This window comes from Mycobacterium sp. NGS39, assembly GCF_059812765.1.
Map to the genome: position 1 here is coordinate 113644 of NZ_JCALDH010000005.1, position 115343 is coordinate 228986.

Annotated in this window: 113 protein-coding genes and 3 pseudogenes (2 of these 116 only partly in view); 84 read left to right on the top strand and 32 right to left on the bottom strand. The window is 66.2% G+C overall.

Going from position 1 to position 115343, the window contains the following annotated elements; translation table 11 throughout:
- The 5 genes and pseudogenes from AC5Y39_RS08985 to AC5Y39_RS09005 all read left to right on the top strand — a co-directional run.
- On the top strand, nt 1-455 hold the final stretch of the coding sequence (locus AC5Y39_RS08985) for a hypothetical protein (protein WP_500018082.1). It extends 748 nt beyond the left edge of the window; 455 of the gene's 1203 nt are visible here — the last part of the coding sequence; the start codon falls outside the window, past its left edge; it ends in the stop codon at nt 453-455.
- A complete protein-coding gene (locus AC5Y39_RS08990) occupies nt 445-1371 on the top strand; it encodes a glycosyltransferase (RefSeq protein WP_500018084.1) in 927 nt (308 codons plus the stop codon). The genes AC5Y39_RS08985 and AC5Y39_RS08990 overlap by 11 nt, the downstream gene beginning before the upstream one ends.
- Nucleotides 1368-2114, top strand: a pseudogene (locus AC5Y39_RS08995) (glycosyltransferase family 2 protein); the annotation flags it as partial. The gene AC5Y39_RS08990 and the pseudogene AC5Y39_RS08995, both read left to right, overlap by 4 nt.
- A 189-nt stretch (nt 2115-2303) precedes the next feature.
- A pseudogene (locus AC5Y39_RS09000) lies at nt 2304-2963 on the top strand (polysaccharide deacetylase family protein); the annotation flags it as partial.
- 103 nt (nt 2964-3066) lie between these two features.
- Entirely contained in the window at nt 3067-4422 is a 1356-nt protein-coding gene (locus AC5Y39_RS09005) for a lipopolysaccharide biosynthesis protein (RefSeq protein WP_500018086.1), read from the top strand.
- 108 nt (nt 4423-4530) lie between these two features.
- Here AC5Y39_RS09005 and AC5Y39_RS09010 read toward each other — a convergent pair whose 3' ends face one another.
- Nucleotides 4531-5604: a GNAT family N-acetyltransferase gene (locus tag AC5Y39_RS09010; protein ID WP_500018088.1), complete on the bottom strand. Its 1074-nt coding sequence runs from the start codon at nt 5602-5604 to the stop codon at nt 4531-4533.
- Nucleotides 5605-5679: 75 nt separating this feature from the next.
- Nucleotides 5680-6531, bottom strand: coding sequence for a hypothetical protein (locus AC5Y39_RS09015; protein WP_500018090.1), 852 nt, complete (start codon nt 6529-6531; stop codon nt 5680-5682).
- A gap of 1467 nt (nt 6532-7998) precedes the next feature.
- Here AC5Y39_RS09015 and AC5Y39_RS09020 point away from each other — a divergent pair.
- Genes AC5Y39_RS09020 through AC5Y39_RS09075 form a run of 12 tightly spaced genes read left to right on the top strand, consistent with a single transcriptional unit; the run spans nt 7999 to nt 21598 of the window.
- Nucleotides 7999-8805, top strand: coding sequence for a glycosyltransferase family 2 protein (locus AC5Y39_RS09020; protein ID WP_500018092.1), 807 nt, complete (start codon nt 7999-8001; stop codon nt 8803-8805).
- A gap of 13 nt (nt 8806-8818) precedes the next feature.
- The gene (locus tag AC5Y39_RS09025; protein ID WP_500018094.1) at nt 8819-9367 is read left to right on the top strand and encodes a hypothetical protein; all 549 of its coding nucleotides are present in this window, start codon (nt 8819-8821) and stop codon (nt 9365-9367) included.
- Nucleotides 9368-9376: 9 nt separating this feature from the next.
- The gene (locus AC5Y39_RS09030; RefSeq protein WP_500018096.1) at nt 9377-10102 is read left to right on the top strand and encodes a polysaccharide deacetylase family protein; all 726 of its coding nucleotides are present in this window, start codon (nt 9377-9379) and stop codon (nt 10100-10102) included.
- Entirely contained in the window at nt 10099-11229 is a 1131-nt protein-coding gene (locus AC5Y39_RS09035; protein ID WP_500018098.1) for a glycosyltransferase family 4 protein, read from the top strand. The genes AC5Y39_RS09030 and AC5Y39_RS09035 overlap by 4 nt, the downstream gene beginning before the upstream one ends.
- Nucleotides 11226-13607 (top strand): DUF2206 domain-containing protein, encoded by a 2382-nt coding sequence (locus AC5Y39_RS09040; RefSeq protein WP_500018100.1) that lies wholly within the window; start codon nt 11226-11228, stop codon nt 13605-13607. Before AC5Y39_RS09035 ends, AC5Y39_RS09040 begins: the two co-directional genes overlap by 4 nt.
- On the top strand, nt 13604-13882 hold the full coding sequence (locus AC5Y39_RS09045; protein WP_500018102.1) for a hypothetical protein: 279 nt from the start codon (nt 13604-13606) through the stop codon (nt 13880-13882). Before AC5Y39_RS09040 ends, AC5Y39_RS09045 begins: the two co-directional genes overlap by 4 nt.
- A complete protein-coding gene (locus AC5Y39_RS09050; protein WP_500018412.1) occupies nt 13875-14138 on the top strand; it encodes a hypothetical protein in 264 nt (87 codons plus the stop codon). Before AC5Y39_RS09045 ends, AC5Y39_RS09050 begins: the two co-directional genes overlap by 8 nt.
- Nucleotides 14135-15445, top strand: a complete 1311-nt coding sequence (locus tag AC5Y39_RS09055; protein ID WP_500018392.1) for a lipopolysaccharide biosynthesis protein — start codon at nt 14135-14137, stop codon at nt 15443-15445. The genes AC5Y39_RS09050 and AC5Y39_RS09055 overlap by 4 nt, the downstream gene beginning before the upstream one ends.
- A gap of 17 nt (nt 15446-15462) precedes the next feature.
- Nucleotides 15463-16626, top strand: coding sequence for a glycosyltransferase family 4 protein (locus tag AC5Y39_RS09060; protein WP_500018104.1), 1164 nt, complete (start codon nt 15463-15465; stop codon nt 16624-16626).
- A gap of 33 nt (nt 16627-16659) precedes the next feature.
- Nucleotides 16660-18000: a hypothetical protein gene (locus AC5Y39_RS09065; RefSeq protein WP_500018106.1), complete on the top strand. Its 1341-nt coding sequence runs from the start codon at nt 16660-16662 to the stop codon at nt 17998-18000.
- A 20-nt stretch (nt 18001-18020) separates the two neighbouring features.
- Complete coding sequence (locus AC5Y39_RS09070) at nt 18021-19280, top strand: glycosyltransferase family 4 protein (RefSeq protein WP_500018108.1); 1260 nt, start codon at nt 18021-18023, stop codon at nt 19278-19280.
- Nucleotides 19281-19339: 59 nt separating this feature from the next.
- Nucleotides 19340-21598 carry a glycosyltransferase gene (locus tag AC5Y39_RS09075; protein WP_500018110.1) on the top strand — a complete coding sequence of 753 codons (2259 nt, stop codon included), beginning with the start codon at nt 19340-19342 and terminating at the stop codon, nt 21596-21598.
- Nucleotides 21599-21601: 3 nt separating this feature from the next.
- On the opposite strand, the gene AC5Y39_RS09080 is transcribed toward AC5Y39_RS09075, so the two are convergent.
- Nucleotides 21602-22993, bottom strand: coding sequence for a carbohydrate-binding domain-containing protein (locus AC5Y39_RS09080; protein WP_500018112.1), 1392 nt, complete (start codon nt 22991-22993; stop codon nt 21602-21604).
- 196 nt (nt 22994-23189) lie between these two features.
- Between AC5Y39_RS09080 and AC5Y39_RS09085 the strand changes: the two genes are divergently transcribed.
- Nucleotides 23190-23978, top strand: a complete 789-nt coding sequence (locus tag AC5Y39_RS09085; RefSeq protein ID WP_500018114.1) for a biotin--[acetyl-CoA-carboxylase] ligase — start codon at nt 23190-23192, stop codon at nt 23976-23978.
- A 10-nt stretch (nt 23979-23988) separates the two neighbouring features.
- Complete coding sequence (locus AC5Y39_RS09090) at nt 23989-24525, top strand: PH domain-containing protein (RefSeq protein WP_500018116.1); 537 nt, start codon at nt 23989-23991, stop codon at nt 24523-24525.
- Here AC5Y39_RS09090 and AC5Y39_RS09095 read toward each other — a convergent pair.
- Nucleotides 24462-25133: a GtrA family protein gene (locus AC5Y39_RS09095; RefSeq protein ID WP_500018118.1), complete on the bottom strand. Its 672-nt coding sequence runs from the start codon at nt 25131-25133 to the stop codon at nt 24462-24464. The two genes, AC5Y39_RS09090 and AC5Y39_RS09095, sit on opposite strands and share 64 nt — an antisense overlap.
- Before the next feature lie 83 nt (nt 25134-25216).
- On the opposite strand from AC5Y39_RS09095, the gene AC5Y39_RS09100 reads away from it, so the two are divergent.
- From AC5Y39_RS09100 to AC5Y39_RS09110, 3 genes are read left to right on the top strand one after another with little or no spacing between them, the layout of a single operon-like run.
- The gene (locus AC5Y39_RS09100) at nt 25217-26434 is read left to right on the top strand and encodes a 5-(carboxyamino)imidazole ribonucleotide synthase (RefSeq protein WP_500018120.1); all 1218 of its coding nucleotides are present in this window, start codon (nt 25217-25219) and stop codon (nt 26432-26434) included.
- Nucleotides 26427-26951: a 5-(carboxyamino)imidazole ribonucleotide mutase gene (purE, locus tag AC5Y39_RS09105; RefSeq protein WP_500018122.1), complete on the top strand. Its 525-nt coding sequence runs from the start codon at nt 26427-26429 to the stop codon at nt 26949-26951. Before AC5Y39_RS09100 ends, purE begins: the two co-directional genes overlap by 8 nt.
- A 13-nt stretch (nt 26952-26964) precedes the next feature.
- Nucleotides 26965-28134, top strand: a complete 1170-nt coding sequence (locus AC5Y39_RS09110) for an acyl-CoA dehydrogenase (protein ID WP_500018124.1) — start codon at nt 26965-26967, stop codon at nt 28132-28134.
- A gap of 8 nt (nt 28135-28142) precedes the next feature.
- Here AC5Y39_RS09110 and AC5Y39_RS09115 read toward each other — a convergent pair whose 3' ends face one another.
- Together AC5Y39_RS09115 and AC5Y39_RS09120 are read right to left on the bottom strand one after the other, a co-directional pair.
- Nucleotides 28143-28841, bottom strand: a complete 699-nt coding sequence (locus tag AC5Y39_RS09115; protein WP_500018126.1) for a TIGR03089 family protein — start codon at nt 28839-28841, stop codon at nt 28143-28145.
- A gap of 4 nt (nt 28842-28845) precedes the next feature.
- Entirely contained in the window at nt 28846-30309 is a 1464-nt protein-coding gene (locus AC5Y39_RS09120) for an LCP family protein (protein ID WP_500018394.1), read from the bottom strand.
- Between the two features lie 144 nt (nt 30310-30453).
- Here AC5Y39_RS09120 and rfbD point away from each other — a divergent pair, with 144 nt between their 5' ends.
- The 3 genes from rfbD to manB are packed head-to-tail and all read left to right on the top strand — an operon-like array spanning nt 30454 to nt 33364.
- The gene (rfbD, locus tag AC5Y39_RS09125) at nt 30454-31353 is read left to right on the top strand and encodes a dTDP-4-dehydrorhamnose reductase (RefSeq protein ID WP_500018128.1); all 900 of its coding nucleotides are present in this window, start codon (nt 30454-30456) and stop codon (nt 31351-31353) included.
- Between the two features lie 45 nt (nt 31354-31398).
- Nucleotides 31399-32271 (top strand): glycosyltransferase family 2 protein, encoded by an 873-nt coding sequence (locus AC5Y39_RS09130; protein WP_500018130.1) that lies wholly within the window; start codon nt 31399-31401, stop codon nt 32269-32271.
- A 1-nt stretch (nt 32272) separates the two neighbouring features.
- Nucleotides 32273-33364, top strand: coding sequence for a mannose-1-phosphate guanylyltransferase (gene manB, locus AC5Y39_RS09135; RefSeq protein WP_500018132.1), 1092 nt, complete (start codon nt 32273-32275; stop codon nt 33362-33364).
- A 42-nt stretch (nt 33365-33406) separates the two neighbouring features.
- Here manB and AC5Y39_RS09140 read toward each other — a convergent pair whose 3' ends face one another.
- From AC5Y39_RS09140 to cofD, 3 genes are read right to left on the bottom strand one after another with little or no spacing between them, the layout of a single operon-like run.
- On the bottom strand, nt 33407-33946 hold the full coding sequence (locus AC5Y39_RS09140) for an NUDIX hydrolase (RefSeq protein ID WP_500018134.1): 540 nt from the start codon (nt 33944-33946) through the stop codon (nt 33407-33409).
- Nucleotides 33943-35283, bottom strand: coding sequence for a coenzyme F420-0:L-glutamate ligase (locus tag AC5Y39_RS09145; protein ID WP_500018136.1), 1341 nt, complete (start codon nt 35281-35283; stop codon nt 33943-33945). The genes AC5Y39_RS09140 and AC5Y39_RS09145 overlap by 4 nt, the downstream gene beginning before the upstream one ends.
- Nucleotides 35280-36275 (bottom strand): 2-phospho-L-lactate transferase, encoded by a 996-nt coding sequence (gene cofD, locus AC5Y39_RS09150; protein ID WP_500018138.1) that lies wholly within the window; start codon nt 36273-36275, stop codon nt 35280-35282. The genes AC5Y39_RS09145 and cofD overlap by 4 nt, the downstream gene beginning before the upstream one ends.
- A gap of 394 nt (nt 36276-36669) precedes the next feature.
- Between cofD and AC5Y39_RS09155 the strand changes: the two genes are divergently transcribed.
- On the top strand, nt 36670-36933 hold the full coding sequence (locus AC5Y39_RS09155) for a WhiB family transcriptional regulator (protein WP_499908060.1): 264 nt from the start codon (nt 36670-36672) through the stop codon (nt 36931-36933).
- 27 nt (nt 36934-36960) lie between these two features.
- Here the strand turns inward: AC5Y39_RS09155 and AC5Y39_RS09160 are convergent, their stop codons facing one another.
- Nucleotides 36961-37383 (bottom strand): metallopeptidase family protein, encoded by a 423-nt coding sequence (locus AC5Y39_RS09160; protein ID WP_499908061.1) that lies wholly within the window; start codon nt 37381-37383, stop codon nt 36961-36963.
- A gap of 122 nt (nt 37384-37505) precedes the next feature.
- Here AC5Y39_RS09160 and AC5Y39_RS09165 point away from each other — a divergent pair, with 122 nt between their 5' ends.
- The 12 genes from AC5Y39_RS09165 (at nt 37506) to AC5Y39_RS09220 (ending at nt 48528) form a co-directional block, all read left to right on the top strand.
- Nucleotides 37506-37976 carry a DUF3499 domain-containing protein gene (locus AC5Y39_RS09165; RefSeq protein WP_500018140.1) on the top strand — a complete coding sequence of 157 codons (471 nt, stop codon included), beginning with the start codon at nt 37506-37508 and terminating at the stop codon, nt 37974-37976.
- A gap of 76 nt (nt 37977-38052) precedes the next feature.
- Nucleotides 38053-39441: a phosphomannomutase/phosphoglucomutase gene (locus AC5Y39_RS09170; RefSeq protein WP_500018142.1), complete on the top strand. Its 1389-nt coding sequence runs from the start codon at nt 38053-38055 to the stop codon at nt 39439-39441.
- Entirely contained in the window at nt 39438-40505 is a 1068-nt protein-coding gene (locus tag AC5Y39_RS09175; protein WP_500018144.1) for a TobH protein, read from the top strand. Before AC5Y39_RS09170 ends, AC5Y39_RS09175 begins: the two co-directional genes overlap by 4 nt.
- Nucleotides 40506-40509: 4 nt before the next feature.
- Entirely contained in the window at nt 40510-41736 is a 1227-nt protein-coding gene (gene manA, locus AC5Y39_RS09180) for a mannose-6-phosphate isomerase, class I (RefSeq protein WP_500018146.1), read from the top strand.
- A 13-nt stretch (nt 41737-41749) separates the two neighbouring features.
- Nucleotides 41750-42670 (top strand): cation diffusion facilitator family transporter, encoded by a 921-nt coding sequence (locus tag AC5Y39_RS09185; protein WP_500018148.1) that lies wholly within the window; start codon nt 41750-41752, stop codon nt 42668-42670.
- A gap of 90 nt (nt 42671-42760) precedes the next feature.
- Complete coding sequence (locus AC5Y39_RS09190; RefSeq protein WP_500048210.1) at nt 42761-43231, top strand: hypothetical protein; 471 nt, start codon at nt 42761-42763, stop codon at nt 43229-43231.
- Nucleotides 43228-43557: a transcriptional regulator gene (locus AC5Y39_RS09195; RefSeq protein ID WP_499907712.1), complete on the top strand. Its 330-nt coding sequence runs from the start codon at nt 43228-43230 to the stop codon at nt 43555-43557. The genes AC5Y39_RS09190 and AC5Y39_RS09195 overlap by 4 nt, the downstream gene beginning before the upstream one ends.
- A gap of 145 nt (nt 43558-43702) precedes the next feature.
- Nucleotides 43703-44620 (top strand): ABC transporter permease, encoded by a 918-nt coding sequence (locus tag AC5Y39_RS09200; RefSeq protein ID WP_500018152.1) that lies wholly within the window; start codon nt 43703-43705, stop codon nt 44618-44620.
- Nucleotides 44617-45396, top strand: coding sequence for an ABC transporter ATP-binding protein (locus AC5Y39_RS09205; protein WP_499907716.1), 780 nt, complete (start codon nt 44617-44619; stop codon nt 45394-45396). The genes AC5Y39_RS09200 and AC5Y39_RS09205 overlap by 4 nt, the downstream gene beginning before the upstream one ends.
- Nucleotides 45393-46358 carry an ABC transporter substrate-binding protein gene (locus AC5Y39_RS09210; RefSeq protein WP_500018154.1) on the top strand — a complete coding sequence of 322 codons (966 nt, stop codon included), beginning with the start codon at nt 45393-45395 and terminating at the stop codon, nt 46356-46358. Before AC5Y39_RS09205 ends, AC5Y39_RS09210 begins: the two co-directional genes overlap by 4 nt.
- A gap of 2 nt (nt 46359-46360) precedes the next feature.
- Nucleotides 46361-47311: an asparaginase gene (locus AC5Y39_RS09215; protein ID WP_500018156.1), complete on the top strand. Its 951-nt coding sequence runs from the start codon at nt 46361-46363 to the stop codon at nt 47309-47311.
- Complete coding sequence (locus AC5Y39_RS09220; protein WP_500018158.1) at nt 47308-48528, top strand: M20 family metallopeptidase; 1221 nt, start codon at nt 47308-47310, stop codon at nt 48526-48528. Before AC5Y39_RS09215 ends, AC5Y39_RS09220 begins: the two co-directional genes overlap by 4 nt.
- On the opposite strand, the gene AC5Y39_RS09225 is transcribed toward AC5Y39_RS09220, so the two are convergent.
- A complete protein-coding gene (locus AC5Y39_RS09225) occupies nt 48514-49863 on the bottom strand; it encodes an FAD-dependent oxidoreductase (RefSeq protein ID WP_500018160.1) in 1350 nt (449 codons plus the stop codon). The genes AC5Y39_RS09220 and AC5Y39_RS09225 overlap by 15 nt on opposite strands.
- A gap of 65 nt (nt 49864-49928) precedes the next feature.
- Here AC5Y39_RS09225 and AC5Y39_RS09230 point away from each other — a divergent pair, with 65 nt between their 5' ends.
- The 8 genes from AC5Y39_RS09230 (at nt 49929) to AC5Y39_RS09265 (ending at nt 57597) form a co-directional block, all read left to right on the top strand.
- Entirely contained in the window at nt 49929-51392 is a 1464-nt protein-coding gene (locus AC5Y39_RS09230) for an APC family permease (protein WP_500018161.1), read from the top strand.
- A 67-nt stretch (nt 51393-51459) separates the two neighbouring features.
- Entirely contained in the window at nt 51460-52641 is a 1182-nt protein-coding gene (locus AC5Y39_RS09235; protein WP_500018164.1) for an alkane 1-monooxygenase, read from the top strand.
- 31 nt (nt 52642-52672) lie between these two features.
- The gene (locus AC5Y39_RS09240) at nt 52673-52852 is read left to right on the top strand and encodes a rubredoxin (protein WP_499907729.1); all 180 of its coding nucleotides are present in this window, start codon (nt 52673-52675) and stop codon (nt 52850-52852) included.
- On the top strand, nt 52849-53478 hold the full coding sequence (gene alkX / locus AC5Y39_RS09245) for a TetR family transcriptional regulator AlkX (RefSeq protein WP_500018166.1): 630 nt from the start codon (nt 52849-52851) through the stop codon (nt 53476-53478). The genes AC5Y39_RS09240 and alkX overlap by 4 nt, the downstream gene beginning before the upstream one ends.
- Nucleotides 53479-53494: 16 nt before the next feature.
- On the top strand, nt 53495-54964 hold the full coding sequence (gene ahcY / locus AC5Y39_RS09250; RefSeq protein WP_500018168.1) for an adenosylhomocysteinase: 1470 nt from the start codon (nt 53495-53497) through the stop codon (nt 54962-54964).
- 234 nt (nt 54965-55198) lie between these two features.
- Nucleotides 55199-55462, top strand: coding sequence for an RNA 2'-phosphotransferase (locus AC5Y39_RS09255; RefSeq protein WP_500018170.1), 264 nt, complete (start codon nt 55199-55201; stop codon nt 55460-55462).
- Complete coding sequence (locus tag AC5Y39_RS09260; RefSeq protein WP_500018172.1) at nt 55440-56837, top strand: Rv0964c family protein; 1398 nt, start codon at nt 55440-55442, stop codon at nt 56835-56837. Before AC5Y39_RS09255 ends, AC5Y39_RS09260 begins: the two co-directional genes overlap by 23 nt.
- A 448-nt stretch (nt 56838-57285) precedes the next feature.
- Nucleotides 57286-57597, top strand: a complete 312-nt coding sequence (locus AC5Y39_RS09265) for a hypothetical protein (protein WP_500018176.1) — start codon at nt 57286-57288, stop codon at nt 57595-57597.
- A 14-nt stretch (nt 57598-57611) separates the two neighbouring features.
- On the opposite strand, the gene AC5Y39_RS09270 is transcribed toward AC5Y39_RS09265, so the two are convergent.
- Nucleotides 57612-58052: a hypothetical protein gene (locus AC5Y39_RS09270; protein ID WP_500018178.1), complete on the bottom strand. Its 441-nt coding sequence runs from the start codon at nt 58050-58052 to the stop codon at nt 57612-57614.
- A 76-nt stretch (nt 58053-58128) separates the two neighbouring features.
- Between AC5Y39_RS09270 and AC5Y39_RS09275 the strand changes: the two genes are divergently transcribed.
- The 6 genes from AC5Y39_RS09275 (at nt 58129) to AC5Y39_RS09300 (ending at nt 64692) form a co-directional block, all read left to right on the top strand.
- Nucleotides 58129-58767 (top strand): dTMP kinase, encoded by a 639-nt coding sequence (locus AC5Y39_RS09275; protein WP_500018180.1) that lies wholly within the window; start codon nt 58129-58131, stop codon nt 58765-58767.
- A 75-nt stretch (nt 58768-58842) separates the two neighbouring features.
- A complete protein-coding gene (mtrA, locus tag AC5Y39_RS09280; protein ID WP_499907737.1) occupies nt 58843-59529 on the top strand; it encodes a two-component system response regulator MtrA in 687 nt (228 codons plus the stop codon).
- A 76-nt stretch (nt 59530-59605) separates the two neighbouring features.
- On the top strand, nt 59606-61249 hold the full coding sequence (gene mtrB, locus AC5Y39_RS09285; RefSeq protein ID WP_499907738.1) for an MtrAB system histidine kinase MtrB: 1644 nt from the start codon (nt 59606-59608) through the stop codon (nt 61247-61249).
- Nucleotides 61246-63018: an MtrAB system accessory lipoprotein LpqB gene (gene lpqB / locus AC5Y39_RS09290; protein WP_500018182.1), complete on the top strand. Its 1773-nt coding sequence runs from the start codon at nt 61246-61248 to the stop codon at nt 63016-63018. The genes mtrB and lpqB overlap by 4 nt, the downstream gene beginning before the upstream one ends.
- 365 nt (nt 63019-63383) lie before the next feature.
- Nucleotides 63384-63875 (top strand): Imm61 family immunity protein, encoded by a 492-nt coding sequence (locus AC5Y39_RS09295; RefSeq protein WP_500018184.1) that lies wholly within the window; start codon nt 63384-63386, stop codon nt 63873-63875.
- 304 nt (nt 63876-64179) lie between these two features.
- Nucleotides 64180-64692 (top strand): Imm61 family immunity protein, encoded by a 513-nt coding sequence (locus AC5Y39_RS09300; RefSeq protein ID WP_500018186.1) that lies wholly within the window; start codon nt 64180-64182, stop codon nt 64690-64692.
- 769 nt (nt 64693-65461) lie between these two features.
- Here AC5Y39_RS09300 and AC5Y39_RS09305 read toward each other — a convergent pair.
- Complete coding sequence (locus AC5Y39_RS09305) at nt 65462-65779, bottom strand: hypothetical protein (RefSeq protein WP_500018188.1); 318 nt, start codon at nt 65777-65779, stop codon at nt 65462-65464.
- Between the two features lie 448 nt (nt 65780-66227).
- On the opposite strand from AC5Y39_RS09305, the gene AC5Y39_RS09310 reads away from it, so the two are divergent.
- From AC5Y39_RS09310 to secA, 4 genes and pseudogenes are all read left to right on the top strand, one after another.
- A complete protein-coding gene (locus AC5Y39_RS09310; protein ID WP_500018189.1) occupies nt 66228-66368 on the top strand; it encodes a hypothetical protein in 141 nt (46 codons plus the stop codon).
- A 76-nt stretch (nt 66369-66444) separates the two neighbouring features.
- Nucleotides 66445-67072 (top strand): annotated as a pseudogene (locus AC5Y39_RS09315) (ComF family protein).
- A gap of 257 nt (nt 67073-67329) precedes the next feature.
- Entirely contained in the window at nt 67330-68022 is a 693-nt protein-coding gene (gene hpf, locus AC5Y39_RS09320; protein WP_500018191.1) for a ribosome hibernation-promoting factor, HPF/YfiA family, read from the top strand.
- 100 nt (nt 68023-68122) lie between these two features.
- Entirely contained in the window at nt 68123-70942 is a 2820-nt protein-coding gene (gene secA / locus AC5Y39_RS09325; RefSeq protein WP_500018193.1) for a preprotein translocase subunit SecA, read from the top strand.
- A gap of 26 nt (nt 70943-70968) precedes the next feature.
- Here the strand turns inward: secA and AC5Y39_RS09330 are convergent, their stop codons facing one another.
- Both AC5Y39_RS09330 and AC5Y39_RS09335 read right to left on the bottom strand, forming a co-directional pair.
- The gene (locus AC5Y39_RS09330; RefSeq protein WP_500018195.1) at nt 70969-71433 is read right to left on the bottom strand and encodes an SRPBCC family protein; all 465 of its coding nucleotides are present in this window, start codon (nt 71431-71433) and stop codon (nt 70969-70971) included.
- A 9-nt stretch (nt 71434-71442) separates the two neighbouring features.
- Entirely contained in the window at nt 71443-71907 is a 465-nt protein-coding gene (locus AC5Y39_RS09335; protein ID WP_500018197.1) for an Rv3235 family protein, read from the bottom strand.
- Nucleotides 71908-72104: 197 nt separating this feature from the next.
- Between AC5Y39_RS09335 and AC5Y39_RS09340 the strand changes: the two genes are divergently transcribed.
- The 5 genes from AC5Y39_RS09340 to AC5Y39_RS09360 all read left to right on the top strand — a co-directional run bounded on the left by AC5Y39_RS09340 (nt 72105) and on the right by AC5Y39_RS09360 (nt 77467).
- Nucleotides 72105-73517, top strand: coding sequence for a WS/DGAT/MGAT family O-acyltransferase (locus AC5Y39_RS09340; RefSeq protein ID WP_500018396.1), 1413 nt, complete (start codon nt 72105-72107; stop codon nt 73515-73517).
- Nucleotides 73518-73540: 23 nt separating this feature from the next.
- The gene (ppk2, locus tag AC5Y39_RS09345; protein WP_500018199.1) at nt 73541-74410 is read left to right on the top strand and encodes a polyphosphate kinase 2; all 870 of its coding nucleotides are present in this window, start codon (nt 73541-73543) and stop codon (nt 74408-74410) included.
- Nucleotides 74407-74910, top strand: a complete 504-nt coding sequence (locus tag AC5Y39_RS09350; RefSeq protein WP_500018201.1) for a DUF6912 family protein — start codon at nt 74407-74409, stop codon at nt 74908-74910. The genes ppk2 and AC5Y39_RS09350 overlap by 4 nt, the downstream gene beginning before the upstream one ends.
- 68 nt (nt 74911-74978) lie before the next feature.
- Complete coding sequence (locus AC5Y39_RS09355) at nt 74979-76124, top strand: ferredoxin reductase (protein WP_500018203.1); 1146 nt, start codon at nt 74979-74981, stop codon at nt 76122-76124.
- Between the two features lie 77 nt (nt 76125-76201).
- Nucleotides 76202-77467 (top strand): fatty acid desaturase family protein, encoded by a 1266-nt coding sequence (locus AC5Y39_RS09360; RefSeq protein ID WP_500018205.1) that lies wholly within the window; start codon nt 76202-76204, stop codon nt 77465-77467.
- A 9-nt stretch (nt 77468-77476) separates the two neighbouring features.
- Here the strand turns inward: AC5Y39_RS09360 and AC5Y39_RS09365 are convergent, their stop codons facing one another.
- From AC5Y39_RS09365 to aroA, 3 genes are all read right to left on the bottom strand, one after another.
- Nucleotides 77477-78241 carry a fasciclin domain-containing protein gene (locus tag AC5Y39_RS09365; RefSeq protein WP_500018207.1) on the bottom strand — a complete coding sequence of 255 codons (765 nt, stop codon included), beginning with the start codon at nt 78239-78241 and terminating at the stop codon, nt 77477-77479.
- Between the two features lie 149 nt (nt 78242-78390).
- Nucleotides 78391-79371 carry a ribosome small subunit-dependent GTPase A gene (rsgA, locus tag AC5Y39_RS09370; protein WP_500018209.1) on the bottom strand — a complete coding sequence of 327 codons (981 nt, stop codon included), beginning with the start codon at nt 79369-79371 and terminating at the stop codon, nt 78391-78393.
- Nucleotides 79368-80657 (bottom strand): 3-phosphoshikimate 1-carboxyvinyltransferase, encoded by a 1290-nt coding sequence (aroA, locus tag AC5Y39_RS09375; RefSeq protein ID WP_500018211.1) that lies wholly within the window; start codon nt 80655-80657, stop codon nt 79368-79370. The genes rsgA and aroA overlap by 4 nt, the downstream gene beginning before the upstream one ends.
- Before the next feature lie 43 nt (nt 80658-80700).
- Here aroA and AC5Y39_RS09380 point away from each other — a divergent pair, with 43 nt between their 5' ends.
- The 4 genes from AC5Y39_RS09380 (at nt 80701) to AC5Y39_RS09395 (ending at nt 82948) form a co-directional block, all read left to right on the top strand.
- On the top strand, nt 80701-81465 hold the full coding sequence (locus tag AC5Y39_RS09380; RefSeq protein ID WP_500018213.1) for an SOS response-associated peptidase: 765 nt from the start codon (nt 80701-80703) through the stop codon (nt 81463-81465).
- A 123-nt stretch (nt 81466-81588) separates the two neighbouring features.
- Complete coding sequence (locus AC5Y39_RS09385; protein ID WP_500018215.1) at nt 81589-81801, top strand: hypothetical protein; 213 nt, start codon at nt 81589-81591, stop codon at nt 81799-81801.
- 29 nt (nt 81802-81830) lie between these two features.
- The gene (locus AC5Y39_RS09390; RefSeq protein WP_500018216.1) at nt 81831-82703 is read left to right on the top strand and encodes an oxygenase MpaB family protein; all 873 of its coding nucleotides are present in this window, start codon (nt 81831-81833) and stop codon (nt 82701-82703) included.
- Nucleotides 82700-82948, top strand: a complete 249-nt coding sequence (locus tag AC5Y39_RS09395; RefSeq protein ID WP_500018218.1) for a hypothetical protein — start codon at nt 82700-82702, stop codon at nt 82946-82948. Before AC5Y39_RS09390 ends, AC5Y39_RS09395 begins: the two co-directional genes overlap by 4 nt.
- 7 nt (nt 82949-82955) lie before the next feature.
- On the opposite strand, the gene AC5Y39_RS09400 is transcribed toward AC5Y39_RS09395, so the two are convergent.
- Complete coding sequence (locus AC5Y39_RS09400) at nt 82956-83801, bottom strand: SDR family oxidoreductase (protein WP_500018220.1); 846 nt, start codon at nt 83799-83801, stop codon at nt 82956-82958.
- Nucleotides 83802-83907: 106 nt separating this feature from the next.
- Between AC5Y39_RS09400 and AC5Y39_RS09405 the strand changes: the two genes are divergently transcribed.
- From AC5Y39_RS09405 to rsrA, 3 genes are all read left to right on the top strand, one after another.
- Nucleotides 83908-84387 (top strand): nitroreductase family deazaflavin-dependent oxidoreductase, encoded by a 480-nt coding sequence (locus tag AC5Y39_RS09405; protein ID WP_500018222.1) that lies wholly within the window; start codon nt 83908-83910, stop codon nt 84385-84387.
- Between the two features lie 170 nt (nt 84388-84557).
- Nucleotides 84558-85223, top strand: a complete 666-nt coding sequence (locus tag AC5Y39_RS09410; protein ID WP_500018224.1) for a sigma-70 family RNA polymerase sigma factor — start codon at nt 84558-84560, stop codon at nt 85221-85223.
- A gap of 113 nt (nt 85224-85336) precedes the next feature.
- Complete coding sequence (gene rsrA, locus AC5Y39_RS09415; protein ID WP_499908063.1) at nt 85337-85600, top strand: mycothiol system anti-sigma-R factor; 264 nt, start codon at nt 85337-85339, stop codon at nt 85598-85600.
- A 14-nt stretch (nt 85601-85614) separates the two neighbouring features.
- Here rsrA and AC5Y39_RS09420 read toward each other — a convergent pair whose 3' ends face one another.
- Nucleotides 85615-85701, bottom strand: coding sequence for a 50S ribosomal protein bL37 (locus AC5Y39_RS09420; protein ID WP_499908064.1), 87 nt, complete (start codon nt 85699-85701; stop codon nt 85615-85617).
- Nucleotides 85702-85960: 259 nt separating this feature from the next.
- Between AC5Y39_RS09420 and AC5Y39_RS09425 the strand changes: the two genes are divergently transcribed.
- Nucleotides 85961-86176 carry a biotin/lipoyl-binding carrier protein gene (locus AC5Y39_RS09425; RefSeq protein WP_500018226.1) on the top strand — a complete coding sequence of 72 codons (216 nt, stop codon included), beginning with the start codon at nt 85961-85963 and terminating at the stop codon, nt 86174-86176.
- A gap of 9 nt (nt 86177-86185) precedes the next feature.
- The gene (locus AC5Y39_RS09430; RefSeq protein WP_500018228.1) at nt 86186-87652 is read left to right on the top strand and encodes a sensor histidine kinase; all 1467 of its coding nucleotides are present in this window, start codon (nt 86186-86188) and stop codon (nt 87650-87652) included.
- 116 nt (nt 87653-87768) lie between these two features.
- Here AC5Y39_RS09430 and AC5Y39_RS09435 read toward each other — a convergent pair whose 3' ends face one another.
- Complete coding sequence (locus AC5Y39_RS09435; RefSeq protein WP_499907772.1) at nt 87769-88023, bottom strand: WhiB family transcriptional regulator; 255 nt, start codon at nt 88021-88023, stop codon at nt 87769-87771.
- 232 nt (nt 88024-88255) lie between these two features.
- The gene (locus AC5Y39_RS09440; RefSeq protein WP_500018230.1) at nt 88256-89215 is read right to left on the bottom strand and encodes a diacylglycerol/lipid kinase family protein; all 960 of its coding nucleotides are present in this window, start codon (nt 89213-89215) and stop codon (nt 88256-88258) included.
- Between the two features lie 5 nt (nt 89216-89220).
- Between AC5Y39_RS09440 and AC5Y39_RS09445 the strand changes: the two genes are divergently transcribed.
- Nucleotides 89221-89670, top strand: coding sequence for a hypothetical protein (locus tag AC5Y39_RS09445; protein ID WP_500018232.1), 450 nt, complete (start codon nt 89221-89223; stop codon nt 89668-89670).
- Here AC5Y39_RS09445 and AC5Y39_RS09450 read toward each other — a convergent pair.
- From AC5Y39_RS09450 to AC5Y39_RS09460, 3 genes are read right to left on the bottom strand one after another with little or no spacing between them, the layout of a single operon-like run.
- The gene (locus AC5Y39_RS09450; RefSeq protein ID WP_500018234.1) at nt 89622-90104 is read right to left on the bottom strand and encodes a GNAT family N-acetyltransferase; all 483 of its coding nucleotides are present in this window, start codon (nt 90102-90104) and stop codon (nt 89622-89624) included. The two genes, AC5Y39_RS09445 and AC5Y39_RS09450, sit on opposite strands and share 49 nt — an antisense overlap.
- Complete coding sequence (locus AC5Y39_RS09455) at nt 90101-91192, bottom strand: isochorismate synthase (RefSeq protein WP_500018236.1); 1092 nt, start codon at nt 91190-91192, stop codon at nt 90101-90103. The genes AC5Y39_RS09450 and AC5Y39_RS09455 overlap by 4 nt, the downstream gene beginning before the upstream one ends.
- Entirely contained in the window at nt 91189-91797 is a 609-nt protein-coding gene (locus tag AC5Y39_RS09460) for an acid phosphatase (RefSeq protein WP_500018238.1), read from the bottom strand. The genes AC5Y39_RS09455 and AC5Y39_RS09460 overlap by 4 nt, the downstream gene beginning before the upstream one ends.
- A gap of 57 nt (nt 91798-91854) precedes the next feature.
- Here AC5Y39_RS09460 and AC5Y39_RS09465 point away from each other — a divergent pair, with 57 nt between their 5' ends.
- Nucleotides 91855-92652, top strand: a complete 798-nt coding sequence (locus AC5Y39_RS09465; RefSeq protein WP_500018398.1) for a ParA family protein — start codon at nt 91855-91857, stop codon at nt 92650-92652.
- On the opposite strand, the gene AC5Y39_RS09470 is transcribed toward AC5Y39_RS09465, so the two are convergent.
- The gene (locus tag AC5Y39_RS09470; RefSeq protein WP_500018240.1) at nt 92649-93863 is read right to left on the bottom strand and encodes an Rv3212 family protein; all 1215 of its coding nucleotides are present in this window, start codon (nt 93861-93863) and stop codon (nt 92649-92651) included. The two genes, AC5Y39_RS09465 and AC5Y39_RS09470, sit on opposite strands and share 4 nt — an antisense overlap.
- A gap of 9 nt (nt 93864-93872) precedes the next feature.
- Complete coding sequence (locus tag AC5Y39_RS09475) at nt 93873-95372, bottom strand: DEAD/DEAH box helicase (protein WP_500018242.1); 1500 nt, start codon at nt 95370-95372, stop codon at nt 93873-93875.
- 220 nt (nt 95373-95592) lie between these two features.
- Between AC5Y39_RS09475 and AC5Y39_RS09480 the strand changes: the two genes are divergently transcribed.
- Nucleotides 95593-96297, top strand: coding sequence for a ferritin-like fold-containing protein (locus tag AC5Y39_RS09480; protein WP_499907781.1), 705 nt, complete (start codon nt 95593-95595; stop codon nt 96295-96297).
- A gap of 5 nt (nt 96298-96302) precedes the next feature.
- On the opposite strand, the gene AC5Y39_RS09485 is transcribed toward AC5Y39_RS09480, so the two are convergent.
- Nucleotides 96303-96950, bottom strand: coding sequence for an MmpS family transport accessory protein (locus tag AC5Y39_RS09485; RefSeq protein WP_500018243.1), 648 nt, complete (start codon nt 96948-96950; stop codon nt 96303-96305).
- A gap of 180 nt (nt 96951-97130) precedes the next feature.
- Here AC5Y39_RS09485 and AC5Y39_RS09490 point away from each other — a divergent pair, with 180 nt between their 5' ends.
- Entirely contained in the window at nt 97131-97358 is a 228-nt protein-coding gene (locus tag AC5Y39_RS09490; protein ID WP_499907783.1) for a DUF3107 domain-containing protein, read from the top strand.
- Between the two features lie 31 nt (nt 97359-97389).
- Here the strand turns inward: AC5Y39_RS09490 and fasR are convergent, their stop codons facing one another.
- Nucleotides 97390-98076, bottom strand: a complete 687-nt coding sequence (fasR, locus tag AC5Y39_RS09495) for an HTH-type transcriptional activator FasR (protein ID WP_500018245.1) — start codon at nt 98074-98076, stop codon at nt 97390-97392.
- 101 nt (nt 98077-98177) lie between these two features.
- Between fasR and AC5Y39_RS09500 the strand changes: the two genes are divergently transcribed.
- From AC5Y39_RS09500 to AC5Y39_RS09535, 8 genes are all read left to right on the top strand, one after another.
- A complete protein-coding gene (locus AC5Y39_RS09500) occupies nt 98178-99203 on the top strand; it encodes a DUF3152 domain-containing protein (RefSeq protein ID WP_500018247.1) in 1026 nt (341 codons plus the stop codon).
- A 180-nt stretch (nt 99204-99383) separates the two neighbouring features.
- Nucleotides 99384-100562, top strand: coding sequence for an adenylyltransferase/sulfurtransferase MoeZ (moeZ, locus tag AC5Y39_RS09505; protein WP_500018249.1), 1179 nt, complete (start codon nt 99384-99386; stop codon nt 100560-100562).
- A gap of 143 nt (nt 100563-100705) precedes the next feature.
- Complete coding sequence (locus AC5Y39_RS09510; RefSeq protein ID WP_500018251.1) at nt 100706-101560, top strand: TIGR02569 family protein; 855 nt, start codon at nt 100706-100708, stop codon at nt 101558-101560.
- Between the two features lie 48 nt (nt 101561-101608).
- The gene (locus AC5Y39_RS09515) at nt 101609-103084 is read left to right on the top strand and encodes a nitrate/nitrite transporter (RefSeq protein ID WP_500018400.1); all 1476 of its coding nucleotides are present in this window, start codon (nt 101609-101611) and stop codon (nt 103082-103084) included.
- Nucleotides 103081-105588, top strand: a complete 2508-nt coding sequence (nirB, locus tag AC5Y39_RS09520) for a nitrite reductase large subunit NirB (RefSeq protein WP_500018253.1) — start codon at nt 103081-103083, stop codon at nt 105586-105588. Before AC5Y39_RS09515 ends, nirB begins: the two co-directional genes overlap by 4 nt.
- A gap of 63 nt (nt 105589-105651) precedes the next feature.
- Complete coding sequence (gene nirD, locus AC5Y39_RS09525; protein WP_500018255.1) at nt 105652-106023, top strand: nitrite reductase small subunit NirD; 372 nt, start codon at nt 105652-105654, stop codon at nt 106021-106023.
- Nucleotides 105995-107140, top strand: coding sequence for a uroporphyrinogen-III synthase (locus tag AC5Y39_RS09530; RefSeq protein ID WP_500018257.1), 1146 nt, complete (start codon nt 105995-105997; stop codon nt 107138-107140). Before nirD ends, AC5Y39_RS09530 begins: the two co-directional genes overlap by 29 nt.
- Nucleotides 107134-107862 carry a sirohydrochlorin chelatase gene (locus tag AC5Y39_RS09535; protein ID WP_500018259.1) on the top strand — a complete coding sequence of 243 codons (729 nt, stop codon included), beginning with the start codon at nt 107134-107136 and terminating at the stop codon, nt 107860-107862. The genes AC5Y39_RS09530 and AC5Y39_RS09535 overlap by 7 nt, the downstream gene beginning before the upstream one ends.
- On the opposite strand, the gene AC5Y39_RS09540 is transcribed toward AC5Y39_RS09535, so the two are convergent.
- On the bottom strand, nt 107836-108132 hold the full coding sequence (locus AC5Y39_RS09540; protein WP_500018261.1) for an MGMT family protein: 297 nt from the start codon (nt 108130-108132) through the stop codon (nt 107836-107838). The genes AC5Y39_RS09535 and AC5Y39_RS09540 overlap by 27 nt on opposite strands.
- On the bottom strand, nt 108129-108905 hold the full coding sequence (locus AC5Y39_RS09545; RefSeq protein ID WP_500018263.1) for an alpha/beta fold hydrolase: 777 nt from the start codon (nt 108903-108905) through the stop codon (nt 108129-108131). Before AC5Y39_RS09545 ends, AC5Y39_RS09540 begins: the two co-directional genes overlap by 4 nt.
- 53 nt (nt 108906-108958) lie before the next feature.
- Here AC5Y39_RS09545 and AC5Y39_RS09550 point away from each other — a divergent pair, with 53 nt between their 5' ends.
- Together AC5Y39_RS09550 and AC5Y39_RS09555 are read left to right on the top strand one after the other, a co-directional pair.
- Nucleotides 108959-112042: an ATP-dependent helicase gene (locus tag AC5Y39_RS09550; RefSeq protein ID WP_500018265.1), complete on the top strand. Its 3084-nt coding sequence runs from the start codon at nt 108959-108961 to the stop codon at nt 112040-112042.
- On the top strand, nt 112042-115317 hold the full coding sequence (locus tag AC5Y39_RS09555; protein WP_500018267.1) for an ATP-dependent helicase: 3276 nt from the start codon (nt 112042-112044) through the stop codon (nt 115315-115317). Before AC5Y39_RS09550 ends, AC5Y39_RS09555 begins: the two co-directional genes overlap by 1 nt.
- On the opposite strand, the gene AC5Y39_RS09560 is transcribed toward AC5Y39_RS09555, so the two are convergent.
- Nucleotides 115284-115343: the end of a DoxX family protein gene (locus AC5Y39_RS09560; RefSeq protein WP_500018269.1), read on the bottom strand. The gene runs 327 nt beyond the window's last position; only the last 60 of its 387 coding nucleotides appear in the window; the start codon falls outside the window, past its right edge — the gene reads right to left on this strand; the stop codon is at nt 115284-115286. The two genes, AC5Y39_RS09555 and AC5Y39_RS09560, sit on opposite strands and share 34 nt — an antisense overlap.

The following is a 115343-nucleotide window of genomic DNA, read 5'->3' on the forward strand; positions in this document are numbered from 1 at the left end:
CGCTGTCGATCTCGGCGATCATGGATCGCCCCTGGTTCGGCTGGGCCAGCGCGAACAACATCAGCGCGGAGGTGTTCGACCATGCCAAGAGTCTCGCGATCACCCTTGGCTTCGACCCAACTGTCCGCTTGGAGAGCACCTGGTACCTGCCGAACGGTGACGTATCGCTTCACTCGGTGTTGCTCGGCGCCTGGGCAGAGGGTGGACTGTTTGCCGCGCTTCTGCCCGTGGGACTGGCGGTAGCGGCGCTTGCGATGATCTGCAACGCGTCCCGATACGGACGCTGGGCTGCGCTGGTGGTCGTCGTGTCGGTACAGGCGGTTTGGGATCTGTTGTTCTCGCCGTGGTCCTACGGTGCTCTGGCCGCCTTCGCTGTTCTCGCGGTTGCGTTCTCGGCGAGGCACTTGCCCATGAAAGACGAGTGCGGTGTGAAGGGAGATGTTCGTGACTACTGAGGCGGCCGTAAGCGTCGTCATTCCGACCATCGGCAGAGCGAGTCTGCGCGAGGCTGTCGAATCCGCATTGAATCAGGCAGTGGCGCCCGCCGAGGTCATCGTGGTCGTGGACTCGGATTGTGAACCGGACTTGCCGGATTCCGACGCCATCCGCGTGTTGCGGACTTCGGGAGGAGTTGGACCCGGCCGTGCCAGGCAGCTGGGAATCGACTCGGCCAAGGGCGACATCATCGCGCTGCTCGACGACGACGACCGTTGGCGGAAGGACAAACTCGAAAAACAGCTCGCGGCGGCACCACGGGAGGGACGGTGGATCGTTTCTTGTCGTTATGTGCGGCGCGCTGATGGGCAGAAGCCGTTGACCATTCCCAGCAGGCTGGTCGAGCCACACGAACGAGTCATTCCCTACCTGATGAAACTGCGCTCACTGCGAAGAGCGCGCCCCTCGTTAGCGGTGCCGACGCTGATGTTCCCGAAAACCGTTGCGGAGGCGGTTCCGCTCTCGGTGTCGGCCGGCTCGATTCATGACGATCCCATGTGGCTGATGAATGTGCAGCGCGCACTGCCCGACCTTCCGATTGTTCAGCTTCCTGATTGCCTCGTCGAGGTCAATGTGACGGCTGGGTCGACGTCGCGGCCGGGAGTGGACCGCAGCAAAGACTACATCGATTGGGGCGTCAAAGAACTCGGCGACGAGTCTAAGAGGGTGCGGGGTGATTACTTCCTGTACAGCCCCGTTATTTCGGCCGTCGAAGCAGGCTCCCTCCGTAGCGTTCTTTGCGCTGTGGCCGCGGGTGTGCGATGGGGAAGGCCGGGAATCTGGGCGTGGATCTACGCCTCGGCAGCCGCGTTGAGGATCGGGTTGCGGAAGGTGAAAGTCCGGTGGAGCAAAGGTTTGAGGGAGCAGAGCCAGTGACGTTGACTCCGACCGTCTCGGTGATCACGATCACCTTGAACGACCTCGATGGGCTGAAGCGAACGGTGGACAGTGTGCGTGCCCAGCGTTACCCCGGAACCATCGAACACATTGTGATCGACGGTGGATCGGGTGACGACGTCAGCGACTACCTGTCTCGAAGTGAGCCCGGGTTCGCATACTGGCAGTCTGAGCCCGACGCCGGCAGATACGACGCGATGAACCAGGGTATCGCCCATGCATCCGGAGATCTGTTGTGGTTCATGCATTCTGGTGATCGCTTCTCTGATCCGGACGCAGTGGCTCACGTTGTGCAGACGGTCGTGCACCTTGGCCCCGTAGGGGACTTGTGGGGCTATGGCATAGAACATGAGATCGGACCGGATGGCACCAGCGTCGGCTTCCAGGCCCCCATGCCTTTCGACATGCGCAAGTTCCTGACGTTACGCGGGACCATTCCGCATCAAGCGTCGTTCTTCGGCGCCTCGCTGGTGAGGAAGTTGGGTGGCTATGACGTTGGTTTCCCGATCGCGGCCGATCAATTGTTCATGCTGCGCGCCGCCTTAGTGCGCGAGCCCATCACGATCGAGCGCGTGGTAGCGGATTTCGACACCACCGGAGCTGGGTCGTCGCGTCCGGTCAACGAGGCCTTCGATGACATGCGCCGGATCTGGGACTCGTTGGGCTGCTACCCATTCCAGGGACGGCGGACGTCGCTCGCATACCTACGCTGTTGGGAATACGCGGTTCAGGCCAAGCTCGCCGCTTCTCGCGCGGTGGCGACTCTGAATGCGGGACCTGCTGCGGCCGAGGGAGTTTCGATGAAAGAGCCGTTGGCCCAAAAGCGTGGCGTGCGACGTTTCGCCCATGGGGCCGTCGATGCGCTCGTTGGTGCGCGCTGGGGATCGATCAGGAATGTGCGGACTGATCAGCCACTGGTAGCGTTGACCTTCGATGATGGCCCCGACATCGAGTGGACCCCTCGAATACTGGACATACTCGCCGAACATCGCATGCACGCAACGTTTTTCATGCTGGTGGAAAGCGCACGCCGCCTGCCCGAACTGGTGCATCGAGTGGTCGCGGAAGGGCATGAAGTCGGCCTGCACGGGTTCGACCATCAAACGCTGGCCGGCCGCTCGCGCGGATCGACCCGGCGCCTGCTCGAGGCGGCGGCCGCCGAACTGTCGACGATTTCAGGCGCACCGGTCAAGTACTTTCGCCCGCCTTTCGGAGCGCAGACCGTGGGTTCCTTCCTAGGCGAGCGCGATGCCGGCCTGGAAACCGTCATGTGGGACGTGGACAGTTTCGACTGGAGCGGACTGGGGGAGTCGGCGGTGATGTCGGGGGTGGTCGCTCAGGCCGAGCCGGGGAGCATCATCTTGCTGCACGACACCCTTGCCGACCACCCCGAGCGTGTCTTCGACCGCGCCAGCGCAGTGCGGATGATTGTCGACGGCCTGCAGCAGCGTTCATTGCACAGCACCACGATCTCCGGGCTGACGGCATCAGGCGAGGTACGGCGGGCAGCCTTCTACTCCCTGTCGATGCGTTCAATGAATCCGTTGATGTCTTTGTCGAAGGATCGGTAGACGCGATCGTGACAACGTTCGTGTACCGCGATAGCGGCAGCAGGCGCTCGGTGGGGTCGGATGGGGAATCCCTGCGGGCCCGGTCAGGCCGGTGTGTGCAAGCATGACTGCCACCGAAACCGTCCACTACGACGCATCGCTCAAGCCCGTCGAGCGCAGGGCCATTGTGCTCGGGACCGGTTTCCGCGTGGTCGGAACGCCGTTGATCGCCCTGGTGGGACTGACGAATACAGCAATAATCGTCCGCCAGACCGGCGAGGCAGTGTTCGGCGTGGTGTCGCTGATCACGACGCTTTCCTTGCTCATCCCGTTCGCGGACTTGGGAATCGGTGCTGTGGTGACCAGTGCCTGCTCCCGGCCGGGGCGGCTCACCGAAGACCGCGCAGCTGTGGCTACCGTGCAGCGTGGTTTGCGCAGGCTGATTGTTGTTGCGGGCGTGCTGATCTCGGCCAGCCTTGTAGTGATGGCGACAGATTCGTGGCGTCTGCTGATCGGTACGACCACGGGGCCGGCCGACCGCATTGCGATCACCGTCGCGGCGTGCCTGATCGCCCTGGGCATTCCGGCCGGTATCGGTATCCGGATCATCATCGGTTTGAATATGAATCCGCTTGCGGTGGTGCTGACCATGACCAACGCCGTATTCACGTTGCTGATCACTCTCGTGCTGAAAAGCATTGGTGTGGACGGGATTTGGTATGCGGTATCCGGTGCTGGTGGCGTGCTGGCCGGAAACTGCGTTGCCACTCTGTTGGCGCTACGAATGAGCGGTATCGGGTGGTCAGCGTTCGCAAGACCCGGCGTGGAAGAGGCGAAGAGCAAACTGTTACAGGGCTCGCTGTGGATGTTCGTGTTGAGCATAGGTCTTCCGATGGGCCTTCAATCGCACCGGTTGATCCTCTCGCACGTGTCCACTCCTGGGGAGCTCTCCCGCTACGCTCTGATGGCTCAGATTTTCGCGGTCGTGTGGATGGTCTTCGATACGGCCGGAATGGCGCTGTGGCCGGTATTCGTCAAACGCCGATCGAACCTTGCTGCCTCCACCCAGTTGTGGCTGAAGGCTGTGGCCGCGTTCGGGGTATTGTCCGCCTTGGCCGGCCTCGGCATCGTGGCGTTGGGGCCGTGGGCTACATCGGTGCTTTCAGACGGCAAGGTGGGCGCGACGCGGGCACTGGCAATTGCGTTCGCCGTGCTGCTGTTTCTTGAATGCATCCACTTACCAGGCGGCATCATGCTGACGATGCCGCGAGAGGCCCGATGGCAATCGTTCTGTATCACGGTCATGGGTGTGACGACCGTGCTGCTGGGCGTCTGGTGGGGCGGAAAATGGGGTGGTACCGGCGTCATAGCCGCTGCCGCTGTTGCCATGTTGGCGGCGCAAGTCATCCCGGACTTCATTTGGATTCCGCGACTGCTCAGGCGTCGAACGCAGGACTGCGTGGGCGAAAGTACCCCTTGACAACCGTGCTCACCTGATCAGGGCCGAGCCGGGTCCCGCGGAAGCCGAGTCGAATGCCAAACGCAGACAAGCGTTTTCAGGTGAGTGGGCGCGGACGCTACTGTTTCGCTATCGTCGGGCTTCACGTGCCGACAGAGCGCGGTACCCGGCCGCCCGCATCGCACTCAGCTTCGGTTTGAGCGGCGAATTCTTCAGTCTCGCGATTGCGGCGCGACGGGCGGCGATCCGCGCGGCGCGCAGTGTCCGGCGCAGCGGGTCGGGCGTCACCTCGCCCTGGCACACTGAAATCGAGCCCGTCATCGCTCGGCGCTTGTAGTCCTCCACGCCTGGGCCTAAGTCGATGCGGGTCACGCCCATCTGTGGGGCAGCAGCGATCAGCTCGCGCAACATGATCCACCCAGGCGCCAACTCGGCGTGCGCCCGATCGAACACGGGGAACCACCAGTGAACGACGGCACCGGCGCGCAGCCCGAAGTGCGCGGCGAGCAACGTTTCGCCCGCGTACACCGCCGACAGCATGCCGGAGAAACCGTCGACGCTCGTGTTGGCCAAATGGTGCACCAGCTCTCGGCGACGAGGCATCGCAAAGAAGTCGTACGCGCCCGTTGCAGCATACTGACGGCGTTTGATGTCGATCAGCCAGTCCAAAAGAGCTGGGTCGCGCGCATCCCACACTAGGCGCAGGTCGCCGAGCTGACGTGTCGCCTTATTGGTCATCCGGCGCACTCGCGACAGCTTGTCCCGGCCCGCCTTGTCGATACGGGTCAGATAGCCGTCGAGGCCGTCTGCGGCATCGATGAAGGGCGACTCCTCGCGGCCGTCGACCCATGGCGCGAACTCTGTGCGGTCCTCTGAGATGTGGTCGAACCGTAAGGCGCGTAGCCCAGTGGCGCGTACGAGGTCGAGGGGATCGATCGTTACGCCAGGAGCCGCTACCGGCCCATGGAAATCCGCACCGGGCCAGCCGGCCGGCCGCGCCAGCCCCTTTCTTATCTGTAACGGGAACCAGACCTGGTTGTCGGCGGTCGCCACTTGGACATCGCCGAATATCGCGTGCACCGCGCTGGCAAAGGCTGGATGGAAGTACGGGCTGTCGAGCGCCGGGTTGGCATTGCGAACGCGACACCACAAAGCCAGCTGTTCCGCATCAAGCGCGTCGAAGTCGATCAGGCTCCACGACACCCCCGTAAACCTACACCGCAAACCCGAAACGTTGCTGTTTTCAGCGCCAGAGCTGCCGATAGCTCCGACGCTTTGTCACCACGACTGCACGGCGGTAGGGCGGGACGACGCACCCCATCTTTGGATCTCAACGCGCTTGTCGGTGTCGGCATTGCCGTAGAACTGCTCGGCCGTGACATACGGGGCGGTCAAATCGCTGATTTGAGAATCGGCGAATGGGCCGTAGACCTTACCCGTCGGGCCCAACACCCAGGCTTTGCCCAAATCCTTACGGACGTAGACGGCCACATGCTGCGGTTCCGTTGTGAAAGTCCGTCCGTAGGGGACATTTGCGATAACCGTCAACACATCATGTCGCCAAACCCCGTACTCGAAGTGGTCATTCGAGAAGGTGACGTGCGCTGGACTGTCCGGCACGGGAGTGCTGCCCAGGTAACCCGACGGCAGTGGGCTCGCGTACATACACAGCGCGAGGAGGCCGCTGTCGGTGGTGCCGGTGGGGCCGAAATTCCAGTCGGCCTCAATGTAGGTGGCACTGTCGTCCAAGCGTGCAGTCGTGTAACCGGCACCGATCCCTGCACGCTTGTAGGTGATGATCGACTTACCATTGAAAATGGTTGGAAGAGCGGCGATATCATCGGGACTGTAGGTGAGAATGGCCGTTTGCCCCGAGTCGAATCTGGACGGGTGTTTGCCGTTTGGAACGGTGCTGTAATCCTGGTGAAGTTCGAGCTCCGGCGTCGTCGATGCACATTCGCAGAGCATGCCGATCAGGATCGCTGCGCATGCAATGCCCAGCAGTGTCTTCCATAACCCGACCAGAGTTTCTGGCTTCTGTCGCGGACCGAATTCGCGGCGGTTATGGCGACGCCCACGCAGCAGATGGGAAGTACCGCGATTCCAATAGGCTGGCCGTGATATCGCCATTCGCCTTCTTCCATTGGACTGCAATGCTTCCGGATCAGGACCACCATCGGGAATCCGCTAGCGAGATCTGATTGCCGACCGTTCCCGGCTCAGATATTGAGCTGTGGTTTCAACGATATCCGGCGTTGCGGCGCTGGCCGACTCTTTCGCCGTCGCCGGCATTTGGTGCCTGACGAGCGACTGAATATCGAGGCGATCTTGATTCTCGTCTTACCCCGTACCCGGTGGCGCGTCTCGTGCGGTGGCGGCGGAGTCCATGCGGCCGACTCCGAAGATCGCGAAGGCCGGCAGCCCCGGTGCTAGCGCAATACCATTGTCGCGCAGCAGTTTTCGGCACAACAGCGTAGTGTCAGTGTGTGCGAATACCGTTGAGCACCTTGCGAAGCCTCGGCATCACCGACTGTCCAACATCGTGCGCCCCGCGCGCGGAACTGATCGGGTTGTCCCGCCTACCCGGGTGCGGTTCACGATCAGATCGCTGCGGATCGCACGCGGAAGGCCAAGCGTGGCTGGGCGGGCTTGTTGGCGATGGTCGTGAGGTGATGGTTCGCCCTTCCGGAACCCATCAGGTCGGACAGCAAACTAACGTTTGATTGCCAGTTCGAATGGGGCAAGTCGAAGGCGGAGGCCATGAGCAATGGCTTGTGACCGTCGTCACATAGCCAACTGCGTTCAGCGTCATGGGGACGCCAGTAGCGGTGCCCGACTAGTGGCAGCTTCTGTCATAAACCGGATTGTTGCAAATTCAAGCTTTAATTGCCCGGGGAGATAATTTGTCCCCCGTTTGCTACGAGTGGGCATGGTTTTCCCCCGATATCCGGCAGTATGCATACCTTCTTGATGAGTTCCGGTTGGCATGATTGCGGATGGTCTGCTTAACTTATGCACGGTCGTTGCCACGGGGGTAACAACCACCGCTGGCAAATCGCCCACGATTTGCGGCAGGCGGTGCAGCTAAATGTCGGGCCTTGAAGTTGATTGCCAATGAGGAGTGCGGTGATACCGGTTCGTGTGGTGTGCCGTCGCCGCATCGCGGATCAGCTTTGCCCTACTCGGCTCGCCGGCCAGATTGGACTGCCGATGCGTGAGCACTCATGGGCAGCTAGCGACACACCCCGGCGGATCGATGAAGACTTCCTGTGCACCTCGCGAGGACCGTATGGAGCGCCTATGGGCTAGGACCTGCAGATTCACCGCTCTTGGCGGGGATGGGGACAGCGACCAAACCGACCCCATCCCCTGCCCTCCCAGCAAAGGAAGGCTCTTTCATGCTACAAAATCGCGCTGCAAGTTTCGTCACACTTCCGTTTTCTCAGGATGGCTCGTGCGATCGCCGCGGCGGTAGGCGGGTCGCCTCGTCGCATCTCCATAGAAAGCCATCGAAATGATGGCAGTAGGTGCCGCGGCTGACTGCTCTGCAGACATGAGGCGGCCGGCTGGGCAAGTGGCCGGGCTGGAGCGTGACCAGTGACCGCCCTGTCGATCGTGATGCCGGTTTACAACGAGTCGGCGACGGTCGTGCGCGCCGTCAATCGCGTTCTGGCGGTCGATTATCCATGCCCGATGGAGCTCATCGTGGTTGACGACGGCAGCACCGACGCAACCGCGGAACTGTTGCGGCCCTTCGGCGATGTGGGGGTGATCACCGTTTGCCACCCGCACAATCTCGGCAAGGGTGCCGCGGTGCGTAGCGGTGTCCAGCGGGCTTCGGGGTCACATGTCATCATCCTCGACGCCGATCTCGAATACTCACCGTCAGACATCCCGGCCCTTCTCGGTCCGGTCCTCAGCGGAGTCGCCGACCACGTATTCGGGACCCGGATCTTCGGCATGAACACCAGGTTTCCGTCCTACCGGTTCGCAGTCGGCGGCCGGTTCACCACATTCGTGGCGAACCTGCTGTTCGACTCGTGCATCACCGACATGCACACCTGCCTGAAACTGATTCCTACTCAGCACTTCCGAGCGTTGACATTGTCCCAGCGGGGCTTCGGCTTGGACACCGAACTGACGGCGAAGATCCTGCGTGCCGGCGTGCGGCCCTACGAGGTGCCGGTCACCTACAACGGCCGGACCTTCGAGGAAGGCAAGAAGATCACCTGGCGTGACGGCCTGCAATGCCTGTCGATCCTTCTCGCCACCCGGCTGCGCAGGGCGGACAAACTGCCGGCAGTGGTCGATGAGACGGGGGGCGTCGTCGTTTCCCTGGCGGCGACCACGGCCCCGCGGCTCGGGTCGCACGTCGAGGCGCGGCCGATCAGGGCTGCCACGTGAACGCTGAATGAGCATGGTTGTCGATGACGGCGTCGAGGTGAAACCGTCGGTGACACACGGCCATTCGCCTCAACGTCGTCTCCGCAGTCGATTCGCGTTACGGCGTTATGGGCTGGTGTTGGCGATACTGGCCGCGTTACTGCTCGCTGGCGGCGTGGCGGCTGGCTACTCCAGCGAGGCGCGACATCAGCTCGCGTTGTCGTTCACCAAGCAGCCGACACCGTTTGCAGAACTGTACTTTGCGCCGAACCCGCTGACGTTGGTACCCGCAGAACGTCCGACGGCCGAGGGTGAAGACCTCGACACCGGGCAGGCAGTGATGAATGTGTCGTTCACGGCCGCCAACCATGACGGCCGGTCGGACAACTTCCCGTATGAGGTGATCGTCTTCGATTCCGCGAAAACGGTGTTGGGGCGTGCTGAGGGGACGCTGACCGTCGCCAACGGCACAGCGCAAACCACCACGGCCGCGGTCGATCTGGTCGAGGCGGAACGGTGGTCGGCTGTCGAAGTGCGCCTCAGCGGACGCGACATACGCATTCGAATGATGCGAGCGGAATGAGAGGGACGGATGTCCGCTAGAAGCCACGGTGTCGTCGTCACGACGAGTTGGGATGACGGCCACGTCTGTGATCATCGACTGGCCGACTTGCTCGAGCGCTATGGGTTGCGCGGAACCTTCTACGTCGCGCCGCGAAACGTCGAGCTGCCCCACCAACAGCGATTGCGCGACAGCGAGGTCGCCGCATTGGCACGTGGATTCGAAATCGGTGGCCACACACTGACGCATCGCCGGTTGACCGGCCTGCCCGATGACGTCGCCTGGGACGAGATCGTCGACGGCAAGGACGCTGTGGAGCAGGCGACCGGTATCCGGTTACGGTCCTTCTGCTATCCCGGCGGGCAGTACGCTGCCCGGCATATCGGGATGGTGCAGAATGCCGGATTCGTGTTGGCGCGCACAGTACGTCGTGGAGTCACACGGATCTCGTCGCCGTATGAAACGCATACGACGGTGCACGCGTACCGCCACCTCGTAGACGGGCCGATCGCCGTGCGCCTCGCCGCCGGGAATCTTCGTAAGGCGCGACGGATGTACTGGAACTGGGATGAATTGGCAATGGCGATGTTCGACCGCGTCCTGGATACGGGAGGTGTGTTCCATCTGTGGGGACATAGCTGGGAGATCGACGACAACGGCGACTGGGGGCGGCTCGAGCGGCTGCTCCGCTACGTCGGCGGTAGGTCAGACGTGGCGTATGTCGACAACGGCGACCTGGTCGCCGCGGGCGCATGATCGACGAAATCCAGCGGCGGCACGTCGTCGTTCAGGTCACCAGCTACTACCCGCCGCACCTCGGTGGTGTGGAGAACGTCGCGCAGACGCTGGCAGAGCACCTCGCTGAGCGTCACGAGGTGCATGTGATGACCACGACCTGCGGCTCCGCCACGGCGCCCATTAGGGAGAACACCTCGGGTGTCCGTGTGCGCCGGTTCGGCGCGTTCTCGGTTGCGCACACGCCGATTTCGCTGGGCCTGGCGCTCAGGTTGCTCACGATCAGCCGGCGCTCGATCCTGCATGTGCACACCGCACAGGCGTTCGTTCCCGAAGTCGTTCTCCTGGTGTCGTTTCTGCGGCGGCGGCCCTACATCGCCCACTTCCACCTCGACGTCGATCCCTCCGGTCCATTTGGCGTCCTCCTCGGTGCCTATAAGCGGTGGGTGCTCGGGCCGTTTCTGCGACGCGCGGCGGCCGTCGTGGCGTTGTCGGCCGAGCAGGCCCGGTTCATCGAATCCCACCACCGCGTGCAACCGGGGCGAATCACTGTAATTCCCAACGGCGTTCATCCTCGCTTCTATCAGGCGTGCGATCGGCCCGCTGCACAGCCGGTGGGAGCACGCACATTGCGTCTGCTGTTCGTGGGTCGGCTCGATGCGCAGAAGAACGTGCTGCGGCTGGTCACCGCGATGGCCCACGTGAAGTCGAACGTCGAGCTGGCGATCGTCGGCGACGGCGAACTTCGCGATGAGATCAGCCGTCTTATCGACCATCTCGGGCTGACCGGCGTCACGTTGGCTGGCGCAGCGCGCGGCAACGAACTCGTGCAGTGGTACCGCTGGGCGCAGGTCTTCGTCATCTCGTCGGACAAGGAGGGCATGCCGCTCGTCCTGTTGGAAGCAATGGCTGCCGGTTTGGCAATCGTCGCGGCCGACGCCCCAGGAACTCGGGAGATCGTCGACGGTGTCGGCCTGCTGGTCCGACCGGACCCGGAGTCGCTGGCTGCCGCCATCGACAAGTTGGCCGACGACCCCGCACTTCTTGCCGAGCTGTCGGCCCGCAGCGCCAACCGCGGACTGAACTTCGAATGGCGCAACAGCGTTTCGGCGCTGGAACGCCTGTACGATTCCGTGGCGGCGACATGACTGCTGCCACAGCCGCGTCGCAGCCGGCGACGACCGATGGTGCGCGCGACCTGATTCCCGTCATCGCTGCGTCGGCTTGCGCCGGCGTTGTTCTGCTGGATGCCGGCCCGTTTTTGTTGCGCTTGGCGGCGGGCGTGGTCATGTTGTTCGTGATCCCGGTGCTGCTCGTGCACGCGAAGGTCAACTGGCCGTCGACCACCAGGGCGCACGAGTCGCTGCTGTACTCGCTCGCGTTGGTGTTGCTCGCGATGATGGTGGGTGGCCTCGTCGTGGATTTCGTCCTGCCGCTGGTGGGGGTGGCGCGACCGCTGGACCGCGTCCCAGTGGTCCTCTCAGTGTTGGGCGCCCTTGTGGCACTGAGCGTTTGGCGGCCAGCGCGTTGGCGCTGGCGCAGCGATCTGGTCATCCGCTCCCGGGCAGCGGGGGCGGTCGGCACGCGCGATCAGCTGCTGCTGGCCGCTGGTGTCGTTCTCGTCGTCGGGGCCGTTGCGGGGCCGATCCGGCTCAACAACGGGGCCAGTGGAGCTGTCACCACCGCGACGCTGGTGATCGGGGCGGCCGTCATCGTAATGGTGTTCACATGGCGATCCGTCCTGCGCGAGTCGACCATTGTCGCGACGCTGTACATGCTGTCGTTGGCGCTGCTGCTGATGACATCATTGCGCGGCTGGTTCGTGACGGGCCACGACATTCAGCGGGAGTTCAGGCTGTTCGAACTGACCACCAGCCAAGGTATCTGGGGTACAGACGCGTTCCACTCGGCGTACAACGCCTGCCTGAGCATCACGATTCTGCCCACCATCATCCAGCGGGCGACCGGCATCCCCGACCTTTTCGTGTTCAAAATCGTCTTCCAGTCGCTCTATGCGCTGTGCCCGGTGCTCATCTACCTCATTGCCCGGCGGTTCGCGTCGCGGGCGGTCGCGGTGCTCGCGGCGGTTTACTTCGTCGCGTATCCCACCTACTTCGGCGACATGCCGTTCCTGAACCGACAGGAGGTGGCGTTCTTCTTCCTCGGCGCCGCTGTTCTGCTCATGACGGATCGCGCGGTGCCTGTCCGATTACGGCGAATCGGGTTCGTCACATTGGGTGTCGGTGTCGTCCTGTCGCACTATTCGACGACGTATGTGCTGCTGGCTGTGCTCGCGTTGTGTTGGGCCTCAACGCGTCTCGCGCCGGCCGTCCGCCGGTTGATGCGAAAGCGGCGGGGCAGGCACCACGCGTCACGGCAACGCCGCGCGCTACAAAGTCCCAGCCCGCCTGTTCTTACATGGTCGATTCTGCTCGTGCTCGGGGCGCTCACCTTCGTTTGGGCCGGTCCGATCACTGGTGCGGGCGGCCAGGTGGAGCAGACCTTCCGCTCGACGCTGACGTCGCTGACCGGGGGAGCGGACGAAGGACAACGGTCGTCCGATGCCTCCTACGCCATCGTCGGCGGGGAGAAACTCAGCGCCGAGAAGCGGCTGCGGGACTTCAGGAACCAGGCGATCCAAACCACTGCAGCCGACCGCATGGCGGGTGCGAGTTACCCGCTGTCCGAACTCGATCGGTACCCCACGCCGGTGGTGGCAGCCGAACAACTGCCGACGACCGCCCTCGGCAAGGCCATCGACGCTGCCGGCGCGAGTCCGTCGGCCGTCAACGGAACGCTGCGCCGTGTCGCACCGATCTGGATGCAGCTGTGCATTGCGGTGGGCTTTCTCGCGGTGCTGCGCGGACGTGCGGGCGTCTTTCGGCCGAGTCTTGAATTCGTTTGCGGCGCAATGGCGTGCATCGCCGCTATGGCGATGCTGGTGCTCCTGCCGCAGCTGTCGGTCGATTACGGGCTCCTTCGTGCCTTCGGCCAGGGATTGTTCTGGCTGGCGCCGTTCCTCGCGGTCGGGAGTATCCAGGCGTTTCACTGGCTGGGCCGGCGACGGGCGCGCAATGTCGCGCTGGCCGTGGCGGTGACGCTCTACCTTTCGCTGACGGGCGTGATCCCGCAGCTGTTGGGTGGGTATCCGCCCCAGCTCCACCTGAACAACGCCGGCGAATACTACGACAACTGCTATCTGCATGAACAAGAGGACACCGCGATCACGTGGCTACGAACGCGGATCTCGGCCGAGAAGGCCCCCGACGTGCAAGCCCACATGTATTGCTACGTCTACGCTTTCACACCGCGTCAGCGATACGCCGAGCCCAGCGACGGCGATGACATCTTCCCGGTGTTCGTCCGCAAGGACGCCTACGCCTTCCTCGGGTCCACCACCGTACTCAAGGGTGACGTTGCGCTGTCGTACGCCGGCGACACCGTGACGTACAAGTACCCGGTCGAGTTCCTCGACGAGAACAAGAGCCTGATCTATAGCAATAACGGCGCGAGGATTTACCGATGACCAGCGATGATCAAGCAGCACAGGGCAAATGGAAGCGGGTGATCTGGCCAGCGTCAGCGTGGGCCGGGATCGACACCGTGGTCGTGTTCGGCGTGCTGGGCTGGATCTACGGCGCGTTGGTCGCCGTGTTCAACCCTGACATTCTCGCCGAGCCGATTGTGTGGTGGCTGCCCATTCGCCGGGACACCCTGGCCACAGTCTGCTTCGGCATGTCAGCTGCCGCATACCTTCTGCGTCAGATCGGCGAACGCCGCAGGAGGCGCGGTGATGGCTGACATGTGCCGGCGCAGTCAAGGCTTCAGCGTCGCAATCCTTCGCACCGTGTTCGTCTACTCGACATTGCCGCTGCTCTATCTCATGGCGAACTCGATTGCGCATCGGGAAACGATGACCATGCCGCTGACTCATTTCGCGGACGCGCCGACGGAGGGGCTCGTCCTCGCCGTCTCACTGGTGTGTTCCATCGTGTCGTTCTTCGTGCTGCGGGTGATCGCACACGCCGGTGCCGAGAAGAAAGGGGGTGGCTTGTGATAACCCGCAACACGCTTCACGAGCGCGCCGGTCGAGGGGCCCACTCCGACAGACTGATTCGGAATTCGTCCTTTTTGATGGCCGCCATGGGCACCATGGCCATTCTGGGTTTCGGCTTCTCGGTCCTCGCCGCTCGGATGTTCACACCGGAGCAGGTCGGCGCCGGAATGTCGTTGGTGTCGGCAACATCGCTGATTGCCTATCTGAGCCTGTTTGGGCTGAACGTGACGATCGTGCGGTTCTACGCGAACTCGAGCAACCGCAACGCCCAAGTCACCCGCAGCCTCCTTGCGGTCGGCGGCTTCGGATTCCTGTTCTCCGCCGTGTACGTGATATTCGTGCCGATCTATGCGCCTGAACTGTCGTTCGTTCGCGACAATCCGCTGTATGCCGTCGGTTTCCTGATCGCCGGAACGGCATCCGGACTCAACCTGCTGACCGACTTCGTCTTCATCGCGGCGCGCAAGTCCGAGTACAACTTGCTCATTGACGGGTTCTTGCAGGGCGTCACCAAGCTTGTGGTTCCAGCGGCCTTGATCGGATTGGGCGCCTACGGCATCTTCGCGTCCGTCGGTGCCGGATATGTCATCGCGCTTGGAGCGAGCATCTTGTGCATGTACCGAATTTTGGGTCTGCGTATAGACTTTCGGCGCGCCGCCGAGCTCAGCCGTCATCAGCTGAGCTATTCGATATCGGGCTACCTGTCCAGCGTCGCGACTATCGGGCCCATCATGGTTTTGCCTTTGATCGTTCTGCACGCCCGCGGCGAGGCGGACGCCGGCTACTTCTTCTTGACGTTTCAGATCGCCAATGCCGTCTACTCTGTCGCATACGCGGTCGGCGAGGCATTCTTCGCCGAAGGATCGTTCGACGAGTCGCGGCTGGGAGCTCTGCTCAAGCGGTCGACGCTGATGCTCGTGGCGCTGTTGGTTCCCGCCGTTGTCGTCTTGGTCATCGGCAGCCACTGGATCCTCTCTCTGTTCGGTCCCAATTACGCCGACAACGCCGATAATCTGTTGCGGATACTTGCGATTGGCGCTTTGGCCGTCGCCCTCAACACCTGGACCGCCTCGGTGCTCAAATTACTGGGACTGATGAAAAGTCTGGTCATATCCAGCGCGGCGTTTGCCTTCACCACGATCGGCCTTGCCCAGTTGTGGAGTGACCGGGGACTGGAGTGGCTGGGCTGGGCGTGGCTGATCGGCAACCTGGTCACTGGACTGTATGCGGTGGTGGCGATCGTTGTCCATCAACGAAATTCGGCTGGTGCCGAGCCCGCACCGCTGATGTCGGAGGCGATGCGATGAGCGTTCAGGTTGGCGCTGTGAACACTGACGGTAGGACGGCCCTTCTGGTTTCACCGTACTTCCCGCCCGATATCGGCGGAGTCGAGCAGTACGTCGAAAACCTCGCCAGACTACTTCACCACCGGCACGGGTGGCGCGTCGTCGTCGTCGCCACCGAACCCGAACGAGGGCCGGCACCCAGGTTCACCGACACCGAGTACGCCCGGGTGTACCGCATCCCCTTCAAGGTGCGGATCTCGAACACCCCGGTCGGCCTGCGCTGGTTGCGGTTCCTGCGCGAAATCATCGAACGTGAGCGGATCACCATCGTCAACGCACACGCGCCGGTGCCGCTGCTGGCCGACGTCGCCGCTCGCGCAGCCGGTGACCTGCCGTTCGTCTTGACTTATCACACCGGGCCGATGCGAAATGGGCGGCTTCTCTACGATTTGACGTGCCGGACCTACGAACGTGTGGTGCTCACCAGGACCGCGCGGCGTGCCGATCAGGTCATCTGCTCGTCTGATTACGTCGTCGACAGCTATCCCGGGTTGTTCTCGGGCAAGGCGACGACGATACCGCCGGGCGTCGACGTCGACGTCTTCCACGAGGGCGGCGCAACGCCCGAGCCGGACCGGGTTCTGTTCGTCGGCTCTCTCGGAAAGGCGGCTCATTACAAGGGATTGCCCGACCTGATAGCCGCGATGTCGGCTCTGCGCGAGCAGCGACCCGGTGTCCGGCTCGAGGTGGTCGGTGACGGCGACGCGATGGCCGATCACGTCGCTTTGTGCCGGCGACTTGGCGTCAGCGACATCGTCTCGTTCTCCGGCCGACGGGACCGGCATCAGCTGGCTGACGCGTACCGGCGGGCCAGCGTGGTGTCACTTCCCACACATTACGACAGCTTCCCGACCGTTCTTGTCGAGGCCATGGCGACGGCGCGGCCGGTGGTGTCCACGCCGGTCGGCGGCGTCCCCACGCTCGTTACGGACGGTGTCGAAGGCGTCTTACATGCGCCCGGCGATGTGCGTGGCCTCGCGGCGGCGCTGGCCGACTTGCTGGCAAACCCGGCGCGTGCCGCCGATATGGGCCGCCGGGGTGCAAGAAAGGTCCGATCCGAACTCTCCTGGGCCACCCAGTCCGACCGGACCTGCGCAGTCTTCGACAGAGCTCTCGGTGTACCGGCTTGTTATGCGGGCTGACTCGAAGGGAAGCAGATGGTCAGGTTACGAAAGATGAATCAGGACAACGCAAGTCAGACGATAGCCGCCGGTCAGCTGGATATTCTCCTCAGCGGTCAGCCCATCTGGATCATCGCGGGGCCGATGGCCGCGGGCCACACCAAAGACATCACGGCTGCCCTGTTCGGCCTGTCTGCCGGTGATCCCCTGCGACGTCTCGGCTTGGTCCCACAACCGAATTCCCGCGTATGGCGGTTTGATCCCGGTCTGCTCGGCAATGCAGTGCGACACCCCCCGGTGATGGCACCGATTGTCGACAGCGCCGACGGAGTCACGGCTGCCCTGAACTCGATCATGAAGGCGGCTCGGGGCGTTCGCATTCCGGTATCGGTCATGCCGGTCGGTGAGTTCATGGCGTTCCGGTTCGACCACGGGCTCGGTGACGCTCACATCATGCTGAAGATCGTGGGTGAGGTGTCACGCTGCAGTGCCGACGGCTACCCGAGGATGGCCGGCAACGACCTCCGGGCTATCCGCAACCCAGCCGTGTGGTCCGCGCTCAATGTAGCTGTCAGGAAGCCGCGAAGCTTCGCTTCCGCAGTGCGACTGGTGTTACGAGACAGGCTCGCCGCGTTGCCGGCGAGAGTGAAGAACCAGTTGGCGCCGGGAGCCGCAGCGGTGGCGGCGCGAATGGCAGAGCCCTATTGTGCGGTGTTCGTGAGAAGCAGCGACGAATGTCTCGCCGCGTTACGTCGTTATCGCACAGAACATCACCTCGACATGTCCTCCTCGGCTGTGCTGATGTACCTGCTGTGCCGCTCGCTGCGTGAAGCCGGCATTCCGCTGTCGCCGGTGATCGAGGTGCTGGTGGACCTGCGCCGGTACCTCCCACGTGGCCGACGTACATGGGCCAACTTCACCGCGGTGGCCCGGGTCGAGAATCGACCCGACACCACACCGCAGCAGTTCGGCGACACACTGGCAACCCACCTCGCCTCCAGCCGGCCGTTGATCGAGATGGTGGGCGGAGCTGCCAAGTCGCGGCTGCTGTGGCCGCTGAGGCAGCGCCGCTGCGAGGCGGATTGGCTTGTCGCACAACGGTCTCCCACCGGCGAGGCAACCGTCGTGTTCTCCGACATCACCCGGTTGCCCGAGATGGCAGACGTGCGGTGGTTGCCGGATAGCCGACACAACTTCGCGGTTGCGCTGCCGCCGGCGAGCAAGTCGAACATCTCGATTCTGATGTGCTCGCCGTCGCCGGGCGAAATCCAGCTCACGGCTTCGTTTTTCCCGAAGGAGTTCGATGAGGATGCGGTTCGGTGGTCGCTGCGCAGCGTGCTGCAACAACTAGGTTGCGACGATTCGGCCGAGGCGTCGGCCCAGACTTATGCATAGGAACGGACTGAGGCAACAACGTGATTGATGACCATCTCCGGCGCACGCACGACGGCTTGCGAATCTGCCATGTGAACGACATGGGTTGGCAGGCCGGCGGTGCCGAACGAAGTATTCAAACCTTGCGCGGGGCACTCACCGAGCGCGGTCACGTGGTGCACGTCGTCGCCACCGATAAGGAGGCCAGCCAGCACAAGGACGTCTTCGCGGACCTATTGATTCCGTGTATCTCCGGTGGTCCGACGCGGCGGCTCTTGCGTTACTTCTTCTACCTCAGAGCTTTCCGCGAACTTCGGCAGTGTTTCGACACCTTCCGGCCCGACATCATTCATTTCCACGCGATCGGAGAGCTCAGTCCCGCAGCGCTGTTCGCGGCTTGGGGGATCCCGTTCGTGATGACAGTCCACGGCCCCGAGGACTTCACGCGCGCCCTCATCCCTTGGCATTTGCCCAACTCCGACTATCGCAACGGCACTTACCGCAGAGGTGACCTGCGCATCATCGGGCGTCTGCGTTCTCTGTATTTCCGGATGGTCCAGCGCCCCGCGTACCTGTTCGCGTTGCGCCGGTGCAGCGCGCTGATCGCACCGAGCAACTTTTTCGCGCGAGTGCTCGAAGACGAGGTCGGCCCCGAACGCATCGTGCAGATCTACAACGGCATCAACCTTCCGGACGCGGTAGCGCCACCCTGCACGGGACGGCTGTTCTTTGCGGGCCGACTGGAAGCCGTGAAGGGCGTCGAGGTTCTGCTGCGGGCCTTCGCGTTGGCGCGGCTGGAGTGCCCTGGCGTGACCCTGACGATCGCCGGTGACGGCAGTCAGCGCACCGCGCTGCAGGCGTTGGCAGCGGAGCTGAATGTGTCCGATGGCGTGCGGTTCTTAAGCCGCCTGGGCTCTGAGGAAGTGGTGCACGCGTTGGCGAATTCCGACGCATTGGTGATCCCGTCGCTGTGGCCGGAGAACCTGCCGACGGTCGCGCTGGAGGCGATGGGTGTGGGCCGGGCGATCATCGGGAGCCGCGTGGGCGGCATCCCCGAGCTTGTCGCCAACGGCGTCAACGGGTTCTTGACCGAGCCCTATGACGAGCGCGGACTGGCTGACGCGATCGTTCGGCTCGCGTCGGACCCGCAACTGTGCAGACAGCTGGGCGAGGCCGGTCGCCTACGGGCAACGGAGTATTCGGCCGATACGTTCACCGACAGAACGCTCCAGCTCTATGCGCGGACGCTGAACCCGATGGCCCCTGATCGGGCATCGGACAAGCCTCTGGAGAGACTATGAGCTTGAGTCGGCGCGAACGCACCGTCGGTGTAGTCCGACCAAAGCCCCGTCTGGCAATCGTGACGGACGCCGTGGCGCCCTGGCACAGCGGCGGCAAGGAGACCCGCACTCGAGAGTATTCGCAGCGCCTCGCCCGAAGCGGATTCGACGTCGACATCTACACCATGAAGTGGTGGGCGGGCGGCGCGGTGACCGACCAGGGACCTGTTCGGCTGCACGCAATCTGCCGACGGTGGCCGCTGTACGCCGGACAGCGGCGGTCCATCCTGCAAGCCGTCGCATTCGCACTGTCCTGCTTCCGGATGGTGACGGCGCGGTTCGACGTCGTCGAGGTCGATCAAATTCCGATCCTGCCGGTGCTTGTCGTCAAGGCCGTTTGTGTCATCCGGCGAAAGCCACTGATAGCCACCTGGCACGAAGTGTGGGGCCGCAGCTACTGGCGGCGTTATCTGGGCCCGATCGGCGTGTTGGCCTCGTTCGCCGAACGGCTCGTCTTGCAGTTGCCGGATCGGATCATCGCCGTCAGCGAGGGAACGGCGCAACGAATCCGCGAAGTCACGCGCGGGCGCGTGCCCGTGTTCGTCGGGAACAACGGCGTCGACCTCCGCGCGATCTGCGACGTGCCGGCCGGAAACACAAGCACCGACCTGCTTTTCGTCGGGCGGCTGCTGGAGCACAAAGGCGTCGACACAGTGATAGACGGGGTAGCCGAGCTGCGTCAGCGCGGCAGCCGGCTGTCGCTCACGGTCATCGGCACCGGGCCTGAACACCACACGCTGACTCAGCGCGTAGGCGCGCTGAGTCTCACTGACCAGGTGAGGTTCACCGGAGAACTGCAATCGCACGCCGAGGTCATCGGTTGGATGAAGTCCGCCCGGCTCATGGTCTTCCCCACGCGCCGTGAAGGTTTCGGGCTGGCGGCGGTGGAGGCCATGGCCTGCGGCACGCCAGTGATCACCACAGATCATCCGGACAATTTCGCTCGGCTTCTGATTACGCCGGGACGCAACGGGTACCTGAGCCGGGCCGACGGCAGCGATCTGCCGGACGTGATCACGCGCGCGCTGGCTGAGCGTCAGAGGTTGTCAGCCGGGGCCATCCACAGTGCCAACGACTTCAGCTGGGACGAGGCCGTCAACCAGTGCCTGCCCGCCTACAGCGTGACGAAGCCGACGGCTTGCGCACCAGAACCCATGACAACCGGTGGCAGTGATATCGCCTCCCGTCGGCGGCCGGTTGTCGCCAGCATCATCGCGTGTGTGATTTTTTCGATCGCCACGGTGATGTCCGGCGGCTGCAGCAAACCACCGCTGAAGCCGCCTTGGATGTTGACGGCAGCGGGGTCACATGTGGGAATCGCCTACGGGGACACGCTGTTTGGCATGCCGGCGGCGGAACTGTCAGCCACTCTCGATGACGCTGCCGCGCTGGGTGCCAGGTGGGTACGGGCGGATCTATCGTGGCCGAACATCCAACCGGATTCGGCGAATGCCTACGACTGGCACCGCTTCGACCGCCTGGTGGACGCGGTGAGCAAACGGGGGCTGACGCTACTGCCGATCCTCGCGTACACGCCGCCGTGGGCGAGGCCGGCCGGCTGCTTCACTGACAAGTGTGCTCCGGCCAGCGCCGAACAGTTCGCAACGTTCGCGGCTCAGGCTGCGGCGAGGTATCGCGGAGTGACCGTGTGGGAGATCTGGAACGAGCCAAACGCCCAAGGGTTTTGGCAGCCGCAGCCCGACCCGCTCGCCTACGCGCAACTCCTTCGGCTGACGACCCAAAGCATCAAGGCAGCCAACCCTGCCGCCCAAGTGGTGACCGGCGGTCTGTCGATCACCAATCCCAGCCGCGACGGGATCACCCCCCAAGACTTCCTCGCGGCCGTGGTCCGCTCGGGGGTTGCACAGCGAATCGACGGAGTGGGCATCCATCCGTACACATATCCCAATCTTGCTAGTCAACGGGGTCCGTGGGTGAGCCCCAGAGAGGACGCGAGCACCGGGTTGGCGTCGATTCGCAGTATCTTCACCGACGCCGGTCTTCCCGCGCCTCCCATCTGGATCACCGAATTCGGCGCGCCCACTGGCGGCGAGCCGGGCAGCGATGACCACGTCAGCGAAGCGCGTCAGGCCGAGATCGCTGCTGACGCCGTCAAGACCGCCTATGGTGACGAGGGTGTCGCGGCACTGATGTGGTACACCCATCGCGACAGCGACACGGGTTCCACTGATCCCGAGGCCAATTACGGCTTGCGTCGCTCTGACGGCTCCAAGAAGCCGGCATACGACGCGCTCAGGCAGGCGATACTGAGCGGCTGACCCCTATGCACCGGTGGCGAAGTTCTTGATCACCGCAAGAGCCGGCTTCGGGCTGTAGTCGTAATGGACGATGCCGAAGTTGTCCTCGGGGTCGAACCGATGTGTCCCGCGGTCGCGAAGGCTGAACGCGAAGAGCGGCCCCATCCACGAGTTGTTCTGCACATACTGCAGCGCGTAGCTGAACGACAGCGCCTGAACAGCTTCGGTCACCGACGTCGAGTCGGTGCCCGTAGGCGCGCCGAACTCGGTGAGCCAGATCTGTTTTGCGCTGTCCCCACCGGAGACCATCGCGTCACGCATTTGCCACATCTGTTGAAAAGCACTCCACGAGTTCGGCTCATTCGGCAGATACGGGAATGTGTAAGGGTGCATCCCGAACGCATCAAAGTACGAGTTGGCTGCCGCCGAATACAGTCCCTTGACGAAAGTGATCGGCGCGATCTGCGAGTAGCTGTCGGTGGCGGGTGCCAATCCGCCGGAGATGACGAACAAGTCTGAGTTGACCGACTTGATCGCGGCGTAGGTGGCTTTGAGCAGAGTTGCGTAGGCCGTGATGTTCGGTCGCGGCTTCCAGCCGATGTTCGGCTCGTTCCACACCTCCCACACTGCAACTCGGTTCAGATAGCGGGTGGCCGCATCTTCGGCGAACGCCGCGAACTTGGCGGGGTCTTTCGGCGCGCTTTCCTCGGTTGTGACGGCGGCGGCGACCCGCGCCCACCGCGGTGTATGCAGCAGCAGACCGACCGGTTGCATTCCTCGTGCGACGACGGCATCGACCACGCGGTCTACGTTGCTCCAATTACGTTGGCCCTCAGCGGGTTCGATCTCAGACCAATTGAGGTCGACCCGGACGTAGCGGGCGCCGGCCGAGGTCGCAACGTCGAGCACCTTCGATAGGTCGGCGTCCGATAGATAGAGCAGTTCTCCGCCGCCGCTGGCACCGATCAGCACCGGTGTTCCGGGGACTGGTGGCGGCGGCGCGGTGGATGTCAATGTGAGCGAGTCGACCAGAAGTGTGCGTACACAGCCTAAAGCCGAGAAGGCGTTCGTGAAAGCGATTGTTACCGTGTGAGATCCGGCCGCGATGGTGCCTGACGGCGAATATGTGGTCCAGGAATTCGCGCTGACCGTCGTCGCCAGCACCGACTTGCCGTCGACGGACACGGTCATGCGCGGAGAACCCCAACATGCCTTACCCGCTGCCCGGACGGCAATCCTCGACGCTGCTTGCAGGGATATCGTCGCGGTGGCGGTGGACTTCGACCGCAACAACAGGGCTCCGCCAGCCGATGCGGTCGGATCGCTGTAGGCGGCACCGGCGTTGACCGGCGTGACGACCATGTTCTCGGCTTCGACGGTGTCATCCGCGGCCGTAACGGGGGGGGCGAGCGACACGGCGGTTCCGGCTGCAAGGAGTGCTGCGAGTAGCGAGCGAAGCCGGCCCACGGGGCCCCCCTTCGACTGCGAGGAAGTAGTTCACAGCGTCCGCTTAATTTTCAGGGGCATCAATAGGCTCATCTATCACTTCTGTAACAGAAGGAATCCGAATTGAGTCGGGGTGCGTCCGGCATCGTGCGCTTAGGCTTCTCGCATGGAATCCGAACTACGGCCTTCGCTGGATGCCGCCTCGTTACGCGAATCGCTCAGCTCGCCATGGCGTTTCGTCGAGGTCGTCGCAGAAACCGGGTCGACGAACGCTGATCTGGTGGCCCGCGCCAACGCCGGGGAGGACGTCGACGGCGTGGTGCTGTTCGCCGAACACCAGACCGCCGGCCGAGGCCGTAGCGGGCGCACGTGGTCGGCAGCGCCCCGGGCACAGCTCATATTGTCAGCAGGCGTCGGCGCCGCCGACGTGCCGACGGCCTCATGGGGCTGGCTTCCGCTGGCCGCCGGGCTTGCGGTGGTTGATGCGGTGAGCGGTATCGCGGGCGTGGACGCGGTGCTGAAATGGCCCAACGACGTGCTCGCCGGCGATGGAAAACTGGCCGGCATCCTCGCGGAGGCAACCGGGCAGACGATCGTCGTCGGGATCGGGCTCAATGTCACGCTGCGCGCCGACGAGGTCGGCGAACCGCAGGTGACCTCGCTGGCAGATCTTGGCGTCGTCAACGCCGACCGCACCCGGCTGGCCGCCGAACTGCTGCGCTGGCTCGGCGAGCGCGTCACGTCCTGGCGCGCCGGCGACACCGGACTCATGGAGGAGTACCGGTCCAGGTGCGCCACCATCGGTTCCTCGGTGCGGGCCGTGCTGCCCGGCGGCCGCGAAGTCGTCGGCACCGCGTTGCTGGTCGACGACCACGGGCAGCTGCGCATCGACACCGGAAGCGACGTGGTGGCGGTGTCCGCCGGAGACGTCGTGCACCTCCGTCCCAACCTTTAAGGTTCAAGCCGTGGGCTACCCCGACAACGTGCTCGCCAGAGACGAACAGGTGGTGCTGCACCGGCACCCGCACTGGAAGCGGCTGGTCGGCCCAGTGCTCGTGCTGGTGGTCGCCACCGGGGTCGCCGTGTTCGTGGTGGCGGTGGTGCAGCGCACCGACTGGGACCAGACGGCCAAGACGGTTCTCTACTGGGTGGTGGCCGGCATCTGGCTGGTGCTGGTGGGCTGGCTCACCGCCTGGCCGTTCTTGACTTGGCTCACAACACATTTCGTCATCACCGACCGCAGGGTGATGTTCCGCCACGGCGTGCTGACCCGGTCGGGCATAGACATCCCGCTCGCGCGCATCAACAGCGTCGAATTCCGGCACGGGATATTCGACCGGATGCTGCGAACCGGCACGCTGATCATCGAGTCAGCGTCACAAGACCCGTTGGAATTCCACAACATCCCGCAAGTAGAGCGCGTCCACTCGCTGCTGTATCACGAGGTCTTCGACACCCTTGGGGGCGAAGAATCCGACAGCCGGTCCTCGGGCAGGCGCTGACGCCGCCGTGACCGGCGCAGCGGGGTGACGTTCGACTTCTCGTGTGCCTCGTGCACGTCTTCCATCGCCTCGGCGAGACCGCCCGCGGTGAACGTGGACTCCAGCGCCTTCTCCGGGTTGCGGCCGAACTCGTCGGGGAAGACCCAGCGCCGGAACGCCCAGAACCGGAACGCCATCTGCAACAGGTTGCCCAGGATGTAGGCGGAGACGAAGTCGGCGATGTTCTCGACCGTCAGGCTGACGTGCGGCACCCGCAGTCCGAACACGTAGCTGGAGACCCACAGCGGCGCCATCGACAGCAGCACACCTACGCCGCTGAATATGAAGAACAGCAGCGCTTCGTGGTGACGTTCGCGGCCACCGCGATCGCGGAAGCTCCACTCGCGATTGAGGATGTACGACGCGATCACCGCGACGATCCCGGAGATGATCTTGGCGGTCACCGGCTTGGGTTCCAGGACGGTCAGCTTGAGCGTGTAGAACAACGCCGAGTCGATCACGAACGTGGTGGCGCCGACGATGGCGAACTTGATCAGCTCGTGATGCCGCTCTGCTGCCGGCCGGACCACACGCGGGAGACGGGCGATCGTGGCGTCGGTGAAGGACACAACACGGCAGTCTACGTAAGAGCGGGCCCCACTGCCGAACCGTGCGCGCCAACCGCGCACGCCGCGCATGACACCATGGCAACGTGCGTAACTCGTCTGGTGCCCTGCCCGTGGTGGCGATGATCGGTGCTGGTCAGCTCGCTCGCATGACTCATCAGGCGGCGATTGCCCTGGGCCAGAGCCTGCGGGTGCTCGCGGTTTCGGCTGACGACCCGGCAGCTCAGGTCAGCCCGGATGTGGTGCTCGGCCGCCACGACGACCTCGACGCGCTTCGCCGCGCGGCCGACGGCGCGAGCGTGGTGACGTTCGACCATGAGCACGTCCCCACAGAACTGCTGGACAAGCTGGTCGCCGAGGGTGTGACCGTGGCGCCGTCGCCGGAGGCGCTGATCCACACCCAGGACAAGCTGGTGATGCGGCGGCGCCTGGAGTCGCTCGGCGCGCCGGTGCCCCGGTTCGCCGAGGCGGCCGCCGTCGACGACGTCGACGCGTTCGCCGCCCGCGTCGGCGGTCCCGTGGTGGTCAAGACCGTACGCGGCGGCTACGACGGCAAGGGGGTGTTCCTGCCCGACGACCTCGGCTCGGCCCGCGACGTGGTGGCCCGGCTGCTGGCCGACGGCGTGCAGGTGCTGCTGGAGGAGCGCGTCGAGATGCGGCGAGAGCTTGCGGCGCTGACCGCGCGGTCGCCGTTCGGCCAGGGCGCTGCGTGGCCGGTGGTGCAGACCGTGCAGCGCGACGGCATCTGCGTGCTGGTGGTGGCACCGGCTCCCGGGTTGGACCCGGACACCGCTGCCGAGGCCGAAGAGCTGGCGTTGTGGCTTTCGTCGCAGCTCGGCGTGGTCGGACTACTGGCGGTCGAGCTGTTCGAAACCGTCGACGGCCGGCTGCTGGTCAACGAGCTCGCGATGCGCCCGCACAACTCCGGGCACTGGACTATGGACGGCGCCACGACCAGCCAGTTCGAGCAGCATCTGCGGGCGGTGCTGGACTATCCGCTCGGCGACACCGCACCCGTGGTGCCGGTGACGGTGATGGCCAACGTGCTGGGCGCAGCGCAGACGCCGACGATGACGATGGACGAGCGGCTGCATCACCTGTTCGCCCGCATCCCCGATGCTCGGGTGCACCTCTACGGTAAGGCCGAGCGGCCCGGCCGCAAGATCGGCCACGTCAACATTCTCGGCCGCAGCGGCTCGCCCGACGACGACGATCACGTGGCCACGCTGCGCGAGCGGGCCTTGCGGGCGGCACACTGGTTGTCGCACGCCCAGTGGACCGACGGATGGGACGCGCATGCCTGAACCGCGGGTCGGCCTGATCATGGGCAGCGACAGCGATTGGCCGGTCATGGAGGCCGCCGCCCACGCGTTGGCCGAATTCGACATTCCGTTCGAGGTGGGCGTGGTGTCCGCACACCGCACCCCGGCCCGCATGCTCGACTACGCCCGCGGCGCGGCGTCGCGCGGCATCGAGGTGATCATCGCCGGGGCGGGAGGAGCCGCGCACCTGCCCGGCATGGTCGCGTCGGCCACGCCGCTGCCGGTGATCGGCGTACCGGTGCCGCTGGCCAAGCTCGACGGCCTCGATTCGCTGCTGTCGATCGTGCAGATGCCGGCCGGCGTGCCGGTGGCCACGGTGTCGATCGGCGGCGCCCGCAACGCCGGGCTACTGGCGGTACGGATCCTGGCGGCGTCAGACCCCCGACTGCGGCAGCGCATCGAGGATTTCCAGCGCCGACTCGAGGCGTCGGTGCTGGAGAAGGACGCCGCCCTGAAAGACCGGTTGCTGGGCCCCGAAGGTACCGTTACTGGGGAGTAGCAAGGAGGCCGAGATGGCTAAATGGGCCGGTGATCCGTCGTTCGACGTCTTCAAACTGCCGGACGAGCACAACGAGCTGCGCGCGGTGGTGCGCGAGCTGTGCGAGAAGGAAATTGCCCCGCACGCCGCTGATGTGGACCAGAACTCACGGTTCCCCGAGGAGGCGCTCAAGGCGCTCAACGAGTCCGGCTTGTCAGCTGTTCACATCCCGGAGGAGTACGGCGGGCAGGGCGCCGACGCGGTCGCCACCTGCATCGTCATCGAGGAGGTGGCGCGCGTCGACGCGTCGGCGTCGCTGATCCCCGCGGTCAACAAGCTCGGCACCATGGGGCTGATCCTGTCCGGCTCCGACGAGCTGAAGAAGCAAGTGCTGCCGTCGCTGGCCTCGGGCGAGGCGATGGCGTCGTATGCGCTGTCCGAGCGGGAGTCGGGCAGCGACGCGGCCGCGATGCGTACCCGCGCCCGCGCCGACGGGGATTCGTGGGTGCTCAACGGCGCCAAGGCGTGGATCACCAACGGCGGCAAGTCGACCTGGTACACGGTGATGGCGTCGACCGATCCCGACAAGGGCGCCAACGGCATCTCCGCGTTCGTCGTGCACAAAGACGACGAGGGTTTCACGGTCGGGCCGAAGGAACGCAAGCTCGGCATCAAGGGCTCACCCACCACCGAGCTGTACTTCGAGAACTGCCGCATCCCCGGCGACCGCATCATCGGCGAGCCGGGCACCGGGTTCAAGATTGCGCTGGCCACACTCGACCACACCCGCCCGACCATTGGCGCGCAGGCCGTCGGCATCGCACAGGGCGCGCTGGACGCGGCTATCGCCTACACCAAGGAGCGCAAGCAGTTCGGCCGGTCGATCGCGGAGTTCCAGGGCGTGCAGTTCATGCTGGCCGACATGGCGATGAAGGTCGAGGCCGCCCGGCTGATGGTGTACAGCGCGGCAGCCCGCGCCGAACGCGGCGAGCCGAACCTGGGCTTCATCTCCTCGGCGTCGAAGTGCTTCGCGTCCGACGTGGCGATGGAGGTCACCACCGACGCCGTGCAGCTGTTCGGCGGCGCCGGCTACACCGAGGACTTCCCGGTGGAGCGGATGATGCGCGACGCCAAAATCACCCAGATCTACGAGGGCACGAATCAGATTCAGCGAGTGGTGATGTCGCGCGCGCTGCTGCGCTGAGGCATCGGTCAGAGCGTCACGGTCACGTTTTCGGTGACGCGGCGGCGCTCCATTGCCGACCGGTCGGCATGGGCCACCTGCACCAGTGACGCACCGACGGCGAACACCGCGACCAGGCCGTTTACCAGCGCGGCATCGGTAGTCCAGTCGGCGGTCGACAGCACCCGGTCATGACTCGAAACGCCTTGCGCTGCAGCAGAATCAGCGGCCCAGGCGAGGACCTCGTCGGCTGAGCGGCCACCGAGCGCGGGACCCGGCTGCCGCTCGGCGGAGATCTGGTCGGCCTGCACCCGCACTGTCGTCGCGTAGTCGACGACGCCGGGAGGAAGGTCGTTCACGGGCCGGCCGAAGGGGTCCAGCGACAGCGCCACCACGTCATCGGCGTCGGCATCGGCAACAGCGTCGGCAGTGCACATCACCACGTCCGCGTCGCCGCCACCGATCACCACCTCCGCACCGATCCACCACACCCCGAACACCACCGCCGCCGTCTGCCAATGAGCCGGCAACAGCACCGCGACCCGGCTGCCCGGCCCGGTGCCGAGCTCGTCGCGAAGCAGGTTCGCGGTCTTGGCAGCCCAGTTCGCGAACGTGGCCGTCGACAGCTCGATCCGCTCGCCGGAGGCGTCGTCGTAGTAGGTGATCCGCGGTTTGGACGGGTCCGTTCGCAACAACGGATCGAGCACTGCCGCAGCCAGATTGGTCACTGGTTCAGTTGACGCACTGCGGGTCGTTCGAACCTGCGGTGATGATCGGCGACGGCGGCGGCGCCTCGGAATCGGTGGCTGTGTCACCGGTGGTTGCGGCTGCCGGATCGACGGTCGCGACGGTGGGATTGGTGCTGTCCAGCCCAGAGCCGGGCCCGGTGTAGTCAGCGGTGAGCACCACCCGCACGGTGCCCGGGCGCACCGACGGGTCGGCCACCACCGGCAGTCCGCCGAGCTGCTTGGCCACCGCTTGCGCACCGAGGTCGTCGGCCTTGGCCGCGTGCACCTGGCTGCCCGGGACGTGCCCGCCGTCGTGGTTGCCGATCGGCCCCGGCTGAAACCCGTTGTTGGCCAACACCTGTGACACCGCCGCTGCCAGACCGTTGATGTCGCTGTCGTTTTCGACCTCGACCGCAGTGTTGGCCGGTGTGTAGGCCAGCTCTTCGGTCTTGCCCTGCGCCTGGTCGCTCAGCAAGCCCTTGACCCACTCCTGCACCTGCGAGGGGTCCACCCGCACCACGCTCTGCATGCCGTCGTCGCTCCAGCCCGACTCGTCGAGCACCGGGATGGTCGCGAACGCGACGTTGCCTGCGGCCAGCTTCTGCAGCTCCTTGATGAAGTCCATGATGTCCCAACCGTCCGACAGCACCACAGAGCGCTGGATCGCCGTCTGCAGGCGCTCCAGCGCCGATGGGCTGGACAGGGTCTTACCTGAAATCACTTGATGCGCAAGGGAAGCCATGACAACCTGCTGGCGCACCACCCGGTCGAGGTCACCGCGGGGCAGATCGTGACGCTGTCGGACGAAGCTCAGCGCCTGCGGCCCGCTCAGCCGCTGCCAGCCGGCCGGGAAGTCCGCACCCGAAAGAGGTTCGTAGACAGCATCTTTCAAGCACACGTCGACACCGCCGATGGCGTCGGTGATCAACGCGAAGCCCAGCAGTCCCACTTCGGCGTAATGGTCGACGGTAACGCCGGTGAGATCGGCGACGGTCTTGATCAGTGCCTCGCGCCCCGCCTCGGTGGCCTGGGCGTCGGCCTGCGCATCACTGACGCCCGACTCGACAAGCTGGATGCGCTTCTGTTCTCTGGTCTGACCGTAGACGCCGTTGATCTTCGTCTTCCCCAGGCCGGCAGCCTGCACGTACGAGTCGCGGGGGATCGAGATGGCCGTCGCAGACTTCCCGTTGTCCGGAATGCGCACCAGGATGATCGTGTCGGTGTTGGTGGACACGTCGTCGCCGGCGTGCAGCTGGGCGAGTTCGTCCTCGCTGAGCGGATTGCCGTGAGCGTCGGTGCGGCTGTCCATGCCGACCAGCAGGATGTCGATCGCGCCGTCCTCGCCGCCGGTGCCCAGCAGCGGCGAGCTGATGTGCAGGATGCCGTTCTCCAGCGAACGGATCTTGCTCCACGCCAGTCCGGTGGCCAACACGATCGCACACGCCACCACAGTGCACAGCACCCGCACGCCACGGCGCGCGTTCGCGGCCGGGCCGGCGGTTGGCACAGCAGGCACGAAGAAACCCCATTCAGTTCGGTAGCTGCGACCAGGCTACTGGCGCAGGCGCCGCAGACGCCGTAGCCGAGGCCCGGCGTGCCAGACTCGAAAACCGTGGGCCACCGAATCGTTATCACCGGCGCGCGGGGGCAGGTCGGGCGCCGGCTGGCCGTCGACGCGGCCTGCGCCGGTCACGACGTGGTGGCGCTGACCTCCACCGACTGGGACATCACCACTGCCGGTGCCGGTGACGGGATCGTCGAACCCGGCGACGTGGTGGTCAACTGCGCCGCCTACACCGCGGTGGACGCCGCCGAGTCGGACGCCGAGACTGCGCACGCGGTGAACGCGGTCGGTCCCGGAAACGTCGCGCGCAGTTGTGCGCGGGTGGGCGCGCGGCTGATCCACCTGTCCACCGACTACGTGTTCAGCGGACGTTTCGCCGGTTCACCCCGGCCCTATGACGTCGACGACCAGCCGGAGCCGCTGTCGGTGTACGGGCGCACAAAGCTCGCCGGCGAGGAGGCGGTCCACGCCGTCTTGCCCGACGCGCAGGTGGTGCGCACTGCCTGGGTCTACACGGGCGTCGGCAATGACTTCGTCGCCGCCATCGCGCAACGCGCACGCGGCGGGGAGGAGATCGACGTGGTGGCCGACCAGATCGGCTCGCCCACGTTCGTCGCCGACCTGGTCGGTGCGCTGCTGCAGATCGCCGCGGGCGGTATCAGCGCGCCCCTGCTGCACGCCGCGAACGCCGGCGCCGTCAGCCGGTTCGATCAGGCCAGGGCCGTCTACGAAGAGCTGCACGCCGACCCGCAACGGGTCCGGCCCGTCGCCGCCGACCGCAAGCCGCGGCCCGCCCCACGGCCGGCCTACTCCGCGTTGTCGGCCCGGTTGTCTGCCGCTGCCGGACTGACTCCGTTGCGGCCGTGGCGCGACGCACTGGCCGCCGCGCTGTCCGCCAGCGAGACCCGTGCGCGCGAAAGCTCGGCTGACGACGCTGGTCGGGGCTGAGAACCGTTACCCTCTACGCCGTGAGTGAGGGAGTTGGCGCGTCCCGTGAGTGACATGTTGACGGTGGTGACGGTGACGTACTCGCCGGGTCCGCACCTGCACCGGTTCTTGGCGAGTTTGTCGCACGCCACCGACCGGCCCGTCACCGTCGTCATGGCCGACAACGGGTCGACCGACGGCAGCCCCGAGGCCGCGTTGGCCGAGTTCCCGAACACCCGCCTGCTGCGCACCGGCGGCAATATCGGTTACGGCGCCGCGGTGAACCGCGCGGCCGCCGAACTCGGCCCGGAGACAGACTTCTTCGTCGTCGCGAACCCCGATGTGCAGTGGGGGCCGGCGAGCATCGACCTGCTGCTGGAGGCGGCCGGCCGCTGGCCGCGAGCCGGCACGCTGGGCCCGTTGATCCGCGACCCGGACGGCTCGGTGTATCCGTCGGCACGTCACCTTCCCAGCCTCGTCCGAGGCGGCCTGCACGCGGTGATCGGACCGCTGTGGCGCACCAACCCGTGGACGGCGGCTTACCGCCAGGAGCGTCTGGAGCCCAGCGAACGGCCGGTCGGCTGGCTGTCGGGGTCGTGCCTGTTGGTGCGCAAGGCCGCCTTCGACGAGGTGAACGGATTCGACGAGCGCTACTTCATGTATATGGAAGACGTCGACCTCGGCGACCGGCTCGGCAAGGCCGGCTGGCAGAACGTCTACGTGCCCTCGGCGGAGATTTTGCACGACAAGGGCCACGCCACCGGCCGCGATCCTGCCCGAAACCTCGTCGCACACCACCAGAGCACCTACATTTACCTTGCCGATCGGCACCCGCACTGGTGGCAGGCGCCCCTGAGGTGGGCGATGCGGTTCGCGCTTGCGGTGCGGTCCCGGTTGGCGGTGCGAGGCTCCCGGCGCAAGCTGGCGAAAGGCAGGTGAGATGACGGACACCTCGATCGACCCGGCGCACGTCGACGCGATCGTGCTCGTCGGCGGCCAGGGCACGCGGCTGCGGCCGCTGACCCTGTCGGCGCCCAAGCCGATGCTGCCGACTGCCGGGCTGCCGTTTCTGACCCACCTGCTGTCGCGGATCGCGGCCGCCGGAATCCACCATGTGGTGCTGGGCACGTCGTACAAGGCCGAGGTGTTCGAATCCGAGTTCGGTGACGGTTCCAAGCTGGGTCTGCAGATCGACTACGTCACCGAAACCGAACCGCTGGGCACGGGCGGCGGGATCGCCAACGCCGCCGCCGGACTGCGCCACGACACGGTCATGGTGTTCAACGGCGACGTGCTCTCCGGGGCCGACCTGGTGTCGATGCTCGAGACGCATCACCGCCTGGACGCCGATGTGACCCTGCACCTGGTGCGCGTCGGCGACCCGCGCGCGTTCGGCTGCGTGCCCACCGACGATGAGGGTTTGGTCACCGCGTTCCTGGAGAAGACGCAGGACCCGCCGACCGACCAGATCAACGCCGGCTGCTACATCTTTCGCCGCTCGGTGATCGACCGCATTCCTCGCGGCCGGCCGGTGTCGGTGGAGCGCGAGGTGTTCCCGGCGCTGCTGTCGGACGGGCTGAGGGTGTGCGGCTACGTTGACGCGAGTTACTGGCGCGACATGGGTACGCCCGAGGATTTCGTCCAAGGATCGGCCGACCTCGTTCGCGGGATCGCGCCGTCGCCGGCGCTGGGCCACCAGCGCGGCGAGAAGCTGGTGCACGACGGCGCCGCGGTGGCGCCCGGAGCGGTGCTGGTCGGCGGCACGGTGGTCGGTCGCGGCGCGGAGATCGGGCCGGGGGTGCGGCTGGACGGCGCGGTGATCTTCGACGGTGCGCGGGTGGAGGCCGGGTCGCGCATCGAGCGGTCGATCATCGGGTTCGGCGCGCGCGTAGGGCCGCGGGCGCTGATCCGCGACGGCGTGATCGGCGACGGCGCGGACGTCGGCGCGCGGTGTGAGCTGCTGCGCGGCGCACGGGTATGGCCCGGCGTGACGATTCCCGACGGCGGCATCCGGTTCTCCACCGACGTCTGACCGCTATGCGATTTCGGTGCGCAAACCGGCGCTGAGCGCACGTTAGCGCCCCGAAATCGCGTACGAAACCAGTTGAGCGAGGCCGTAATCCATGTCATTCGGCATGGCGTCGAGGCCCCACCACCGCAGATCCAGTGATTCGTCGGTGACCGCGAATTGCGCATCCGGCGGCGCGTGCCCGACGAACTGCAGGTCGAGGTGTCGAGTCGGCACACCCAGCGAACACGTCACCGGGTGGACGTGAATGGCGGTCAGCTCAGGAGCCAGCGAGAGCGCCGCAATGCCGGACTCTTCGACGGCCTCACGTCGGGCTGCGGCGACGATGTCGGCGTCGACGTCCTCGCAGTGCCCACCGAGTTGAACCCACCGGCCCAACCGCGGATGAAGCGTCAGCAGAGCGCGCGTGCCGGTGTGGTCCAGCAGAAGCGTGGAGGCGGTGATGTGGCCCGGCTCGCATTCGCGCCGGCATGCGTCGGCCCGCGCGAGCACGAACGCGAGCACCGCTCCACGCATCGCGTCTTGCGCGGGATCCGGTGCGCGCCAGTCGGACAGCGTCGTGATCACCGAATCGCGCAGGCTCACTTGTGCACCAGCAGCCCAGCCACCGAGGCGGGCTCACGCGGGGCCAGCGGTTCGGCAGGATAGCCAATTGCTATAGCCCCCAACGGTTCCCAGGAGACGGGCAGGTCGAGTTCGTCGCGTACTTCCTCTGGCGCGAAGATTGTCGACCCCACCCAGCAGCTGCCTATGCCGCGCACGGCCAACGCGACCAGCAGCCCTTGAACGGCGGCACCGACCGCCACGGTGAACATCGTGTGCTCGGCTGCGGTGCGGGTGCTGTCGGGATAGTCGTGCGCGCCGTCGGGCACCAGGAACGGAATCACCAATTCTGGTGCCTCGTAGAGGATTTGACCGCGGGCCACTCGCGCGTCGACGGCGTGTGCCGGTTTGCCGTCGCGCGTGAGGTCGTCGCGCCAGCGGGCCTTCATGCGGTCCAGCAGTGCGACCCGGCGGTCACGATCACGCAACCAGACGAACCGCACCGGGCGCGTGTGATGCGGCGCCGGCGCAGTGAGTGCATCCGCGACGGCGGCTTCGATGTGCTGAGGCGGCACCTGCTCGGGCGTGAACCGCCGCACAGACCGGCGCAGCAGCAGCGCCTGCCGGCGACCTTCGGCAAGTGCCTCCTCGGTGCCGAGCCAGAACAGATCTTCGTCGCCGGCCCGCACCAGCCGCGCGGCGGTGGAGCCGTCGTCGGTAATTGCCAGGCCGCGCACCACAGCCACCGGGACACCGGTCAGCTTGCCCTTGACAAGGTCTGCGGCGCAAGCCAATTCGTCAGCGACCGCGACTTCGGTCACCACCAGCTCGTTGCCGTACGCGTCGTGAGCGCCGGCATAGGCATGCAGCACCTCGACACCGGACGCACCGATCGCGACGTCGATCTGCCCGTTGCGCCACGCGCGACCCATCGTGTCGGTGATCAGCACACCGACAGTGACGCCGAGCCGTTCCCGCAGCCGCGCCCGCAATGTCGCCGCGCTGGCGTCAGGGTCGACCGGAAGCAGCGCGAGCTCGGTGGCCCCGACATTCGAGCCGTCGACGCCCGCGGCGGCCTGCACCAGCCCCAGCGCGTTCTCAGTGATCAGCGTCTTGCCCTTGCGCGCCAGAACCCTGACTGCTTCGGCGTCGATCAGCTTGCGGCGCAGGTCATCTCGGGCCTGTGGGTCGGCCGGCGCCGGCACGATGCGGCCCTCGCACTTGCTCACGACCTTACTGGTGACCACCACCACGTCGCCGTCGCGCAGCCACGGCGCTGCCGTGGCGATCGCCGCGGCCAGGTCGTCGCCGGGCCGGAACTCGGGAAGCCCGGCTACCGGCAGCAGCTCGACGCGGCGCGCCGACCCGTGATCGGTCACGACCGCGGCTCCGACGTCAGCCCGGCCAACTCCAGACCGCTGCGCACCATGTCTGCGGTGGCGGCCGGGTTCGTCATCAGCAGCGGCACCGCACGAACGGTCACCCCGTCGATGGTCGCGGTGTCGCCTTCGTGGATCAACCAGCCGTCGAGGATCCCGACTCCGCTGCGGGCGCCGTAGTAGGCGCCGACGGCCTCCGACGTGCTGGGCACACCGATCACCCGCAGGCATTCATCGGCCATGCCGCGCAAGGGTTTTCCGCTGACTATCGGGGAGTAACCGATCACCGGCGCGGAGGTGGAGCGCAATGCGCCGCGGATGCCGGGGATCGCCAGGATTGCGCCGATGCTGACGACGGGGTTCGACGGTGCCAGAAACACCACGTCCGCGGATTCGATCGCGTCGACGACGCCGGGTCCGGCGGTGGCCTTCTCGGCGCCGACGAACGCGAAGCTGTGCGTAGGCACCTGCGCGCGGTAGCGAACCCACCACTCCTGGAAGTGGATCGCGCGCTGTGCGCCGTCGGCGGGATCGGTGATGACGACGTGGGTTTCGCAGCGGTCATCACTGGCGGGCAGCAGTGTCGCGCCGGGCGACCAGCGGTGGCACAGTGCTTCGGTCACTTGCGACAGTGGATAGCCTGCCCGCAGCATCTGGCTGCGCACCAGATGGGTCGCCAGGTCGCGGTCGCCGAGCCCGAACCAGTCGGGCTGCACGCCGTAGCGGGCCAATTCCTCCTTCGCGTGCCAGGTTTCGTCGCGGTGGCCCCAGCCGCGCTCGGGGTCGATGCCGCCGCCGAGGGTGTACATGCACGTGTCCAGATCGGGGCAGACGCGCACGCCGTGCATCCACGCGTCGTCGCCGATGTTGACGACGGCGGTCAGCTCATGCGTGCTTTCGCCGGTGGCGAACTGGCCGAGGCCGAGCAGGTGCTGAACGCCCAAAAGGAAGCGCGCCCCGCCGACGCCGCCCACGAGAACGGTGACCTTCACAACCCAGGACACTAAGCCTTCGCCCGCGCGCGCGTTCGCCGCGGTGCGACACGCCGCAGAAACGACGCGCCGAATCTCGATAACGAGATGGTATGAATTTTGGTTCTAACGCTTGACCGGGCCTGCTCACAAGTGTGTAATCACATCAGTGTCATTCCCGGTTCGCCAGCCGGTTCCGGTGCAGCAGACCGAGATTCGATCACTTGTTCGAATTCTGCTGAATAGTGGGCGACATCCACAACCAACTGCGATTCTTAGGTTAGGAGGCGAAATGCCTTACGAGCAAAGCGATTTCCCGCGACCGATCCGGCTGGTCGACCGCGGATTGAGCGCGGCAGGCAGCGCGCCGCAAACCCACTCCGACGACGAGGCACCCAGCGCCCAGCGAGCTAACTTGGCTTTGGTGCCTGACTTTTTCGGTCTGCCACCGGACGCCCCGGACGACCAATGGCAGGAGCGGGCACTGTGCGCCCAAACCGACCCGGAGGCGTTCTTCCCCGAAAAGGGCGGCTCTACCCGTGAGGCCAAGCGCATCTGCATGGGCTGCGAGGTTCGCGGCGAGTGCCTCGAATACGCACTGGCCCATGACGAGCGCTTCGGCATCTGGGGCGGTCTCTCCGAGCGGGAGCGCCGCCGCCTCAAGCGCGGCATCATCTAGCCCCCAACTGCTCAGGCACCCAGGCGCTCAGTCGTCGTCGATCGTCGGGTCGATGACGGAGGGTTCGACACCCAGATACGTCGCCACCTGAGCCACCAGCAACTCATGCAACAAGTCCGCAAGTTCGTCGCTGTCTTTGGCGCGCCGCTCGATCGGCTTGCGAAACAAGACGATGCGTGCGCGCGTCGAATTACCCCGAACGTCCACACCGGCGGGGATCAATCGGGCCAGGGCGATCGGCCCGTCGGCCACCACCTCCGGCGGCCACTGCACACTGTCCGGATCCTTGGGGGAGATGCGCGGGATCTCGTCGACCGCGACGTCGAGCCCGGACACCCGGTCGCGCCACCGCTGCTCGATCGGCTCATAGGCCTCGAGCACCGCCATGTCGAATCGCTCGGCGCGGCTGCGCCATCCGGGCACCGTCGGCGGCAACAACGGACCCCTCATCTCCCGTCGCCGGGAACGGCGTCTACCGGCCACGCGGGCGATCGTAACGGTTGGGGATCTTCGCTTCGGACCGTGCGCGTGTCCGGCGGCGGCCGACGATCCCGCACGATAGCCTTCCCGACGTGAACGTTCCCCGTCGCTGCTGCCGGCCCGGGTGTCCTCAATATGCGGTCGCGACGCTGACGTTTGTCTACTCGGATTCCACGGCGGTCGTCGGCCCGCTGGCCACCGCGCCGGAACCGCATTCGTGGGACCTGTGTGTGGGACACGCCAGTCGCATCACCGCCCCGCGCGGATGGGAGCTGGTTCGCCACGCCGGGCCGCTGCCCACCAGTCCCGACGAAGACGACTTGGTCGCGCTCGCCGACGCGGTCCGGGAGAACCGTGACGGCGGCCGGGGCAACTTCGTGATGGGAAGCCGGGGCAGTGCAGCGCTCGACGACTCGCCCGCCGGCGGCCGATACCAGCAGATCGATCCGGTCAACGGCGCGCCCGTCGGCACCCACGGCGCCGTGCTGGCCCCGCCACCTTCTGCGTCGTCCAAGGCCGGTAGACGCCGCGGCCACCTCAGGGTGTTGCCGGACCCGCAGTGAGTTGAACCTGAGGCCGGGGGCAAACAGTTAGGCTGGCGCCAACAGTAGCGTTCTCGACCAGGAGTCAACCTTCGTCATGTCCCGGCCCGCTGCGTTGGTGCACAGCGTGATCAAGGCCTACGACGTTCGTGGGCTGGTCGGCGATGAGATCGACGAGCCGTTCGTCGCCGAAGTCGGCGCCGCATTCGCGCGGTTGCTGCGCGACGAAGGTGCGCGGCAGATGGTGCTCGGGTATGACATGAGGTCGAGTTCACCGGCGCTCGCCGCGGCATTCGCCGACGGTGTGACCGGCCAAGGCCTCGACGTGGTCCGCATCGGTCTGGCGTCCACCGACCAGCTGTACTTCGCGTCCGGCATGCTGGACTGCCCCGGCGCGATGTTCACGGCCAGCCACAACCCTGCCGCCTACAACGGCATCAAGCTCTGCCGGGCCGGCGCAAAACCGGTGGGCCGCGACACCGGGCTCGCCGCGATCAGCGAGCACATGATCGCCGGCGTGCCCGACTATGACGGGCCGGCCGGCAAGGTCACCGACCGCGACGTGCTCGCCGACTACGGCGAATTCCTGCGGTCCTTGGTCCACCTCAGCGGAGGGCGGGCGCTGCGGGTGGCGGTTGACGCGGGTAACGGGATGGCCGGCCACACCACACCCGCGGTGCTCGGCCCGATCCCCTCGATCACCGTCGAGCCCTTGTATTTCGAACTCGACGGCACGTTCCCCAACCACGAGGCCAACCCGCTGGACCCGGCCAACCTGGCCGACTTGCAAGAGCATGTCCGGGCGACCGGTGCCGACATCGGGCTGGCTTTCGACGGGGATGCCGACCGCTGCTTCGTGGTCGACGAACGCGGCGAGCCGGTGTCGCCGTCGGCTGTCACGGCGCTGGTAGCGGCTCGCGAACTCGACCGGGAGATCGGTGCCACCGTGATCCACAACCTGATCACGTCGCGTGCCGTGCCGGAGCTGGTGACCGAGCGCGGGGGGACGCCGGTGCGCTCACGCGTCGGGCACTCCTACATCAAGGCGCTCATGGCCGAGACAGGCGCGATCTTCGGTGGCGAGCATTCTGCGCACTACTACTTCCGCGACTTCTGGGGCGCCGACTCCGGCATGCTGGCCGCGCTGCACGTGCTCGCGGCACTCGGCGAGCACGATCGGCCGCTGTCGGATCTGATGGCCGACTATCAGCGCTACGAGCAGTCCGGCGAAATCAACTTCACGGTCGCCGACGCCCAGGATTGCATCGACGCCGTACTGAAATCGTTCGGCACACATATCGTCTCGATCGACCACTTGGACGGCGTGACCGTCGACTTGGGTGAGGGCACCTGGTTCAACATCCGGATGTCCAACACCGAGCCGTTGCTGCGGTTGAACGTCGAAGCGCGGACCCCGGAGGCGGTGGATGCCGTGGTGGACCGAGTCGCAGCCGAAATCCGTTCTGCGTCAAAGGTTTCGTCATGAATGCCACGCGGTCGGTGATCGACCTCGACGACGTCGACGGGCTCGTCGCCGCCGATACCGAAGGCCTGCTGCGGGCGGCGTCGACGGCCGGGGCACATGTGCGTGCGACGGCTGCCGCGGTCGACGAGGGGGCGCTGGAGTCGCTGGCCGGTCCGCAACCGCGCACGGTGGTCTGGGTGGCCGGGCGCGGCACCGCCGGCACTGCCGGTCGCATGGTGTCCGCGCTCGTCGGCCAGTCTGCCGGGGCGCCGATCATGGTGGCCGCCGGCGCGCCGCCGTGGATCGGCCCGCTCGACGTGGTCGTGGTGGCCGGCGACGATCCCGGCGACCCTGCGTTAGTGGCCGCCGCGTCGATGGGAGTGCGGCGCGGCGCGCGGGTGCTGGTGGTCGCGCCGTTCGAAGGACCGCTGCGAGACGCCGCTGCCGGACGGGCCGCGGTGCTCGAGCCGCGGCTGCCGCTGAACGACGCGTTCGGGTTGACCCGCTATTTCGCCGCCGGCTTGGCCGCTGTGTCGACGGTCGACCCCGCAGTGCACGCCGACATCGCCGCGCTGGCCGACGACGTCGACGCTGAAGTGCTGCGCAGCAGTGCCGGCCGCGAAGTGGTCACCAACCCGGCCAAGGCACTGGCGGATCGTATGGTGTCGCGCCGCGTGGTGCTGGCCGCCGACTCCGCCGCCGCGTTGGCCTTGGCGCAGCACGGCAGCGCGGTGCTGCTGCGGATTTCGGGCACCGTGGCCGCCGCGGCCGGACTGGGTGACGTGGTGGTGGCGCTGCGGTCGGGTTTCCAACGGGGGCACGTGGATTCGGTGGACGCGATCTTCCACGACGAAGAGATCGACGGTCCGCTGCCGGAGCGCCTGCGGGTTCTCGCGTTGACGCTCACCGATGAACGCGCCGTGGTGGCGGCCCGCACGGCAGGGCTCGACGACGTCGACCTGGTGGGTGCCGCAGACGTGACGGATCCCGCCGCGGCGGGGATCGGCACCGCCGACGCGCAATTGGCAGTGCTGGCGGTGCGGTTGGAAATGGCCGCGGTGTATCTGCGATTGATTCGGGGTTAGCGACGTGCATCTGTTACGCGGCGCGGTGCGCACCTACGCGTGGGGGTCCCGCACGGCGATCGCCGAATTCACCGGAAGACCAACTCCCACAAAACATCCCGAGGCCGAGCTGTGGTTCGGTGCGCACCCCGGCGATCCGGCGTGGCTGCAGACCGACGCCGGAGACCGGTCCCTGCTCGAGACCCTCGCGGCCGATCCTGAAGGCCAGCTCGGCGTATCGGTGGTCGAGCGATTCGGCGAACGCCTGCCGTTTCTGGTGAAGGTGCTGGCCGCTGACGAGCCGCTGTCATTGCAGGCGCACCCGAGCGCGCGGCAGGCCGCCGAGGGGTTCGACCGCGAGGAGCGGCTGGGCATCCCGGTGACCTCGCCGACGCGCAACTACCGTGACCGCAGCCACAAACCCGAGCTGGTGATCGCGGTGGAACCGTTCGAGGCGCTGGCGGGGTTTCGCGACGTGGCGCACACCGTCGAGCTGATGAAGGCGCTGGCGGTACCGCTCCTCGATCCGTTCATTGCGCTGCTCAACGGCCAGCCCGACGCCGACGGGCTGCGGGCACTGTTCACCACCTGGATCACCGCGCCGCAACCGGACCTCGACGTATTGGTGCCTGCAGTGCTCGACGGCGCTATCGACTACATCCGTTCGGGCGCAAAGCAATTCGCCGATGAGGCGAAAACGGTGCTGGAGCTCGGCGAGCGGTATCCCGGTGACGCCGGCGTACTAGCGGCGCTGCTGCTGAACCGCATGCACCTCGAGCCGGGGGAGGCTCTCTTCCTGCCGGCGGGCAACCTGCACACCTATCTGCGCGGCGTGGCGCTGGAAGTGATGGCCAATTCAGACAACGTGTTGCGCGGCGGGTTGACCCCCAAGCACGTCGACGTCCCGGAGCTGCTGCGGATCCTCGACTTCCATCCCGTCGCAGCAGAATCGATGCGTCCCGAAATACGTTGGGAGGGACCAGAGCTCGTGTACCTGGCACCGGCCGACGAATTCGCGGTGTCGTGTTTGCGCATAGACGGCGAGAACCTGGGACACGAGATCGACACCGCCGTTCGACATGACGGACCCCAGGTTCTCTTGTGTACCGGTGGCGCGGTGCAATTGCACGCGAAGTCGTCGTCGATGACCTTGCAGCGGGGGCAGGCGGCCTGGGTGCCGGCCGACGACGGCCCCATTCGCTTGGTCGCCGAACGGCCGGCGGAGTTGTTCCGGGTTACCCCAGGTGTTTAAGGAGAATCGCGGCGTGTCGAGCGAGGGCAGTACGAAGGCGATCTTGGCGGCGTTGGCGGCCAACGCCGGTATCGCGGTAGCGAAGTTCGTCGGCTATCTCATCACCGGCAGCTCGTCGATGCTGGCCGAGGCGGTGCATTCGGTGGCCGACACCTCAAACCAGGCGCTGCTTCTGCTGGGGCAGCGCCGCGCCCGCAAGGAAGCCGACCGCCTGCACCCGTTCGGGTACGGCCGCAGCCGCTACTTCTACTCGTTCGTCGTGGCGCTCGTATTGTTCAGTCTCGGTTCGCTGTTCGCGCTCTACGAGGGCTACCACAAGATCAGCCATCCCGAGCCGTTGACGTCACCGGTCGTGGCGATCGTGATCCTCGCGGTGGCAATTGCCTTAGAGTCGTTCAGTTTACGAACCGCGGTGGTCGAGTCGCGGCCGCTGAAGGGCTCCGGCAGCTGGTGGCGGTTCATCCGCACGTCGCGCAATCCCGAACTGCCCGTCGTGCTGCTCGAGGATCTCGGCGCGCTGACCGGACTGCTGTTCGCATTCATAGGCGTGGGGCTGACGGTCCTCACCGGCGACGCCGTCTGGGACGGCGTCGGCACCATAGCCATCGGTGTGCTGCTCGGTGTGATCGCGATGATCCTCATCGTCGAGATGCACAGCCTGCTGATCGGCGAGGGCGCCACCGGCGAGCAGGAACGCGCGATCCGCGGGGCGCTTGAGGCCACCCCGAACGTCGACCGGGTGATCCACCTGCGCACTCAGTATCTCGGGCCCGAGGAGATGTTGGTCGCCGCCAAGATCGCGTTGTCCCCGGGCAGCGACATGGTGACGGTGGCCCGGGCGATCGACGACGCGGAGGCACGGGTGCGCGAGGCGGTACCGGCCGCACGGGTGATCTATCTCGAGCCAGACCTCGACCGAGCGCTGGCCAGGTAGCCGCCGGACGCGGACGGCGACATCGGACGCTGTCCGACACTTGACTTTCCTGATGGGAAAGAGAAGCGTACTTTCCCACTAGGAAAGTAGGTGGACGTGGCTGACCTGACACCCGATCAGGCGCGCGAGGCGCTGCGCAGGGTCGAGCACGCGCACGATCAAATCGCCAGCGCTGTCGGACTGCCCGGCGGCTATTGGTGGGCAATGGCTGCCGGCTGGCTGGCATTGGGCGTCATAGGTGCCTTCGCGACGATATGGTTCACCAGCGCGGCCACCCTGGCTTTCGGGATGGGACACTCGTTGATCGCGTCGCGGCTGCTGGAAGGCCGACGGCCGAATCCGCGGCTACAAGTCAACGAAGTCGTTGCGGGCCGGCGCATTCCGCTGATTGTGATCGGCATGCTCTTCGGCTTCGTAGCGCTGACAGTGGGGTTGGGGTTTGCGATCCACGCCGATGGCGGCCGCCATGCCGGCATCTGGGCGGCGCTGATCGTGGCCGTCATGATCGGCTTCGGTGGCTCGACAATCTTCACGGGGATTCGCACTCGGCTGCGCACATGAAAGCCCGCTTCGACGAACTGATCCATCAGAGCACGCGGCTGTCGCTGGTGGCTGCTCTCGCGGCTGCCGACTGGGTCGAATTCTCCTACCTCAAGGAGCGCTTCGCTCTGTCGGACTCGGCGTTGTCCAAACAGCTCTCGACTCTCGAGTCCGCCGGGTACGTCACCACACAGCGGCATCCGCGCGGCAGTCGGCGCACCCTCATTGCGCGTCTGACGGACGCGGGCCGTGACGCGTTCGACGGCCATGTCGCCGCCCTGCGGGAAATAGTCGACGAGCCGTTGCGGCAATCCAGCGGTACCCGGTCGCGCATTCGATCAGGCTGATCGAAACACGCGATACCCGTCGGCAGGTGGCGTAATAGCCTGACGACCGAATGTCGTTGCAGCTCAAGCTCTGAGCAAGGTGGCGTAAAGCGCGCCTGATTCGCTCGCGGCCGGCACGCGACGCCGCGTTGCAACCTTCGGCACCGTGTTACGTTTCCTGCCCGACCAGGCCATGCAGGGAGACGAAGTGGTATCGGCGCCGACACGCACACCCGGGCTCACTGCGGTGCGCAGGTCGGCGACCTTGCCCGCCGGAGTGTCGGTGAAGCCGCTGAGGGCACGACGATCCCGCACTGCGCTGCTTCACCGGATCGTCATGGTCGGGCTGCCACTGCTCAGCCTTGTGATGGCGACGGTCGCGTGGGATGCCTCAGTGCGCCTTGAATTGTTTTCGCCGCGCCTGCTGCCTTCACCGGCCGCGGTACTGGACGCGGCGCGGCAGATGTACGCCGACGGGACGTTGCCGGCCGATGCGGCTGCCAGCTTCCGCCGCGCACTGCAGGGCTTCGTTGTCGGCTCGGCCGTGGCCATCGTCGTCGGCACCCTCACCGGACGCAGCAGGATCGCGCGTGGGCTGCTCGAGCCGCTGATTCAGGTGGTGCGTCCGATACCCGCAATTGCGTTGGTGCCGTTGGCGATTCTGTGGTTCGGCATCGGCGAGGAATCCAAGCTGTTCCTGACCAGCCTCGGTGTGTTCTTTCCCGTCTGGGTCAACACCCATGCCGGGATCTCGGCAACCCGCGAAGACCATCTTCGGGTGGCGGCCTCGCTCGGCGCGTCGCGGTGGCTGACGTTCACCAACGTCGTACTGCCCGGCGCGCTGCCGTTCGTCGTGACCGGTTTGCGTCAGGGCATCGCGACGTCACTGATCTTGATCGTGGCGTCGGAGCAGTCCGGGGTGACGGCGGGGCTCGGCTTCAGGCTCGACCAAGCCCGCCTGTTCAGCCAGCCCGACCGGCTTTTCGTCTGTCTTGCCGCGCTGGGGATCGTCGGTGCGATCGCCGATCAGCTGTTCCACCAAGCCACCCGGCACGGTCTGCGGTGGGCGAAAGAACAGTCGTGAGCATCGACATCCAAGGTCTCACCGTGCGCTACGCCGACACGGCGAGGCCCGTGATCGACGGTCTGGACCTCACGATCGCCGCGGGTACGTTCGTGGCCGTGCTCGGACCGTCGGGCTGCGGCAAGTCGACGTTGCTCAATTCCATCGCCGGATTCGTCCGCCCGGCAGCCGGTTTCGTCGCCTTCGACGGAGCGCCGATCACCGGTCCCGGCCGTGAACGTGGCGTCGTGTTCCAGCGCGACGTGTTGTTCCCGTGGGCGTCGGTGGGCAGCAACATCGGTTTCGCGTTGCGCGCCGCACGGCTGCCTCGACGACAGCGGCCCGAGCGGATCGCCGAATTGCTCGAGTCGGTCGGCCTGGCGCCGTCGGTGGCCAAGAAGCTGCCGCACGAACTGTCCGGCGGCATGCGTCAGCGGGTGGGAATCGCCCGCGCACTGGCCAACAATCCGCGGGTGTTGCTGATGGACGAACCTTTCGGGGCGCTCGACGCGCTGACCCGCCAGCAGATGCAAGACCTGGTGACCGAACTGTGGGAGAACCGCGGAAGCACAGTCGTTTTCGTGACGCACGACGTCGACGAAGCCATCCGGATCGCGTCCTCGATCGTGGTGATGGACCGCGAGGGCACGGTGGCCGCGCACCTGGCAAACCCGCTGCCGAGGCCTCGAACCGCAAGCCGGCTGGGTGAATTCGAAGAGTACGCGGCGCTGCGCCGCCAGTTGCACGATCTGCTGCTGGCCGAGTCCGCGTCGGCTGCTACGAGGGAGCACATATGACACGGGCACGACGTTTCGCCGCGGTTCTTTTCGCCTCGCTGCTGGGTCTGGGCTTCGCTGCCGCCTGCGCCGACAGTCAAGAGTCCGCCTCGACTCTGACGCTGGGCTGGGTGGTCGATCCGTGCTGGGCACAGGTGCCCGTCGCCGACGAGCTCGGCTACTTCGCGCAGAACGGCGTAACGGTCAAGGTGGTGCCGTTTCCCACCGGTGCTGCGGCATTGGAGGCGCTCGCGGGCGGCGCAGTCGACGTCGCCAATGGCGGTGACGTCCCGACGTCTGCCGCAGTGCTGAAGAATCCGCGGCTACGGGTGATCGCCGACGGGGCGCGCTGGCCGGAAGGCCGGTTCGTGGTCCGGCGGTCGTCGGGCATCGACTCCATCGCTGCGCTGGCGGGCCACAAGATCGCGGTACCGCTGGGCAGCAGCGCCCACTACTTCGCGACCAAGTTCCTGGCCGAAGCCAACGTGACCGCCGACCTCATCCAGACCGGTCCGGCAGAGATCGTCACCGCGATCGTCAACCACAACGTCGACGCGATCGCGGTGTTCCAGCCCGCGCTGGCCAAAGCTGTCCAGGCTCTCGGCGATGACCAACTCCAGTTGCAAGGCAGGCAGAAGTACAACCAGCACAGTCTCTACCTCGCCAACGACGACGTCGTCACATCGAAGAAGGCCGTGATCGCCAAGTTCATCTCGGCAATACGGCAGGCCGACGCTCCGTTGACCCAGAAGAATCCAGCCGCGTTGTCCGCGGTCGCGAAAGCCGTTGGGCTAGAACGGAATCTGATCGACTCGGTGTCTTCGGAGTTCGTCTTCCGCACTGAGCTCGGACCGGAACTGGCCGCAGACCTGGCCGATCGTGCACGCTGGGCGCAAAGCATTGGCCGCGTGCCCGCGGAGCAGCCGATCCCGGACTACCAGTCGGTGATCGTGCCGTCGTTCCTCGAGGCGGGTAAGTCCTGACCGTGGTCCACCTTCTGGCCCTCGGCGGCACGATCTCGATGCGTGAGGCCGCAACCGGGGCGGTGCCGAGCATCGATGCCGCGGACGTGTCGGGCCAGGTCGGCGGTTTCCGCAGCGCCGAGGGGCTGGCACTGGTCGGCGGTTCCGAAGTCGACTTTGCGCTTTTGGAACGGCTCGTGTTCCGAGCCCGCGAGGTGGTGTCCGAGGGAGCCGACGGCATCGTCGTGACCACCGGAACGGACTCCATCGAAGAGGTTGCGACATGGCTGGCATATCGCGACAACTGGCCGGTGCCATTGGTGGTCACCGGCGCCATGATCGTGGGGACGCGGCCGGACAGTGACGGACGCGCGAATCTGGCGGACGCCTTGGCGGTGGCGGCGTCGGGCGCCGACGTCGATCCGGTCGTCGTGTTCGGCGGGAAGGTTTTCGACGGCCGCGAGGTGGTGAAGGTTTCCGGTCTGGCGCGCGATGCTTTCGATGCACCGGGTCGCGGTCCGATCGGGTATGTGGTTGCGGGGCAGGCTCGTTGGCATCGCCACTGCGCGCGTCTGAAGGCGCACGGTGACCCCGCCGGCCCGATTGTCGGAGTCCCGGTGGTGCTGGCCGCGCTCGGTGACGACGGCACTGTGCTGCGGGCCGCGGGCCGCGGGCAGCGGGCGATCGTGGTCGCGGCGAACGGCGCCGGAAACCTGCCGCCGCGCCAAGCCGCTGCGGTCAGGGAACTGATCGACAACGGCACGCTGGTGGTCATCACCAGCCGAGCGGTCGACGCGCGCGTGGCACCGGTCTACGGTTACCCGGGCGGTGTCGCCGGCCTTCAGGCGTATGGGGCCGAGCTGGCCGACGGACTCACTCCGCACCGCGCGCGGCTGCTCGTCACTCTAGGCCTCGCGCAAGGGCTCGGCCACGACCAACTGCGGGCGATGATCCGCTCAGAAGTGCGGCCATGACCGGCTTCGCCGTCGCGCCTTCGGTGAACCGCCGCGAACTCGCCGATCTGGCGGTCCGTCTGGTCGCGACTGGTCAGCCGTGGTGCGAGAACAGCCTCGACGGCCCCGCACGACCTCCGGAGGAAGAGCGCATCGCGCGTCCACTCGCCGAACTGCTGCGCGGGTGGGGCTTCTCGGTGGAGCTGATCGGGCGCACACCGCAGCGGCCAAACGTCGTCGCGTCCATGAGATTCGGAGACGGCCCGACGTTGATGCTCAACGACCACCTCGACACCTACCCGTCCGGGCCACCCAGCCGCTGGCACGTCTGCCGTGAAAGCCCTTACACCGCAGTCGAACTGGACGGCCGCCTCTACGGCCGTGGTACCTCCGACACCCGAGCGAACCTGGCAGCGCTGTTGACCGCCGCCAAACGTCTCGCCGACGATCCGCCACCGCGAGGAACCTTGCTTGTGGTGCTGACGGCCGACGAAGAGCGCAACGGCGTCGAGGGGTCGAAGTATCTGGTCGAGGAATGCGGCTTGCGGCCCGACGCGTCGATCACAGTCGAGCCGACGGCGTGGACGCAGGGTGATCGGCGGGGGATCGCGCTGGCCGTCGCGCAGACCGGCCACGCGCTGCTCGACATCACCGCGCGTGGACGGTCGAGCCACATCTGGCGACCTGACACCGGCGCTAACCCGGCGCAGTACCTGGCCGAGGCGTTGGCAGACCTGCACGCCAATCCCGTGCGGGGATGGCCGATCTCGGTCGTGGGCTTGCATGCCGGGGAAGCCGGCATGGCCCAGTTCACACCGCTGGTGGCGACAGCACGAGTCGCGGCGGTCAACGTCGGGCCCGACGTGGTCGCGGGCCAGCTGTTAGCGGAATTCCACCGGCGCCTTTCGCTCTCCAGACCCGACGGCATCGACGTCAGCGTGGATTTTGTCGACGGACCCACATTCGTCGCCGGAACCGAACGGCTCGACGACGACGGCCCATTGGTGGCAGCGGTCAGCGACGCTTATCGCGAGGTCACCGGTGAGGCCGTCCGCACGTACACCAAGCCGGCGTTCAACGACACGATCCGCTTCCGCCACGCCGGAATTCCTGCCGTCACCTTTGGGCCGGGCGACGACGGATGGGCGGTGTACGACGAGAGTATTTCGCTGGACGCAATGGCGACGGCAGTGCAGGTGCTCGAACAGGCCGTGCGGACTTTCCTAGGCGGGCACTGATGCCACGCGACCCGGCGCGCGGCGGTTGCGGTTGCGCTCGGCCAGCCAGGCCCGCATGTTGTGGCGCACCGCCCGACCGATGATCCGCCCGTTCGGAACCATGTACAAGCTGTCGAGGAGAGAGAACCGGCGCAAAAACCATTCGGCCAGAACAGGTTCCGTCTCGGCGGCGCTGAGGAACTGTTCGTACAGGCTGCCGACGGGCCGATACCACCGCGGTACCGTGCCGCTGGCGTTGTGGAACATGAAATCGCCGATCGCGTTCATCGTCCACACCGGAAAGGTGGTCTTCGCGGTGGCGCGGTTCAGCGCCGGTGCGATGTCGTCGTCGCCGGATGCCAGCGCCCGCTGCAGATGGCCCGCCTGAAGCGACGTCATCGTCATGCCCTGGCCGTAGGTCGGGTTGAAGCTGACCACGGCGTCGCCGAACGGGACGATGCCGGCGGGGAATCGGGTGAGCTTGTCGTAGCGGCGCCAGCGGCTGGTCGGATACTGGTGGAACGCGATGTCACCGATCGGCGTGGCCTGCCGGATCGCCGCGGCATGGTCGGGCAGCACGACGTCGGCGACGTCGCACATCTGCGAAAAGGTCTGCGGCGGTTGCACTTTGCCGACGCCGAAAGTGGTCATGCCCCAGGTGCCGTCCTCGTAGTAGAGCATCCCGATGCCCACCGGCTGCGCCCGCGACGCCCCGGCCACCACCACCTTCTCCTCGATCAGTCCCTCGGGGATGCGCAGCTGCTGCGTCGCATATCCGATGCCGACGTCGACCGTGTCCTCCACAGGGCGCTCAAAACCCCACTCCTGTAACCACACCGGCAACCGGGTTCCGCGACCCGTGGCGTCGACGACGAGGTCGGCGTCCACGATCTGCCCGTCGTCCAGCACGACCCCGGTCACCCGCTGTGCGGCCGCGTCGAACTGCGGCCTGCTCACCGACCGCTGCTGGATCGTGACGTTCGGCAGCCAGGCGGTGCGGCGCCGGATCTGCCATTCCAGGTGCGGCCGGCTCGGCACGTAGGTGGTGAACGTGTCCTCGAGTTCGGTGGGGATGCCCAGCAGATGCCCGGCCGCACCGAAGTGAATGGACCCCGGCTGATCCTCGAGGATGGGCACGCCCGCGGCCACCATGTCGTCGAGCAGTCCGGGAAACAGCGCGCCGAATTCCTGCGCGCCGCGCGACATGAGGATGTGCACGTGCCGGCCCTGCGGCACCGCCGCCCGGTTCGCGGGACGCTCGGGCAGGTCGTCGCGGTCGAACAGGGTCACGCGGTCGTAGAAATCGGACAGCACGCGCCCGGCGCACAGCCCTGCGATGCTGGCTCCGATCACCACTGCGTGTTTTCGTTTCGGCGCTATGAGGGCACAGTAGAGCAACACTCGGGAGGAAGACGAGAACTATGGACCTGCGCACCAAATCGGTCGAGCAGTCGATCGAAGACACCGACGAAGAAGGCACCCGGCTCCGCAAAGATCTGAGCTGGTGGGACCTGACCGTCTTCGGGGTTTCGGTGGTGGTCGGGGCCGGCATCTTCACCATCACCGCGTCGACTGCCGGCAATCTCACCGGCCCGGCGATCTCGGTGTCGTTTTTGATCGCCGCGGTCGCGTGCGGGCTGGCCGCGCTCTGCTATGCGGAATTCGCGTCGACGGTGCCGGTTGCGGGCAGTGCCTACACCTTCTCGTATGCGACGTTCGGCGAGTTCGTCGCCTGGGTAATCGGCTGGGATCTGATCCTCGAGTTTGCCGTCGGTGCCGCGGTGGTGGCCAAGAGCTGGTCGACGTACCTTGGCACGGTATTCGGATTCCGCGGCGGCACAACGGATCTCGGCCCGGTCACGCTGGACTGGGGAGCCCTGCTGATCATCGCGGTGCTGACCACGCTGCTGGCCTTGGGCACCAAGCTGTCGGCGAACGTCAGCGCCGTGATCACCGCGATCAAGGTCTCGGTGGTGCTGTTGGTGGTCGTCGTCGGCGCCTTCTACGTCAAAGCGTCCAACTTCTCGCCGTTCGTGCCGGCCCCTCAGCCAAGCCCGTCGCAGGCCGACCAGTCGGTGTTCTCGCTGCTGACGGGAGCAGGCGGCAGCACCTATGGGTGGTACGGGGTGCTCGCGGGGGCTTCGATCGTGTTCTTCGCGTTCATCGGCTTCGACGTCGTCGCCACCACCGCCGAGGAAACCAAGAAGCCTCAGCGCGACGTGCCCCGCGGCATCCTGGCCACGCTCGCGATCGTCACCGTGCTCTACGTCGCCGTATCGATTGTGCTGTCCGGGATGGTGCGGTACACGCAGCTCAAAGACACCGCCGACGGTGGCCACGCCAACCTCGCGACCGCGTTCAAGGAACACGGCGTGACGTGGGCAGCCGAGGTGATCTCCATCGGCGCGCTGGCCGGGCTGACGACGGTGGTGATGGTGCTGATCCTCGGGCAGACCCGCGTGCTGTTCGCGATGTCGCGTGACGGTCTGCTGCCGCGGCAGCTGGCCAAGACCGGCTCGCGTGGCACGCCGGTGCGCATCACCGTGCTGGTCGGAGTGCTGATCGCGCTGGCGGCATCGGTGTTTCCGATCGGCAAGCTCGAGGAGATGGTGAACGTCGGCACGCTGTTCGCATTCGTGCTGGTGTCAGCGGGCGTGATGATTCTGCGCCGCACGCGGCCGGACCTGCATCGCGACTTCCGGACGCCGTGGGTGCCGTGGCTGCCCATCGCGGCGATCGCGGCGTGCCTGTGGCTGATGCTGAACCTCACGCTGCTGACCTGGATCCGGTTCGCGGTCTGGATGCTGGCCGGGATCGTCGTCTACTTCGCGTACGGCCGTCGGCACTCGTTGCAAGGTCGCCGCGCAGTGGAGGCAGCGGTCTGAGCTGCATCGTTTACAAATTGTGTGTCAATGTCTAGACAGAGGACAAATTGGGCGTTATCGTAAACGCATGGACACACAGCAATGGCACGACACCAAGCGGTACCTGTGGCTGACGGGGCTGGTGGCGCCCACGGCGTTGTTCGCCGTGCTTCCGCTGGTCTGGGCGATGAACCGGGCCGGTTGGCACACCGCCGCTCAGTTGCCGCTGTGGATCGGCCCGCTGCTGCTGTTCGTGGTTCTGCCGCTGCTCGACCTGAAGTTCGGCGCCGACGGTCAGAACCCGCCGGACGAGGTGATGGAGCGACTCGAGAACGACAAGTACTACCGGTACTGCACGTATGCGTTCATTCCGCTGCAGTACGCCAGTGTGGTGCTGGGCGCGTACCTCTTCACGGCCCAGCACGTGTCCTGGCTGGGCTTCGACGGATCGCTGGGCTGGCTCGGCAAGATCGGTGTCGCCCTATCGGTGGGGGTGCTCGGCGGCGTGGGAATCAACACCGCACACGAGCTGGGACACAAGAAGGACGCGCTGGAGCGCTGGCTGTCCAAGATCACGCTGGCGCAGAGCTGCTACGGGCATTTCTTCGTCGAGCACAACCGCGGCCACCACGTGCGCGTCGCCACCCCTGAAGACCCGGCCAGCGCGCGGATGGGTGAAACGCTGTGGATGTTCTTGCCGCGCAGCATCTTTGGTGGCCTGCGTTCGTCGTGGGAATTGGAGGCCCAGCGGATGCGGCGAATGGGCAAGAGTCCGTTGAGCATTCGCAACGAGGTGCTCAACGCGTGGCTGATGTCGGTGGTGTTGTGGGGTGTGCTGCTGGCGGTGTTCGGCTGGGGCCTGATTCCGTTCATCGTGATCCAGGCGGTCTTGGGCGTGGGCCTGCTGGAAGCCGTGAACTATTTGGAGCACTACGGGCTGCTGCGGCAGAAGACGGCCAACGGTCGCTACGAGCGGTGCACGCCGCAGCACAGCTGGAACTCCGATCACATCGTCACCAACATCTTCCTGTACCACCTGCAGCGACACAGTGACCATCACGCCAACCCGACGCGGCGCTATCAGACGCTGCGCAGTTTCGACGAAGCGCCGAACCTGCCGAGCGGATACGCCAGCATGATCATGCTGACGCTGGTCCCGCCGCTGTGGCGCAGGGTGATGGACCCGCGGGTGCTGGCGCACTACGACGGCGACATCACCCGGGCGCACGTGCACCCACGATGGGGATTTCGGTGCGCGAACATGCGCTGAGCGCCCGAAATCGCAACCCGAAAGAGGAGAAATGGACTACAAGCTCTACCGCTGCATCCAGTGCGGCTTCGAGTACGACGAGGCGGTGGGCTGGCCTGAGGACGGCATAGCCGCCGGCACCCGCTGGGACGACATCCCCGACGACTGGAGCTGCCCGGACTGCGGGGCGGCCAAGGCCGACTTCGAGATGGTCGAGATCGCCCGCGCGTGACGGTTACTCTCGCGCGTGTGAAGCAGCGACTTCCGTATGCGGAGGCCTCGCGCGCGCTGCTGCGCGACTCGATCCTCGACGGCATGCGGGATCTGCTGCTCAGCCGCGACTGGTCGGCGATCACGCTGGCCGACGTGGCGCGCGCCGCGGGGATCAGCCGGCAGACCATCTACAACGAATTCGGATCGCGCCAAGGCTTGGCCCAGGGCTATGCGCTGCGGCTGGCCGACCGCCTCGTCGACGTCATCGACGAGCAGATCCAGCAGAACCAAGGCGACATCTACGCCGCGTTCCGGCAAGGGTTCGGATCGTTTTTCGCCGAGTCGGCCGCCGACCCGCTGGTGATCTCGTTGCTCAACGGTGAAGCAAAACCCGACCTGCTTCAGCTGATCACGACCGACAGCGCGCCTATCATCAACCACTGCTCGCAGCGGCTGACCTCGTCGTTCATGAACAGCTGGGTCAAGGCGTCTGAAGAAGACGCCGGGGTGCTGGCGCGCGCGATCGTGCGGCTGGCCATGAGTTACGTGTCGATGCCTCCCGAGGCCGATCACGACGTCGCCGACGACCTAGCCAGGCTCATGACACCGTTCGCCGAGCGATACGGTGTCATCGACACAGATTGAGCTTGAGAAGGACGAGATGACGACTCTAGAAAACAGCCTGATGGCCGATGTCCGCAACGGCGTCGAATACAAGGTGGCCGACCTGTCGCTAGCCGACTTCGGCCGCAAGGAAATCCGGCTGGCCGAGCATGAGATGCCGGGCCTGATGGCGCTGCGCCGCGAGTATGCGGAAGTGCAGCCGCTCAAGGGTGCGCGTATCTCCGGGTCGCTGCACATGACGGTGCAAACCGCGGTGCTGATCGAGACCCTGGTGAGCCTGGGCGCCGAAGTGCGCTGGGCGAGCTGCAACATCTTCTCCACCCAGGACCACGCGGCCGCGGCCGTCGTCGTCGGCCCCCACGGGACAGCCGAAGAGCCGCAAGGGGTTCCGGTGTTTGCGTGGAAGGGCGAGACGCTCGAGGAGTACTGGTGGGCCACCGAGCAGATGCTGACGTGGCCGGGCGAGCCGGTGAACATGATCCTCGACGACGGCGGTGACGCCACCATGATGGTGCTGCGCGGCGCCGAGTTCGAGAAGCAAGGCGTGGTTCCGCCGGCAGAGGACGACGACCCAACCGAGTGGAAGGTGTTCGTGGCGCGGCTGCGGGAGCGCTTCGAGTCCGACAAGACGAAGTGGACGAAGATCGCCGAGTCGGTCAAGGGCGTCACCGAGGAGACGACGACGGGTGTGCTCCGGCTCTACCAGTACGCGGCCGCCGGTGAGCTGACGTTCCCGGCGATCAACGTTAACGACTCCGTCACCAAATCCAAGTTCGACAACAAGTACGGCACCCGGCACTCGTTGATCGACGGCATCAACCGCGGCACCGACGTGCTGATCGGCGGCAAAAACGTGCTGATCTGCGGCTACGGCGACGTCGGCAAGGGCTGTGCTGAGTCGCTGAAGGGCCAGGGCGCGCGCGTCACGGTCACCGAGATCGACCCAATCAACGCATTGCAGGCGTTGATGGAAGGCTTCGACGTCAAGACCGTCGAGGATGCGATCGCCGACGCCGACATCGTGATCACCGCGACCGGCAACAAGGACATCATCACGCTCGATCACATGCGGGCGATGAAGGACAAGGCAATCCTGGGCAACATCGGCCACTTCGACAACGAGATCGACATGGCCGCGCTGGAGCGCTCAGGCGCCAAGCGGATCAACATCAAGCCGCAGGTCGACGAGTGGGTGTTCGACAGCGGCAAGTCGATCATCGTGCTGAGTGAGGGCCGGCTGCTGAACCTGGGCAATGCGACCGGGCACCCGTCGTTCGTGATGAGCAACAGCTTCTCCAATCAGGTGATCGCGCAGATCGAGCTGTGGACGAAGAACGACGAGTACGACAACGAGGTGTACCGGCTGCCCAAGAAGCTCGACGAGAAGGTGGCCCGCATCCACGTCGAAGCACTGGGCGGGCATCTGACCAAGCTCACCAAGGAGCAGGCTGAGTACATCGGCGTCGACGTCGAGGGCCCGTACAAGGCGGAGCACTACCGCTACTGATTTTCGGCGGCGTCGAGCCTGCGTCCAGATCGCGAAAACGTCGGGAATTGCGATCTGAGCGCAGTCTCGACGCGGGCCCGGTGAGAGACGCCAAAATTGGTGCGAATTCGCGCGTGCCACTCGTGTTAGCGTCCAAGAATCGCCTAACGAAAGGTCGATTGAGTGGGCTCAGTGCGAATATGCGTTAACCCGAACGACGTTCAGCACGGTTCCTCCCGCGCAGGTACGGCTGCGATGGACGCCGCGGCCGAGTGTGCAACGCACGCAGCAGGACTGGCCACCGCCGCCGCCGGATGGGTCGGATCTTCGCTGACGGCGCTGGAGGAATTGGCGGCGCACTGGAAGTGGCGCGACGAGCTACATCAAACACAGGCGTACCGCTTGGCAAGCAGAATGGCGACTGCTGCTCAGCTCTACATTGACCAGGAGGAGGCGTCCGCCGCGGCGCTTCGCAACTTGTGTATTCGCGACGATCATGGCGCCGCTGACAATCTCTGACATCCAACGTTGGGATCCGGCGGCAATCGGTGAGGTTTTTCGGATCTCGAAGGATCGAGCCGGCACCTTTGAGAATTTCGGCACCAATTTACAAGCCGTGACCAATGGGCTCGCCGACTGGGAAGGCCAGGGCGGGGACGCGTTTCGACATGCTGTAGGCAAAGTTCGTAGAGACATCGACGCTTCCGGGCATCAGTCGACAGCAGTAGCGAATGCCATAGCCCGAGCCGAGAACGATGTCTTTGACGTCAAACGCCAACTGGCCGCCGCGTTACAACTGGCGCGAGACCGCAATATCGCCGTCACGGACTCGGGCGTCGTGCTGTTTCCGTCACCGCCTGTAACGGCGGCGAGGGTTGCCGACTATCAGTCCGTCTTGCTTGCCGTCGCTTCTGCAATGGGACGCGCCGCCAAGGTCGACGAGGAGATCGCCACAGCAATCCGAGCAGCTGTCGGCGAGCAATCGCTGACTCCTGACGGCTCTCCGAACGGCTTACGACAAGACGACTCCGCGCGAATGCGCGCGTCGGCCGAGGCGTTCCAGCAGGTGTTCGGGCGACCGCCCAAGAGCACTCTTGATTGGGAAACAGCGGAGGTGCTGAACCCCCATAGCTACAACCCGTTATATCAAGGTGTCGATCCGCAGATTGTAGTCGCTCGAATCCGCCCGGTGCCAGGACAAGGTCTCGTTCGCATGGCGCAGTACATCGAACAACGCGATGTGTGGAGCTGGCCGCTCGGTAGGCGCGATTTCGGAAACAACCGACTGGCTGACGCAGCGTTTGACCCGGAGATCACCAAGGTAACGACCTACATTGACTACGAGAACGGCATTGTAGTGATGAGGCAGAATCCTTCGGTCGAACTCGCGCCTAATGGGGGGCCTGGATCAGTAAGGGTGGAGGCCCCAAAGGGCCGGGTGTGGCAACTCGACGACGGGTCGGTGCGCATTCGATACGACGCGGCCAACCCATACGCACCCGAAGTTGCGAAGCACCCTCCGGAACCGTTTGCAAGCCATGCCTTCACTGTGAATGGCGACATAGTGTTTACCCCTGAGTCCAGCGGTGTCCGGGTAGACGGAATTCGTACTGATTACCCCTCGATGGAGGTATATCAAGACCTGCCAAACGGAACTACTCGCACAGTTCTCATAGATCCGGCTGACTCCGGCCGGTCCAACGGGCCGATCATGAACCTTCCGTTTCACCACGAGATCGGTACCGGCGGACGCGCCTTCGAGCCTTTCAACAGGGGCGGATGGAATCCCCAATTCGATGTGCCAACTCCGCTGCAGTCAACAGACCTGGGACCAGTCTCAGCCCCGCCGTCGGTATCCTCGAAGTCAGTGCCGGCCGCGCCGGGGTACTACTAATTTACTGTTACGCATGCCTGGACGCCCACAATAGAAACAGATCGTGCGATAGGGTCAAGCTACCGTCTAAGGCTCCGTCTACTTTCGTAACAAGCTGTCGATCAATGGAAAGGTAGGCTTCCATTTCACCCACTACGCGCTCCGAGCCAATGGATGCCATAGCTTGGTCCTGGGCCACTTGGACCGCGCCATTCGTAACTCAACTTGTGGTCGGCGCAACCCTCATCTGTATGTGGTTGTTGGGAAAGACCGAATATTTCAAACAGTCCCATGAACGAGGCTGGTTGCTGTCCTCGGCGGGTATCTCGACGTTGGCGGGTCTGCTGATCGCAGGGTTATTTGCCTTCTCCCGTTCGCCGCGCGCGCGGGGCCTCGCCGTCAGTATGGCCGGCTGCTCACTTGCCGTCCTTCTCGGTGCGTCGATTTTTGCGTTTTGGATGTTTCGGTGGTGAGCGAGCACAGCGAGCATTGCGCGGTGATCCAGGACCGCTATGGTCCCGTCAGTTTTCTGTCGACACTCATCACTATCTTCCTTCTGAATTCTTACCTCTGGTTCTTGGGTCCGTACGCCATCATCGGTTTTCCGATATTTCTACCGCCGATATTGATCGTTCTGGTAGTTGCGATCTTCCTTGCCAGAAGCACTGGCAGAGTAAGCCAGGCTGGCCGAGGAATATTGATCGGTCTCCTCTCGGTGCCGGCCGCGATAGCGATTTTCGTCACCGGCTTCATCGTGGCGAACGCCATCGGGCCGATTTAGGCCGGCCGTCGCGACTAACGCACTGTCACATCGAGCGCAAATCGTCCGGCGACGTGCGGTGGATAGGCATTGTCCTGCTGAACCAGCGTGACGTGGACGGTTCCCGCTCGTGCCGCCCGATACCTACTCGTGAAGGTGCCACCGTTTTTGTCAGCAGGGCCAGGCTCGTATTTTCCCCCGAGATGCTCGAGGATCGTGACGTCGTACTTTTCCTCATCGTGCCACTGACATTTGGATTTCTCATAGTCGTCCGGCAAGACGATGTCGAGCACCTGACCGCTGTTCAGCTCGATATGCCGTCCATTGAGAGATTCATTCACCGTCACGTCCGCTAGGCCGAAGAACTCGTAGCGCAGGCTCGACTGACACCCGGCCACGAGCAGCAGGCACGCCACCGCCATCGGCAATCTCGAGCACACGTCCACCTCCGGCTGAGTTGGCATCAGCACCACCATTTGAACACGTCGCTGCCCCTGGACTCGCCGAGCTCAGTAGGTCCGTGCCGTAGCGAACTCGCGTACGTTGTCCGGTGTGGCGGGGGTCCTCATTGCGATCGAAGGCGTCGACGGCGCCGGCAAGCGCACCTTGTGCGACGGCCTGCGGGCGCAGTATGAGCGGAACCACAGATCGGTCGCGATGCTTTCGTTCCCGCGCTACGGGCATTCGGTGAGCGCGGACATCGCCGCCGAGGCGCTTCACGGCGACCATGGCGATCTCGCGTCGTCGGTGTATGCGATGGCGGTGTTGTTCGCACTGGATCGCGCCGCCGCGCGTGACGAGATCCACCACCTCAAGGCCACGCACGACGTCGTCATCCTCGACCGCTACGTCGCCTCCAACGCCGCCTACAGCGCCGCGCGGCTGCGCCAGGACGCCGACGGTGAGGTGGTCGAATGGGTGAAGAGGCTCGAATACGAGCGGCTTCACATGCCGGCCCCGGATTGGCAGGTGCTTCTCGATGTGCCCGCCGACCTGGCGAAGGCCCGCGCGCAACATCGCGAGGCCACCGAGGACAGCCGGGCCCGCGACTCCTATGAACGTGACGACGACCTGCAGCGCCGCACCGGTGAGGTGTACCGGGGGCTCGCCGAGAACGACTTCGGCGGGCCCTGGAAGATCGCGCGCGCCGACGTCAACACGGCGGTGCTGGCAAGCTTCCTGTTTCCGTGAGTCAAGCGACGCGTTGCGCCTTATTCCAGGACATGCGCGTGTGGTAGCCGGGTTTTATCCCGATCTGGTGACACCATGGACACCATGAGGCAAAGGATTCTTGTGGTCGACGACGATCCATCGCTCGCCGAGATGCTCACCATCGTGCTGCGCGGCGAGGGTTTCGACACGGCGGTGATCGGCGACGGCTCCCAAGCACTCACCGCGGTACGCGAACTTCGCCCCGATCTGGTGCTGCTTGACCTGATGCTGCCGGGGATGAACGGCATCGACGTGTGCCGGGTGCTGCGGGCGGACTCCGGCGTGCCGATCGTGATGCTGACCGCCAAGACCGACACCGTGGACGTCGTCCTCGGTCTGGAGTCCGGCGCCGACGATTACGTGATGAAGCCGTTCAAGCCAAAGGAGCTGGTGGCACGGGTGCGCGCGCGGCTTCGGCGCAACGATGACGAGCCCGCTGAGATCCTGTCGATCGCCGACGTCGACATCGACGTGCCCGCCCACAAGGTGACCCGTCAAGGCGAGCAGATCTCGCTGACCCCGCTGGAGTTCGACCTGCTGGTGGCGTTGGCGCGTAAACCGCGGCAGGTGTTTACTCGTGATGTGCTGCTCGAACAGGTGTGGGGATACCGGCATCCCGCCGACACCCGTTTGGTCAACGTGCACGTTCAGCGGCTGCGGGCCAAGGTCGAGAAGGATCCCGAGAACCCGCAAGTGGTGCTGACTGTTCGAGGAGTGGGATACAAGGCCGGCCCTCCGTGATCGGTGGCCGCTCGGCGGTCGCTGCGTTCCATGACCGCTGCGCGGTCGCCGTCAATCTGACCGCTCGGCGGTCGCCGTGATCTTCGGTTCCAGGCGGCGCATTCGGCGCACCGCGCCACTGCTGCGTGGCCTCGGCGCGTTGAGTCGCGCCATCGGTCTCGCTTGGCGGCGATCCCTCCAGCTGCGTGTCGTCACGCTGACGCTGGGCTTGTCGCTGCTGGTGATTCTGGTCCTCGGTTTCGTACTGACCAGCCAGATCACCGACCGCGTGCTCGACGCCAAGGTCCGCGCCGCCACCGAGGAGATAGATCGGGCCCGCGCCACCGTCAGCGGCATCGTCGGCGGCGAAGAAACCCGATCCCTGGACAGCAGTCTTCAGCTGGCCCGCAACACGCTGATCGACCGCAAGACCGACCCCGGCGCCAGCAACCTGGGCGGCGCGTTCGACGCCGTGCTCGTCGTCCCCGGCGACGGTCCTCGCGCGGCCACCTCCGCCGGCCCGGTCACCCAGATCCCGGAAACCATGCGCGACTTCGTCAAGGCTGGCCAAGTCAGCTACCAGTACGCGACCGTGCACACCGAGGGGTTCACCGGCCGGGCGCTGATCGTCGGCAGCCCCACCACCGGGCCGGTGTCCAACCTCGAGCTGTACCTGATCTATCCGCTGTCCAGCGAGGAAAGCACGATCGCGCTGGTTCGCGGCACCATGCTGACCGGCGGCCTGGTGTTGCTTGTGCTGCTGGCCGCGATCGCTCTGCTGGTGTCACGGCAGGTGGTGCAACCGGTGCGGTCGGCGTCGCGGATCGCAGAGCGGTTCGCCGAAGGCCATCTGACCGAACGCATGCCGGTGCGTGGCGAGGACGACATGGCGCGTCTCGCGGTGTCGTTCAACGACATGGCTGAAAGCCTGTCGCGCCAGATCACCCAGCTCGAAGAGTTCGGAAATCTGCAGCGGCGCTTTACCTCTGACGTCAGCCACGAGCTTCGCACGCCGCTCACGACCGTGCGGATGGCCGCCGACCTGATCTACGACCACAGCGAAGAACTCGACCCGTCGCTGCGCCGGTCCACCGAGCTGATGGTCAGCGAACTCGACCGCTTCGAGACCCTGCTCAACGACCTGCTCGAGATCTCTCGTCACGACGCCGGCGTGGCCGAGCTGTCCGTCGAGCAGCTCGATCTGCGCACTACCGTGCGCAACGCGCTGGAGAATGTCGGCCACCTCGCCGACGACGCCGGCGTCGAACTCGAACTGGACCTGCCCGATCACGAGGTGATCGCCGAGGTCGACCCGCGCCGTGTCGAACGGATCCTGCGCAACCTGATCGCCAACGCTATCGACCATGCCGAGAACAAACCGGTACAGATCCGGATGGCGGCCGACGAGGACACCGTCGCCGTCACCGTCCGCGACTTCGGCGTCGGCCTGCGCCCAGGCGAGGAGAAGCTGGTGTTCAGCCGGTTCTGGCGCTCCGACCCGTCGCGGGTGCGCCGCTCCGGCGGCACCGGGCTGGGCCTGGCGATCAGCATCGAGGACGCCCGGCTGCACCAGGGCCGACTCGAGGCGTGGGGCGAGCCCGGCAAGGGCGCCTGTTTCCGGTTGACGCTGCCTCTGGTGCGCGGCCACAAGGTGACGACGAGCCCGCTGCCGCTCAAACCCGTTGCGCCGCAGCCAAATCCTCGCGCGCCGCGACAGCGCGAGGCTGCGGAGAAGGTATGAGACGCCTGCCGGCCGTGGTCGTCGCGCTGGCGGCCGTCATTGTGGTGGCCGTGTCCGGCTGCGCCGGGGTGCCGTCGTCGTCGGCGCCTCAAGCGATCGGGACGGTGGAGCGTTCGCCGGCGCCGAGCCTGCCCAAACCCACTCCCGGCATGGACCCCGACGTGCTGCTGCGCGAGTTCCTCAAGGCCACAGCGGATCCCGCCAACCGGCACCTGGCGGCCCGTCAATTCCTGACGGAGTCGGCGTCGCGTGGCTGGGACGACGCGGGCAGCTCGCTACTGATCGACAACGTCGTGTTCCTCGAAACCCGAAGTGCGGACCGGGTTTCGGTGAACATGCGAGCCGACATCCTCGGCTCGCTGTCGGACATGGGGGTGTTCGAGACGGGGGAGGGGGCGCTGCCCGACCCCGGGCCGATCGAACTGGTGAAAACCAGCGGCGGCTGGCGCATCGACCGCCTGCCCAACGGAGTGTTCCTTGACTGGCAGCAGTTCCAGGCGACCTACAAGCGTCACAACCTCTATTTCGCCGACCCGACCGGCAAGACCGTCGTACCCGATCCGCGCTACGTCGCAGTGGCCGATCCCGACCAGCTGCCCACCGAACTGGTGAGCAAACTGATCGCGGGCCCGCGACCGGAGATGGCTCACTCGGTGCGCAACATGCTGGCTCCTCCCCTGAAATTGCGTGGGCCGGTGACCCGGGCCGACGGCGGCAAGACCGGCATCGGCCGCGGCTACGGCGGCGCCCGCGTGGAGTTGGAGGGATTGTCGACCACCGATCCGCACAGCCGGCAACTGGTTGCGGCGCAGATCATTTGGACGTTCGCGCGCTCCGGCATCGCGGGGCCGTACGTGATCAACGCCGACGGCGCCGCGCTGGACGACCGGTTCGCCAACGGGTGGGAGGCCACAGACGTCGCATCGACGGACCCGGGCGCCGACGACGGTGCGTCGGCCGGTCTGCATGCGCTGGTGGGCGGGTCGCTGGTGTCGGTGGAGAACGACAACGCACCGCGGATGCCCGGCTCGTTCGGCCAGATGCCGGAGCAGAAGGCGGCGATGCTGTCGCGCACCGGCCGCGACGTCGCGTCGGTGGTGGTGCTGCGCGGTGGACAGCCGGACGCGGCGGCGTCGCTGTGGATCGGGCCCAGCGGCGGTGTCGCGGTGGAGGCTACAGACGGGCACACCATCACCCGTCCTAGCTGGTCGCTGGACAATGCGGTGTGGGTGGTGGTCGACGGCGTCAACGTGGTGCGGGTGATTCAGGAGGCGGCGTCGGGCCAGCCCGCCCGCATTCCGGTCAATGCGACGGCGGTGACGACGCGCTTTCCCGGTCCGGTCACGGAGTTGCAGCTGTCGCGGGACGGGACCCGGGCGGCCATGGTGATCAACGGCCAAGTGGTTCTCGCGACCGTCGAACAGACACCTGGCGGTGAATACGCGTTGACGTATCCGCGCCGGCTAGGCTTCGGTCTCGGCGCGTCGGTGGTGTCGCTGTCGTGGCGTACGGGGGACGATATCGTCGTCAGCCGCACCGACCCTCAGCATCCCGTGTCGTATGTGAACCTCGACGGCGTGAATTCCGATGCGCCCTCGCGCAACATCACAATCCCGGTGTCGACGGTGGTGGCCAACCCGTCGACCGTGTACGTCGCCGACCAGCGCGGCGTGCTGCAGTTGTCGAGCGCTGCTGCCGAGAACGAGCAGCGGTGGATCGAGGTGCGGGCGTTGATGATTGCCGGTGCCGTGCCGGTGCTGCCGGGGTGATCTGGGCGCTTACCCTCGAGGCCGAGTGTTGGGTTGATGTACGCGGATTCGCATAATGCGTGACTCAACCACACGCTCGGCGCAGGTCCAGGAACGGTAGGCGACCCAGATGGGAAATTCTTCGGTGTCATGGAAAATGGGTGTTCCGGCCTCCTTCGGGCAACGAAGTCTCCCCTGTCGGGGTCTTTGCGGCATTCCTACTACCAATACCGTTTAAGTGGCACGCTTCCTGACGAGTGGAGGACCGAAGTGTCGGAGGTAGCACCGGTATTCGGCCGCGATGGGGGAGGCTTACAAATGGTCATATTTGACAATGCCGGAGCGAGATTTCCCGTACATATACTGCTACGAACGGGCTCCATAAAATGAGCAATGGCTGCTATCAGTTGCCGGCCAAGGTTGCGATTTTTGCTGCTGCGGCTGGTTATCGACAACATCAATGCGACGACGAGACAACGATCCTATCGAATAAGGGCGGTGAGACCCGATTTTATATCAGGCCGAGCGATCGCAGCTGGTTTGTTGTATGTACTGCGGACCGCTCTGACGCGGCGCAGTTTCAGCTTGCGGCTGGAAATCATGCAGTACTTGATCGCCACTTCCTCACTATCTTTGGACAAGGCCTCCGCGTTAGCCGAAGATTGCCTCTCATACCTTTGCCGCAAGAAATAGAGTTCACGAATACTGGCTATACTGTCGTGCAGATGGACGATGGTAAGCATCAGTTGATTGACGAGCATGGTAGTAAACTCGCTGTCGCGCGAGCCGGTGACATTGGCAAGTCATACTTGGTTGAGTTATCGCATCTTCTCCCAAGAACGATCGAGCAAATCAGTGAAATGTTCGGTGACGCGTGACCTTCCAATGCCCATCGGTCGACCTGCAAGAGCACAATCGATCGGGCACCGGCGCGAACCCCGGGGCAGTCGGCCGCCGACGTGAAAGTGCCGGCGTCGGCCGGCGGATCTCCCACCCCCACAGCGCCAGCGGCGGGCGCGCTTCCCGAAGCGCAACGCATGCCCTCAGATGTAAGAATTGAATCGAGATATCCAAGGTAGCTCCTGCCTTTGGGAGCGAAGGTAAGGCTATGCAAGCGATGACTTTGGATGGGGGAGGCGACGCGGTGTTTGTATGGCGATTATTAGAGCGTGCAGCCCTGAAGTGAGCAATAACTGCTACGAGCCGTCCGCTGATGTTGCCGCCTTAGCGGTGGCGGCCGGCTTCAAGGAGCACGAAGTCGACGGGGACGCCACACGTCTGGTTAACAATGGCGGAGAAATAGTCTTCTACATCCGACGCGAGCCGCAGGGTTGGTACACCGTGATCAAGGCCAACCGTTCTGGCGCTGAGAAATTCGAATTGGCAGCTGCCGATCGTCGTGCGCTCGATCGATATTTCCTCGCGCTTTTCGGGCAAGGTGTGCGCGCCAGCCGACGAATAGCGCTTGTCAATCTGCCTTTCAAGGCTGAGGAAGTTTGCGAAGGTTATTCATTGATACCCGACGATGACTCCCTCCAGTGGCTTGTTGATTCGTCCGGGAGCAGAGTCGCTGCGGCGAAGAACAGCTCCACCGGCACGGCTAGGTTGGTAGAACTAACACACTTGCTTCCCCAAGCCTGCGATGAAATTATGTCGATGTTCCAAGTCGGCGACGAATTCCCTAATCATGGTTGAGATATCTCATCTTCTCCCAAACCATCGAGCAGATTAGTGAAATGTTCGGTGACCTGTGGCCTTCAATCTCCATTAACGACTTCCAAGGGCACAATTTATTGGGCGTCGGGGGCATTCGGCACGGACACGTCTTCACAGGAAGGGGTCGTTAATGGCGGGAAGTATATTCTTCCGCAAGCATCATTGGGCCGAGAGTGCGCAGCTCATCTTTTACGTATTCGACTATCTTGCGAAGGAAGCATCGGACCCGAACGTAAGTAGGTATCTATCAGAACTGGAAGCCGCGAATGTGCCTATCCTTGATTTGCGAGAGGCCAGACACTCGGAATTAGTTGACATTATTGCCGATGATCTTCCAGTGCATTTGGAAAATCTTAGCGACCCTGAGCGTCGACGCAGACTAACGGCGGCACTGGATGAGCTCATCTCGTATGCAAAGGAGCAAAAGGCAGATGACGGTTAAGCTAAGCTTATGTCACGTGTTCAACAATGTCGAAACAAGATATTGCAGAGCAGTTTTTCGAAGTACGGGATGCGGTTGAAACTATGACCGAGCTCGGTTTTCTTCGAGAGGTTACTTAATGAGGTTTGAACAGAACGGTATGCGGCCCACCGGCGAAGGAGGTTCGGTCGATGACTTCCTTCGGCAGTACGAGCAGTCGCGCAACCTATGGCGAAAGACGAAGGGCCGCACTCCTTGGAACTCGCCGGCCTGGATTGGAAGCGACCTCTCGCTCCGCAGGGGGTACCCGTTCCCGGACTGGACCGGCTATGTCATACGGCAAGAGGCAGACGCCTTCTTCGTTCTCGCTTCGACTACCGAACGGCGATCCACTCCGTCGGTGACCGTGGCCGCGGTCTTCTCGCGGATGGAAAATGCGGAAAATACGTCATCGCGCAGATGGGCGATTCTCTCAGGACCGAGTGCCGCGCTGATCCGGTCTTTTGGCGATGGAGAGATGGTGGCCTCGATGACCGCATAGAGAAAGATCTTCCGGATCAGCGACTTCTCACCGCAATCAACTGTATCGACAATGTCGAACCTGGGAAGCGGCGATCCATGCATCGCTATGTGATCAGGCAGCACCCTGACATCTACGCCGTTTTGCAAAGTTGGGAGGAGCCAATGAGTGATGTGTTGACCATCTCTTATGAGGAATTGCACGAGTTGCTAGCCGAGGAGGATTGCCGTTGCCGAGCTGGGATCACACGCAAGAGAACAGAATGCTCATGACGGCACTGACGAGAGGATCGAGTTGGCAAGAATCGAACTACGAAACCTCGATTTTGGCCCACCTGACTTGGAGGCGCAGATCCCGCTAACGGCAAGCCTCCGGCGGTGGATACCAGGTCCGGATAGGGATGATTACATAACCGTATTACTTGACCGCCCAATCAAGTATCACCCACCAGCTGATTTCGTGTGGGAGCGTACACAACCCGAGTTCCGTGCTCACGACGGTAATGGACCGTTTGTGTGGATCTATATGTTGGTCATATGTAGCCGATTCGTCGGCACGCAACTGCATCCCGGTATGAAGGCGTTTCCTGTGAATATCGCCTTTGTCATCGACAACACGCTTGGACGTGATCAGCGGCTGGACATGAGCAAGGTCGACTATGTCGCCGTTGGCTTCATCGATGCCCTCGCCGACGAACCGGTTCAGAACGAGTGACATCGTCGACTCACTTGCGTTGGAGCCCCTGCAGCATTGCCGTCGCCCTGTCGGTGGCTCTCGCCACACTGGCGCCATGCTTGACCTTGTCCTGCCGCTGGAGTGCGGTGGCTGCGGTATGCCGGCGACACGATGGTGTGACGCCTGCGCGCGCGAGCTGACGCTCACAGAAGACGACCCTCGACTGGTCACCCCACGCGTGGACTCAGAGGTGCCGGTGTTCTCGCTCGGTCGCTACGCCGGCGCCCGCCGGGCCGCGATCGTCGCCGCCAAGGAACACGGCCGCACCGACCTGCTGACACCACTGTCGCAGGCAACGGGCCAAGGACTGGACCGGCTGGTCGGCTGGGGGATCGTCGGCCTGCCGCTGACGCTGGTGCCGGCGCACTCGCCGGTCTGCCGCGCGGCGCCGCGGCGGTGACCCCGTCACCCGCATTGCGCGCGCCGTCGCCACCACCCGTGACGGCGTGGAGGTCGTCGCCGCGCTGCGCATGCGGGCACGCACACGCGACTCAGTCGGCCTCTCGACAAGCGCGCGGCAGCGCAATGTGCGCGGCCGCATCGTGCTGCGCCGAAGCCCCCACGGCGACGTCGTTCTCGTCGACGACATCGTCACCACCGGCAGCACTGCCGCCGAATCGGTCCGCATCCTGCATGCCGCAGGAGCCCGCGTGGCGGCGGTGCTCGCCATCGCCCATGCGTGACACATGAAGAACAGGCAACGGGTGAGAGAAAGGGGTGGCACGCGGCGGTGAACACCATTACCGTCGGGACCAAGCAACAGTGACTCGGCCGCCTCGAACCACCGGGGCGCCACTTACCGACAGCGGTAGGAGGTGAGTCTTTCGACCTCTTGTGCCGGTGGGTGGCGAAGGCGTAGGTCGCGATCCACCGGTTTTGTTTCACAGAACCCGGCACGCCGGACCGCGTGCGACTCCGCGACAGAAACGAGTTGTCAAGCATGCCAAGCCGATCCGTGGAATCCGATCTGGGGACATCTCCCGCTCGCGGGGGAGTCCTGGCCGACACCGACGATGCTGAACCCACGCCGCGCGCCGAGGTCGTGGTGAAGGGGCGCAACGTCGAGATACCCGACCACTTCCGCGTGTACGTGTCGCAGAAGTTGGCCCGCCTCGAGCGGTTCGACCGCACCATCTACCTGTTCGACGTAGAGCTCTACCACGAGAAGAACCGCCGCCAGCGCAAGAACTGTCAGCACGTGGAGCTCACGGCCCGGGGGCGTGGCCCCGTGGTCCGGGGCGAGGCGTGCGCCGACAGCTTCTATGCCGCTTTCGAGTCGGCGGTCAACAAGCTGGAGAACCGGCTGCGCCGCAGCAAAGACCGGCGCAAGGTCCACTACGGCGACAAGACCCCGGTCTCGCTGGCGGAAGCCACCGCCGCTGCGGTACCGCCGTTGGACAACCAGGCCGCCGAGTCACCACCGGTCGACGGCATCGCCGTCGACGACCACGAGCCCGGGCGCATCGTGCGGGTCAAGGAGCACCCGTCGACGCCGATGACCGTCGACGACGCGCTCTACGAGATGGAGCTCGTCGGCCACGACTTCTTCCTTTTCCACGACAAAGAGACCGACAAGCCCTCTGTCGTGTATCGACGGCACGCCTACGACTACGGGTTGATCCGGCTGGCGTAACCGCCGTGACAGCCTGAACCCCGCGGCGAGCTCTGACTGGCCTGTCGCACTCTCGCCTACCATGGGGTACGCCGAAGACGTCAACCCATAGGGGATATCTGTGCTGTCGAAATTGCTGCGCCTCGGTGAAGGTCGCATGGTCAAACGCCTCAAGGGCGTCGCAGACTATGTCGGCAGCTTGTCCGGTGACGTAGAGAAGCTCAGCGACGCCGAGCTGCGGGCGAAGACCGAGGAGTTCAAGAAGCGCTACGCATCCGGGGAGGATCTCGACGACCTGCTGCCCGAGGCGTTCGCCGTCGCCCGCGAGGCCGCCTGGCGGGTGCTGGACCAGCGGCCGTTCGACGTGCAGGTGATGGGTGCCGCGGCGCTGCACTTCGGCACCATCGCCGAGATGAAGACCGGTGAGGGCAAGACGCTGACCTGCGTGTTGCCCGCCTACCTCAACGCGATCGCGGGCAAAGGCGTGCACATCGTCACGGTCAACGACTACCTGGCCAAACGCGACAGCGAGTGGATGGGGCGCGTGCACCGCTTCCTGGGCCTCGACGTCGGCGTCATCCTGGCCGGCATGACACCCGACGAGCGGCGGGTGGCCTACAGCGCCGACATCACCTACGGCACCAACAACGAGTTCGGGTTCGACTACCTGCGCGACAACATGGCCCACCGGCTCGAGGACCTGGTGCAGCGCGGCCACAACTACGCGATCGTCGACGAGGTGGACTCGATCCTCATCGACGAGGCCCGCACGCCATTGATCATCTCGGGGCCGGCCGAGGGCGCGTCGAACTGGTACACCGAGTTCGCCCGCCTCGCGCCCCTGATGGAAAAGGACGTCCACTACGAGGTGGACATCCGCAAGCGCACCGTCGGTGTGACCGAGCTGGGCGTCGAGTTCGTCGAAGACCAGCTGGGCATTGACAACCTCTACGAAGCGGCCAACTCGCCGTTGGTCAGCTACCTCAACAACGCGCTGAAGGCCAAGGAGCTGTTCCACCGCGACAAGGACTACATCGTCCGCGACGGCGAGGTCCTGATCGTCGACGAATTCACCGGCCGCGTGCTGATCGGCCGCCGCTACAACGAGGGCATGCACCAGGCCATCGAGGCCAAGGAAGGCGTGGAGATCAAGGCCGAGAACCAGACGCTGGCCACGATCACGCTGCAGAACTACTTCCGCCTCTACGACAAGCTCGCCGGCATGACCGGCACCGCCCAGACCGAGGCGTCGGAGTTCCACGAGATCTACAAGCTCGGCGTGGTGTCGATCCCCACCAACAAGCCGATGATCCGCGAGGACAAGCCCGACCTCATCTACAAGACCGAGGAAGCCAAGTACCTCGCGGTGGTCGACGACGTCGCCGAGCGGTATCAGAAAGGTCAGCCGGTGCTGATCGGCACCACCAGCGTCGAACGCTCGGAATACCTGTCTCGGCAGTTCCAGAAGCGGCGCATCCCGCACAACGTCCTCAACGCCAAGTACCACGAGCAGGAAGCCGGCATCATCGCCGAGGCCGGCCGCCGCGGCGCCATCACCGTCGCCACCAATATGGCCGGCCGTGGCACCGACATCGTGCTGGGCGGCAACGTCGACTTCCTTACCGACAAGCGGCTGCGCGAACGTGGCCTCGACCCGGTGGAAACGCCTGAGGACTACGAGCAGGCATGGCACGACGAGCTCGCGAAGGTCAAAGCGGAAGCGGCGGCCGAGGCCAAAGAGGTAATCGAGGCCGGCGGGCTCTACGTGCTCGGCACCGAGCGGCACGAGTCGCGGCGCATCGACAACCAGTTGCGCGGCCGGTCCGGGCGTCAGGGTGACCCTGGCGAGTCGCGGTTCTACCTGTCGCTCGGTGACGAGTTGATGCGGCGGTTCAACGGCGCGACGCTGGAGTCGCTGCTCACCCGGCTCAACCTGCCCGACGACGTGCCGATCGAGGCCAAGATGGTCACCCGCGCCATCAAGAGCGCCCAGACGCAGGTCGAACAGCAGAACTTCGAGGTCCGCAAGAACGTCCTCAAGTACGACGAGGTGATGAACCAGCAGCGCAAGGTGATCTACGCCGAGCGTCGTCGCATCCTCGAGGGCGAAAACCTCAAAGACCAGGCCCTGAAGATGATCCGGGACGTCGTCACCGCGTACGTCAACGGCGCCACCGCGGAGGGCTACGCCGAGGACTGGGATCTGGAGCAGCTCTGGACGGCGCTGAAGCAGCTGTATCCGGTGGGCATCGACTACAAGCAGCTGACCCACCGCCACGACGACGTCGACGACCTCACGCGCGAGGAGCTGCTCGACGCGGTGCTCGCCGATGCCGAGCAGGCCTACGCCAAGCGGGAGGCCGAGATCGACGCGCTGGCCGGCGAAGGGGCAATGCGTCAGCTCGAGCGCACGGTGCTGCTCTCGGTTCTGGACCGCAAGTGGCGCGAACATCTCTACGAGATGGACTACCTCAAAGAGGGCATCGGGCTGCGCGCGATGGCGCAGCGCGACCCGCTGGTGGAATACCAGCGCGAGGGCTACGACATGTTCATGGGCATGCTCGAAGGCCTCAAAGAGGAGTCCGTCGGCTTTTTGTTCAACGTCGCGGTGGAAGCCGCGCCCGCTCCGACGGTGGCGCCCGTGCCTGCGCCGGAAGGGCTCAGCGAGCTCGCGGCGTCCGAAGCCGACCGGCAGGGTGGTGCAGTGGCGACGAAGGAGAGGGCGAGCGCTGCGCCAGCTCCCTTGCGCGCCAAGGGAGTTGACGACGGAGAGCAGCAGCTTACCTACACCGGGCCGTCGGAAGACGGTTCAGCGCAGGTGCAGCGGCGCAATGGTGGCGAGCCCGCAGGTGTGTCCGCTGGTGGCACCCGGCGTGAGCGCCGAGAAGCCGCACGGCGGGCCGGCCGCGGAGCCAAGCCACCGAAATCGCGCAAACGCTGAGAGGCGGGCTGCGGCGAGGCGCGAGCTCAACGCCTTTCGACGAGCTTGGCTATCCGTTCCAACGTCTCGCGCATGCCGTTCTCGGCCTGCTTCGGCATGCCGCTGGATCGCAGCAACCACTTCTGCTTGTCCTGCGAGATGTCCCATGTCTCGCGCACCCGCGTGCCGCCGCCATTGGTGGGCTCGAGCTCGTAGCGCCAGATGCGGCCGCCTACCAGGCCACCCAACATAGTTGTCTGCCAAGCGATTCGGCGGTCGGGTTCGAATTCGATGACGGTATTGGTGGTCCGGTACGGCAATCCCATCCGCATCGACATACCGAACTTGGAACCCTTCGACAGCGGTATCGATTCTTGCTCGGCATGCTGCACGGTGCCGGAGCCGTCGAAGCTGGCGTGCTTGCCGGCGTCGGCAAGTAACTCGAAGATCGCACTCGCCGGTGCGTCGATCACCCGTTCGACGCTCACTCTGTCGTTTTCCACGCTGGCCATGGACCCACGCTAGCCGATCTGGAGCGCCACGAGTCGCCATCTTCGACGGCCGCGGACCACGGCGTGCTCCACCCGCCCCGCGATCGCGCGGACCCGCTCGCCGCGGCAATAGGTCGCAGACACCTCCGCGATCTCGCCGTCACTATCCACGATGCGCAGCCGGACCCGGCGCAGCTGAGCCGCCGTCCGGCCGGCGCCTCGGGGCGCGCGGGCCAAAGCGATCACCGTATCGGTCACGCAATCGCCGAGCATCGGCTGCAGCTGCGCGAACGGGCGGCGCCCGTCGATCACTTCCAGCACACCACGCAACGCGGCTTCGGCGAACACGGCCGCAGCCTGTGCCGACGGCTGCTCCGGCGCAGGCGGCACCGCAACCAGCCGGCGGGTCCGTCGGGGACCAGGCGTCGGTGGGCGGGGCTGGCCGATCGGCGGCTCATAGTCGACGACGGGAACGACGGTCAAATGGCGGTTCATGCGCGCAGCCTCCAGCGGTGACGATGTCGACCTGCCTGCTGGAGAGACGCAGACGTGTACTCACAAATGATCCCATGGCAAATGCGGCGTCCTAGCGCCGAATTTTCGTTCCGGCCCGACAATGCGGAACACCCGCGTCGCCGGATACGGTGGGCGCAAGCTGCGGCTGAGTTCGGTGAGGGGAGGGTATGGCCCGCGTGGTGACCCGCTTGTCGGCATCCGACGCGTCGTTCTACCACCAGGAGGACACGTCGACGCCGATGTACGTCGGGTCTCTGTCGATTCTGCGGCGGCCGAAGGGTGGCCTGTCGTACGAAACGCTGCTGCGCACCGTCGAGCAGCGGCTGCCGCAGATCCCGCGCTATCGCCAAAAGGTGCGCGAAGTGACGTTCGGTCTGGCCAGGCCGGTGTGGGTCGACGATCCCGACTTCGACATCACCTACCACATCCGTCGCTCGGCGCTGCCCTCTCCGGGCAGCGACGAGCAACTGCACGAGCTCGTCGCCCGGCTGGCATCGCGGCCGCTGGATCGCTCACGGCCGCTGTGGGAGATGTATCTGGTCGAGGGCCTGGCGAAGAATCGGCTGGCGATCTACACCAAGTCCCACCAGGCCCTGGTGAACGGCATGACGGCCCTCGAGATCGGCCACGTGATCGCCGACCGCACCCAGCGCCAGCCCGAGTTCGGCGAGGACATCTGGATTCCCGCCCACGAGCCGTCGAACTTCGAGCTGGTGATGGGGGCAGTCGGCGACTGGGTGACGCGACCCACCACGCAGCTGGAGTCAATGCGCACCGCGGCCGCCGACATGGTCACCAACGCGGGCTACCTGGCCGACATGGGCCGTCAGCTCACCCATACCGTGCGCACCCTGTTGCGAGGCACCGCGCCCGACAGTCCGCTCAACACGCAGGTGTCGCGTAACCGCCGATTCACCGTGGCCACCGGCCGGTTGGAGGACTACCGCAAGCTGCGGGCCCGCTATGACTGCGACGTCAACGACGTGGTGCTGGCCGTGGTCGCCGGGGCGTTGCGCAATTGGCTGTTGTCGCGGGGGGAGCCGGTGACGACGACGTCGACGGTGCGCGCGATGGCGCCGATGTCGGTGTATCCCGAAGCCGATCTGGAGACCAATGCCGGCCCGGGACAGGCGATCAGCGAGGTGTCGCCGTTCCTCGTGGATCTACCCGTCGGCGAGGGCAATCCGGTGGTGCGGCTCTCGCAGATCGCGCACGCCACCGAAAGCCACCCGACGGCCTCGAGTCTGGTGGACGCGCGCACGATCGTGACGCTGTCCGGCTTCCCCCCACCGACGTTGCACGCGATGGGCATCCGCGTGGCTACCAGCTACTCGGCTCGGGTGTTCAACCTGCTGATGACTAACGTTCCTGGCCCCCAGTCGCAGATGTACATTGCGGGCGCCAAGCTGCTGGAGACCTACGCGGTGCCGCCGCTGCTGCGCAATCAGGTGCTGGCGATCGGGGTGACGTCCTATTGCGGGATGCTCTATTACGGCATCAACGCCGACCGTGACGCGATGAGCGATGTCGACATGCTGCCGACCCTGCTTCAAGAATCCCTCGACGAGCTGATCGAAGCCGCGCAGTAGGTCTGCGGCGATACCATTCGGCGATGAGCGGCAACAAGGCGCACGACGCGTCGGCGTCGCCGACGGGCAAGCCCAAGCGACGCAAGATCCCGCCGGACGTGTATGAAGCTGAATTGTTCCGTCTCCAAACGGAATTCGTGAAGTTGCAGGAGTGGACCCGCCATTCCGGCGCGCGCATCGTGGTGGTGTTCGAAGGCCGTGACGCCGCTGGCAAAGGCGGCACGATAAAGCGGATTACCGAGTACCTCAGCCCGCGGGTGGTGCGCATTGCCGCATTGCCGGTGCCATCTGACCGCGAACGTGGCCAGTGGTATTTCCAGCGCTACATTGCGCAGTTGCCGGCACGCGGGGAGATCGTGTTGTTCGACCGGTCCTGGTACAACCGCGCCGGCGTCGAGAAGGTGATGGATTTCTGCACGCCGCAAGAGCATTCGTTGTTTCTCACGCAGGCACCGATTTTCGAGGACATGCTCATCGACGACGGCGTGGTACTGCGAAAGTACTGGTTCTCGGTGTCGGACAAAGAGCAACTGCGTCGGTTCCGATCGCGCCTGACCGACCCGCTGCGGCAGTGGAAGCTCAGCCCGATGGATCTGGAATCGATCTACCGGTGGGAGGACTACTCGCGTGCGCGCGACGAGATGATGGCCGTCACCGACACTCCCAAAAGCCCTTGGTACGTCGTCGAATCCGATTCGAAGAAGGCTGCGCGACTGAACATGATGGCCCATCTGCTGTCCACTTTGGATTATCACGAGACGCCGAGGCCGACAGTAAAGCTGCCGCCCGAGCCCGTTCACTCCGACAGCTACCAGCGTCCCTCGCGGCGCCACTACCACTATGTGCCCGACCACGTCGCCCGTTTGCTCGGCCAGGCGGAGCCGGCATCGTGACACGGGTCTACATCCCGGCCACGCTGGCGATGCTGCAACGGCTGGTGGCCGACGGCCAGCTCGACCCGGTGAATGGCACGGCTTTTGCCGTGACGCCGGCGCTTCGGGAGGCGTACGCGGAAGGCGACGACGACGAGCTCGCCGAGGTGGCATTGCGCGATGCCGCGCTGGCGTCGCTGCGGCTGCTGACTACCGAGGACGACTCGTCTGGGCTGCCGCCCCGGCGCGCGGTGCTGGTCGCAGACGTGGATTATGCGCAGCCGCTTCCGCTGCTCGACGATGCCGTTGTGCGGCTCAGCGGTCCAGTGTGGTTGGACCAGGTGGTCTGCGCACACGTCGACAACGCGGCGGCCGAGGAGGCGGTGGTCGCGGCGGTGGAAGCGATTGACGCTGCCGACCTTGGGGACGAGGATGCCGAGCTTCGGGTCGGCGACGCGCAGGACCACGATTTGGCCTGGTACGCGCCGCAGGAGTTGGCTTTCCTCCTCGACTTGCTCTGACGGGAGTTGTTACGCCACCGTAGGTTACGGTACCGTAGGTAGCACGGATTGACCGACGGGAGTGAGGCATGGGTTCGAAGATCTCGAAGCCCACCGCGGTCGTCGCCGATACTCAACGGCCGACCGTTTCAAGCGCCGCAGCCAAGCATCCGGTGTGGCGGACACTGCGCGCGGTGGCCAGCCGGATCACCACGCCGCTGCTGCCCGACGACTACCTCCAACTGGCCAATCCGCTGTGGTCCGCCAGGGAATTGCGCGGCCGTGTACTCGACGTCCGGCGGGAAACCGCCGACTCCGCGACCCTGGTGATCAAACCGGGGTGGGGCTTCGAATTCGATTACGAGCCGGGCCAGTACATCGGCATCGGTCTGCTGGTCGACGGGCGCTGGCGGTGGCGCTCGTATTCGCTGTCCTCGAGCCCAGTGACCTCACGCTCGGCGCGCACGATCACGATCACCGTCAAGGCGATGCCCGAGGGTTTCCTGTCGACGCATCTGGTCGGTGGAGTCGCGCCGGGCACTATCGTGCGGCTGGCTGCCCCGCAGGGCAACTTCGTGATGCCCGATCCGGCGCCGGCGTCGGTGCTGTTTCTCACCGGGGGCTCGGGCATCACCCCGGTGATGTCGATGCTGCGCACGCTGGCGCGTCGCGATCAAATCACGGACATCGTGCACATCCATTCGGCGCCAACGGAATCCGACGTGATGTTCGGCGGCGAGCTGGCCGACCTGGCGCGCGAGCATCCCGGTTACCGGCTGAATCTGCGGTTCACCCGCACACAGGGCCGCCTCGATCTGAACCGGCTGGCCGAAGAAGTGCCGGATTGGCGCGAGCGTGAAACGTGGGCGTGCGGCCCCCTGGGAATGCTCGAGGCGGCAGAACAGGTGTGGGCCGACGCCGGACTCACCGGCAAGCTCCACCTCGAGAGGTTCGCGGTCAGCAGGGCTGCCACGCATGGCGCCGGCGGCACCGTGACGTTTGCCCGCAGCGGCAAGTCGGTGACCGTCGACGCCGCCACCTCGCTGATGGACGCCGGCGAAAACGCTGGCGTGCAAATGCCTTTCGGCTGCCGGATGGGAATCTGCCAATCATGCGTGGTGGGCTTGGTCGACGGCTATGTGCGCGACTTGCGCACCGGTGTGGAGCACGAGCCCGGTACTCGCGTGCAGACCTGCATCTCGGCGGCGTCGGGAGATTGCGTGCTGGACGTCTAATGATTACCCACTGGTAACCTACGACGTCGTAGGTTACGCTAGCGTAGGTAGCGACCCGACGGCGGAAGGAGCATGCGTTGGCTATCTCGGACGTCCCCGCGTTCGCCCACCTCACGGACGCGGACATCGAAAGCCTCGCGGTCGAACTGGACGCGATACGCCAAGACATCGAGGACTCACGCGGCGAGCGCGACGCGCGCTATATCCGTCGCACCATCGCCGCGCAGCGCGCGCTCGAGGTGGCCGGCCGGGTGATGCTGGCGGCCAGCTCCAAGCGGTCGGCCTGGTGGGCCGGAGCAGCGACGCTGGGCCTGGCCAAGATCATCGAGAACATGGAGATCGGCCACAACGTCATGCACGGCCAATGGGATTGGATGAACGATCCCGAGATCCACTCCTCGACGTGGGAGTGGGACATGGGCGGCGCGTCCAAGCACTGGCGCTTCACCCACAACTTCCAGCACCACAAGTACACCAACATCCTGGGCATGGACGACGACGTGGGCTACGGCATGCTGCGCGTCACGCGTGACCAGCGCTGGAAGAAGTACAACGCCTTCAACCTGCTGTGGAACACGATTCTTGCGCTCGGCTTCGAGTGGGGCGTTGCGTTGCAGCACGTGGAGATCGGCAAGCTGTTCAAGGGCCGGGCCAATCGCGACGCCACCAAAGTACGGCTGCGTGAGGTATCGACCAAGGCCGGCAGGCAGGTGTTCAAGGACTACGTCGCGTTCCCGGCGCTGACGTCGGCCTCACCGGCCGCCACCTTCAAGTCCACGGCGACCGCGAATTTCATGGCCAACGTCATCCGCAACGTGTGGGCCAACGCGGTCATCTTCTGCGGCCATTTCCCCGACGGCGCAGAGAAGTTCACCAAGACCGACATGGAAGGCGAATCGAAGGGCCAGTGGTATCTGCGCCAGATGCTCGGTTCGGCCAACATCGATGCCGGGCCGGTGATGGCGTTCATGACGGGCAACTTGTCGTACCAGATCGAGCACCACCTGTACCCGGATCTACCCAGCAATCGGCTGGCCGAGATTTCGGTGCGGGTACGTCAGGTGTGCGACAAATACGACCTGCCCTACACGACCGGGTCGTTTTTGGTGCAGTACGGCAAGGCGTGGCGGACGATCGCCAAGCTGTCGCTGCCTGACAAATACCTCAGTGCCACCGCAGACGACGCACCGGAAACCCGCAGCGAAAAGATGTTCGCGGAGCTGGAGCCGGGATTCGCCGGCCCCGATCCGAACACCGGTCGTCGACGTGGGCTCAAGACCGCGATCGCGACGGTTCGCGGCTGGCGCCAGAACCGGCGGGAAGCCCGCCGCGCCGCAGCCTGACCTCGGCGCTCAGCGCCCGGGCGCCTCGGCGGCGTTCGGCGCGGTCAGGCTCGGCGATGCCGACGTCGACGAGGGTGTCGACGAAGGTGTGGTCGGCGTCGTGGAACTGCTGCTCGAGGCCGTCGAGCCGGCCGGGTTCAAGACCGTGTCGATCATGTAGATGACGCCGTTGGTGGTCGTGATGCCGCCGCAGACCACTTTCGCCGTGTCGTCGACCTTCACGTCGCCGCCCTTGCCGGTGACGGTGACCTGGTTACCCTGCAACGTCGTCAACTTGCCGTGCACGTCCTCGGGGTACAGCAGGCCGAGCACCACGTGGTAGCTGAGCAGATTGCTCAGCGCGGCCGGATCGGCCTTCAGCGCGTTCAGCTGCTCAGGCGGCAGCTGGGCGAATGCGTCGTCGACCGGTGCGAACAGGATGTGCTGACCGGAGTTCAGCGTCGAGACCAGGTTGACGTTCGGATTGAGCTGTCCGGTCAGCGCCGCGTTCAGCGTCGTCAGCATCGGGTTGTTGGCCACGGCGTCGGTGATCGACTCGGTCGCCATGCCCGCGAACGACCCCTTACCCGACGGGACCTGCTTCTTGTAGTTGTCGCAGCCGGAACCCTGGGGGTCGGGCGGCTGCAAGGTGGGGCTCGTCGGGCTGCTGGTCGGCGTCGGCTCCGACGGGGGGTCGCCGTGCGCCGTCACCGACAGCCCCAACGACAACGCGATCGCGGTGCCGGCCGCGAGAAGGCCAGCCACCTTACCGGCGTGCTTACCGGCGTGAGTCATAACTTTGGGTCCTCTCGGTCTACGTTCAGCGGCCATCTGCTTGCCCCCAACCGCGGTCGGCGAAGGATCGCCTGTGCCGCGACGCCGCTGAAACACTCGGTGGAATGGTAAGGGCGCCCCTCAGCCCTGCCCAAACGGCGCTGGTGAGCCTATGTTTCGGTGAGCACCCGCAACAGCCGGCGCGCCGCCGTGACGCGCCGCGCCGCGGGGCCGCGAAGCGCGTCCAGCGCGCATTCCGGGTCGGCCGGCGGACCGAGGTGCCCGCATCCGCGCGGGCAGTCCTCGACTGCGTCGGCCAGGTCGGAAAACGCCAGCAGCACGTCGTCGGGTTCGATGTGCGCCAGCCCGAACGACCGGATTCCCGGTGTGTCGATAACCCACCCGGAGTCCGGCAGCGGCAGGGCGACGGACTGCGTGGACGTGTGCCGGCCCTTGCCCACGCCGGTCACCTCGCCGATCGCCCGGTCAGCTTGCGGCACAAGGCGGTTCACCAACGTCGATTTGCCTACGCCCGAATGGCCAAGCAACACAGTCACTTTGCCCGTCAGCAGCGGGGCCACGGCATCGAGCGGATCGTCGCGGCCGGCGGTGGTCACCGTCAGCTCGAGGTCGGCGAACTGCTCGGCGAAGGGTTCGGCCGGGGCCAGGTCGCTTTTAGTCAGGCACAGGATCGGCCGAAGACCGCCCGCATACGCGGCGATCAGCGCCCGGTCCACCAGCCCGGTACGCGGCGGTGGGTCGGCCAGGGCAACCACGATCAGCAGCTGGTCGGCGTTGGCCACCACCACCCGCTCGGTGGGGTCGGTGTCGTCGGCGGTACGCCGCAGTACGGTTCGCCGCGGCCCGCGGCGCACGATGCGCGCCAGCGTGTCCGGGCGCCCCGACAAATCGCCGACCAGGTCCACGTCGTCGCCGACGACGATCGGAGTGCGGCCGAGTTCACGGGCCCGCATCGCGGTGACCCGCTGCGCGGGGTCGCGGTCCAGCACGCACCCCCAGCGGCCACGGTCCACGGTCACCACCATCGCCGGACGCGCGTCGGCGTGTTCGGGGCGCGTCTTGGTCCGCGGCCGCGAGCCTCGGCCCGAGCGCACTTTGACGTCGGATTCGTCGAAGTCGCCCGGTCTCACCGGGCGGGATCCTGGCCTGCCAGCATGTCCGCCCACAGCTGCGGGAATTCCGGCAGCGTCTTGGCGGTGGTCTCTATGTCGTCGACGGCGACCCCCGACACGGCCAGGCCCACAATGGCGCCGGCCATCGCCATCCGGTGATCGGCGTAGGAATGCCACGTGCCCCCGTGCAGCGGCGTCGCGGTGATCACCAGGCCGTCGTCGGTCTCCTCGCAGTCGCCGCCGAGCTTGTTGATCTCGGTGGCGAGTGCGGCCAGCCGGTCGGTTTCATGACCGCGCAGATGGGCGATGCCGGTCAGCCGCGACACCGAACCGGGCTGGGCGAGCGCGGCCAGCGCCGCGACTGCGGGGGTCAGCTCGCCTACGTCGCCCAGGTCTGCGTCGATTCCTCCGTAGCTGCTGGGCCCCTGCACGTCGAGATGTGAATCGGCTTGCAGCACAGTGCACTCCAGCTTGCGAAGCAGGCTGAGGATGTGGTCGGCGGGTTGGACGCTGACCAGCGGCCAGCCCGCGATGCGCACGGCGCCGCCCGTCACCACCGCCGCAGCCAGGAACGGCACCGCGTTGCTCAAGTCGGGCTCGACGCGCCAGGTCCGCGCTGTGACCGGGCCGGGTGCCACGTGCCAGCGCCGCGGCGCCGAGTCGTCGACGTCTACGCCGGCCTCGCGCAGCATCGCCACCGTCATCGCGATGTGCGGAGTGGACGGGAGGGTGGCGCCGGTGTGCACGACGGTCAGCCCGTCGTCGAAAGCTGCTCCCGACAGCAGCAGTCCGGACACGAACTGTGACGACGCTGACGCGTCGATCTCGACCTTGCCGCCGCGCACCGCGCCCGTCCCCCGCACCACGAACGGCAGCCGGCTGCCGTCGACGGACACGCCCAGCGTGCGCAACGCGTCGAGCAGCGGGGCGATGGGCCGGCTGCGCGCCTGTTCGTCGCCGTCGAACGTGACCGCCGTGGCACCGAGCGCGGCCAGCGGCGGAACGAACCGCAGTACGGTTCCGGCCAGCCCGCAATCCACGGTCGCGTCCTCGCCCGGCTCGACGCGGCCAGACACGGTGACGTCACTGCCGTGAACGTCGACGCCGAAGCCCAGCGTGCGCAGCGCGCCGATCATCAGGTCGGTGTCGCGGCTGCGCAGCGCACCGGTCACCGACACCGACTCGTCGTCGCTGGCGCCCAGCGCCGCGAGCACCAGCGCACGGTTGGTCTGCGACTTGGAGCCGGGAACGGCGACGGTGGCGTGCACAGGGGCGGGCGCGGTGGGGGCCTGCCAGATGCTCACGCCTCAATTCTGGCGTGTCGGTAACCGGTGCCACGATGGAGGCATGTGCGGGCGTTTTGCGGTGACCACCGATCCGAAGCTGCTGGCCGAGAAGATCCACGCGATCGACGAGGCCACGTCGGCTGCGAAAGACAGCTCAGGGCCCAACTACAACGTCGCGCCGACGAACACGATCGCGACCGTGGTGAGCAGACACAACGAACCCGAGGACGATCCGACGCGACGGCTGCGGTTGATGCGGTGGGGACTGGTGCCGCCGTGGGCCAAGGCCGGCCCGGACGGGGCGCCCGAGGGCAAGGGGCCGCTGTTGATCAACGCCCGCGCCGACAAGGTCACCACGTCGCCGGCGTTCCGGTCGTCGGCGAAGAGCAAACGCTGCCTGGTGCCGATGACCGGGTGGTACGAGTGGAAGGCCAATTCGGACGCGCCGTCGGGCAAGAAGCCGCGCAAGACCCCGTACTTCATGACACCCGGCGACGACCAGTTGATTTGCATGGCCGGGCTGTGGTCGGTCTGGAAACCAGCCAAGGACGCTGAGCCGCTGCTGAGTTGCACGATCATCACCACGGACGCGGTCGGCCCGCTCGCGCAGATCCACGACAGGATGCCGCTGATGATCGACGAGCGCGACTGGGACCGCTGGCTGGACCCGGACAGTCCGCTCGACCCCGAACTGCTCACGGTGCGGGCCGACCTCTCGCAACTGGAGATCCGTGAAGTGTCGACGTTGGTCAACAACGTGCGCAACAACGGCCCCGAGCTCATCGAGCCCGCCGAGCCGGAGGCCAGGCAGCCGACCCTGCTGTAGGAACCGGCATTCACGTTCGCCGCCGTATCGGGCGATAACACAGCACCGGTGCCAGAACCGTCGTTAACATCGACGGGCAAGGCTGAGACCAGCGCAACGGACGGGGACGGCATGCTCAGTGCGGTGCGAAAGATCGTGAGCTTCCAGATGACCGTCGCTGAGTGGATCGGGACAGCGGCCTTGCTGGGCGTCCCGTACCTGCTCGTCGGCGCCCTGTGGCTGGCCACTCACACTGATCAGCTCAGCCAGACGCACGGTTCCCACCGTGTGGTGGTGGTTGCCGGGTCCGCGCTGTCGTGGCCCGTTCTCGTGCTGTTCAACGTCTGTCTGACCTGATGCGAGCCTAAGCCACCGGAAGGAGACGCATGCGCGAATTCCCGCCCGACGACTGCCGGATCCGCATCCGCAGACGCACCGCACGATGGGACGACGGTGCGGTCACCGCAGCCGAGGCCATGGATTTCTGGGGGTTCGCGGCCGGCGCAGCCAACGTGATCATGCAGCTGTCGTGGCCCGAAGTGGGTTACGGAGTCGTCGAGAGCAAGGTCGACTCCGGCAACATCCTCAAGCATCCGTGGAAGCGGGCACGCACCACGCTTCAGTATCTGGCCGTCGCGGTGCTGGGCACGCCGGCGGACCGTGCGGCGTTCCGCAAGGCGGTGGACGGCTCGCACCGACAGGTCAAGTCCGGCCCGGACAGTCCGGTGCGGTACAACGCGTTCGACCGCGACCTCCAAATGTGGGTCGCCGCTTGCCTTTTCGTCGGACTGGAGGATGTCTACCAGTTGTTGCGCGGCGAGATGACGCCGGCGCAGGCCGAACAGTTCTACCGATCCGCGTGGACGCTGGGAACCACGCTGCAAGTCACCGAGGACCAGTGGCCACCCACCCGCACCGAGTTCGACGCCTACTGGGTCGACGCGTGCCGTCGGGTGCAAATCGACGAAACGGTCCGTCAGTACCTGCTGGATCTGATCAACCTTCGGATGATCAATCCTGTTCTGCGGCTTGCTTTTCGGCCGCTGTTGAAATTTCTGACCACCGGCTTTCTGGCGCCGGTGTTCCGCGACGCGATGGGTCTGCGGTGGAGCAACGTCAAGCAGGGTCTGTTCGAATGGCTTTTCCTGACAGTCGCTTTCGTCAACCGGTTCATTCCGGTGTTCATCCGCCAAGGCGGCAGCTACGTGTTGCTGGCTGACGTTAGACAGCGGGTCCGCGACAACCGGGCGCTGGTATGAGGGCACTGCGCCGGCTGCTGAGCCGACGGGTCAGCGTCGAAGCGATGATCGAGTTGGCCTTCTGGCTTGCGGTTCCCTACATCGTCGTCGGACTGGTGTGGGCGTTCTTCGACGCCGAGCAGGTGCAGCTGCTCGAGGGCGATCTGCGCACTCGGATGCCGGCGGGATCGGAGATGGTGTCGTTCGTGGCCACGGCGGCGCTGTGGCCCTGGCTACTGCTGGGCGCGCACATCTCCGTGGTGTAGGGCTGGATCAGTCCCCGTACCCCGGGGGGTTGGGCGAGTCCACCCAGAAGTCGACGCCCAGCGTCGCACCGGGAACGCAGTCGTACACCGACAGGTCGGTGACTCCGGATTCGACGAGCACGTCCTCGCACAGCAGAGTGTTGCCGGTGTACTCGCGGGCGGGTTTGTTGAGGATCGCGTACGCGGCGTCGGCATAAACCTCCGGCTTGCGCGACCGGGCCATCGCCTCGTCGCCGCCGAGCAGATTCTGCACCGCCGCGGTGGCGACCATCGTGCGCGGCCACAAAGTGTTGGAGGCGATGCCCTCATCACGCATCTCTTCGGCAATTCCCAACGCGCACAGCGTCATTCCGAATTTGGCCATCATGTAGGGCGTCGGCTTGAGCCACTTGGGTTCGAGACGGATCGGGGGAGACAGCGTCAGGATGTGCGGGTTCTCCCGGCCTCTCATGTGCGGGATGCAGGCCTGCGACACCGCATAGGTGCCTCGCACCTGGATGCCGTTCATCAGGTCGAAGCGCTTCAGCGGCACCTCGGTGATCGAGCCGAGGTTGATCGCGGACGCGTTGTTGACACACATGTCGATGCCACCGAACTGCTGCACCGCCTTGGCCACCGCGGCGACCACCATGTCGCCGTCGCGGATGTCGCCGACGATCGGCAGAGCTTGGCCGCCGGCCTCCTCGATCTCCTTGGCCGCGGTATAGACGGTGCCGGGCAGCTTGGGGTGGGGTTCGGCCGTCTTCGCGACGAGCGCGATGTTGGCGCGGTCCGCGGCGGCCCGCTTGGCGATCGCCAGGCCGATGCCGCGGCTGGCACCCGAGATGAACATGGTTTTGCCGGAAAGGGACATCTGTCGACCTTAACCGGGCGCTCCTGGGCTGGATGGCGTGCTCGTGGGACGGGTAAGACGTCTGTGCCGTCGGACAACCAGGGCGCGATGACGGGAGGCTCAGTGCGTGAAAGTAGTCAAATCGATGCAGCCGCCAAAAGGGTTGCGCCGCTCGCTGTTTCGTATACCCATCCAGCTGTACCAGGCTAGGCTCGGCTGGTTGTTCGCCCAGCGGTTGCTGCTGCTGCACCACATCGGCCGCAGAACGGGTGAAGCGCGGGCGGCGGTGCTGGAGGTGGTCGAACACGACGTCCGCAACGGCAGCTACGTCGTCGCGTCCGGATGGGGTCCTACCGCGGCGTGGTACCGCAACGTCATGACGCACCCTGACGTCACCATCGAGGTGGGCCGCACGACGATCCCGGTGACGGCCGAGGCGCTGTCGGCTGAGCAGGGCGCCGAGATCTTCGCCCGCTACGCCACCCGACATCGCGTGCTGGCCAAGCACCTGCTGCCTCGATTGATGGGATTCGAAGTCGACGGCTCCGAGGAGGACTTCCGCGCGGTAGGGCGGCGCATACCGTTCGTGCGGTTCATGCCGCGGTAACAGCTGCACCGGGAACAACGCAGGTCCTGACTGGTGTTGATGGGTGCAGTCAAGGGTCGAGCGGCTCGCGGTTCTAGGATTGAAGAAGGGGTTGTCTGGTGTTGACGGCGTGCCTGGAGCGCCCAGTGTGGGTGGGCGACGTCGATGACACCCCAACGAAAGGGATCGACATGACCGACGTCGATGGTGCGGGCACCGCACCGTCGGACGAGGCCGGACCGTCGGAGACGCCGACTGATAGTGGGCGGACCGAGACCGATGCTGAGCTGACCGCACGCTTCGAACGCGATGCGATTCCGCTGCTCGACCAGCTCTACGGCGGCGCGTTGCGAATGACGCGCAATCCCGCGGACGCCGAAGACCTGCTGCAAGAGACCATGGTCAAGGCTTACGCCGGGTTCCGGTCCTTCAAAGAAGGCACCAACCTCAAAGCCTGGCTGTACCGGATCCTGACCAACACCTACATCAACAGCTACCGCAAAAAGCAACGTCAACCGGCGGAATATCCCACTGAGGAGATCACCGACTGGCAGTTGGCGGCCAACGCCGAGCATTCGTCCACCGGGCTGAGGTCGGCGGAGGTCGAGGCGCTGGAGACGCTGCCGGACAACGAGATCAAGGAGGCGCTGCAGGCACTGCCGGAGGAATTCCGGATGGCCGTGTACTACGCCGACGTCGAAGGCTTCCCGTACAAGGAGATCGCCGAGATCATGGATACTCCGATCGGGACGGTGATGTCGCGGCTGCATCGTGGTCGGCGGCAACTGCGCAGCTTGCTCGCCGATGTGGCGAGAGATCGCGGATTCGTGCGGGGACACGAGGAGGTGTCATCGTGAGTGGCGATGAGCGCTCGCGCGAAGAGCAGAGCAGCACCGATGAGCGCTCGCGCGAAGAGCAGAGCAGCACCGATGAGCGCTCGCGCGAAGAGCAGAACGTATTCAAGCCGCCGATAGGCCCGATTGATCCGGAGCATCCCGATTGCGCGGCCGTGATGGCCGAGGTGTGGACACTACTTGACGGCGAGTGCACGCCTGAGACCCGCGACAAGCTGCGGCACCACCTCGAGGAGTGCCCCGGCTGCCTGCGTCAGTACGGCGTCGAGGAGCGCATCAAGCGGCTGATCGCAGCCAAGTGCAGCGGGGAGAAGGCGCCGGATCGGCTGCGTCAGCGCCTGATGATGGAAATCAGCCGCACCACGATCATCAAGTACTGACCGCGGCTGCCCTACTACTTTTTGGCGCCTGCGTTGGGCCGTTTGCCGTGGTTGGCCTTGTTGTGCTTGCGGTCACGCTTCTTGCGGCCACGCTTGGCCATTGTCTTCTCCTTCGGTCACTTCATGTCTACTGGCCGTCCATCATCTCATGCGGCTCGAGTGCTCGGCTCTTCGCGCAAGCGCTCATCGCTTCTGATCGGCTCTTCGCGCAAGCGCTCATCGCTTCAGGTTGGCTCTTCGCGCAAGCGCTCATCGCTGTGGTTCGATGAGGGCGAAGAATCATGTCGCCGCCGCGCGGCTCCGGCGATCGATGTCGCCGCCCGGGCGGCTCCGCCTGCGGTGCAGAGAACGGGGTAGTGAATGGCCGAAGACGTTCGCGCGGAAATCGTGGCCAGCGTGCTGGAGGTCATGGTCAAAGAAGGCGATCAAGTCGGTGAGGGCGACACCCTGGTGCTGCTGGAGTCGATGAAGATGGAGATTCCCGTGCACGCCGAAACGGCGGGGAGGGTCACGCAGGTCAAGGTGGCTGTGGGTGACGTCATCCGCGCCGGCGATTTGATAGCCGTCATCGATTAGCTGGGAGCCATGTCCACCCTCGGTGAACTGCTCGCCGAGCACACCGTCCTGCCAGGCGAGGCGGTCGATTACTTGCACGCGGTCGTGGGGGAGTGGCAGCTGCTGGCCGACCTCTCCTTCGCCGATTACCTGATGTGGGTTCGCCGCGACGACGGCGCGCTGGTGTGCGTGGCGCAGTGCCGGCCCAACACGGCGCCCACAGTGCTGCTGACCGACGCGGTCGGAACCGTCGCTCGCAGTGAGGACTTACCGCAGGTTGCGGCCGCGTTCGCATCCGGCACGATCGGCGACGACGGCAGCGGTATGGAAGCGGTGCCGGTCCGTCACAGCGACGACGTGGTGGCGGTGCTGACGCAGCAGACGGCGGTGGCTACGCGGCGCAAGTCCAGTCCGCTGGAGATCGCCTACTTGGACTGCGCCAACGACCTGCTGCAGATGCTGGCCGAGGGGACGTTTCCCAATGTCGGCGATCTGCCGGTGTCGCGGTCCAGCCCGCGGGTGGGCGACGGCTTCATCCGCTTGGACGTCAACGGTGACGTGGTGTTCGCCAGCCCGAACGCGATTTCGGCGTACCACCGCATGGGGCTGACCTCGGAGCTGGAGGGCCACAACCTCGTGCGCGTGACCCGGCCGCTGATCTCGGATCCGTTCGAGGCGCAGGAGCTGGCCGATCATGTGCTCGACTCGCTAGCCGGCGGTTCCAGCATGCGGCTCGAGGTGGACGCAGGCGGCGCGGCCGTGCTGCTGCGCACGCTGCCGTTGGTGGTGCGGGGCGAGTCCGTCGGCGCTGCGGTTCTGATTCGCGACGTCACCGAGATCAAGCGGCGCGATCGCGCCCTGCTGTCCAAGGACGCAACGATCCGCGAAATCCATCACCGGGTGAAGAACAACTTGCAGACGGTCGCGGCGCTGCTGCGGCTGCAGGCGCGCCGGACCACGAATCCGGAAGGCCGCGAGGCGCTGATCGAGTCGGTGCGGCGAGTCTCGTCGATTGCCTTGGTGCACGACGCGCTGTCGATGTCGGTGGACGAGGAAGTGAATCTCGACGAGGTGGTCGACCGGATCCTGCCGATCATGGGCGATCTCGCCGGTGTCGACTCTCGCGTCCGGGTCGAGCGGGCGGGGACACTGGGTGTGCTCGATTCGGACCGTGCGACGGCGCTGATCATGGTGATCACCGAGTTGGTGCAGAACGCGATCGAGCACGCCTACGACCCGTCAGGGTCCGACGGCAGCGTGACCATTCGCGCCGAGCGCTCCTCGCGGTGGCTCGACGTGGTGGTGCACGACGATGGCCGCGGGCTGCCGCCCGGTTTCAGTCTGGAGAAGTCGGATCGGCTGGGCCTGCAGATCGTGCGGACGCTGGTGGCGACGGAGCTGGACGGCTCGCTCGGCATGCACGATGCCCCGGGTGGAGGGACGGATGTGGTGTTGAGGGTGCCGATCGGCCGCCGGAGCGGGCGGAGCCCGCAGTGAGGCCGAGCGGGCAATAGGAGTAATAGCCCGTAAAGGGCGAATCCGATAAACGCTTGTTAGCTCAGCAAAGTAGGGCGCGGAATTTTCCGCGCCCTACCAAATACGTGCTGAGTACGTCAGACCGAACTGCGTGCTCGGGTCCGGGCGTTGCGGCGCTTCAGCGCACGCCGCTCGTCTTCACTCATGCCACCCCAGACGCCGGCGTCCTGGCCGGAGTCCAGCGCCCACGTCAGGCATTCGGTGGTTACCGGGCAGCGGTTGCACACCAGCTTCGCTTCTGCGATCTGGGCGAGTGCAGGACCGCTGTTGCCCACAGGGAAGAACAGTTCCGGATCTTCATCCCGACAGACCGCCTTGTGGCGCCAATCCATGTAAATCTCCTTGCAGCGTGCGCGCAGCGACGCACGGTTGTCTTCGGCTCTTAATGCGTGCGCACGAATTGTTTCCGCACTGTTGCAACCGATCGTTTCACAGGCTCAACAGATGTCAACACTCTGCGGTAACTCGTGGGCAATCTCACTATCAGAATCCGTTCTCGGATTCCCTATCCGTTTGTACTACACTTTCGGCCCTACTTCGAGTGCGTAATCGGGTCGGCGCTGGTCAACCGGATTTCTGGGGCGGCGCGACCACCGCCAGGGCGTTGGGAACGGCGGTGAATGTCATCGCGTCGCGGGGCCCCACGTAATCGCCGTCGATCTGGGTCGCCACTGGTGTGGCCGAGGTCACGCGCACCCAGGCAACGTCGTCGTCGCGGACCAGGTGCTTCGCGCGAATCCGGGGGCGTTTGGACAGCATCTGGCGCACGAGCCGCAAGTTCGAGAACACGTTCATGCCTGTGGTGGCGAACACGCCGATGCCGGTCTCGTAGGTGGTGTTCGTGTTGGTCCACACGGGCCGGTTGTTGGCGTAGGTCCACGGGCTGGCGTTGGAGACGAACACGAAGTGCACACCGTCGATCGGCTCCCGGTCAGGCAGCTGCAATCTCAGCACCGGTTCTCGGCGGGCGCTGCGTAAGGCCAGCGGCACAGTCGTGCGGATGTAGCGCCACGCCGTCACCTTGCGGCCCTTGTCCCGTTGGGCCTCGACCGCCGCCACCACCTCGCCGTCGAGGCCCATGCCCGCGGTGAAGACGCCCCAGCGTTCCCCGCAGTCCATCAGCCCGATCCGCCGCCAGCTGCGGTCGTCGCGGTGCATGCCGAGCAGGTCGACGAGCTGGTTCGTGGCCTCCACCGGGTCCGGGCTGATGCCAAGCGAGCGGGCGAACACGTTGGCCGAACCACCCGGCACCACCCCGACCGCCGGCGCATGGGCGATCCGCCGGTCGGCCGGCGGCCCGAGGATGCCGTTGACCACCTCGTTGACCGTTCCGTCGCCACCGTGGACGATCACCACGTCCACCCCGTCGTCGGCGGCGGCGCGGGCGATCTCGATCGCGTGTCCGCGGTGATCGGTGTGCTCGACGGTCAGCTGCGTGCGGCTTTCCAGCGCGTGGGCCAGCAGGTCGCGCGCCGCCGGCGTGGTCGACGTCGCGTTCGGGTTGACGATCAGCACCGCGCGCACGAGCCATGAGCCTAAGGGTGTTTACGCTGAGGTCCGTGGCCGGTGCTGTTCCTCCTGTCGTTCGCGGGACCGGCGTGCTCGTGCTGCTCGAAGGATTCACCGGCTTGCTTTATGCGCTTGCGATCGCGATCGCCGGACTTCGGGGCGCCGACGCGCGGGTGGCGTACGGCACCGCCGGGCTGCTGCTGATCGTCGCCGCCGCGGTGTCGGCGGCGGGGTGGGCGCTGTGGCGGGGACGACGCTGGGGCCGCGGCCTGGCGGTGTTCACCCAGCTGTTGTTGCTGCCGGTGGCGTATTACATGCTGGCCGGTTCGCACCGGCCCGAGCTCGGTGCGCCTCTGGGCCTGGTGGCGCTGATGACGCTGGCGTTGCTGTTCAGCCCGCCGGCGCTGAAATGGGCGGCAGCTCAGTCAGATTCGGCTAGCTCAGACAATTCGGGGCCGGACAGCCGGTAGGTGATCCACTCGGTCAGCGGTCGTGCGCCGACGGCCTCGTATAGCCCGATCGCATCGACGTTCCAGTCCAGCACTGCCCACGTCAGCCTGGTGTAGCCGGCGGCGACGCATTCACGTGCCAACTCGCGAAGCAGTGCGCGGGCGAGCCCGCGGCGACGAAATACGGGCCGTACGTAGAGATCCTCCAAATAGATTCCTGCGGTGCCGTCCCAGGTGGAGAAGTTGAGGAACCACAGCGCCCCGGCCGCGATCTCGCCGTCCACTTCGGCCACATGTCCGCGCACCGTCGGCTCAGCCCCGAAAAGCGCTGTGCGCAATTGTGTTTCGGTCACCGAGCACTGATCGGCGGCGCGCTCGAAACCCGCCAGCTCGTGGATCATCGCGGTCAGCTCCGCCTCGTCGCCGGGTCGGGCACGGCGGATCACAGCCGTCACGCCGTCACCCCCAGCGCCGAGAGGATCGTTCTGAATTTCGTTGTGGTTTCCTCGATTTCGTCGTCCACCTGGGAGTCGGCGACGATCCCGCCGCCCGAGTATGCGCGGGCGCTGCGCCGGTCCGCCGACAGCACCGCGCAGCGGATCGACACCACCCAGCGACCGTCGCCACGACTGTCGCACCAACCGGTTGCGCCGGCGTAGAAGCCGCGGTCGCCTTCCAGTTCGGCGATCATGTTCGCGGCGGCGTCGGCGGGTACTCCGCCGACTGCCGGTGTGGGGTGCAGGGCCAGCGCCAGATCCAGTGCAGTGGTGGATGATTCGCGCAGCTGCGCGGTGATGGTTGTGCTCAGGTGCCACAGCGCCGCGGTGCGGCTGAGCTGAGGTGTGGGGGCGACCTGTAAGTCGACGCACAACGGGTCCAGCGCTTTGCGCATCGCGTCGACCACCAGCGCATGCTCCACGCGGTTCTTGGCCGATGCGGCGAGCGCGGCGCCGTTCGCGCGGTCGATCTCCGGGTCGGGGGAGCGTGGCGCGGAGCCCGCGAACGGCTGACAGGTCACAAGGTCCCCGCGGCGGTCCACCAGAAGCTCGGGGCTCGCGCCCACCAGTGCGCGTCCGCCGTAGTCGGCGCCGGCCGCCGACAGGTCGACGAAGTAGGTGTAGGCGTGCGGATCGGCCTGGGCCAGCCGGTGAAGAATGCCCGGGACCTCCAACGACGTGTCGGACACCAGCTCCAGCGCCCGCGCCAGCACCACCTTGCGCAGCCCGCCGCTGGGGTCACGCAATAGCGCGAGCGCGCGCCGGATCCGCTCGCCGTGCTCGTCGGCCGAAGGGACACTGGCCACGATCCGGGGCGCCGGCGCCTCGTGCGGCGGCCCGAACGGCAGCCGGTCGCTGAATGCGTAGGCTCGCGGAGCCATCAACGCCGCGGGCCTGCGGACATCAAACGGCAACGCGCCTAACACAATTGGCGCCTGCCCAGAATGCAAGTCAGCCTGCGCGGCGGAGATGTCAGGGTATGCGGCGGCGGCGCCGTGGCCCACCAGGGTGCCGCCGGGGCCACTCAGCACGAACGACGGAGTCATCGGTACAGCGGCCGCGGATAACCGGTGACGCCGAGTCGGCTGATTTGGCGGACGTTGTGTTCGAACCCGCACACCGCGATCGTCGCCGCAACCATGGAGAACCGGATACCTTCGTAGAGTGGCTGTTCGATCCAGCGGGTCAGAACGGCACGCGAGAAGTGGCCGTGCCCGACGAACAGCACGTCACGCGATTCCATGTGCTGCAGCGCCAGCGCGATCGCCTGGTCGGCACGGTCGCGAACCTGGGCGACGGTTTCGCCGCCGGGGCAGCCATGCGTCCACACCAACCAGTCCGGCACGGCTTTGCGGATCTCCTCGGTGGTGGTGCCTTCGTAGTCGCCGTAGTCCCATTCGCTGATCAGCGGTGTCACCTCGTCGACCCGCAGCCCGGCGAGCTCGGCGGTGACGATCGCGCGCTTGCGCGGGCTGCACACCACGAACGGGTTGTCCAGACCCAGCTGGGCCAGCGTCTCGCCGGCGGATTTCGCCTGCGTGCGGCCCGTCTCGGTGAGGTCCAATTCGGTGCGGCTGGTGTGTTTTCCGCTCCGCGACCACTCGGTTTCACCGTGCCGAAGCAGCAGCAGCCGGTGCTGGTGCAGACCCATCCCACCGATTCTGCCGCACTAACCCACACCGACCCGGGTGCGTGCTTGGATGGCAGCGTGACGCGAGTACTGGCAGTGGCCAACCAGAAAGGCGGGGTCGCCAAGACCACGACGGTCGCGTCGTTGGGGGCGGCGATGGTGGAGCAGGGCCGGCGGGTGCTGCTGGTCGACCTGGACCCGCAGGGATGTCTGACCTTCTCTCTCGGCCATGACCCGGACAAGCTGCCGGTCTCGGTGCATGAAGTGCTGCTCGGTGAGGTCGAGCCGTCAGCGGCGCTGGTGGACACCGAGGAGGGCATGACACTGCTGCCTGCCAACATCGACCTTGCCGGGGCCGAGGCGATGCTGCTGATGCGTGCCGGCCGCGAGTACGCGCTCAAACGCGCGCTGGCCAAGGTCAAAGACGAGTTCGACGTGGTCATCGTCGACTGCCCGCCGTCGCTGGGGGTGCTGACGCTGAACGGGCTGACCGCCGCCGACGAGGTGATCGTGCCGCTGCAATGCGAAACCTTGGCGCACCGCGGCGTCGGCCAGTTCTTGCGCACGGTCGCCGACGTGCAGCAGATCACCAATGCGGACCTCAAGCTGCTGGGCGCGCTGCCGACGCTGTACGACTCGCGCACCACCCACAGCCGCGACGTGCTCCTCGATGTCGCCGACCGCTACGACTTGCCCGTGCTGGCCCCGCCGATCCCGCGTACTGTGCGATTCGCCGAGGCCAGCGCTTCGGGCTGCTCGGTGCTGGCCGGGCGTAAGAACAAGGGCTCGGCGGCCTACCGAGATCTGGCGGACTCTTTGCTCAAGCATTGGAAGTCGGGCAAGCCTCTGGCGAGCTTCACGCCGGAGGTCAACTAGGCCTCGCCGAGCGCGACCACCGTGGCGCCACGCTGTTCGACCACGGTGGTGCCGACGACACCGAGCATGATCGGACCCGCGACGTTGCCGCGGTCGACGGGAATCAGCCGCTCGAATGCTCCGGTTTTCGGGTCGTACACCCCGATGCCGCCGGTCACCGGGATCAGCAGCCGGTCGGCCATCATCTTGCCCGGACCCAACGGCGCCGCGCTGCCTGAGGCGATGGTGTAGCGAAGGGCCAGACTCGAGCCGTCGAGCACTGCGACGCTGTCGCCAAGCCACACCGTGACCAGATCACCGGCATGTGACACGGCGATCTGCGGCCCGGGCCGGCGGGGCAGCAGCGTGTTTCCGGTCTCCTGACCGGTCTCGTCGTACACCACGACGCGGGGCTGCGGCGTCGGCAGGTACACCGCCGTCCGCAGATCCGACACCGCCAGGACCTTCGCGCCGGCATCAGGTTTGAGCCCGGGCTGCTGCACGTACTTCTCTTCCGGCTCGACGTCTTCCTTGGAAACCTTGAGCAGCGTCAGCCGCACATCCGGAAAACTGCTGCAGGTCTCCAGAACTGCCGCGGCCGACGTGCTCGCCGCCGTCGACAAGAACTGGCACGGCGGCTTCGGCGGCACAGGTGGGTTGACCGGTGCGTCGATGTCGCCGTAGGCGAGCGTGCGAACCATGTCCGAGCGCCACATCTCCAAGCGGGTGCGTCCGGCGGACAGCACGGTGGTGCCGTCGGTGGACAGCCTGATCTGCTTGTCGGCGTACGACGTCCGGGTCGGTCCGCGCTCGCCTGTGCGCGCCTGGACAGTGCTGATCTGACCGCAGCCGCGGCTGTCGGGATATGCGGCAACCGCCAGGTCGTAGACCCATGTCGCCGCGCAGATGTCGCGGTCACGGGCGAAGCTCCACCGCTGCGAACCGGTCTTCGGGTCCCGACCCACCAGCTCGTGACCTTCCCCAGTCACCACAGTGCTGGTCACGATCACCGGCTCGGTGGTCACCGGACTCGACGCGCTCCATAGCTGACGCAGATTCGCCGGAACCGCACGGGCCTGGTTGATCGGCGGCGCCGGTGCGGCGGCCGGTCGGCTGATCGTCGCGCGGGCGTCGCTGTGCCACCAGATCAGCGCCCCCGCCACCGCGATGACCATCACGATGGCTGCGGCCGCCAGGATGTCGCCTTTAGTCCGGCGCTCGGGCTTGACCAACGGGGTAGATCAGCCGGCAGATGGCGAGCCGCTTGCGGTTGCACCTGAGGACACAGCTTGCCGCGGACGACGCCGCCGCCGACGCCGCCGGCCGGCGGAACCCGGCTCAGCGGTCTGCTGGTCGTCCTCTGCCGTGTCGGCTTGGGCTTCGACGTGGCCAGTGACCGGTTCACCGGCGCGGGTGCGTCGCCGGGGGCGGCTCCGGCGGGCCGGCTGCTCGTCGCCGTTGCGCCGCGGCGATGAGCCATTCGAACGTCCGCCCGAAGCTGCGGATTTCTTCGCGGGACCGACTCGGCCACCGGCGTCGGTGGGGATGTCCAGTTCGGTGTACAGGTGCGGCGAGTTGGAGTACGTCTCCGGCGGATCGGGACAGCCCAGGTCGAGGGCCTTATCGATCAGCGACCAGCGGGCCAGCTCGTCCCAGTCCACCAGCGTGACCGCGACGCCGGCTTTACCGGCGCGGCCGGTGCGGCCGATGCGGTGCACGTAGGCCTGCTCGTCTTCAGGGCACTGGTAGTTGATGACGTGGGTGACGTCGTCGATGTCGATGCCGCGCGCGGCCACGTCGGTGGCCACCAGCACGTCGATGTCGCCGCCGCGGAACGCCTTCAAAGCCTTCTCGCGGGCGATCTGGCCGAGGTCGCCGTGCACCGCGCCCACCTTGAAGCCGCGCTCGGCGAGCTCGTCGGCCACTTTCTGCGCGGTGCGCTTGGTGCGGGTGAAGACCATCGTCGCGCCGCGACCGCGGGCCTGCAGGATGCGGCTGACCAGCTCGACCTTGTCAAGCGCGTGCGCCCGGTAGACGAACTGCTCGGTGGTGGCGTGCACGGCGGAGGAGTGCGGCGCCTCGGCGCGGATGTGGGTGGGCCGGTTCATGAACGTACGGGCCAGCGTGATGATCGGGTCCGGCATGGTCGCCGAGAAGAGCATCGCCTGCCGGTTGTCGGGAATCTGCCGCAGAATGCGCTCGATGTCGGGCAAGAAGCCCAGGTCCAGCATCTCGTCGGCCTCGTCGAGCACCAGCACCGACAGCCCGCCCAGCTGCAGGTGGCCCTGCTGTGCCAGGTCCAGGAGCCGGCCCGGCGTACCCACGACGACGTCGGCACCCTTCTGCAGCGCCTCGATCTGCGGTTCGTACGGGCGGCCGCCGTAGATGGGCACCACCGACAGTGGTCTACCGTTCTCGGCCGTCAGGTACTTCGCGGCGCTGGACAAGTCGCCGAAAACTTGCAGGCACAACTCGCGAGTGGGCACCACGACCAGCGCGCGGGGCGCTCCGGCAAGCGGGCGTTCGTCGTCGGTGGTGATCCGGTGCAACAGCGGTACACCGAAGGCGAACGTCTTGCCCATGCCGGTGCGAGCCTGGCCGATCAGATCCTCGCCGGCCAGCGCCAGCGGCAGCGTCAGTTCCTGGATGGCAAAAGGGTGTTCGATTCCGTTCTCGGCCAGCGCGCGCACGATTTCGTCGCGGACGCCGAGCTTGGCAAATGTGGGGTTGAGGGCGGTCATGTGGCCTTTCGTGTCATTCGTTCTCCGCGCCAGCGGGGCTGGCAATCGTTGTCGCCACGCGCGCACGAGTTCGAATGTTCACGTCTGGCCGGCACCAAATCGGTGCCGACTCCGATGGCCCTGCGCTTATCTGAAGGCGGGCCAACTGCGTGCACGCACATATCGGAGCGGCGGCTTACGCGGCCGCCTGGTGCCATCATACCGGGCTAGGCTGTCGGCCATGAGTTTCACGCAGCCCGCCGCTGCCGCCGAACAGCTCGCCGACCGGCCCGCGTCGCGAATTCCCGCCGACCATCCGGGCGTCGACAAGCTGTTTGCGCTGTTGGCCTACGGCGAGGTCGCCGCGTTCTACCGGCTCACCGACGAAGCCCGGATGTCGCCGAGCCTGCGTGGCCGGATCGCGATGGCCAGCATGGCGGCCGCCGAGATGCGGCACTACGAGTTGCTTCGCGACGCGTTGGCGGCCCGTGGAATCGACGTCGAGCAGGCGATGACGCGCTACGTGTCCGCATTGGAGAACTATCACCGGCTGACCACGCCCAGCACGTGGCTGGAGGCGTTGGTCAAGACCTACATCGGCGACGCCCTGGCCGCCGACTTCTACCGCGAGATCGCCGACGTGCTGCCCGACGAGGTCGCGGACGTGGTACGCGGCGTGCTCGCCGAGACCGAGCATTCACAGTTCGTGGTGGCCGAGGTGCGCGCCGCAGTGGCGGCCAGCGGCAAGCAGCGCAACCGGCTCACGCTGTGGGCGCGCCGGCTGCTCGGCGAGGCGATCACGCAGGCGCAGTACGTGTTGGCCGAGCACGACGACCTGGCCGACCTGGTGGTGTCGGGTACCGGCGGATTGGGCGAGATCACCACGTTCTTCGAGCGCTTGCAACGCACGCACGCCGAACGGATGGCCGAACTGGGCCTGGCCTAGCCGGCTCAGCGGTTGCAGGTCGCCGCGATCGTGTTGTAGTCCTGCGCCGCGATGGTCTGGCCGTCGGCGTCGGTGATCGCACAGTTGAGGTGGCTTGCGACGCTCACGGCGGTCACCGAGTTCAGCAACATGTTGCCCCCCGAGACGACCGTCTTCGTCCAAGGCAGCGTGACGTTGAATTCCGTTCGGGGAAGGCCTGTTTCGTCGAGATAGGTGACGGTGACTATGTCGCCGGGCTGACGCGTGCCCGACACGGTGTAGGTGATGGTGCGTGGGTCGGTCTGCGGGACGGCAGCGGTCGGCGTCGCGGTAGTGGACGCGGCCGTCGGCGTCAGCGTGGTGAAAGTCTCTCGGGGTAGCGAGGTGGTGGGCGGCCCCGACGCGCGCGGTGGCGTCGTCGTCATCGGGGCCGGCGTTGGCGACGGTGCAGCTGCCGACGGAGCCGCCGGTGTGCGCGACGGCTGGATGGTTGCCGACGTGGACGCGGTGTCGCCGCCGCGCACGATCCCGATCGCGCCGATCACCGCCAGCACCACCACCACGCCGGCCAGTACGCCCGCCCAGCGCCACCGCGACGAATCCGCGTAGTACACGATGTCGTCGACGTCGCCGGCGCGCTCGTCGAGCTGCTTCGTCGTCGTGTCCCAAGTCATCGCGTGCGTGTTCTTCCCCGTCGGCCTTCTCGCTGGATCGGGCCGATGGTAGTGACGGGCACCGGCTCTTCGCCGCCGCTTGCGATACAGGTCCGGTCACAGGTTGATGCCGTCTTCGCATACCGCCGACGGGTTCAACTAGCCTGCTGTCGGGAACTGGAAGCGACGAAAGGGTGCAGCGTGGAGGTCAAGATCGGCATTGCGGAGAGCCCGCGCGAGCTGGTGCTCAACAGCTCGCAGACGCCCGCGGAGGTCGAGGAGCAAGTCCGCGCCGCGCTGGAGAGCGGTTCGCCGGTGCTCGAGCTGACCGACGAGCGCGGCCGCAAAGTGCTGGTGCAGACGTCGAAGGTGTCTTATGTGGAGATCGGGATCGCCGACGTGCGCCGGGTGGGCTTTGGCGGCGCTTGAGCCTTTGCGAGAACGCGGGTAAAGCCGCTAATCAGGAGCGCGTCAGCGGCACGTGTGACAGCCCGCCCCAGGCGAACTGAACGGTCCCTTCGACGGCGTCCTCTTTGGAGATCGGTCGGTCGGCGCCCACCCAATACCGGGCGCAGTCCACGCTGATGCCCACCAGTCCCACCGCGATCATCCGGGCTCGGTGGGCTTCCAATCCGGAGTCGCGGCTGATCAGGTCGGCCACTGCGTCGGTGCAGCTTTCGGTGGCGACTCGCACCTGTGCGGCCACTTGCGGCTCGGTGACGTAGTCGTTTTCGAAGATCAGCCGGTAGCCCTGGCCGTCGTGCTCGATGAAGTCGAAAAACGCTTGCACCGCTGCGCGCAACCGCTGGCGGTTGTCGGTGGTGGTGCGCAGGGCCTGCCGCACGCCCGATACGAGCTTGTCGACGTGGCGCTCCAGCACCGCCAGGTACAGTTCGAGTTTGCTCGAAAAGTGTTGGTACAGGACAGGTTTGCTGACCCCGGCTCGGTCGGCGATCTCGTCCATGCCTGCGGCGTGGAAGCCGCGGTCGACGAAAACCTCACTGGCAGCGGCAAGTAACTGACCGCGGCGCTCGTCACGGGGGAGCCGGTTGCCGCGCCGGTTGCCGCTCTGGGCGCTTCCGGTGACGTCGTCGCCTGTGGCGAACGCGTTACCGCGCCTCTCGGCGGTGTTGGCGAGTTCGCTCATCCCATCCTCATTCGACCGCTGGTTCAGGAGTCTGACACTACTACCGCCCCCAGCGGTGCGCCGGAAGTGCCACCCGCTTGGGCTGTGACATTCTGTGTTTCGTGACCTACGACCCGGGGCGCCGTGGCGGTCGCGTGCCGGTGTTGCGCAACGAGTGGCGGGAGCCGTTGCGGGCCCAGCGCGACCCGGTGGCCGCCGACTACGGGCGGGTCCGGTCGAATCGCGATGGCAGACAACGCTGGCGCAAGCGAACGTGGCTGGGCCGGTTCGTGTCGACGTACGGCTGGCGGGCGTATGCGCTGCCGGTGCTCGCGGTGGTGACGGTGCTGGCGATCGTGCAGGTGCTCGACGGCGACAGCAAGTCGGCAGCGCCGCCGCGTGAGGGTCCGGCGCAGACCATCAGCCCCGTCGGCACCGCGATCGTCGGCGCGCCGCCGAAGGGGCTCACCCAATTCGACGCGAGCCTGCCCACCGGTGTCCTGCCGGACGGCGGCCCCTACACCGAGGCGGGGGCCAAGACGTGGCACGTCGTACCCGGTGTCGAGCAACAGGTCGGTCAAGGCACCACCAAGGTGTTCACCTACACCGTCGAGGTGGAGGACGGCCTCGACACCGCCACATACGGCGGTGACGAAGGCTTCGCCCGGATGGTCAGCCAGACGCTGGCCAACCCGAAGAGCTGGACGCACAATCCCCAGTTCGGGTTTCGCCGGGTCGACGCTTCGGTGCCCGGCAAGCCCGACTTCCGGGTGTCGCTGACGTCGCCGATGACCACCCGGGAGGGATGCGGGTACGAGATTCCGCTGGAGGCGTCGTGCTACAACCCGGCGTACGGCGCTGACACGCAGCATCGGGTGTTCATCAACGAGGCGCGCTGGGTGCGTGGCGCGGTGCCGTTCCAGGGCGACATCGGCTCGTACCGGCAGTACCTGATCAACCATGAGGTGGGCCACGCGATCGGCTATCAGCACCATGAGCCGTGCGTGGACAACGGCGGGCTGGCCCCGGTGATGATGCAGCAGACGTTCTCCACCGACGACAACGACGCCGCCAAGTTCGACCCCGACACCGTCAAGCCCGACGGCAAGGTGTGCCGCTTCAATCCGTGGCCCTACCCGATCGCCTGACCCCTCGTCTTCGCGAGCGTGCGCGTCTGTCCGCCGACACGCCGGGATCTTCGTACGACGACGCACGCCGGCGCCCGACGAGCGTGCGCGGCGGGTTCGTCGCCGGGAAGCTCTGACCGGCATCCGTCGTTGCTCGGGGTGCCTATTCTGGGGTGGAACCGCTGATTGAGGAGAACTCGGGTGTCGACAACCCTGCCGCCGCTGGTGGAGCCCGCGGCCGAGCTGACCCGTGACGAGGTCGCGCGCTACAGCCGTCATCTCATCATTCCCGACCTCGGCGTCGAGGGTCAGAAACGCCTGAAGAACGCGCGCGTGCTGGTGATCGGAGCCGGTGGCCTGGGCTCGCCTGCGCTGCTGTATCTGGCAGCCGCAGGCGTGGGCACCTTGGGGATCGTCGAGTTCGACGTCGTCGACGAGTCCAACCTGCAGCGCCAGATCATCCACGGCCAGTCCGACATCGGCCGGTCCAAAGCCCAAAGCGCCCGCGACTCGATCCACGAGATCAACCCGCTCGTCGACGTCCGCCTCCACGAGTTCCGGCTCGAGCCGTCCAACGCGGTGGAACTGTTCGAGCAGTACGACCTGATCCTCGACGGCACCGACAACTTCGCCACCCGCTATCTGGTCAACGACGCCGCCGTGCTGGCCGGCAAGCCCTACGTCTGGGGTTCGATCTACCGCTTCGAGGGCCAGGTGTCGGTGTTCTGGGAGGACGCGCCCAACGGCCTCGGCCTGAACTACCGCGACCTGTATCCCGAACCTCCGCCGCCGGGCATGGTGCCGTCCTGCGCCGAAGGGGGCGTACTGGGGATTCTGTGTGCGTCGATCGCGTCCGTGATGGGCACTGAGGCCATCAAGCTGATCACCGGAATCGGCGAGCCGCTGCTTGGTCGGCTGATGGTCTACGACGCTCTGGAGATGAGCTATCGCACGATCAAGATCCGCAAAGACCCCGAAACGGTCAAGATCACCGAGCTGATCGACTACGAAGACTTCTGCGGTGTGGTCTCCGAAGACGCCGCCCAGGCCACTGCGGACTCGTCGCTGACGCCTCGAGAACTGCGTGAGCTGCTTGACTCCGGCACAAAAGTCGCGCTGATCGACGTGCGCGAGCCCGTCGAGTGGGAGATCAACCACATCGACGGCGCACAGTTGGTACCCAAGTCGACGATCGAGTCCGGTGAAGGCCTGGCCAAGCTGCCGCAGGACCGGATGCCGGTGTTGTACTGCAAGACCGGCGTGCGTTCCGCGGAGGCACTGGCCGCGGTGAAGAAGGCCGGCTTCGCCGACGCAAAACATCTGCAGGGCGGAATCGTGGCGTGGGCACGCCAACTCGAGCCCGACATGGTGATGTACTGACGAGCCGTTCTCGTCGATACTGCGTGCAGATCGCGACGCCGGCGCGAATCACGATCTCTGCGCAGTCTCGACGGCGTAACGACGCGTCCGACACGGCTCGGTCACCCGCCGGCCGCAGTAGTTTGCGCAGGTAACCTGACGCCATGATCGTCGAGCGTCCGCCGGAGCATGTGCAGGCGGCGTTCGGGCTGAGCGGATTTCGTCCGGTACCGCTGGGGGCCGGCTGGGAAGGCGGTTTCCGCTGCGGCGAGGTCGTGCTGTCGATGATCGCCGACCACGCCCGTGCCGCCTGGTCGGCGAAGGTGCGCGAAACGTTGTTCGTCGACGGCGTGCGGCTGGCTCGGCCGGTGCGCTCGACCGACGGCCGCTACGTGGTATCCGGCTGGCGCGCCGACACTTTCGTCGCCGGGACCCCGGAACCGCGGCACGACGAGGTGGTGTCGGCCGGGGTGCGGCTGCACGAGGCCACCGCGAAGCTGGAACGGCCACGGTTTCTGACGCAGCCGCCGGTGGCGCCCTGGGGCGACGTCGACGTGTTCGTCGCCGCGGACCGTGCGGCGTGGGAAGAGCGCCCGCTGCACTCCTGGCCGTCAGGTGCCCGGGTGTCACCCGGATCGCCGGACGGGCAGCGTTCGCTCGACTTGATCAACCAGCTCGCCGGGCTGCGCAAGCCGACGAAGACTCCCAGTCAAGTGGTGCACGGCGACCTTTACGGCACAGTGCTTTTCGCAGGCACTGCCGCTCCCGGCATCACCGACATCACGCCGTACTGGCGACCCGCGTCGTGGGCGGCCGGCGTAGCCGTGGTGGACGCGCTGTCTTGGGGCGACGCCGACGACGGACTCATCGAGCGCTGGGCGTCGCTACCGGAATGGCCCCAAATGTTGTTGCGCGCCTTGATATTTCGTCTCGCTGTACATGCCCTGCACCCGCGCTCCACCGCGGCGGCATTTCCCGGTTTGGCCCGAACCGCCGCGCTGGTCCGGTTGATCCTCTAGCTCACCGGCCCGCCCCCGGGCATGTGAGAAGGATGTATCAAGCAGGTCATCGCCTGCAGCGTTGCCGCAACACGGTTTTCCTACCGTGGCCGCATGCTCACCCGGACACGCAGACACGACATCGACAATTGGGACCCCGAAGACCTCGACGCCTGGAACAACGGCGGCGCCAAAATCGCCCGCCGCAACCTGATCTGGTCCGTCATCGCCGAGCACGTCGGCTTCTCGGTGTGGTCCATCTGGTCGGTGATGGTGCTGTTCATGCCCCAGGCCGTCTACCACATCGATCCCGCAGGCAAGTTCTTCCTCGTCGCGGTCCCGACGCTGGTGGGTGCGATCATGCGCATCCCGTACACGTTCGCCGTCACCCGCTTCGGCGGCCGCAATTGGACGGTCTTCTCCGCGTCGCTGCTGCTGATCCCGACGCTGATGACCCTGTATTTCATGGCGCACCCCGGCACGTCGTACACCACCTTCATGCTGGTGGCGGCACTCGCCGGCTTCGGTGGCGGCAATTTCGCCTCGTCGATGACCAACATCAACGCGTTCTACCCGCAGCGGCACAAGGGCTGGGCGCTGGGCCTCAACGCGGGCGGCGGCAACATCGGTGTCCCGGTGATCCAGGTGATCGGCCTGCTGGTGATCGCGACCGTCGGTAACCGGTCCCCGCACTGGGTGTGCGCGGTGTATCTGGTGCTGATCGCGTTCGCGGCAGTGGGTGCGGCGTTGTTCATGGACAACCTCAAACACCAGAAGACCAATGTGCGCTCGATGGTCGAAGTCATGGCCTTCCGTGACTCTTGGCTGATCGCACTGCTGTACATCGGAACCTTCGGCTCGTTCATCGGATTTTCGTTCGCGTTCGGCCAGGTGCTGCAGATGAACTTCCTGGCCGGCCTCGCTCACGGCGGCCCGGCCACCGCCGCGATGACCGCCCAGGCGTCGCTGCACGCCGCTCAAATCGCATTCGTCGGGCCGCTTCTGGGCTCGTTGTCGCGGCCGCCCGGCGGCTGGCTGTCCGACCGGATCGGTGGCGGCAAGGTGACGCTGTACACGTTCGTGGGGATGATCGCTGCGGCGGGCTGGCTGGTGGTCGCCGGACGGATGGACGACGCCACACCCGGTGCCCCTTCCGGCGGCATCATGACCGCCTACGTCATCGGGTTCGTGGCGCTGTTTCTGCTGTCCGGGATCGGCAACGGCTCGGTATACAAGATGATTCCGTCAATCTTCGCCGCGAAGGCCCAAAGCCGCGACGATCTGACCGCGGCGGAAAAGACTGCATGGTCGCGGAGTATGTCCGGCGCGCTGATCGGTATCGCCGGCGCCATCGGCGCACTCGGCGGGGTGGGCATCAACCTGGTGTTGCGCGCTTCCTATCTGTCCGCGGCGCACTCGGCGACGATGGCGTTCTGGACCTTCTTGGCCTGCTACGTGGTGTGCGCGACGATCACGTGGTTGGCCTACGTGCGCCGTCCCGCCACCGTTCCCTCGCTTGCGACACCGGAGGTGGTGCCGGCATGACCGCGAAACACGTTGTGGTGGTGGGCCACGGCATGGTGGGCCACCGGTTCGTCGAAGCGTTGCGCGACCGCGACCCCGACGGGCGCTGGCGGATCACGGTGCTGTGCGAGGAACCGACGCCCGCCTATGACCGGGTAGCGCTGTCGTCGTACGTGGGCAGCTGGGACCGCGCCGCACTCGCCCTGCCCGGAAGCGATTACCGCGGTGACGAATTCGTCGACCTGCGCACCGGGACGCGGGCGGTTTCGATAGATCGCGACGCGCAGGTGGTCACCACGTCGACCGGTGACGAGCTCGGCTACGACGCGCTGGTGCTGGCCACCGGTTCGTATCCGTTTGTGCCTCCTGTGCCCGGCGGCGACAGCCAGCGTTGCTTTGTCTACCGCACCCTCGACGACCTCGACGCGATCCGCGCGGCGGTGACCCCGGGCGCTGACGGCGTGGTCGTCGGCGGCGGGTTGCTGGGTTTGGAAGCCGCAAATGCCCTGCGACTCTTGGGCATGAGGCCGCATATCGTCGAGTTCGGCAACCGACTGATGCCGGCACAGGTCGATGACGGCGGTGGCGCTGTGCTTGCCGGTCTGGTGACGAAGTTGGGCCTGACCGTACACACCGGTGTGTCCACCACCGCGATCGAACCGCGTGACGACGGCCTGACGGCCGCGCTGTCGGACGGTTCGGTGATCGATGCCGGACTGCTGATCTTCGCCGCCGGTATCCGACCGCGCGACGAACTGGCCCGCTCATGCGGTCTGGCAATCGCCGAACGCGGTGGCGTGTTGACCGATATCACCTGCCGCACAAGCGATCCCTTCATCTACGCGATCGGCGAGGTCGCGGCGATCGAAGGCCGCTGCTACGGGTTGGTAGCACCGGGCTACGCCACCGCCGAGGTGGTGGCCGACCGGCTGCTCGGCGGCACCGCGGAGTTCCCCGGCGCGGACATGTCGACCAAGCTCAAGCTGCTCGGCGTCGACGTGGCCAGCTTCGGCGACGCGCACGCCACCAGTGACGGCGCACTGGAAGTGGTGCTCAACGACCCGACGAAAGGTACCTACGCGAAACTCGTTGTGTCTGACGATGCTTCAACGCTGTTGGGTGGCATCCTGGTCGGCGACGCGACCGCATACGGCACGCTGCGTCCGCTCGTCGGGCGCCCACTGCCCGCCGACCCGGCGTCGCTGATCGCCCCGGCCGGCGCCGAGGTGGGGGTGGGTGCGCTGCCCGACGAGGCGCAGATCTGCTCGTGCAACGCGGTGACCAAAGGTGTTATCTGCGAGGCGATTTCAGAGGGCGCCTGCGATGTGCCCGCGATCAAGGGCTGCACCGCGGCCGGGACGTCGTGCGGCAGTTGTGTTCCAATGCTCAAGCGGCTGTTGGAGGCACAGGGTGTCGAACAGTCCAAGGCGTTGTGCGAACACTTCAGTCAGTCCCGCGCGGAGCTGTTCCAGATCGTCGCCGCTACCGGCATTCGCACATTCTCCGCGCTGATCGCCAAGTACGGCAGCGGAACCGGTTGCGACATCTGCAAACCGGCGGTCGCGTCGATCCTCGCGTCGACGTCGTCGGATCATATCCTCGACGGCGAGGCCGCCGCGTTGCAGGACACCAACGACCACTTCCTGGCCAATTTGCAGCGCAACGGCACCTACTCGGTGGTGCCGCGGCTGCCGGGCGGCGAGATCACCCCGGAGAAACTGATCGCCATCGGCGAGGTAGCCCGCGACTTCGGCTTGTACACCAAGATCACCGGTGGCCAGCGCATCGACCTGTTCGGCGCTCGTGTGGAACAACTTCCGTTGATCTGGAAGCGGCTCATCGACGCCGGCATGGAATCCGGCCACGCGTACGGCAAGGCGCTGCGGACGGTGAAGAGCTGCGTGGGTTCGACGTGGTGCCGCTACGGCGTGCAGGATTCCGTGGCCATGGCCGTCGAACTGGAGCTGCGGTATCGCGGGCTGCGCTCGCCGCACAAGATCAAGATGGGCGTGTCGGGCTGCCAACGGGAATGCGCGGAGGCGCGCAGTAAGGACGTCGGTGTCATCGCGACCGAAAAGGGCTGGAACCTTTACGTCGGCGGCAACGGCGGCGCCACTCCGAAGCATGCGCAGCTGCTCGCCGGTGATCTGGACTCTGAGACGCTGGTCCGCTACATCGACCGCTATCTGATGTTCTACATCCGCACGGCGGACCGGCTGCAGCGCACCGCGGTGTGGCAGGAAACGATCGACGGCGGCCTCGATCACATCCGCGCCGTCGTATGCGAGGACTCGCTGGGAATCGCCGCGGATCTCGAGGCGGCAATGGCGCGCCATGTCGCCGGCTATTCCGACGAATGGGCCGGTGTGCTGGCCGATCCCGCGAAACTGTCGCGGTTCGTGTCGTTCGTCAACGCGCCCGACCAGGCCGATCCGACCGTCGTCTTCGACGACAGCGGCCCGCGCAAGGTGCCTGTGTTGTTGGGCACACCGCGATTCGGTGACACGCGCGAAAGGTCGAATTAATGGCTTGGAAACACGGCTTGACTGCAATGGGTTCACAACAAATTCAGCAAGGAGTGGGCACTCATGACCGTTCTCGTTGACGGCCCCCGGACCGCCGACCTCGCGACCCGCACGTGGACCGCGGCCTGCCGCCTCGATGAGCTGCTGCCCGGCCGGGGTGTCGCGGTGCTGCTTGCCGACGGGCAACAAGCGGCATTGTTTTTGCTGCCCGACGGCACATTGGCAGCAGTCAGCAACATCGACCCGTTCGGCCGGGCCGCCGTGATGTCGCGCGGCATCACCGGCGATCGGCGTGGTGAGCCGACGGTGGCGTCGCCTCTACTCAAACAGGTTTTCTCTCTTCGTGATGGACGCTGCCTCGATGACGAGTCGCGCGCGCTGAAGGTCTACGACGTGCGAGTGACTGATGGAATCGTTGAAATCGCCTGCGAATGAACCGTTGAGAGGGTTCACGATCGGCGTGACCGCGGCACGACGATCCGAAGAGCTCATCACCCTTCTCGAGCGCCGCGGCGCAACCGTCGTACATGCACCGGCGATCCGGATCATCCCGCTGATCGACGACACCGAATTACGCCGCGTCACAGAGCTTCTCATCGCGCAACCGCCCGATGTGGTGGTGGTGACGACGGGCATCGGGTTCCGCGGCTGGATCGAGGCCGCGCACGGCTGGGACGTGGCCGACGAGCTGGCCGAAGCGCTCGGCTCGACGCGCATCCTCGCGCGCGGGCCAAAGGCGCGCGGCGCCATTCGTCAAGCCGGCCTGTGCGAGGAGTGGAGTCCGGAATCGGAGGCGTCAGCTGAGGTTCTCGACCGACTGCTCGCCGACGGTGCCGCCGGATTGCGCGTCGCGGTGCAGTTACACGGCGCAGCGTCGGAGTGGGAACCCAACGCCGACATCTGCGATGCGCTGACCATGGCGGGCGCGGACGTCGTGAAAGTACCGGTCTACCGCTGGGAATCACCGGAGGACAGCCGTCCGATGGACCAGCTGATCGGCATGATCATCAACGCCGACGTGGACGCCGTGAGCTTCACCAGTGCGCCGGCGGCTGCGTCGATGTTGCAGCGAGCCAAGGCCCTTGGATGCGTGAGTGAACTCGTCGAGGCGCTGCGAGAGCATGTCTCAGCGATCTGCGTCGGCCCGGTTACCGCCGCGCCCCTGCGCCGGCTCGGAGTGCCGGCAAGCTACCCGCAACGCTATCGGCTGGGAGCGCTCGCGCGGCTCATCAGCGACGAAGTACCCAGGCGTGCATATCATTTCACGGCAGGCGGTCATCGCATCAGCGTGCGTAGCTCGACAGTCGCTGTCGACGGCGAAATCCGCACTCTGCCGCCTGCCGCAATGGCTTTGTTGCGCCGGCTGATGGCCAATCCCGGATTGGTGGTGTCGCGCGAGCAGCTGCTCGCCCAACTGCCCGGCGGCGGAGCAGACACGCACGCAGTGGAAACCGCGATGGCGCGGCTGCGTTCGGCACTCGGTGCGCCGGGCGCGGTCCAGACCGTCGTCAAGCGCGGCTACCGGCTCGCGATCGATCCGGCCGAATGCTGATCCTGGTCGCGCACGGCACCCGCAGCAGCGCCGGTGTGCAGTCGATCTTCGAGCTGAGTTCCGCGGTAGCACGCCGTGTCGGCCCGGTGCACACCGCATTCGTCGACGTACTCGGACCGAGTCCCGCTGAGGTTCTTGCTCTCAGCCGAGGTCCCGCGATCGTCGTTCCCGCGTTCCTGGCGGGCGGCTATCACGTCCACACCGACCTTCCTGCGCGGATTGCCGAAAGCGGTTGTACCGGCGTGTCGGTGAGGCCGACGATCGGGCCCGACCCCACGCTGGCGGTGGTGATGCGTGACCGGCTGCGCGAGGCGGGGTGGCACCCTGGCGATGCGGTGGTGATGGCAGCCGCCGGATCCTCGGACCCGCGAGCTCATCGCGACTTGCATTGCGCGGCAGAGTTATTGGGGCACCATGTCGGCCCGGTGGAGATCGGCTTCGTGGCCACGGGCGCGCCACGTGTGGGTGACGTCGTCGAGCAGCTGAGGGCCGCGGGTCGACGCAGGGTGTTCGTCGCGTCGTACCTGTTGGCGCCCGGCCTCTTTCACGATCGGCTGGCCCACTGTGGCGCGACAGCAGTGACCGCCCCGCTGGGTTCGCACCCCGCACTCGTCGACCTCGTGGCGGCCCGCTTCCAATGCCGCGACGGTATTGCGCCATGGAACGCCGCGCGGGTGCGAGTCTCGACGGTGCAGTCAGAACGTGTGGCGGACGTCGCGTAGCGGCACCCTGCCGTCGACGGCCAGCACGCCTTCGGCGCGCAGCGACGCCAACTGCCTGCTCCGCAGGTGCGGTGCGGGACGGCCGTCGGCGCGGATCACGCGGTGCCACGGTAGATCCGCGGAGTCGGTGCGCATGATCCAGCCGACAGTTCGTGGACTGGAAAGCCCTGCAGCGCTGGCGATGTCGCCGTATGTCGCCACCTTTCCCGGCGGTATGGCTAAGACCAGCGCGCGTACCCGTTCGACGTCGGCGTCGCTGACAGCCGTCATAGCCGTTGCCGCACTGCCGCCGCGGTGTGGCCGGGCCGGGCCAGCGGCAGCATGTGGTCGCAGTCGACGTCGACGAGGGTGAAGTCAGGGCCGAGGCTGTCTTGCAACCCCTGCACCAGCGCGTCTGTGACGTACGGTGGCTGCGTCTTGGTGGCGCGCATCAGTGTCGTCGGCATACCGCTGCGTGGCAACACAATTGGCCGGGCCAGCTCACTCCAGTAGGACATCATCGCCGGTAAGCTGATCCGCCACCCCACCCGGCCACCGGGCCAGGACACCAGGTGCTCGTCCAGCTCGGCTTCGAGGTCCTGCTGGGGGACCTCGTGCCACGACCCGGACAGCTTGTCGGCGCGGGCTTCATCGCGGTCGGCGTAGTCGGGGGACGCCAGCATCTCGTCGGCGATCTGGCGCATGCGGCCGCCATCGAGACCGGCCGCGGGGTCAAGCAGCACCAGCGCGTCGATCAGATCGGGCCGCTGTGCAGCCAGGCTCAGTGCGATCGCCCCGCCGAACGAATGGCCGACCGCCACCACCGGATGGCCGCCATCGGCATCGAGCAGGGCTGCCAGTGCGGCGACGTTCGCGTCGATGGTCCACGGCGCGTCCCACGATGAGCGCCCGTGCCCCAGCAGGTCCGGCGCGGCGACGGTGACGTCGGCGAGGTGCCGGGTGGCCAACCTCTGCCAGCGCTTGCCGTGTCCGGTTAGCCCGTGGATCGCCAGCACCCTGATCGGCCCGTCAGGTCCGTATCGGTAGACGTGCAGATCAGACATGGCTCGATCCTGCCAAACCGCAACTTGTCACACCCCCGTGGTGTCATGCCGGCATGGCCTCACCGCAGCCGATCATCCACCCCGAAACCCGGGGCCTCGTTCGCCTCGTCGGCGGTCCCGGCACGGGGAAGACCAGCCGGCTTGTCGACGCCGCGGCCCAGCACATCGCCTCCGGCCTGGAGCCGGAATCCGTTCTGCTGCTGTGCCCCACGGCGCGGGCGGCGGTCAGGGCGCGTCGCGCCCTGGCCGCGGCGCTGACCGGGCAAGGCCCCATGGTGATCCGCGAGCCGCTGGTGCGCACGCTGCATTCCTATGCATTCGCGATCCTGCGGCTGGCCGCTCAGCGCGCCGGTGACCCGCCGCCACGCCTGGTCACCGGCACCGAGCAGGACGGCATCATCCGAGAACTGCTGGCCGGTGACCTCGCCGACGGGCCAGACGCCATGGTGGCGTGGCCCGAGCCGCTGCGGCCCGCGCTCACCACCGCGGGATTCGCCACCGAATTGCGAGACCTGTTGGCGCGCTGCGCCGAACGCGGTGTCGACGGACCGCAGCTGCAGCGGCTCGGCAAGGCCTCGGGACGCCCGGAGTGGGTGGCGGCCGGGCAGTTCGCCCAGCAGTACGAGCAGGTCATGCTGTTGCGGGCCGCAGCGGGCCGGGCGGCACCGCACGCCACGGTTCCGGCACTCGGTGCGGCTGAGCTCGTCGGCGCCGCACTCGAGGCGTTGGCCACCGACCCGGGCCTGTTGGCCGCCGAGCGCAGCCGGATCCGCGTGCTGCTTGTCGACGATGCACAGCACCTCGATCCGCAAGCCGCGCGGTTGGTGCGTGTGATCGCGCAAGGCGCGGCGGTGACCGTTATCGCCGGAGACCCCAACCAGACCGTCTTCGGCTTCCGCGGCGCAGATCCGGCGCTGCTTTCCGGCGAGGACGGCCAGACCGTGACGCTGACGCAGTCCTACCGCTGTGCACCGTCGATCGCGCGCGCGGTGAGCGCGATCGCGGCCCGGTTGCCCGGCAGCGCGCCGGCCCGCGTGATCGAGGGGTGCGGCGACGATTCCGGGTCGGTCGTCGTGCGGCTGGCGTCGTCGGCGCATGCCGAGGCGGCGGTGATCGCCGACGCCTTGCGGCGCGCACACCTGGTCGACGGCGTGCCGTGGTCACAGATGGCGGTGATCGTGCGGTCGTTGCCGCACGCGGCGTCGGTGCTGCCGCGTGCGCTCGCCGCGGCCGGTGTGCCGGTGCGTCCCCCGGCGCCCACCACGTCACCAGCTGATCACCCCGCAGTGCATGCACTGCTCACTGCACTTTCCGCAGCTGTCGACGGGCTCACCGGCGAGCAGGCGCTCGCGCTGGTCACCGGCCCGATCGGCCGAATCGACCCGGTGTCGCTGCGGGCATTGAGACGCTGCCTGCGCCGTCGCGAAAACACAGCCGGCTCAATGCAATTCGGGGAATTGCTGGCCGACGCTCTGACTGGTGATTCGGCACACCTGCCCGCGGCATATGCGCCGGCGCTGCGCCGGGTACGGGGCGTGGTGGACGCCGCATCCCGTGCCGCTGGGCAGGATCCTCGCTACGCGCTGTGGCAGGCATGGAGCCGGTCAGGACTGCAGAGGCGATGGCTGCAAGCCACAACACGCGGCGGCACCACGGCAGCGCAGGCCGACCGCGACCTCGACGCCGTCACCACACTTTTCGACATCGCCGACGGCTACGTCGCCAACACGCCGGGCGCGACGGTGCGGGGGCTCGTCGACCACGTCAACGCATTGGCACTTGCTCCTCCGGAGCGCGAACCGCTCAGTGAGCCCGAGAGCGTCGCAATCGTCAGCGCACACGCGGCCCTGGGTCGCGAGTGGGAGATGGTGGTGATCGCAGGTCTTCAGGAAGGCTTGTGGCCCAACGCTGTTCCGCGTGGTGGTGTGTTGCGCACGCAGCAACTCCTCGACGTCCTCGATGGTGTCGCCGGCACGGCGTCGGCCCGGGCGCCGGTGCTGGCTGACGAGCGTCGGCTGCTGATATCCGCGCTGGGTCGGGCGCGGCGGCAGCTGCTGATCACGGCGGTTGACAGCGACGGTGACGACGCCAGCGTGCCGTCGATTTTCGTCGACGAACTAAAGCAACTCGCCGACGTTGACGACCAACTGGCTGCGACGGCTCCCAGATTGCTCGCACCGGCGGCGCTCGTGGGCAGATTACGTGCGGTGGTCTGCGCACCTGACGGTGTAGTGGACGATGCGCGCCGGCGTTACGCCGCAACCCAATTGGCGCGGCTCGCCGCCGCCGGGGTGCCAGGTGCCGACCCTTCAACCTGGTACGGGCGGACACCCGTCAGCACCGATCAACCGGTCGTCGACCCCGACGGCCGCCCCGTCACCTTGTCGCCGTCGACCATCCAGACGCTCACCGACTGCCCGCTGCGGTGGCTGCTGGAGCGTCACGGCGGCGCCAACGGCCACGAGGTACGGTCGGTGCTCGGTTCTGTGGTGCATACGCTGATCGCCGCCGAGGGCAAGTCTGAAGCGCAACTCGTCAGCGAGCTCGAAAAAGTCTGGGACGCTTTGCCATTCGAGTCGCAGTGGCATTCCCGCAACGAGCTTGCTCGCCACCGCGCGATGTTGTCGGCCTTTTGTCAGTGGCGCGCACAGAGCCGGCGCGAGTTGACGGTGGTCGGCACCGAGGTCGAGGTCGACGGGGTGCTGGCCAGCCCGCAGCCGGACCTGCCCGACGTCCGGGTGCGCGGCCGCATCGACCGCCTTGAGCGAGATGCGGCCGGCCGGCTGGTGATCGTCGACATCAAGACCGCAAAACGCCCCGTGTGCAAGGACGACGCTCAACGGCATCCGCAACTGGGCACCTACCAGCTCGCTGTCGCCGAAGGCCTCATGCCAACAGAGGGGCACCCCGGTGGTGGCCGGCTCGTTTACCTCGGCAAACCTGGCGTCGTCGAACGTGACCAGGACCCCTTGACACCGGACACGCGGCAGCAGTGGCGACGCGCCGTGCACCAAGCGGCGGCTGCAACCACCGGCCCGACGTTTCTCGCCCGAGTCAACGACAGCTGCAGCCACTGCCCCGTCCGCTCCAGCTGCCCGGCCATGGGTGCATCACCCGCGAGCGGGGGACAGATCTGATGACGCCGCAGCACAGCCCCGCCGAACTCGCACGCGCACTGGGCTTGCCGACACCTACCGACGAGCAGGCCGCGGTGATCGCCGCGCCGCCCGGGCCGTTGGTGGTGATCGCCGGTGCCGGCGCCGGCAAGACAGAAACCATGGCCGCGCGCGTGGTGTGGCTGGTCGCCAACGGCTTCGCCGACCCCGGTCAGGTCTTGGGTTTGACGTTCACCCGCAAGGCCGCCGCGCAACTGCTGCGCAGGGTCCGCTCACGGCTGTCGCGCCTGGCGGGCTCGGGTCTGACAGTGGGGACACCGGCCGCACGCACGGAAGCCGCCGCGGACGCCGAGCCGCCGACCGTCAGCACCTACCACGCCTTCGCCGGCACCCTGCTGCGCGACCACGGATTGCTGCTTCCGCTCGAACCCGATACCCGGCTGATCAGTGAAACGGAGTTGTGGCAGTTGGCTTTTCGGGTTGTCTGCGACTATCCGGGCGACCTCGACACCGACAAGACCCCGGCCGCGGTCACCTCGATGGTGCTCAGACTGTCGTCGGCGCTGGCCGAACACCTCGTCGGCACCGACCAGCTGCGCGATACGCACGTCGAACTCGAACGGCTCGTGCACACGCTGCCGGCAGGGCCTTACCAACGTGACCGCGGTCCCAGCCAATGGCTGTTGCGCATGCTCGCCGTGCAGCACGAGCGCACCCAATTGGTGCCGCTCGTCGATGCATTACACGCCCGCATGCGCGCCGAGAAGGTAATGGACTTCGGCCAGCAGATGGCCGCTGCCGCACGGCTCGCGGCGGCACATCCCGAAGTCGGCGAGCAGTTGCGGCGCCGGTTTCGCGTCGTGCTGCTCGACGAGTACCAAGACACCGGTCACGCCCAGCGGATCGCGCTGTCGTCGTTGTTCGGCGGAGGGGTCGACGACGACCTCGCGCTGACCGCCGTGGGTGATCCGATCCAGTCGATCTACGGCTGGCGCGGCGCGTCGGCCACCAACCTGCCGCGGTTCGCCACGGATTTCCCGCGCGCCGACGGCACGCCGGCGCCCACATTGGAACTGCGCACCAGCTGGCGCAATCCACCGAGGACCTTGCATCTGGCCAATGTGGTGTCGGCCGACGCACGGGGCCGCTCGGTGGCGGTACGCACACTGCGTGCGCGCCCGGACGCGCCTCCGGGCACGGTTCGGTGTGCGCTCTTGGACACCGTGCACACCGAACGCAACTGGGTGGCCGAGCACCTCGCCGCCCGCTATCACGAAGCGAAAGCCGTTGCAGCCCAGCCTCCCACGGCCGCAGTGCTGGTGCGGCGCAACGCCGACGCCGCTCCGATGGCCGAGGCCCTCACCGCACGCGGCGTGCCCGTCGAGGTGGTGGGACTCGGCGGGTTGCTGGATGTCCCTGAGGTTGCCGACGTCGTCGCGATGCTGCGGCTGGTCGTCGATCCCGCCGCCGGCTCGGCGGCCATGCACGTGCTGACGGGTCCGCGCTGGCGGCTCGGCGGGAAAGACATTGCGGCGCTGTGGCGCCGAGCTACGGACCTCGACGGTCAGGCCGCGCCGGTGTCTCTCGACCAGCTCGTCGCGCAGGCCGCGCCGGACGCGGACACCGCCTGCCTCGCCGACGCGATCTGCGACCCCGGCCCACCGAGCGGCTACTCGGCGGAAGGCTACCGACGTGTCGTCGCACTCGGCCGCGAACTGACCGTGTTACGCAGCAAACTCGACTACCCGCTGCCCGATCTCGTCGCTGAGATCCGCCGGATGCTCGGTGTCGACGTCGAAGCCATGGCAGCGCGGACCGTCGACGCCGGCTGGTCGGGCAGCGAGCACCTTGACGCGTTCGCCGACGTGGTCGCCGACTACGCGGACCGGCCCAACGCGTCGGTGCCCGGGTTCCTGTCCTACCTCGACGCCGCCGCGGCCGTCGAAAACGGTTTGGCGCCGGCTGACGTCGCGGTTTCGCGCGAGCGCGTGCAGGTGATGACCGTGCATGCCGCCAAAGGGCTCGAATGGCAGATCGTGGCGGTGCCGCATCTCACCACCCGCGTTTTCCCGTCGACGGCCTCCGCGCGTACCTGGCTGACCGACGCCGCGGATCTGCCGCCGCTGCTGCGCGGCGACCGCTCGGCTGACGGCGTGCTCGGCGTGCCGGTCCTCGATACGGGCGCCGTGACGAATCGAAAGCAATTGTCGGACACCATCAATGCGCATCGCCGCCAGCTCGAGCAGCGCCGAGTGGACGAAGAACGCCGACTCTTGTACGTGGCGATCACCCGCGCGGAGGACACCCTGCTGCTGTCCGGTCACCACTGGGGGCCGTCGGCCGCCAAGCCCGCCGGACCGTCGGAGTTCCTCACCGAGCTCAAAGACATCATCGAGAAGTCCGCGGCCGACGGCGAGCCGTGCGGCGTGATCGAAAACTGGGCGCCGCCCCCGGCCGATGGCGATCCAAACCCGTTGCGGGAAGCTGTGATCGAGGCCGTCTGGCCCGCCGATCCTCTCGGAGGCCGACGCGCCGACGTCGAACGCGGTGCCGCGCTGGTGTCCGCGGCTATCGACGCGCCGACGGAATCCGGCACCGACCCGGAGGGGTGGGCGGCCGATGTGGACGCGCTGCTGGCTGAGCGGGCCCGCATCGAAACGCCGTCGAAAGCCGTCCTGCCCCCCGAGATCTCGGTGAGCAGCCTCGTCGAGATGGGCCGCGACCCGGTCACCGCGGCCCAGCAGCTGCTTCGCCGGCTGCCCAAGCGGCCCGATCCAAACGCACTGCTGGGCACCGCTTTCCATGAATGGGTGCAGCGTTTCTACGGCGCCGAGCGGCTTTTCGACCTCGACGACCTACCCGGTGCGGTCGACGCTGCAGCAGCCGATGCGGAGAAGCTGACCGAGCTGCAGGACGCGTTCATCGCGTCGCCGTGGGCGTCGCGCACCCCGGTCGATGTCGAAGTGCCGTTCGAGATGACCGTCGGTCAGACCGTCGTGCGCGGCCGCATCGACGCGGTGTTCGCCGATGCCGATGGCACAGAGACCGTGGTGGACTGGAAGACCGGCGAGCCGCCGAGCACCGAGGCCGAGCTTGCGCAGGCAGCCGTCCAGCTGGCGGTGTACCGGTTGGCGTGGGCGGCGTTACGCGGCTGCCCGGAAGACCGGGTGCGCGCCGCGTTCCATTACGTGCGCTCGGGCCGCACGATCCGCCCCGACACCCTGCCCGGTGCCGCGGAGCTCGACGCGATTCTGGTGCAAGCTCACGGCGCGGAACGCCAGACGTTGAGCGCCTGACTGATCATCGGAATCTGCAGCGGCAG

Coding starts and splice junctions, on each gene's coding strand:
- AC5Y39_RS09005 (WP_500018086.1), top strand. CDS start 3,067: ATGACTGCCACCGAAACCGTCCACTACGACGCATCGCTCAAGCCCGTC.
- AC5Y39_RS09015 (WP_500018090.1), bottom strand. CDS start 6,531: ATGGCGATATCACGGCCAGCCTATTGGAATCGCGGTACTTCCCATCTG.
- AC5Y39_RS09025 (WP_500018094.1), top strand. CDS start 8,819: ATGGTTGTCGATGACGGCGTCGAGGTGAAACCGTCGGTGACACACGGC.
- AC5Y39_RS09030 (WP_500018096.1), top strand. CDS start 9,377: ATGTCCGCTAGAAGCCACGGTGTCGTCGTCACGACGAGTTGGGATGAC.
- AC5Y39_RS09035 (WP_500018098.1), top strand. CDS start 10,099: ATGATCGACGAAATCCAGCGGCGGCACGTCGTCGTTCAGGTCACCAGC.
- AC5Y39_RS09040 (WP_500018100.1), top strand. CDS start 11,226: ATGACTGCTGCCACAGCCGCGTCGCAGCCGGCGACGACCGATGGTGCG.
- AC5Y39_RS09045 (WP_500018102.1), top strand. CDS start 13,604: ATGACCAGCGATGATCAAGCAGCACAGGGCAAATGGAAGCGGGTGATC.
- AC5Y39_RS09050 (WP_500018412.1), top strand. CDS start 13,875: ATGGCTGACATGTGCCGGCGCAGTCAAGGCTTCAGCGTCGCAATCCTT.
- AC5Y39_RS09065 (WP_500018106.1), top strand. CDS start 16,660: ATGAATCAGGACAACGCAAGTCAGACGATAGCCGCCGGTCAGCTGGAT.
- AC5Y39_RS09085 (WP_500018114.1), top strand. CDS start 23,190: ATGGAATCCGAACTACGGCCTTCGCTGGATGCCGCCTCGTTACGCGAA.
- purE (WP_500018122.1), top strand. CDS start 26,427: ATGCCTGAACCGCGGGTCGGCCTGATCATGGGCAGCGACAGCGATTGG.
- AC5Y39_RS09110 (WP_500018124.1), top strand. CDS start 26,965: ATGGCTAAATGGGCCGGTGATCCGTCGTTCGACGTCTTCAAACTGCCG.
- manB (WP_500018132.1), top strand. CDS start 32,273: ATGACGGACACCTCGATCGACCCGGCGCACGTCGACGCGATCGTGCTC.
- AC5Y39_RS09160 (WP_499908061.1), bottom strand. CDS start 37,383: ATGAGGGGTCCGTTGTTGCCGCCGACGGTGCCCGGATGGCGCAGCCGC.
- AC5Y39_RS09170 (WP_500018142.1), top strand. CDS start 38,053: ATGTCCCGGCCCGCTGCGTTGGTGCACAGCGTGATCAAGGCCTACGAC.
- AC5Y39_RS09175 (WP_500018144.1), top strand. CDS start 39,438: ATGAATGCCACGCGGTCGGTGATCGACCTCGACGACGTCGACGGGCTC.
- AC5Y39_RS09195 (WP_499907712.1), top strand. CDS start 43,228: ATGAAAGCCCGCTTCGACGAACTGATCCATCAGAGCACGCGGCTGTCG.
- AC5Y39_RS09210 (WP_500018154.1), top strand. CDS start 45,393: ATGACACGGGCACGACGTTTCGCCGCGGTTCTTTTCGCCTCGCTGCTG.
- AC5Y39_RS09220 (WP_500018158.1), top strand. CDS start 47,308: ATGACCGGCTTCGCCGTCGCGCCTTCGGTGAACCGCCGCGAACTCGCC.
- AC5Y39_RS09230 (WP_500018161.1), top strand. CDS start 49,929: ATGGACCTGCGCACCAAATCGGTCGAGCAGTCGATCGAAGACACCGAC.
- AC5Y39_RS09235 (WP_500018164.1), top strand. CDS start 51,460: ATGGACACACAGCAATGGCACGACACCAAGCGGTACCTGTGGCTGACG.
- AC5Y39_RS09240 (WP_499907729.1), top strand. CDS start 52,673: ATGGACTACAAGCTCTACCGCTGCATCCAGTGCGGCTTCGAGTACGAC.
- ahcY (WP_500018168.1), top strand. CDS start 53,495: ATGACGACTCTAGAAAACAGCCTGATGGCCGATGTCCGCAACGGCGTC.
- AC5Y39_RS09255 (WP_500018170.1), top strand. CDS start 55,199: ATGGACGCCGCGGCCGAGTGTGCAACGCACGCAGCAGGACTGGCCACC.
- AC5Y39_RS09260 (WP_500018172.1), top strand. CDS start 55,440: ATGGCGCCGCTGACAATCTCTGACATCCAACGTTGGGATCCGGCGGCA.
- AC5Y39_RS09270 (WP_500018178.1), bottom strand. CDS start 58,052: ATGGTGGTGCTGATGCCAACTCAGCCGGAGGTGGACGTGTGCTCGAGA.
- mtrA (WP_499907737.1), top strand. CDS start 58,843: ATGGACACCATGAGGCAAAGGATTCTTGTGGTCGACGACGATCCATCG.
- lpqB (WP_500018182.1), top strand. CDS start 61,246: ATGAGACGCCTGCCGGCCGTGGTCGTCGCGCTGGCGGCCGTCATTGTG.
- AC5Y39_RS09295 (WP_500018184.1), top strand. CDS start 63,384: ATGAGCAATGGCTGCTATCAGTTGCCGGCCAAGGTTGCGATTTTTGCT.
- AC5Y39_RS09310 (WP_500018189.1), top strand. CDS start 66,228: ATGAAGGCGTTTCCTGTGAATATCGCCTTTGTCATCGACAACACGCTT.
- hpf (WP_500018191.1), top strand. CDS start 67,330: ATGCCAAGCCGATCCGTGGAATCCGATCTGGGGACATCTCCCGCTCGC.
- AC5Y39_RS09330 (WP_500018195.1), bottom strand. CDS start 71,433: ATGGCCAGCGTGGAAAACGACAGAGTGAGCGTCGAACGGGTGATCGAC.
- AC5Y39_RS09335 (WP_500018197.1), bottom strand. CDS start 71,907: ATGAACCGCCATTTGACCGTCGTTCCCGTCGTCGACTATGAGCCGCCG.
- ppk2 (WP_500018199.1), top strand. CDS start 73,541: ATGAGCGGCAACAAGGCGCACGACGCGTCGGCGTCGCCGACGGGCAAG.
- AC5Y39_RS09355 (WP_500018203.1), top strand. CDS start 74,979: ATGGGTTCGAAGATCTCGAAGCCCACCGCGGTCGTCGCCGATACTCAA.
- AC5Y39_RS09365 (WP_500018207.1), bottom strand. CDS start 78,241: ATGACTCACGCCGGTAAGCACGCCGGTAAGGTGGCTGGCCTTCTCGCG.
- AC5Y39_RS09380 (WP_500018213.1), top strand. CDS start 80,701: ATGTGCGGGCGTTTTGCGGTGACCACCGATCCGAAGCTGCTGGCCGAG.
- AC5Y39_RS09390 (WP_500018216.1), top strand. CDS start 81,831: ATGCGCGAATTCCCGCCCGACGACTGCCGGATCCGCATCCGCAGACGC.
- AC5Y39_RS09395 (WP_500018218.1), top strand. CDS start 82,700: ATGAGGGCACTGCGCCGGCTGCTGAGCCGACGGGTCAGCGTCGAAGCG.
- AC5Y39_RS09400 (WP_500018220.1), bottom strand. CDS start 83,801: ATGTCCCTTTCCGGCAAAACCATGTTCATCTCGGGTGCCAGCCGCGGC.
- AC5Y39_RS09410 (WP_500018224.1), top strand. CDS start 84,558: ATGACCGACGTCGATGGTGCGGGCACCGCACCGTCGGACGAGGCCGGA.
- AC5Y39_RS09420 (WP_499908064.1), bottom strand. CDS start 85,701: ATGGCCAAGCGTGGCCGCAAGAAGCGTGACCGCAAGCACAACAAGGCC.
- AC5Y39_RS09425 (WP_500018226.1), top strand. CDS start 85,961: ATGGCCGAAGACGTTCGCGCGGAAATCGTGGCCAGCGTGCTGGAGGTC.
- AC5Y39_RS09430 (WP_500018228.1), top strand. CDS start 86,186: ATGTCCACCCTCGGTGAACTGCTCGCCGAGCACACCGTCCTGCCAGGC.
- AC5Y39_RS09435 (WP_499907772.1), bottom strand. CDS start 88,023: ATGGATTGGCGCCACAAGGCGGTCTGTCGGGATGAAGATCCGGAACTG.
- AC5Y39_RS09445 (WP_500018232.1), top strand. CDS start 89,221: ATGAGCCTAAGGGTGTTTACGCTGAGGTCCGTGGCCGGTGCTGTTCCT.
- AC5Y39_RS09455 (WP_500018236.1), bottom strand. CDS start 91,192: ATGACTCCGTCGTTCGTGCTGAGTGGCCCCGGCGGCACCCTGGTGGGC.
- AC5Y39_RS09460 (WP_500018238.1), bottom strand. CDS start 91,797: ATGGGTCTGCACCAGCACCGGCTGCTGCTGCTTCGGCACGGTGAAACC.
- AC5Y39_RS09475 (WP_500018242.1), bottom strand. CDS start 95,372: ATGACCGCCCTCAACCCCACATTTGCCAAGCTCGGCGTCCGCGACGAA.
- AC5Y39_RS09480 (WP_499907781.1), top strand. CDS start 95,593: ATGAGTTTCACGCAGCCCGCCGCTGCCGCCGAACAGCTCGCCGACCGG.
- AC5Y39_RS09485 (WP_500018243.1), bottom strand. CDS start 96,950: ATGACTTGGGACACGACGACGAAGCAGCTCGACGAGCGCGCCGGCGAC.
- fasR (WP_500018245.1), bottom strand. CDS start 98,076: ATGAGCGAACTCGCCAACACCGCCGAGAGGCGCGGTAACGCGTTCGCC.
- AC5Y39_RS09510 (WP_500018251.1), top strand. CDS start 100,706: ATGATCGTCGAGCGTCCGCCGGAGCATGTGCAGGCGGCGTTCGGGCTG.
- nirB (WP_500018253.1), top strand. CDS start 103,081: ATGACCGCGAAACACGTTGTGGTGGTGGGCCACGGCATGGTGGGCCAC.
- nirD (WP_500018255.1), top strand. CDS start 105,652: ATGACCGTTCTCGTTGACGGCCCCCGGACCGCCGACCTCGCGACCCGC.
- AC5Y39_RS09530 (WP_500018257.1), top strand. CDS start 105,995: ATGGAATCGTTGAAATCGCCTGCGAATGAACCGTTGAGAGGGTTCACG.
- AC5Y39_RS09535 (WP_500018259.1), top strand. CDS start 107,134: ATGCTGATCCTGGTCGCGCACGGCACCCGCAGCAGCGCCGGTGTGCAG.
- AC5Y39_RS09540 (WP_500018261.1), bottom strand. CDS start 108,132: ATGACGGCTGTCAGCGACGCCGACGTCGAACGGGTACGCGCGCTGGTC.
- AC5Y39_RS09545 (WP_500018263.1), bottom strand. CDS start 108,905: ATGTCTGATCTGCACGTCTACCGATACGGACCTGACGGGCCGATCAGG.
- AC5Y39_RS09550 (WP_500018265.1), top strand. CDS start 108,959: ATGGCCTCACCGCAGCCGATCATCCACCCCGAAACCCGGGGCCTCGTT.
- AC5Y39_RS09555 (WP_500018267.1), top strand. CDS start 112,042: ATGACGCCGCAGCACAGCCCCGCCGAACTCGCACGCGCACTGGGCTTG.